This is a genomic window from Ensifer sp. PDNC004 (genome assembly GCF_016919405.1).
Taxonomy (GTDB): Bacteria; Pseudomonadota; Alphaproteobacteria; order Rhizobiales; family Rhizobiaceae; genus Ensifer.
Genome location: NZ_CP070352.1, coordinates 569,130 through 684,472 on the forward strand (window position 1 = coordinate 569,130; position 115,343 = coordinate 684,472).

At 64.5% G+C, this 115,343-nt stretch carries 101 protein-coding genes (2 of these 101 cut by a window edge); 54 read left to right on the forward strand and 47 right to left on the reverse strand.

The window, feature by feature from the left end; genetic code table 11:
- Positions 1-223 carry the start of a pirin family protein gene (locus JVX98_RS02540; protein WP_205236751.1) on the reverse strand. It extends 647 nt beyond the left edge of the window, so 223 of the gene's 870 nt are visible here — the first part of the coding sequence; the start codon lies at positions 221-223; the stop codon falls past the left edge of the window.
- Positions 224-344: 121 nt separating this feature from the next.
- On the opposite strand from JVX98_RS02540, the gene JVX98_RS02545 reads away from it, so the two are divergent.
- Positions 345-1,265, forward strand: coding sequence for a LysR substrate-binding domain-containing protein (locus tag JVX98_RS02545; RefSeq protein WP_205236752.1), 921 nt, complete (start codon positions 345-347; stop codon positions 1,263-1,265).
- A gap of 17 nt (positions 1,266-1,282) precedes the next feature.
- Here the strand turns inward: JVX98_RS02545 and JVX98_RS02550 are convergent, their stop codons facing one another.
- Complete coding sequence (locus JVX98_RS02550; protein ID WP_205236753.1) at positions 1,283-2,512, reverse strand: ROK family transcriptional regulator; 1,230 nt, start codon at positions 2,510-2,512, stop codon at positions 1,283-1,285.
- Between the two features lie 231 nt (positions 2,513-2,743).
- Between JVX98_RS02550 and JVX98_RS02555 the strand changes: the two genes are divergently transcribed.
- The 6 genes from JVX98_RS02555 to JVX98_RS02580 all read left to right on the forward strand — a co-directional run bounded on the left by JVX98_RS02555 (position 2,744) and on the right by JVX98_RS02580 (position 8,924).
- Positions 2,744-3,982, forward strand: coding sequence for an extracellular solute-binding protein (locus tag JVX98_RS02555; RefSeq protein ID WP_205236754.1), 1,239 nt, complete (start codon positions 2,744-2,746; stop codon positions 3,980-3,982).
- A 173-nt stretch (positions 3,983-4,155) separates the two neighbouring features.
- Complete coding sequence (locus tag JVX98_RS02560) at positions 4,156-5,037, forward strand: carbohydrate ABC transporter permease (protein ID WP_205236755.1); 882 nt, start codon at positions 4,156-4,158, stop codon at positions 5,035-5,037.
- Complete coding sequence (locus JVX98_RS02565; protein ID WP_205236756.1) at positions 5,037-5,882, forward strand: carbohydrate ABC transporter permease; 846 nt, start codon at positions 5,037-5,039, stop codon at positions 5,880-5,882. The genes JVX98_RS02560 and JVX98_RS02565 overlap by 1 nt, the downstream gene beginning before the upstream one ends.
- Complete coding sequence (locus tag JVX98_RS02570; protein ID WP_205236757.1) at positions 5,879-6,904, forward strand: SIS domain-containing protein; 1,026 nt, start codon at positions 5,879-5,881, stop codon at positions 6,902-6,904. The genes JVX98_RS02565 and JVX98_RS02570 overlap by 4 nt, the downstream gene beginning before the upstream one ends.
- Positions 6,905-6,906: 2 nt before the next feature.
- Positions 6,907-7,842: a carbohydrate kinase family protein gene (locus JVX98_RS02575; protein ID WP_205236758.1), complete on the forward strand. Its 936-nt coding sequence runs from the start codon at positions 6,907-6,909 to the stop codon at positions 7,840-7,842.
- The gene (locus JVX98_RS02580; protein ID WP_205236759.1) at positions 7,839-8,924 is read left to right on the forward strand and encodes an ABC transporter ATP-binding protein; all 1,086 of its coding nucleotides are present in this window, start codon (positions 7,839-7,841) and stop codon (positions 8,922-8,924) included. Before JVX98_RS02575 ends, JVX98_RS02580 begins: the two co-directional genes overlap by 4 nt.
- Before the next feature lie 66 nt (positions 8,925-8,990).
- Here JVX98_RS02580 and JVX98_RS02585 read toward each other — a convergent pair whose 3' ends face one another.
- From JVX98_RS02585 to JVX98_RS02600, 4 genes are all read right to left on the reverse strand, one after another.
- Positions 8,991-9,761, reverse strand: a complete 771-nt coding sequence (locus tag JVX98_RS02585) for an amino acid ABC transporter ATP-binding protein (protein ID WP_205236760.1) — start codon at positions 9,759-9,761, stop codon at positions 8,991-8,993.
- A 13-nt stretch (positions 9,762-9,774) separates the two neighbouring features.
- Entirely contained in the window at positions 9,775-10,437 is a 663-nt protein-coding gene (locus JVX98_RS02590; protein WP_043613630.1) for an amino acid ABC transporter permease, read from the reverse strand.
- Positions 10,438-10,442: 5 nt separating this feature from the next.
- Positions 10,443-11,105 carry an amino acid ABC transporter permease gene (locus JVX98_RS02595; protein ID WP_043613628.1) on the reverse strand — a complete coding sequence of 221 codons (663 nt, stop codon included), beginning with the start codon at positions 11,103-11,105 and terminating at the stop codon, positions 10,443-10,445.
- A 65-nt stretch (positions 11,106-11,170) separates the two neighbouring features.
- Entirely contained in the window at positions 11,171-12,010 is an 840-nt protein-coding gene (locus JVX98_RS02600; protein ID WP_052201656.1) for a transporter substrate-binding domain-containing protein, read from the reverse strand.
- A gap of 162 nt (positions 12,011-12,172) precedes the next feature.
- Here JVX98_RS02600 and JVX98_RS02605 point away from each other — a divergent pair, with 162 nt between their 5' ends.
- Entirely contained in the window at positions 12,173-13,231 is a 1,059-nt protein-coding gene (locus JVX98_RS02605; protein WP_205236761.1) for a D-TA family PLP-dependent enzyme, read from the forward strand.
- Between the two features lie 38 nt (positions 13,232-13,269).
- Here JVX98_RS02605 and JVX98_RS02610 read toward each other — a convergent pair whose 3' ends face one another.
- Both JVX98_RS02610 and JVX98_RS02615 read right to left on the reverse strand, forming a co-directional pair.
- Positions 13,270-13,869 (reverse strand): dihydrofolate reductase family protein, encoded by a 600-nt coding sequence (locus JVX98_RS02610; RefSeq protein ID WP_205236762.1) that lies wholly within the window; start codon positions 13,867-13,869, stop codon positions 13,270-13,272.
- A gap of 34 nt (positions 13,870-13,903) precedes the next feature.
- A complete protein-coding gene (locus JVX98_RS02615) occupies positions 13,904-14,707 on the reverse strand; it encodes a metalloregulator ArsR/SmtB family transcription factor (protein ID WP_205236763.1) in 804 nt (267 codons plus the stop codon).
- A gap of 250 nt (positions 14,708-14,957) precedes the next feature.
- Between JVX98_RS02615 and JVX98_RS02620 the strand changes: the two genes are divergently transcribed.
- The 5 genes from JVX98_RS02620 (at position 14,958) to JVX98_RS02640 (ending at position 20,583) form a co-directional block, all read left to right on the forward strand.
- On the forward strand, positions 14,958-15,995 hold the full coding sequence (locus tag JVX98_RS02620) for a sulfate ABC transporter substrate-binding protein (RefSeq protein ID WP_371826505.1): 1,038 nt from the start codon (positions 14,958-14,960) through the stop codon (positions 15,993-15,995).
- 129 nt (positions 15,996-16,124) lie between these two features.
- A complete protein-coding gene (gene cysT, locus JVX98_RS02625; RefSeq protein ID WP_371826506.1) occupies positions 16,125-16,985 on the forward strand; it encodes a sulfate ABC transporter permease subunit CysT in 861 nt (286 codons plus the stop codon).
- Entirely contained in the window at positions 16,975-17,898 is a 924-nt protein-coding gene (gene cysW / locus JVX98_RS02630) for a sulfate ABC transporter permease subunit CysW (protein WP_192449536.1), read from the forward strand. The genes cysT and cysW overlap by 11 nt, the downstream gene beginning before the upstream one ends.
- A 22-nt stretch (positions 17,899-17,920) precedes the next feature.
- Positions 17,921-19,054: a sulfate/molybdate ABC transporter ATP-binding protein gene (locus JVX98_RS02635; RefSeq protein WP_246764852.1), complete on the forward strand. Its 1,134-nt coding sequence runs from the start codon at positions 17,921-17,923 to the stop codon at positions 19,052-19,054.
- Between the two features lie 164 nt (positions 19,055-19,218).
- Positions 19,219-20,583 carry an FAD-binding oxidoreductase gene (locus JVX98_RS02640; RefSeq protein ID WP_205236766.1) on the forward strand — a complete coding sequence of 455 codons (1,365 nt, stop codon included), beginning with the start codon at positions 19,219-19,221 and terminating at the stop codon, positions 20,581-20,583.
- 53 nt (positions 20,584-20,636) lie between these two features.
- Here JVX98_RS02640 and JVX98_RS02645 read toward each other — a convergent pair whose 3' ends face one another.
- The 20 genes from JVX98_RS02645 to JVX98_RS02740 all read right to left on the reverse strand — a co-directional run bounded on the left by JVX98_RS02645 (position 20,637) and on the right by JVX98_RS02740 (position 45,461).
- The gene (locus JVX98_RS02645; protein WP_192449534.1) at positions 20,637-21,146 is read right to left on the reverse strand and encodes an RES family NAD+ phosphorylase; all 510 of its coding nucleotides are present in this window, start codon (positions 21,144-21,146) and stop codon (positions 20,637-20,639) included.
- Positions 21,146-21,517, reverse strand: coding sequence for an antitoxin Xre/MbcA/ParS toxin-binding domain-containing protein (locus JVX98_RS02650; RefSeq protein ID WP_192449533.1), 372 nt, complete (start codon positions 21,515-21,517; stop codon positions 21,146-21,148). The genes JVX98_RS02645 and JVX98_RS02650 overlap by 1 nt, the downstream gene beginning before the upstream one ends.
- 71 nt (positions 21,518-21,588) lie before the next feature.
- The gene (locus JVX98_RS02655; protein WP_192449532.1) at positions 21,589-22,374 is read right to left on the reverse strand and encodes a crotonase/enoyl-CoA hydratase family protein; all 786 of its coding nucleotides are present in this window, start codon (positions 22,372-22,374) and stop codon (positions 21,589-21,591) included.
- On the reverse strand, positions 22,371-23,240 hold the full coding sequence (locus tag JVX98_RS02660) for a hydroxymethylglutaryl-CoA lyase (RefSeq protein WP_205236767.1): 870 nt from the start codon (positions 23,238-23,240) through the stop codon (positions 22,371-22,373). Before JVX98_RS02660 ends, JVX98_RS02655 begins: the two co-directional genes overlap by 4 nt.
- Positions 23,237-25,225, reverse strand: a complete 1,989-nt coding sequence (locus JVX98_RS02665; RefSeq protein ID WP_205236768.1) for an acetyl/propionyl/methylcrotonyl-CoA carboxylase subunit alpha — start codon at positions 25,223-25,225, stop codon at positions 23,237-23,239. Before JVX98_RS02665 ends, JVX98_RS02660 begins: the two co-directional genes overlap by 4 nt.
- Before the next feature lie 15 nt (positions 25,226-25,240).
- Positions 25,241-25,624: a RidA family protein gene (locus JVX98_RS02670; RefSeq protein WP_205236769.1), complete on the reverse strand. Its 384-nt coding sequence runs from the start codon at positions 25,622-25,624 to the stop codon at positions 25,241-25,243.
- A gap of 10 nt (positions 25,625-25,634) precedes the next feature.
- Entirely contained in the window at positions 25,635-27,242 is a 1,608-nt protein-coding gene (locus JVX98_RS02675; protein ID WP_205236770.1) for a carboxyl transferase domain-containing protein, read from the reverse strand.
- 41 nt (positions 27,243-27,283) lie between these two features.
- Positions 27,284-28,447, reverse strand: a complete 1,164-nt coding sequence (locus tag JVX98_RS02680) for an isovaleryl-CoA dehydrogenase (protein ID WP_205236771.1) — start codon at positions 28,445-28,447, stop codon at positions 27,284-27,286.
- Positions 28,448-28,757: 310 nt separating this feature from the next.
- Positions 28,758-30,941, reverse strand: coding sequence for a cellulose synthase (locus tag JVX98_RS02685; RefSeq protein WP_205236772.1), 2,184 nt, complete (start codon positions 30,939-30,941; stop codon positions 28,758-28,760).
- The gene (locus tag JVX98_RS02690) at positions 30,938-31,987 is read right to left on the reverse strand and encodes a glycosyl hydrolase family 8 (RefSeq protein WP_192449525.1); all 1,050 of its coding nucleotides are present in this window, start codon (positions 31,985-31,987) and stop codon (positions 30,938-30,940) included. Before JVX98_RS02690 ends, JVX98_RS02685 begins: the two co-directional genes overlap by 4 nt.
- Complete coding sequence (locus JVX98_RS02695; RefSeq protein WP_205236773.1) at positions 31,984-34,311, reverse strand: cellulose biosynthesis cyclic di-GMP-binding regulatory protein BcsB; 2,328 nt, start codon at positions 34,309-34,311, stop codon at positions 31,984-31,986. The genes JVX98_RS02690 and JVX98_RS02695 overlap by 4 nt, the downstream gene beginning before the upstream one ends.
- Entirely contained in the window at positions 34,311-36,488 is a 2,178-nt protein-coding gene (gene bcsA / locus JVX98_RS02700; protein WP_034789955.1) for a UDP-forming cellulose synthase catalytic subunit, read from the reverse strand. The genes JVX98_RS02695 and bcsA overlap by 1 nt, the downstream gene beginning before the upstream one ends.
- A gap of 109 nt (positions 36,489-36,597) precedes the next feature.
- A complete protein-coding gene (bcsN, locus tag JVX98_RS02705) occupies positions 36,598-37,536 on the reverse strand; it encodes a cellulose biosynthesis protein BcsN (protein ID WP_246764853.1) in 939 nt (312 codons plus the stop codon).
- Positions 37,537-37,758: 222 nt separating this feature from the next.
- Positions 37,759-38,454, reverse strand: coding sequence for a class II aldolase/adducin family protein (locus JVX98_RS02710; RefSeq protein WP_205236775.1), 696 nt, complete (start codon positions 38,452-38,454; stop codon positions 37,759-37,761).
- Positions 38,451-39,920, reverse strand: a complete 1,470-nt coding sequence (locus tag JVX98_RS02715) for an FGGY family carbohydrate kinase (RefSeq protein ID WP_205236776.1) — start codon at positions 39,918-39,920, stop codon at positions 38,451-38,453. The genes JVX98_RS02710 and JVX98_RS02715 overlap by 4 nt, the downstream gene beginning before the upstream one ends.
- Positions 39,921-39,967: 47 nt before the next feature.
- A complete protein-coding gene (locus JVX98_RS02720) occupies positions 39,968-40,816 on the reverse strand; it encodes a sugar phosphate isomerase/epimerase (RefSeq protein ID WP_034789974.1) in 849 nt (282 codons plus the stop codon).
- 2 nt (positions 40,817-40,818) lie between these two features.
- Positions 40,819-41,817 (reverse strand): ABC transporter permease, encoded by a 999-nt coding sequence (locus tag JVX98_RS02725; protein ID WP_205236777.1) that lies wholly within the window; start codon positions 41,815-41,817, stop codon positions 40,819-40,821.
- Positions 41,814-42,815, reverse strand: coding sequence for an ABC transporter permease (locus JVX98_RS02730; RefSeq protein ID WP_205236778.1), 1,002 nt, complete (start codon positions 42,813-42,815; stop codon positions 41,814-41,816). Before JVX98_RS02730 ends, JVX98_RS02725 begins: the two co-directional genes overlap by 4 nt.
- On the reverse strand, positions 42,808-44,322 hold the full coding sequence (locus JVX98_RS02735; protein WP_205236779.1) for a sugar ABC transporter ATP-binding protein: 1,515 nt from the start codon (positions 44,320-44,322) through the stop codon (positions 42,808-42,810). Before JVX98_RS02735 ends, JVX98_RS02730 begins: the two co-directional genes overlap by 8 nt.
- Positions 44,323-44,468: 146 nt before the next feature.
- Positions 44,469-45,461, reverse strand: a complete 993-nt coding sequence (locus JVX98_RS02740; protein ID WP_156134040.1) for an autoinducer 2 ABC transporter substrate-binding protein — start codon at positions 45,459-45,461, stop codon at positions 44,469-44,471.
- A 244-nt stretch (positions 45,462-45,705) separates the two neighbouring features.
- On the opposite strand from JVX98_RS02740, the gene JVX98_RS02745 reads away from it, so the two are divergent.
- The 3 genes from JVX98_RS02745 (at position 45,706) to JVX98_RS02755 (ending at position 48,024) form a co-directional block, all read left to right on the forward strand.
- On the forward strand, positions 45,706-46,764 hold the full coding sequence (locus JVX98_RS02745; RefSeq protein WP_192449516.1) for a LacI family DNA-binding transcriptional regulator: 1,059 nt from the start codon (positions 45,706-45,708) through the stop codon (positions 46,762-46,764).
- An 87-nt stretch (positions 46,765-46,851) separates the two neighbouring features.
- Positions 46,852-47,304, forward strand: a complete 453-nt coding sequence (locus JVX98_RS02750; protein ID WP_205236780.1) for an Lrp/AsnC family transcriptional regulator — start codon at positions 46,852-46,854, stop codon at positions 47,302-47,304.
- 96 nt (positions 47,305-47,400) lie between these two features.
- Complete coding sequence (locus JVX98_RS02755; RefSeq protein ID WP_205236781.1) at positions 47,401-48,024, forward strand: LysE family translocator; 624 nt, start codon at positions 47,401-47,403, stop codon at positions 48,022-48,024.
- A 57-nt stretch (positions 48,025-48,081) separates the two neighbouring features.
- Here JVX98_RS02755 and JVX98_RS02760 read toward each other — a convergent pair whose 3' ends face one another.
- The gene (locus JVX98_RS02760; protein ID WP_205236782.1) at positions 48,082-48,495 is read right to left on the reverse strand and encodes a GFA family protein; all 414 of its coding nucleotides are present in this window, start codon (positions 48,493-48,495) and stop codon (positions 48,082-48,084) included.
- Between the two features lie 343 nt (positions 48,496-48,838).
- Here JVX98_RS02760 and JVX98_RS02765 point away from each other — a divergent pair, with 343 nt between their 5' ends.
- On the forward strand, positions 48,839-49,243 hold the full coding sequence (locus JVX98_RS02765) for a hypothetical protein (RefSeq protein ID WP_205236783.1): 405 nt from the start codon (positions 48,839-48,841) through the stop codon (positions 49,241-49,243).
- Between the two features lie 39 nt (positions 49,244-49,282).
- Here JVX98_RS02765 and JVX98_RS02770 read toward each other — a convergent pair whose 3' ends face one another.
- From JVX98_RS02770 to JVX98_RS02780, 3 genes are all read right to left on the reverse strand, one after another.
- Complete coding sequence (locus JVX98_RS02770; protein WP_192449511.1) at positions 49,283-50,278, reverse strand: DUF535 family protein; 996 nt, start codon at positions 50,276-50,278, stop codon at positions 49,283-49,285.
- 198 nt (positions 50,279-50,476) lie between these two features.
- Positions 50,477-51,649 (reverse strand): ATP-binding protein, encoded by a 1,173-nt coding sequence (locus JVX98_RS02775; protein ID WP_192449510.1) that lies wholly within the window; start codon positions 51,647-51,649, stop codon positions 50,477-50,479.
- Positions 51,646-52,341, reverse strand: coding sequence for a response regulator (locus JVX98_RS02780; RefSeq protein WP_043626533.1), 696 nt, complete (start codon positions 52,339-52,341; stop codon positions 51,646-51,648). The genes JVX98_RS02775 and JVX98_RS02780 overlap by 4 nt, the downstream gene beginning before the upstream one ends.
- Positions 52,342-52,725: 384 nt before the next feature.
- Between JVX98_RS02780 and JVX98_RS02785 the strand changes: the two genes are divergently transcribed.
- A complete protein-coding gene (locus JVX98_RS02785) occupies positions 52,726-53,523 on the forward strand; it encodes a phosphatase PAP2 family protein (protein WP_205236784.1) in 798 nt (265 codons plus the stop codon).
- A 24-nt stretch (positions 53,524-53,547) separates the two neighbouring features.
- Here JVX98_RS02785 and JVX98_RS02790 read toward each other — a convergent pair whose 3' ends face one another.
- Both JVX98_RS02790 and JVX98_RS02795 read right to left on the reverse strand, forming a co-directional pair.
- Positions 53,548-55,641: a nitrogen regulation protein NR(II) gene (locus JVX98_RS02790; RefSeq protein ID WP_205236785.1), complete on the reverse strand. Its 2,094-nt coding sequence runs from the start codon at positions 55,639-55,641 to the stop codon at positions 53,548-53,550.
- Positions 55,638-56,378 carry a response regulator gene (locus JVX98_RS02795; protein WP_205236786.1) on the reverse strand — a complete coding sequence of 247 codons (741 nt, stop codon included), beginning with the start codon at positions 56,376-56,378 and terminating at the stop codon, positions 55,638-55,640. Before JVX98_RS02795 ends, JVX98_RS02790 begins: the two co-directional genes overlap by 4 nt.
- Positions 56,379-56,596: 218 nt before the next feature.
- Here JVX98_RS02795 and JVX98_RS02800 point away from each other — a divergent pair, with 218 nt between their 5' ends.
- The 5 genes from JVX98_RS02800 (at position 56,597) to JVX98_RS02820 (ending at position 63,062) form a co-directional block, all read left to right on the forward strand.
- A complete protein-coding gene (locus tag JVX98_RS02800) occupies positions 56,597-57,619 on the forward strand; it encodes an ABC transporter substrate-binding protein (RefSeq protein WP_246764854.1) in 1,023 nt (340 codons plus the stop codon).
- Between the two features lie 126 nt (positions 57,620-57,745).
- Entirely contained in the window at positions 57,746-58,771 is a 1,026-nt protein-coding gene (locus tag JVX98_RS02805; protein WP_205236787.1) for an ABC transporter substrate-binding protein, read from the forward strand.
- A 140-nt stretch (positions 58,772-58,911) separates the two neighbouring features.
- Positions 58,912-61,146: an iron ABC transporter permease gene (locus tag JVX98_RS02810; protein WP_205236788.1), complete on the forward strand. Its 2,235-nt coding sequence runs from the start codon at positions 58,912-58,914 to the stop codon at positions 61,144-61,146.
- A gap of 8 nt (positions 61,147-61,154) precedes the next feature.
- On the forward strand, positions 61,155-62,216 hold the full coding sequence (locus tag JVX98_RS02815; RefSeq protein WP_043622955.1) for an ABC transporter ATP-binding protein: 1,062 nt from the start codon (positions 61,155-61,157) through the stop codon (positions 62,214-62,216).
- Positions 62,217-62,249: 33 nt separating this feature from the next.
- Positions 62,250-63,062, forward strand: coding sequence for an inositol monophosphatase family protein (locus JVX98_RS02820; RefSeq protein ID WP_043622930.1), 813 nt, complete (start codon positions 62,250-62,252; stop codon positions 63,060-63,062).
- On the opposite strand, the gene JVX98_RS02825 is transcribed toward JVX98_RS02820, so the two are convergent.
- A complete protein-coding gene (locus JVX98_RS02825; protein ID WP_205236789.1) occupies positions 63,063-63,848 on the reverse strand; it encodes a slipin family protein in 786 nt (261 codons plus the stop codon).
- A gap of 54 nt (positions 63,849-63,902) precedes the next feature.
- Positions 63,903-65,255: a nodulation protein NfeD gene (locus JVX98_RS02830; RefSeq protein ID WP_205236790.1), complete on the reverse strand. Its 1,353-nt coding sequence runs from the start codon at positions 65,253-65,255 to the stop codon at positions 63,903-63,905.
- 275 nt (positions 65,256-65,530) lie between these two features.
- Here JVX98_RS02830 and JVX98_RS02835 point away from each other — a divergent pair, with 275 nt between their 5' ends.
- From JVX98_RS02835 to JVX98_RS02875, 9 genes are all read left to right on the forward strand, one after another.
- Positions 65,531-66,220 (forward strand): DUF2161 domain-containing phosphodiesterase, encoded by a 690-nt coding sequence (locus tag JVX98_RS02835; protein ID WP_205236791.1) that lies wholly within the window; start codon positions 65,531-65,533, stop codon positions 66,218-66,220.
- A 19-nt stretch (positions 66,221-66,239) separates the two neighbouring features.
- Positions 66,240-66,608, forward strand: coding sequence for a YbaN family protein (locus JVX98_RS02840; protein WP_192449500.1), 369 nt, complete (start codon positions 66,240-66,242; stop codon positions 66,606-66,608).
- Positions 66,609-67,037: 429 nt separating this feature from the next.
- Entirely contained in the window at positions 67,038-67,517 is a 480-nt protein-coding gene (locus JVX98_RS02845) for a GNAT family N-acetyltransferase (RefSeq protein ID WP_192449499.1), read from the forward strand.
- A gap of 21 nt (positions 67,518-67,538) precedes the next feature.
- Positions 67,539-68,561 (forward strand): glycoside hydrolase family 3 protein, encoded by a 1,023-nt coding sequence (locus JVX98_RS02850; RefSeq protein ID WP_192449498.1) that lies wholly within the window; start codon positions 67,539-67,541, stop codon positions 68,559-68,561.
- A 40-nt stretch (positions 68,562-68,601) separates the two neighbouring features.
- Positions 68,602-70,251 (forward strand): ABC transporter substrate-binding protein, encoded by a 1,650-nt coding sequence (locus JVX98_RS02855; RefSeq protein ID WP_205236792.1) that lies wholly within the window; start codon positions 68,602-68,604, stop codon positions 70,249-70,251.
- Between the two features lie 192 nt (positions 70,252-70,443).
- A complete protein-coding gene (locus tag JVX98_RS02860; RefSeq protein WP_192449496.1) occupies positions 70,444-71,421 on the forward strand; it encodes an ABC transporter permease in 978 nt (325 codons plus the stop codon).
- Between the two features lies 1 nt (position 71,422).
- Complete coding sequence (locus tag JVX98_RS02865; RefSeq protein WP_192449495.1) at positions 71,423-72,313, forward strand: ABC transporter permease; 891 nt, start codon at positions 71,423-71,425, stop codon at positions 72,311-72,313.
- A complete protein-coding gene (locus JVX98_RS02870; protein WP_192449494.1) occupies positions 72,310-73,113 on the forward strand; it encodes an ABC transporter ATP-binding protein in 804 nt (267 codons plus the stop codon). The genes JVX98_RS02865 and JVX98_RS02870 overlap by 4 nt, the downstream gene beginning before the upstream one ends.
- Positions 73,110-74,018 (forward strand): ABC transporter ATP-binding protein, encoded by a 909-nt coding sequence (locus JVX98_RS02875; RefSeq protein WP_192449493.1) that lies wholly within the window; start codon positions 73,110-73,112, stop codon positions 74,016-74,018. Before JVX98_RS02870 ends, JVX98_RS02875 begins: the two co-directional genes overlap by 4 nt.
- Positions 74,019-74,140: 122 nt before the next feature.
- Here the strand turns inward: JVX98_RS02875 and JVX98_RS02880 are convergent, their stop codons facing one another.
- Genes JVX98_RS02880 through JVX98_RS02890 form a run of 3 tightly spaced genes read right to left on the reverse strand, consistent with a single transcriptional unit; the run spans position 74,141 to position 76,935 of the window.
- Positions 74,141-75,181 carry a glutamine synthetase beta-grasp domain-containing protein gene (locus JVX98_RS02880; protein ID WP_192449492.1) on the reverse strand — a complete coding sequence of 347 codons (1,041 nt, stop codon included), beginning with the start codon at positions 75,179-75,181 and terminating at the stop codon, positions 74,141-74,143.
- Positions 75,182-75,190: 9 nt separating this feature from the next.
- Entirely contained in the window at positions 75,191-75,538 is a 348-nt protein-coding gene (locus JVX98_RS02885; protein ID WP_205237030.1) for a hypothetical protein, read from the reverse strand.
- On the reverse strand, positions 75,514-76,935 hold the full coding sequence (locus tag JVX98_RS02890; protein ID WP_205236793.1) for a PLP-dependent aminotransferase family protein: 1,422 nt from the start codon (positions 76,933-76,935) through the stop codon (positions 75,514-75,516). The genes JVX98_RS02885 and JVX98_RS02890 overlap by 25 nt, the downstream gene beginning before the upstream one ends.
- A 101-nt stretch (positions 76,936-77,036) precedes the next feature.
- Here JVX98_RS02890 and JVX98_RS02895 point away from each other — a divergent pair, with 101 nt between their 5' ends.
- Entirely contained in the window at positions 77,037-77,900 is an 864-nt protein-coding gene (locus tag JVX98_RS02895) for a DMT family transporter (protein WP_205236794.1), read from the forward strand.
- Between the two features lie 48 nt (positions 77,901-77,948).
- On the opposite strand, the gene JVX98_RS02900 is transcribed toward JVX98_RS02895, so the two are convergent.
- A complete protein-coding gene (locus tag JVX98_RS02900; RefSeq protein WP_205236795.1) occupies positions 77,949-78,842 on the reverse strand; it encodes a LysR family transcriptional regulator in 894 nt (297 codons plus the stop codon).
- A 112-nt stretch (positions 78,843-78,954) separates the two neighbouring features.
- Between JVX98_RS02900 and JVX98_RS02905 the strand changes: the two genes are divergently transcribed.
- The 3 genes from JVX98_RS02905 to JVX98_RS02915 all read left to right on the forward strand — a co-directional run bounded on the left by JVX98_RS02905 (position 78,955) and on the right by JVX98_RS02915 (position 80,928).
- On the forward strand, positions 78,955-79,824 hold the full coding sequence (locus JVX98_RS02905; protein WP_205236796.1) for an NmrA family NAD(P)-binding protein: 870 nt from the start codon (positions 78,955-78,957) through the stop codon (positions 79,822-79,824).
- Between the two features lie 44 nt (positions 79,825-79,868).
- A complete protein-coding gene (locus tag JVX98_RS02910; protein WP_205236797.1) occupies positions 79,869-80,114 on the forward strand; it encodes a DUF2798 domain-containing protein in 246 nt (81 codons plus the stop codon).
- 124 nt (positions 80,115-80,238) lie between these two features.
- Entirely contained in the window at positions 80,239-80,928 is a 690-nt protein-coding gene (locus tag JVX98_RS02915; RefSeq protein ID WP_210335958.1) for a helix-turn-helix domain-containing protein, read from the forward strand.
- A 54-nt stretch (positions 80,929-80,982) separates the two neighbouring features.
- Here the strand turns inward: JVX98_RS02915 and JVX98_RS02920 are convergent, their stop codons facing one another.
- Positions 80,983-81,954, reverse strand: a complete 972-nt coding sequence (locus JVX98_RS02920; protein WP_205236798.1) for a quinone oxidoreductase — start codon at positions 81,952-81,954, stop codon at positions 80,983-80,985.
- Between the two features lie 165 nt (positions 81,955-82,119).
- Between JVX98_RS02920 and JVX98_RS02925 the strand changes: the two genes are divergently transcribed.
- Positions 82,120-82,989 carry a LysR substrate-binding domain-containing protein gene (locus JVX98_RS02925; RefSeq protein ID WP_205236799.1) on the forward strand — a complete coding sequence of 290 codons (870 nt, stop codon included), beginning with the start codon at positions 82,120-82,122 and terminating at the stop codon, positions 82,987-82,989.
- A 24-nt stretch (positions 82,990-83,013) separates the two neighbouring features.
- Here JVX98_RS02925 and JVX98_RS02930 read toward each other — a convergent pair whose 3' ends face one another.
- On the reverse strand, positions 83,014-84,054 hold the full coding sequence (locus JVX98_RS02930; protein ID WP_205236800.1) for a dipeptidase: 1,041 nt from the start codon (positions 84,052-84,054) through the stop codon (positions 83,014-83,016).
- Between the two features lie 245 nt (positions 84,055-84,299).
- Here JVX98_RS02930 and JVX98_RS02935 point away from each other — a divergent pair, with 245 nt between their 5' ends.
- The gene (locus tag JVX98_RS02935; RefSeq protein ID WP_205236801.1) at positions 84,300-85,820 is read left to right on the forward strand and encodes a serine hydrolase; all 1,521 of its coding nucleotides are present in this window, start codon (positions 84,300-84,302) and stop codon (positions 85,818-85,820) included.
- Positions 85,821-85,904: 84 nt separating this feature from the next.
- Positions 85,905-86,804: a LysR family transcriptional regulator gene (locus JVX98_RS02940; RefSeq protein WP_192449481.1), complete on the forward strand. Its 900-nt coding sequence runs from the start codon at positions 85,905-85,907 to the stop codon at positions 86,802-86,804.
- A 26-nt stretch (positions 86,805-86,830) separates the two neighbouring features.
- On the opposite strand, the gene JVX98_RS02945 is transcribed toward JVX98_RS02940, so the two are convergent.
- Entirely contained in the window at positions 86,831-87,691 is an 861-nt protein-coding gene (locus JVX98_RS02945; protein WP_192449480.1) for a D-amino-acid transaminase, read from the reverse strand.
- Between the two features lie 72 nt (positions 87,692-87,763).
- Positions 87,764-88,822 (reverse strand): P1 family peptidase, encoded by a 1,059-nt coding sequence (locus tag JVX98_RS02950; RefSeq protein ID WP_205236802.1) that lies wholly within the window; start codon positions 88,820-88,822, stop codon positions 87,764-87,766.
- A 292-nt stretch (positions 88,823-89,114) separates the two neighbouring features.
- Here JVX98_RS02950 and JVX98_RS02955 point away from each other — a divergent pair, with 292 nt between their 5' ends.
- The 5 genes from JVX98_RS02955 to JVX98_RS02975 all read left to right on the forward strand — a co-directional run bounded on the left by JVX98_RS02955 (position 89,115) and on the right by JVX98_RS02975 (position 98,101).
- Entirely contained in the window at positions 89,115-90,500 is a 1,386-nt protein-coding gene (locus tag JVX98_RS02955; protein ID WP_246764855.1) for an amino acid permease, read from the forward strand.
- A gap of 54 nt (positions 90,501-90,554) precedes the next feature.
- Positions 90,555-92,855 carry an Orn/Lys/Arg decarboxylase N-terminal domain-containing protein gene (locus JVX98_RS02960; protein WP_205236803.1) on the forward strand — a complete coding sequence of 767 codons (2,301 nt, stop codon included), beginning with the start codon at positions 90,555-90,557 and terminating at the stop codon, positions 92,853-92,855.
- A gap of 22 nt (positions 92,856-92,877) precedes the next feature.
- Positions 92,878-94,443: an arginine/agmatine antiporter gene (adiC, locus tag JVX98_RS02965; protein ID WP_192449477.1), complete on the forward strand. Its 1,566-nt coding sequence runs from the start codon at positions 92,878-92,880 to the stop codon at positions 94,441-94,443.
- A 16-nt stretch (positions 94,444-94,459) separates the two neighbouring features.
- Positions 94,460-95,104 (forward strand): zinc-binding dehydrogenase, encoded by a 645-nt coding sequence (locus tag JVX98_RS02970; protein WP_246764856.1) that lies wholly within the window; start codon positions 94,460-94,462, stop codon positions 95,102-95,104.
- A 198-nt stretch (positions 95,105-95,302) separates the two neighbouring features.
- A complete protein-coding gene (locus JVX98_RS02975) occupies positions 95,303-98,101 on the forward strand; it encodes an autotransporter domain-containing protein (RefSeq protein ID WP_205236804.1) in 2,799 nt (932 codons plus the stop codon).
- 19 nt (positions 98,102-98,120) lie between these two features.
- On the opposite strand, the gene JVX98_RS02980 is transcribed toward JVX98_RS02975, so the two are convergent.
- Positions 98,121-99,059, reverse strand: coding sequence for an AraC family transcriptional regulator (locus tag JVX98_RS02980; protein WP_205236805.1), 939 nt, complete (start codon positions 99,057-99,059; stop codon positions 98,121-98,123).
- A gap of 107 nt (positions 99,060-99,166) precedes the next feature.
- Between JVX98_RS02980 and JVX98_RS02985 the strand changes: the two genes are divergently transcribed.
- Positions 99,167-100,369 carry an MFS transporter gene (locus JVX98_RS02985; RefSeq protein WP_205236806.1) on the forward strand — a complete coding sequence of 401 codons (1,203 nt, stop codon included), beginning with the start codon at positions 99,167-99,169 and terminating at the stop codon, positions 100,367-100,369.
- Between the two features lie 184 nt (positions 100,370-100,553).
- Here the strand turns inward: JVX98_RS02985 and JVX98_RS02990 are convergent, their stop codons facing one another.
- Positions 100,554-101,591: a DUF930 domain-containing protein gene (locus JVX98_RS02990; protein ID WP_205236807.1), complete on the reverse strand. Its 1,038-nt coding sequence runs from the start codon at positions 101,589-101,591 to the stop codon at positions 100,554-100,556.
- Positions 101,592-101,965: 374 nt separating this feature from the next.
- On the opposite strand from JVX98_RS02990, the gene JVX98_RS02995 reads away from it, so the two are divergent.
- The 4 genes from JVX98_RS02995 to JVX98_RS03010 all read left to right on the forward strand — a co-directional run bounded on the left by JVX98_RS02995 (position 101,966) and on the right by JVX98_RS03010 (position 106,585).
- Positions 101,966-103,009: an amino acid ABC transporter substrate-binding protein gene (locus JVX98_RS02995; protein ID WP_192449472.1), complete on the forward strand. Its 1,044-nt coding sequence runs from the start codon at positions 101,966-101,968 to the stop codon at positions 103,007-103,009.
- 20 nt (positions 103,010-103,029) lie between these two features.
- Positions 103,030-104,220 carry an amino acid ABC transporter permease gene (locus JVX98_RS03000; RefSeq protein ID WP_205236808.1) on the forward strand — a complete coding sequence of 397 codons (1,191 nt, stop codon included), beginning with the start codon at positions 103,030-103,032 and terminating at the stop codon, positions 104,218-104,220.
- On the forward strand, positions 104,217-105,290 hold the full coding sequence (locus JVX98_RS03005) for an amino acid ABC transporter permease (RefSeq protein ID WP_205236809.1): 1,074 nt from the start codon (positions 104,217-104,219) through the stop codon (positions 105,288-105,290). Before JVX98_RS03000 ends, JVX98_RS03005 begins: the two co-directional genes overlap by 4 nt.
- An 80-nt stretch (positions 105,291-105,370) precedes the next feature.
- Entirely contained in the window at positions 105,371-106,585 is a 1,215-nt protein-coding gene (locus JVX98_RS03010) for a TIGR03862 family flavoprotein (RefSeq protein WP_205236810.1), read from the forward strand.
- Between the two features lie 54 nt (positions 106,586-106,639).
- Here JVX98_RS03010 and JVX98_RS03015 read toward each other — a convergent pair whose 3' ends face one another.
- Positions 106,640-108,454 (reverse strand): ABC transporter ATP-binding protein, encoded by a 1,815-nt coding sequence (locus tag JVX98_RS03015; protein WP_205236811.1) that lies wholly within the window; start codon positions 108,452-108,454, stop codon positions 106,640-106,642.
- A gap of 512 nt (positions 108,455-108,966) precedes the next feature.
- Here JVX98_RS03015 and JVX98_RS03020 point away from each other — a divergent pair.
- From JVX98_RS03020 to JVX98_RS03040, 5 genes are all read left to right on the forward strand, one after another.
- Positions 108,967-110,322: an ABC transporter substrate-binding protein gene (locus tag JVX98_RS03020; protein WP_205236812.1), complete on the forward strand. Its 1,356-nt coding sequence runs from the start codon at positions 108,967-108,969 to the stop codon at positions 110,320-110,322.
- Between the two features lie 2 nt (positions 110,323-110,324).
- Positions 110,325-112,226 (forward strand): ATP-binding protein, encoded by a 1,902-nt coding sequence (locus tag JVX98_RS03025; protein WP_205236813.1) that lies wholly within the window; start codon positions 110,325-110,327, stop codon positions 112,224-112,226.
- Entirely contained in the window at positions 112,223-113,563 is a 1,341-nt protein-coding gene (locus JVX98_RS03030) for a sigma-54 dependent transcriptional regulator (RefSeq protein ID WP_205236814.1), read from the forward strand. Before JVX98_RS03025 ends, JVX98_RS03030 begins: the two co-directional genes overlap by 4 nt.
- A 158-nt stretch (positions 113,564-113,721) precedes the next feature.
- On the forward strand, positions 113,722-115,041 hold the full coding sequence (locus tag JVX98_RS03035) for an ABC transporter substrate-binding protein (RefSeq protein ID WP_205236815.1): 1,320 nt from the start codon (positions 113,722-113,724) through the stop codon (positions 115,039-115,041).
- A 122-nt stretch (positions 115,042-115,163) separates the two neighbouring features.
- Positions 115,164-115,343, forward strand: partial view of an iron ABC transporter permease gene (locus JVX98_RS03040; RefSeq protein WP_043624382.1) — the 5' end (the start) only. Its footprint extends 1,530 nt past the window's final position; only the first 180 of its 1,710 coding nucleotides appear in the window; it begins with the start codon at positions 115,164-115,166; its stop codon lies beyond the right edge, outside the window.

Genomic DNA, 115,343 nt, shown 5'->3' on the forward strand with positions numbered 1-115,343 from the left:
CCTGGTAGACGATCGTCACGGTCTCGAAGCCTCGGTGCGGATGGACACCGACGCCGCGCGGAGTGACACCAGGCGCAAAATTCATCGGCCCAGCGTAGTCGAGCAGCAGGAAGGGGCTCGCATGATCGCCGGCGCGGTCACGCGCCAGCAGCGAACGAACCGGGAAGCCATCGCCAACCCAATGCGGATGCACATTCCCGAAGATGCCGAGTATCTTTCTCATGGCTGTTTCTCCTTGGCCTCGCCATGTCAGCGAGAGCGTTGGAGGGAAGATATGCGTGCACCAAATCTGGCGGTAGACCGCCATATCGGTCTATAGTGTCCTGAAAACAGGACAAACGCCCATGCAGGATTTGAACGATCTCAAGCTGTTCGTCGACGTCGTCGAGCAGAACGGCTTTGCCGCCGCGGCCCGCAAATTGAACATGCCGCGCTCGCGCCTGAGCCGTCGCATCGGCCTTCTCGAAGATCGCCTCGGGGTGCGGTTGGTGCAGCGCTCGACGCGCCACTTCGTCATTACCGAGATCGGGCGCGAATATTACCGTCATTGCGTGGCCATGCTGGTGGAGGCCGAGGCCGCACAGGAAATGATCGACCGCACCCGTTCCGAACCGCAGGGCGTGGTTCATGTCAGTTGCCCGTCGTCGGTCGTCTATTTCCAGGTGGGCGAGATGATCGCGCGCTTCATGGCCGAATGCCCGAAGGTCGAGGTCGTGCTCGAAAGCACCAATCGACGCGTCGACGTCCTGCGCGAAGGCATCGATGTCGCCATCCGCGTGCGCTTCCCGCCGCTCGAGGAAAGCGATCTCGTCGTCAAGCGGTTCGCCGAGAGCAAACAAAGGCTGGTCGCCAGCCCCAGGCTGCTTGCCGGCATGAGCAACCCGCCGGCACCGGCGGATCTCGGTGGCCTGCCGAGCCTTGCCTGGAACCCCGATCGCCAGAGCCACGACTGGCGGCTCGACGGCCCCGACGGTGCAACCGCGATCGTCCGGCACCGGCCGCGGCTAGTGACGGAGGATATGGTGGCGCTGCGGCTCGCCGCGCTCAACGGCGTCGGCATCTGCCAATTGCCGACCATGGTCGTGCGGCAGGACCTGAAGGACGGCACGCTTGTGGACGTTCTGCCCGACTGGGCGCCGAAGGCCGGCATCATTCATGCGGCCTTCCCGTCGCGGCGCGGCCTGCTTCCCTCCGTGCGCGCCCTGCTCGATTTTCTCGGCGCCGAATTTGCGGAACTTGCCCGTCTGGACGAACCCCGAACCTGATCGCCGAAAGCCGGCGGTCAGACGACGGCGGCGACCCGGGTCTTGAGGATCGCCGAAAAGCGCGGATCGAAGGTCCGGCTGATCGGCTCGGCGGCAGCACCGATCGCCACCGCCCAGGGGTCGGTGAAGCCGACCTGAAGCCTCGGAAGTGTGCGGTCCCGCCGCTCAGCGATCGACGGAAGCAGCGGCATCATCGCGTCGGTCAACAGGCGCGCAAGGCCCGGCGGCAGGCCACCGCAGAGGATCACCGTTTGCGGGTCGAAGATCGTTTCCAGCGCCTGGACAGCCGCGCGCATTTCGAAGGCGGCCGCGTCGATCCAGCAAAGCAGGCTGTGGTCCGGGCTCGCGGCCACGGCATCGATGCGCGCATAGAGGTCAGGATCGGCCGGATCGAGGTCGAGAAGCTTGCACAGCGACGCGATCGAGGCACGGTGTTCGAGCGGCATGCGGTCGTCGGAGCTTGCCCCGCGCGGCAGGCTGAGGATCATGCCGATCTCGCCGGCATTGCCGTTGGCGCCGCGATAAAGCTCGCCATTGAGGATCAGGCCCGCGCCGAGACCGTAGCCGAAGTAAATGCAGATCGCATGATCGACGCCATGCGCCGCCCCGACCATCCGCTCGGCGGTCGCGGCCGCAGCGGCGTCGTTCTGCAGGCCGACATCGAGCCCGGTGCCGGCGGCAAGCGTTTCGAGCAACGGAAAGTTCTGCCAGGCGGCCATCATCCAGGGGTCGTCGGCATCGGCGTCCACACCGAACGGACCGGGCATGGCGGCGCCAAGCCCGACGAGACGATCCTCCGAATGGGGCGCCAGCGCCGTCAGGTCGCGGCGGGTCTTTTCGATCAGCTCGAGGATAGTTCTGACCCCGGTCGCCGGCCCGCCGGCCGGCAGGTTGGCCTCGCCGCGGGCAAGCACCCGGCCGACAAGATCGACCGCGATCGTGCGCGTCACGTGCCGGTCGATCTGCAACCCGATCGCAAACGCGCCTTCCGGAACCAGCCGGTAGGGCGTGGACGGCTGCCCGCGGCCATTGCGCACGGCCTCCAGCGACTCGACCAGCCCATCTCGCTCCAGGTCCTCGATGATGTTGGAAACGGTCTGCTTGGTCAGCGCCGTCGCGCGGGCAAGGTCAGCGCGGGACAATTGGCCGTTCAGCCGCAACGCGTCGATCATGACGCGGCGGTTATGCGCGCTCGTCCCCTCCTGATTGGTGCCGCTCTTCGCCCGGATCAGGCGCATATCGTTCATCCAAAAACCCCTCTTGACACTGTTAGAATATTGAACAAAAAATAAGTCAAGACAATTGACTTAATAGAAGCCGAAAAGAGCTTCGGGGGAACGACAGCGGCGGCAACACCACCGCGAGCGCTCCAATTGATATGTCGACAGCCGCTTCGCGAAAGGCGGACTTCTCGCATGCGGCGTGCCGCATAAGGCATGCCGGGAAATCTGAAACGCTTATGTCATTGGGAGGTAGGAATGTTGAAATCCATAAGAACGACGCTGCTTTGCGCGACCCTTGCCGGCGTCTCCTTTGCTGGCCACGCGCATGCGGAAACGACGCTCAACGCACTGTTCATGGCCCAGGCCGCCTATAGCGAGGCGGATGTGCGCGCCATGACCGAGGCCTTCACCAAGGCCAACCCGGATGTGAAGGTCAATCTCGAATTCGTTCCTTATGAAGGCCTGCACGACAAGACCGTGCTGGCGCAGGGTTCCGGTGGCGGCTACGACGTCGTGCTCTTCGACGTGATCTGGCCGGCCGAATATGCAGCCAATAAGGTGCTCGTCGACGTCACCGACCGCATCACCGACGACATGAAGTCCGGCGTTCTGCCCGGCGCCTGGACGACGGTCGAATATGACGGCAAGCGCTACGGCATGCCTTGGATCCTCGACACCAAATACCTGTTCTACAACAAGGAAATCCTGGAGAAGGCCGGCATCAAGGCGCCGCCGAAGACCTGGGACGAGCTTGCCGAACAGGCCAAGGTCATCAAGGACAAGGGCCTGCTCGCCACCCCGATCGCCTGGAGCTGGTCGCAGGCGGAAGCCGCGATCTGCGACTATACCACCCTCGTCAGCGCCTATGGCGGCAAGTTCATCGACGGCGGCAAGCCGGCCTTTACGTCGGGCGGCGGTCTCGATGCGCTCAACTACATGGTGACGAGCTACACCTCGGGGCTCACCAATCCGAACTCCAAGGAATTCCTGGAGGAGGACGTGCGCAAGGTGTTCCAGAACGGCGAAGCCGCCTTCGCGCTCAACTGGACCTACATGTACAACCTCGCCAACGACCCGAAGGAAAGCAAGGTCGCGGGCAAGGTCGGCGTCGTGCCGGCACCGGGCGTGGCCGGCAAGAGCGAAGTCTCGGCCGTCAACGGCTCGATGGGCCTCGGCGTCACCTCGACCAGCAAGAACCCGGACGAGGCGTGGAAGTACATCGTCTACATGACCTCGCAGCAGACGCAGAACACTTATGCCAAGCTCAGCCTGCCGATCTGGGCCTCTTCCTATGAGGACGCCAGCGTCACCAAGGGCCAGGAAGAGCTGATCGGCGCTGCCAAGCTCGGCCTTGCGGCGATGTATCCGCGTCCGACGACCCCGAAGTACCAGGAACTTTCGACCGCCCTTCAGCAGGCGATCCAGGAAGCGCTTCTCGGCCAGGCTTCGGCCGAAGACGCCCTGAAGACGGCGGCCGAAAACAGCGGCCTTTGAGCCGCCCTCCCAAGCCCCGGGCGGGAAACCGCCCGGGGACCGCGGGAACTGGCGGCAGCACCGCCACGCTTCAACACTTTGATTTGGCGCATCATTCGCTTGGGTCGATGACGATCCGGGGCAATATGCGATAGCATGACGGGGCTCCCTAGGCCCGAGAAGGTTTCCATCCTATGTCCGGCACCTGGATAACAACGCGCGCATGGCTGCTCATGCTGCCACTGCTGGCGGTGATGATCGCCGTCATCGGCTGGCCGTTGATCGACACGGTCAGGCTTTCCTTCACCGACGCCAAGCTCGTCGGCACGGAAGGCACGTTCGTCGGCTTCGACAACTATGCCAAGATGCTTGGTGGCTCGAATTTCCAGCGTGCGTTCATCACGACGACCTGGTTCGCGGTCGTCTCCGTCACCGCCGAAATGGTGCTCGGCGTGCTCGCGGCCCTGCTGCTCAACCAGCAATTTCGCGGCCGCACGGCGCTCCGCGCCCTGATGATCCTGCCCTGGGCGCTGCCGACCGTCGTCAACGCCACGCTGTGGCGGCTGATCTACAATCCGGAATATGGCGCGCTCAATGCCGCCCTGACCCAGATCGGGCTGATCGACAGCTACCGCTCCTGGCTCGGCGAACCCGGTTCGGCGCTGACGGCGCTGATCATCGCCGACTGCTGGAAGAACTTTCCGCTGGTGGCGCTGATTGCGCTCGCCGCCCTTCAGGCCGTACCGCGCGACATCACCGCCGCCTCGCTCGTCGACGGCGCCGGGCCGTTCAATCGGTTCCGCTACGTGATCATGCCCTATCTGGCGGGCCCGCTTCTGGTTGCGCTGGTGCTGCGCACCATCGAGGCCTTCAAGGTCTTCGACCTCATCTGGGTGATGACGCGCGGCGGACCGGCCAACAGCACCCGCACCCTGTCGATCCTGGTCTACCAGGAAGCCTTCTCCTTTCAGCGGGCGGGATCCGGCGCCTCGTTGGCGCTGATCGTCACCCTGCTCGTCACCGTGCTCGCCGTCGCCTACGCGGCCATGGTGCGCAAAGCCGCGGGAGCCTCGTGATGGAACGCCAAAGCCCCCTCTTTACCGTTTTCGTCTATGCGGCTGCACTGCTGCTGGCAGCGATCATTCTCGCCCCGATCCTCTGGCTCTTCGTCATGAGCATTTCGTCGGCTGCCGACCTCTCGGCGAAGCCGCTCAACTGGTGGCCGGAGGAGATCGACCTTTCGCGTTACCGGCTGCTGCTTTCGACGGTCGAAAACAGCGCAGGCGCGGCCTTTACCGCTTCGCTTTTCAACAGCCTGAAGGTCGCCGGCATGGCGACGCTGGCAGCGATCGCGGTTGCCATTCCGGCCGCCTGGGCGGTTTCGCGCACGTCAAATGTCTCCTGGTCGCTCTATGCGGTGATCGCCACCTACATGCTGCCGCCGGTGGCGCTCGCAGTGCCGCTCTATATGGGGCTTGCCTATCTCGGACTTCTGAATTCGGTGTTCGGCCTGGCGCTCGTCTACCTCACCATTCTCGCCCCCTTCACCACCTGGCTCTTGAAATCCGGCTTCGATTCCATCCCCAAGGAAATCGAGAATGCGGCGATGATCGACGGCGCGCGCCTCGACCAGATCCTGCGGCTCATCACGCTGCCGCTCGCGGCACCCGTCATGGCGACATCGGCGCTCTTTGCCTTCCTGCTCGCCTGGGACGAATTCTTCTACGCGCTGCTTTTCACGTCGGACCTGCGCGCCAAGACGCTTACGGTTGCCATTTCCGATCTCGCCGGCGGCCGTGTCTCCGATTACGGGCTGATCGCCACAGCCGGGGTGCTGGCCGCCCTGCCCCCGGTCCTGATCGGCCTCGTCATGCAACGTGCCCTGATCTCCGGGCTTACCAGCGGCGGTGTGAAGGGATGACGGCTATGACCACTTCGGAACGCCCCGCTGGGCTCGTCGCAATCGATCGTGAAATGGCGCGCCAGGCCACCGACGCCGTCGCCTCGGTCCGCGGCGCAGCGCCGCGCGCCGCGGAGATCGCCCGTTCGCTGAAGGCGACCGGCAAACTCCTGCTGCTTGGCATGGGTGGCTCGCATGCCGTCGGCCGCGCCGTCGAACCGCTCTACCGCGCCCATGGCATCGACGCCGTTGCCCTGCCGCTCTCGGAGCAGCTCGGCCAGCCGCTGTCAATTGAAGACAAGACGATCCTGATCACTTCTCAGTCCGGCGAAAGTGCCGAAGTGCTGCGCTGGTTCGGCGAGACCAATGGCGGAACGCCGCACACGTTCGGGCTGACGCTGGAGGGCGGCTCCTTCCTCGCTAGCAACGCGCCGTCGCTCGTCGGTGTCGGCGGGACTGAAAAAGCGTTTGCCGCCACCCGCAGCCTGACCATCAGCTTCGCCCTGCATCTCGCCGTGCTCGCTTCGCTTGGCGACGATCCCGCCGCCGCGCTTTCCGCATTGGAAAATCCGCAAGCGCCGGACACGTCCGCAGCGCTTGCGGCGCTGGCGGACGTCCGGTCCGTCGTCACTTCGGGCCGTCGTCTGCAGGGTCTCGCCGAGGCGATCGGCCTCGGCCTCACCGAACTCTCGCGCCTGCCGTGCTTCTCGCTCGAAGGCGGCCAGCTTCGACATGGGCCAATGGAAATGCTCGGCCCTTCGGTCGGCGTCGTTCTCTTCCGTGGCGCGGATGCGACCGCCGGGCTCGTTCGCGCCATGGCGATCTCGGCTGCCGAAGCCGGTTCGCCGGTCGTCGTCTTCGACGCTTCCGGCGAGACGGCGATCGAAGGCGTCACAACCATTCCCTTTGCGCCGGCTTCCGGCCTGGCGGCAATCTTTGCCATGCTGCCGGTCGCCCAATCCTTCATGATCGCCTTTGCGGCGTCCCGCGTCGAGAATGCCGGTACCCCCGTGCGCTCGACCAAGATTACCCGGAGCGAATAACGATGCGTCCTCTTGCCGTGGTCGGCAACGCCAATGTCGACCTCATCCTCGGGCCGGCGGCCCCCTGGCCCAAGGCCGGAACCGAAATCATCGTCGACCATGACGAGCTGCGCGTCGGCGGCTGCGCCGGCAACAGCGCGCTTGCCTGGGATTCGCTCGGCGTCGACTATGCGATTGCCGCCAATGTCGGCAACGACCAGTTCGGAACCTGGCTAAAAGACGCCTTTCCCGAACGGTCGAGATCCTGGCCGGTTGAGGCTGTCGGAACCACGCTCTCGGTCGGCATCACCCATCCCGATGGCGAGCGCACCTTTTTCACAACGCGCGGGCATCTGCCGCTCCTCAATTTCGAGGAAGTCCGTGCCATGCTCGACAGCGAAAAGCTGCGCGGTGGTTACGCGCTTCTGACCGGCTCGTTCCTGACCGACGCATTGACCGCGGACTATGACCGCTTCTTCGACTGGGCCGAGACCCACGACATTGCAGTGGCACTCGACACCGGCTGGCCGCTCGACGGTTGGACCGAGGCGAACTGCGCGGCGACCATCGGCTGGCTGAAGCGCTGCCGGCTGGCGCTCTTCAACGAGGTCGAGACGACGACCCTGACGGGTGTCGCCGACCCGACCGAGGCGGCGCGCGAGCTCCGCAAACACATGCCCGAGGGCGCGATCGTCGTCGTCAAGCGCGGACCGCACGGCGCGATCGCCATCGACGCGGAAGGCCGCGTTTCATCGGCGGCCGCACCCGCCGTCACCGTCGTTGATACGATCGGCGCCGGCGACGTCTTCAATGCCGGCTTCCTTGCGGCACTTGCAGCCGAAATGCCGCTCGAAGCCTGCCTGCGCACCGGCGTCACCATCGCCTCCGAGGCGATCTCCACCCTGCCGCGCAGCTACGGCCACCCGCTTTCGTCCTACCTTCAGGAGACCGTCGCATGAGCGCTCTTGCCATAGAGAACATCCACAAGCGCTATGGCGAGATCGAGACGCTGAAGGGCATCGACATCGCGCTCGAAAGCGGCGAGTTCCTGGTCCTTCTCGGCTCATCCGGCTGCGGCAAGTCCACGCTTCTCAACATCATCGCCGGACTGGCGGAGCCAAGCGGCGGCGACATCCGCATCGGCGAGCGCTCCATTCTTGGCGCGCATCCGAAGGATCGCGACATCGCCATGGTGTTCCAGTCCTATGCGCTCTACCCGAACATGAGCGTCGCGCGGAACATCGGTTTCGGCCTGGAGATGCGCAAGGTTCCGGTCGCCGAGCGCGAGAAGGCGGTGAAGGAAACCGCAAAACTGCTGCAGATCGAAAACCTGCTCGAGCGCAAACCGAGCCAGCTCTCGGGCGGCCAGCGCCAGCGCGTCGCCATCGGCCGGGCGCTGGTGCGCAATCCGCAGGTCTTCCTCTTCGACGAGCCGCTCTCCAACCTCGACGCCAAGCTGCGTATGGAGATGCGCACCGAGCTCAAGCGCCTGCACCAGATGCTGAAGACGACCGTCGTCTATGTCACCCACGACCAGATCGAGGCGATGACGCTTGCAACCCGCATCGCCGTCATGCGCGACGGCCGTATCGAGCAATTGGGCACGCCGGAAGAGATCTACGATCGGCCCGCCACGCTCTATGTCGCCGGCTTCGTCGGTTCGCCGCCGATGAACATCCTGGACGCGACCGTTGCACAAGGCCGGGTGACGATCGCCGGCGGTGATCAGGCGATCGCCCTGCCGCCCCAATTTCGCGGCTTGGTCTCCGATGGTCAGCGCGTCAAGGTCGGCATCCGTCCGGAAGCGCTAAGACTGGCCTCCGGCGACAAGGCTGCGCCGCAATTCAAGGCGCGTGTCGAGGTGGTTGAACTGACCGGCCCGGAACTTGTCACCACGGCGCGGATCGGCGACCAGCGCATCACCGCCTGCCTGCCGCCGCGCAGTTCGCTGCTTGCCGGCGACGAGCGCGCCTTCACCATAGAGGCCGATGCGCTGCATCTCTTCGATCCGCAAAGCGGCCGGTCGCTCGCGAAAGGCTGAGCCTTTCGCGGAAAATGAGAGCCGGCCATCGCTCTTGCGGCGGCCGGCCCGATCATAAAACGCGGATCAGTTGAAGGACGAGCTTTTCAGGAACTCCGCCAGACGCTCCGTCTGCGGCTTCACGAACATTTGCTTCGGATTGCCCTCTTCACCGATGCGCCCCTGGTTCATGAAGATCACCCGCGACGAGACCTCATAGGCAAAGCGCATTTCGTGGGTGACGAGCAGCATGCTCATGCCGTCTTCGGCGAGACCCTTGATCACTTGCAGCACCTCGTTGACCAGTTCCGGATCGAGCGCCGAGGTCACCTCGTCAAACAGCATCAGCTTGGGGTTCATTGCGATCGCCCGGGCGATCGCCACGCGCTGCTGCTGGCCGCCGGAGAGCTGGCCGGGAAAGTGATCCATGCGCGACAGCAGCCCGACGCGGTCCAGCCATTTCTCGGCAACCGCCCGCGCCTCGTCGCGGCCCATGCCGCAGACCTTCATCAGGCCGAGCATGATGTTTCTGGCGGCACTCATATGCGGAAAGAGGTTGAACTGCTGGAAGGCCATGCCGGTCATCGCCCGCTGGCGGGCGATTTCCTTTTCCTTCTTGCGGCGGCGTTGGCCGCCCACGGTCTCGTAGCCGATCTCCTGGCCGTCGATGCGGATCGAGCCGCCCTGGAACTCCTCCAGCATGTTGATACAGCGCAGCATCGTCGTCTTGCCCGAGCCGCTGGAGCCGATGATGGAAATGACCTCCCCTTGCGCCATGGTGCAGTCGACGCCCTTCAGCACCTCGACGGCGCCGTAGCGTTTGTGGAGATCGCGGATTTCAAGCAGTGTCTGGGTCATCGGAGCCGAAGCCTCAGGATGGGACAGCGGTCTTGCGTTCGACGTAACGGCCGAAGCGCTCGATGCTGTAGTTGATGACGAAATAGAGGAAGCCGGCGAAGAAGTAGAACTCGAGGCTCATGAAGCTGCGCGAGATCTGCTCCTGGGTGCGAAGCAGAAGCTCGGCGACGCCGATGATCGACAGAAGCGTCGAGGCCTTGACCATCTCGGCCGCTGTATTGACCCAGGCCGGCAGCGCCTGCCGCAACGCCTGCGGCCCGAGCACGTACACGAAGGTCTGCGAAAATGTCAGGCCGATGGCCTTCGCCGCCTCCGTCTGCCCCTTCGGGATTGCCTGCAGTGCGCCGCGGACGAGTTCGCCAACATGGGAGCTGCAGAAGATCGACAACGCCAGGATGCCGGCCTGGAAGGGACCGAGATCGATGCCGACGGTGCTGAGCACATAGTAGCTCGCAAGAACGAGCACGAGAACCGGGGTACCCCGGATGAAATCCGTATAGCCGCGCACGATCCATTGCACCGGCCGGTAGCCATAGGTGAGCGCGAGGCCGACGAAGACGCCCAGTACCGTTCCGACGACGATCGACAGGAAGGAGATCGAGATCGAAACGCCGAGCCCCTTCAGCAAGGGAATGCGGGCGAGCCAGAGCTGATCGAGAAATGCTGGAAAATCCATCGCGATCACCTCGGCACGGAGAGACGGCGCTCGACCGCGCGCATCAGGGCGGCAAGCACCGAACAGGTGGCGACATAGAGGCAGCTCGCAACGATCCAGGTCTCGATCACCCGGAAGGTCTCGACGTTGATCTTGCGCGCCTCGAAGGTGAGTTCAGGAACGGCGATCGCGGCGGCGAGCGAGGTATCCTTGAACAGCGAGATCATCGTGCTGCTGAGCGAGGGCAGCACGTTGCGCAGCATCAAGGGCAAGATGATCGAGGTGCGGATCTGCATTTCCGTGAGCCCGATCGCCAGCCCCGCCTCGCGCTGACCCGGCGGAACCGAGAGCAGCCCGCCGCGAAAAACTTCAGCGAGATAGGCGCCGGAATAGATCGCCAGCGTCAGCACGAAGCTCTCGATCTTGCCGAGCCTGACGCCGAGTTGCGGCAAGGCGAAGTAGCTGAACAGCACCAGAACCAGGATCGGCGTGTTGCGGATGACGGTCACGTAGAGACCGGCCGGCTTGCGCAGGAACGGGTTTTTCGACACCAGCCCGAAGGCCGTGACGAGGCCGATCAGGCAGCCCGCAAGGATCGCCGCGAAGGCGAGGCCGAGGCTGAGCGCCAGCCCTTCGAGCAGAAGATCGAAGGAGCGCCAGACCGCGGAAAAATTCAGAGTATAGCCCATGTTTCAGCCACCCATGCCGAAGGACGGAGAGCGACCCCGCAGGCGGCGGGATCGCCCGGAGAGGCTTACTTGTACTCGACCGGGAAACCGATCTGCGGCGGAGCAAGGTCCTTGCCGAACCAGGTCTTGAACGACTTCGCATAGAAGTCGAACTCGACGCCGGTCATCGCCTCGTGCAGTGCGGTGTTGACGAAGTTCAGCCAGTCCTGGTCGCCGCGCTTGACGCCGCAGGCATAGGTCTGCGGGTTCCAGCCGTAGCCGGCATCCTTGTAGCGGTTGGGGTTCTGGGTCATGTACCAGGCGAGCGACGACTGGTCGGTGGCGACCGTGTCGGCGCGTCCGGATTCCAGCGCCTGATAGATGAGGTCGACGGATTCGTACTGGTCGACCGTCGCTTCCGGCAAGGCGGCATGCACCATCGCCTCGGCATAGACGTTCTGCAGCACGGATACGGTGACGGACGAGCCGGCGGCCTTGAGCGCGGCGTAATCGGCATATTTGCCGTCGGCCTTCAGCATCAGGCCTACGCCCTCGCGATAGTAGGGAATGGTGAAGGCGATCTGCTGCGCGCGCTCACCGGTCACCGTCATGAACTGGCAGGTGATATCCACCTTGTTGGTGGTGATGTTCGGAATGCGGGCGTCGGACGACTGGTTGACGAACTCGATCTTTTCCGGATCGCCGAACAGGGCCTTGGCGATGATACGGCCCATGTCGACATCGAAGCCCTGCAGCTTGTCGTCGGCACTCTTGAAATGCCACGGCGCATTGGTGCTGCCGGTGCCCATGACCAGATGGCCGCGGGCGATCACTTCGTCCAGCTTGCTCGCCGGTTCCTGGGCCGCGGCCGTACCGGCCATAGCCATGACTGCGATGGCAGCCGCTGCAAAAACGGTCTTGCTCATTTCATTCCTCCCTTTTTTAGCCTCCCCACCATTATTCTATTACTATGCATCATAATCTTGAATAATGGATTGACGTATCAAAGGCCCGCGGTCATATCTTGTCAAGGGCAGTTGAGGTAGTTTCGCCCCGATCCTGCGCCGCCCAAGAGGAGTTGAGTCGCGATGCCCCTGCCGATCGAAACCCCGGCCGTTCTCGTCGATCTTGAAATTGCCAAGCGCAACATCGAGCGCTTTCAGGCCTATGCGGATGAGCACGGCATTCGCGTCCGCCCGCACATCAAGACGCACAAGCTGCCGCAGATGGCCGAGCTTCAGCTTCAAGCCGGCGCCATCGGCATCACCTGCCAGAAGGTCACCGAGGCGGAGGCAATGGTTGCCGGCAGCGAGCGGATCAGGGACGTGCTGATCACCTACAACATTCTCGGCGACGCCAAGATGGCGCGGCTGGAGCGGCTCAATGACCGCGTTTCGCTCGCGGTCGTCGCAGACAGCGAAACGGTCATCGACGGGCTCGCCGGCTATTTCGCCGGCAAGGACAAGCCGCTGCGCGTGTTCGTCGAATGCAACACCGGCGCCGATCGCTGCGGCGTCGGCTCCCCGGCGGAAGCCGCCAAACTCGCCCACCGGATCGAAGAGGCAAAGGGGCTCGTCTTCGGCGGCCTGATGACCTATCCGCCCGTCAACGGCCAGGCGAAGGTCCAGGCTTTCATGAGCGAGGCGAAGCAACTGATCGAAGCCGACGGCATTGCCGTGCCGGCGATTACCTCCGGCGGCACGCCGAGCATGATGCATGCGGAAGGCGCACCCGTTGCCAGCGAGTACCGCCCCGGAACCTATATCTACAACGACCGCTCGCTGGTTGCGCGCCGCGTCGCCGGCTGGGACGAGTGCGCGCTGACGGTGCTGGCGACCGTCGTATCCGTTCCGTCCGAAAATCGCGCCATCATCGATGCCGGAAGCAAGGTGCTGACCTCGGACCTGCTCGGCCTCACCGGCTACGGCCACGTGCTTGGCCGGGACGACATCCGCATCGACCAGTTGTCGGAGGAACACGGCCGCCTCGTCACCGACGGACCGATCGGGCTCAATGTCGGCGACCAGCTGAGGATCGTGCCGAACCACGCCTGCGTCGTCACCAACATGGTGGACGCCATCCATATCGTCGAAGGCGACAAATTGAAGGATGTGTGGCCGGTGGTAGCGCGCGGCCACGTTCTCTAGCGAAAGAGCCGCGACGCGACAGCGGGTGCTATCGGTAGTTACCGAATGCGGTCGTAGACGAGAGCGATCTCGCCACGCTTGCCGGTTTCCTGATGCGCAACCGCCCAGGACATGCCGGGCAGGCCGTCTTCGAACAGCCGCTCGCCGCCGCCAGCAATCTCGGGACAGATCAGCAGATAGAGACGATCGATCATGTCGACCGCAAGAAGCGATTTGATGAGGCTAGCGCTGCTGTTGACGAGGATGTCGCCTTTTCCGGACGCCTTGAGGTCCGAAACGACATCCGCCACAGGCCCGTTGGCGATCCGCGTGCGCTCCCAGGGTGCTTCGGTCAGCGTTCGTGAAAACACCACCTTTTCCGCTCCGGCCAGCCAGTTCGCATAGCCGCGATCGCGGGGATCGGCTGCCTCGTCCCTGGCAACCGTCGGCCAGTAACCGAGGAAGCCTTCGGCGTTCAGCCGGCCGAGCAAGGCCGTCGTCGCCGTCTCCCAGATGCGCGTCATATGGTTGCGCGCGACATCGGTAACCGCATAGGGCACGATCGCGGAGAGATCGCCTGCACCGCCGGGGCCGTTGTATCGCCCGTCGAGCGTGAGCGCCAGGTTTGCCGCCACACGGCGGCCCGTCGTCTTAGCCATGATCCTTCTCCTCTTTGTTGCGTTCCACGGCGCCCTACGCGCGCATTGCGGCGTTGACCGCCTGGGTGAGATTGTCGAGCACCTGCCGCCAGCCGGTTTCGATGCCGGCAATGTAGGGCAGGGCCTCGGCGGTGGTCTCGCTGATGTGGAGGCGAAGGCCGAGCGCAGTGCCCCCTTCCGCTTCCTTCAGCTCGATGTGGTAGTGGCCGGTAAAGGAAATGGTGCCAGCCCCGTCGAGCACCGACAGGTCGAAGACGAGGCGTTTGGGCTCGTCCGCCGCATGAACGCGGCCTTCCGAGCGATAGCGCCCCTCGGCATCCCTGTATTCGAGAACCGCCCGGCCGCCCGGCCGCGGCTCGAGGACGCATTCGGACACCGTCAGCGACGGAGGCGCCCACCAGGATGCGAGCAGCGCAGCATCGGTAAAATGTCGCCAGACGAGGTCGCGCGGTGCCTGCAAGGTCCGCTCGAACAGGAAGCTACGCCCGTCCGCCCAACGGTCCCGGTCCGCCTTGGCGGCGTCCGCTTCGATGGCAGCCTGATAGCGGGCGACCACATCGCGCTCACCACTGTTTGCTTGCGCCGCTTCAATCAGCAGGCGAAGGCGCGCTCCGATTTCTATCAGGGGTGCGGGCTCCATCGCGTAGACGCGACGCTGACCGAGGGGGAACACCGTCACGAGGCCGGCATTCGCCAGCGTCTGGAGGTGTTTGGACGTTTGCGGTTGGCGAAGCCCCGTCAGTTCCGCAAGTTCACCGACGGACCGGGGGCGTTCGGCAAGGAGCTCCAGAATGCGCCACCGGGCGCTGTCTGCGAGGGCTGATACGATCTTTTCCATAGGCAACCATATTCTCCATTGGGAATATTCTTGTCAAGGAATATTTATGCCCGAAACGGTATTCGACTAGACAGCCGCGGCGCGCTTCCCATGTTATCTGTCGATGGTTGGCACCGCCGCCGGCGTGGTTGCGGGCAAACCGTTCCCGAAAAGCCCGACAAAACGATAGGACATTTCCCCATAGCTGCCTCTGGCATCATCGGTTTACGTTGTAGCAGTCGACAAAATTGATAGTTTTATCTGGTAACCAATGGAGGTCGAAATGGTCTTTGGACGAATTACCGGAATGGTGGGACTGGCCATCGTGCTCGGAGGCCTGCAGCTGGGAGCTGCGAGTGTTGCGTTTGCCGACACGACGATCTTGAACGTGTCCTATGATCCGACACGTGAACTCTACAAGGACTTCAACGCGGCGTTTGCCGAGAAGTGGAAGGCCGATACCGGCGAAACCGTAACGATCCAGACGTCGCACGGCGGCTCGGGCAAGCAGGCCCGCTCGGTGATCGACGGGCTGCAGGCCGACGTCGTGACCTTGGCGCTCGAAGCGGATATCGACGCAATCGCCAAGGAAACGGGCAAGATCCCGGCGGACTGGAAGTCGAAGTTCGAAAACAACAGCGCCCCCTATACCTCGACGATCGTGTTCCTCGTGCGCAAGGGCAACCCCAAGGGCATCAAGGACTGGGGCGATCTGGTCAAGCCCGATATCCAGGTGATCACGCCGAACCCGAAGACCTCGGGCGGTGCCCGCTGGAACTTCCTCGCCGCCTGGGCCTATGGCCGGGCCGCCAATGGCGGTGACGATGCCAAGGCGCTGGAATATGTGACCGATCTCTTCAAGCACGTGCCGGTGCTCGATACCGGTGCGCGCGGCGCGACGACGACTTTCGTCCAGCGTGGCCTCGGCGACGTCCTGCTCGCCTGGGAAAATGAAGCCTATCTGTCGCTCGAGGAACTCGGCCCCGACAAGTTCGAGATCGTCACGCCGTCGATCTCGATCAAGGCCGAACCGCCGGTGGCCCTCGTCAACGGCAACGTCGATGCCAAGGGCACCCGCAAGGTGGCGGAAGCCTATCTCGGCTACCTCTACAGCGATACCGGCCAGAAGATTGCCGCCAAGCACTACTACCGGCCGTTCAAGCCGGCGGCCGCCGATCCGGCTGATATCAAGCGGTTCGGCGAGCTGAAGCTCGTCACCATTGAGGACTTTGGTGGCTGGAAGGAAGCCCAGCCGAAGTTCTTCGGCGACGGTGGCGTCTTCGACCAACTCTACAAGCCGGGCCAATAAACCCGAACAGCGCGCGCAGCCGGCAAGCCCGGTTGCGCGTCTTGCTTCGCCCCGGGCAGCCCCTCCAATGCGGGCCTCGAAGCGAAGCGCGTTTCATCGTGCCGCGTAAAGACTGCAAAGGTAGTGCCATTGACGGATGCGACGAAGACTGCACCCTGGCGATTTCGCCAGCCGAGTGTTTTGCCTGGATTTGGATTGTCGCTCGGGATCACGCTGAGCTGGCTGGTTCTGATCGTGTTGATCCCGTTGTCGGGCCTGGTGTTTCGCGCCAGCGGCCTCGGCTGGTCCAAGTTCTTCGAGCTGGCGCTCGATCCGCGCACGCTCAATGCCTTGAAGATCTCCTTCGGCACGGCCTTTATCGCTGCCGTTATCAATCTCGTCTTCGGTGTCATCCTCGCCTGGGTGCTGGTGCGTTATCGCTTTCCCGGCAAGCGGGTGATCGACGCCATGGTCGACCTGCCTTTTGCGCTGCCGACCGCGGTTGCCGGCATTGCGCTGACGACGCTCTATGCCCCGAACGGCTGGATCGGCCAGTTCCTGGAACCGCTTGGGCTGAAGATCGCCTTCACCCCCGCCGGCATCGTCATCGCGCTGATCTTCGTCGGCCTGCCCTTTGTCGTCAGGACCGTGCAGCCGATCATGGAAGAGATCGACAAGGAGGTGGAGGAAGCGGCAGCCACCCTTGGCGCCAGCCGCTTCCAGACGATCAGCCGGGTGCTTCTGCCGGGGTTGCTACCGGCCGGCCTCACCGGCTTTGCGCTGGCCTTTGCCCGTGGTGTCGGCGAATACGGCTCGGTGATCTTCATTGCCGGCAACCTGCCTTACGTCTCCGAGATCGCGCCCCTCCTGATCGTCATAAGGCTGGAAGAGTTCAATTATGCGGCTGCGACTGCGATTGCCGCTGTCATGCTGGCGATCTCGTTCGCCATGCTGCTCCTCATCAACTCGATCCAGGCCTGGAGCCGGCGGAGATATGTCTATGTCGCATGATCTGACCGCAGCCGGCCTCACCGCCAGTCCCGGTCTCAGTCCGGCCTCCGGTCCGAAGCCGGCGCTGCCGGAACTGGCCGCCGCCACCTCCGAAAGCCGCTTTGCCCGGCTGACGCTGACGATCGCAGCCCTTGCCTTCGTCGCGCTGTTTCTGCTTCTGCCGCTCGCCGCCGTCTTTACCGAAGCGCTGCGCAAGGGCGTGACCGAATTCGTGCTGGCGCTCGGCGATGCCGAGACGTTTTCCGCCATCCGCCTGACGCTGATCGTTGCCGCCATCGCCGTGCCGCTCAACCTCGTCTTCGGCGTGGCCGCCGCCTGGGCGATCGCCAAGTTCGAGTTCAAGGGCAAGGCGTTCCTGACGACGCTGATCGACCTGCCGTTCTCGGTCTCGCCGGTGATCTCCGGCCTCGTCTTCGTGCTTCTGTTCGGCTCGCACAGCCTGCTTGGCCCCTGGCTGCAGAGCCACGGCATCCAGATCCTGTTTGCCGTGCCGGGCCTGGTGCTCGCCACCGTCTTCGTCACCTTCCCCTTCGTCGCCCGCGAGCTGATCCCCTTGATGCAGGAACAGGGATCGAGCGACGAGGAAGCAGCGCTTTCCTTGGGAGCATCCGGCTGGCAGACCTTCTGGCATGTGACGCTGCCCAACATCAAATGGGGGCTGCTTTACGGCGTGCTTTTGTGCAACGCCCGCGCCATGGGCGAGTTCGGCGCCGTCTCGGTGGTGTCGGGCCATATCCGCGGCGAGACCAACACCATGCCGTTGCAGGTGGAAATCCTCTATAATGAATACAACTTCGTCGCCGCCTTCGCGGTGGCGGCGTTGCTGGCGCTGCTGGCGCTGATCACCCTGATTTTGAAGACGGCGCTGGAGATCCGCTACAGCGCCGAGATCGCCGCCAGCCGCAGACACTGACCAGCATTCGAAAGGTATCGCCATGGACGTGCGCGTTCACAACATCCGCAAGGAATTCGGCCGCTTCCCGGCGCTCGACGACGTCTCGCTTAATATCCGCTCCGGCGAGCTGATCGCGCTGCTCGGCCCCTCCGGCTCCGGCAAGACGACGCTGCTCAGGCTCGTCGCCGGTCTCGAAAGCCCGACCGAAGGCACGATCTTCTTCGGCGACGAGGATGCCTCGCAAAAGACCGTGCAGGAGCGCAACATCGGCTTCGTCTTCCAGCACTATGCCCTGTTCCGCCACATGACCGTGCTCGACAACGTCGCCTTCGGCCTGAAGGTGCGGCCCGCCAACCGCCGGCCGCCGGCCGCCGAGATCCGCAAGCGCGCCCTCGACCTGCTCGACCTCGTCCAGCTCTCCGGTCTCGACAAGCGCTATCCGGCGCAGCTGTCGGGCGGCCAGCGCCAGCGCGTGGCGCTTGCCCGCGCCATGGCGGTGGAACCCAACGTGCTTCTGCTCGACGAACCCTTTGGCGCGCTCGATGCGCAGGTGAGAAAAGAGCTACGCAAGTGGCTCAGGGACATCCATGACCGCACCGGCCACACCACCATCTTCGTCACCCACGACCAGGACGAGGCGCTGGAGCTGGCCGACCGCGTCGTCGTCATGAGCAAGGGCGTGATCGAACAGGTCGGCACGCCCGACGAGATCTACGACCATCCGGTATCGCCGTTCGTCTACGGCTTCATCGGCCAGTCGAACTGCCTGTCGGTGACACTCCAGAACGGCGAGATCTGGTTCGAGGACCGGCCGATCGGCTTGCGCGCGCCGTCCGAAGCCGACGGCCCGGCAAAACTGCACTTCCGCCCGCACGACATCGAACTGATCGACGGCTGCGGCGGTTGTCTCGCCGGTCTGGTTGCCTCCAGCCGCCGGGTTGCCGGCACCCGCCATCTCGAACTCGACCTTGGCCGCAACCATCCGCATGTCGAGATCGAACTCTCCCCCGAACGTGCCGCCGCCGGCGACCACAGCCGCATCGCCTTCCGGCCGACAAAGTGGAAGCTGTTCAGGGAGGAACAGCCCAAGACCGCCACAACGCTGGCAGCACCGGAGGCGCCGACCGAAGTGGAGACCACCGAACCCTTCGAGCTGGCGCGCACCGGCAGCTGATCGGTCCCGTTCCCCGGCCCAGTTTCGCCTGTCTCGTCGTGCCGGGCGCGCATGCGCGCCCGCAAACGACGGGTGGAACGTCGCCGCGCGGATATCGGTTTGCCTCGGGATGCGCTAAGCAAGGACGCCGCTGCCGACAATGGCTGCGGAATCGGGAGAAGCGCATGACGATCGTCGACGACCTGAAACAAGCCCTCGGCGACATCGTGCTCACCGGCACCGAAATCGGCGAACGCCATCGCAGCGACGCCAGCCTGACCGGCCGTGAGCTGCCGAAGGCCGTGATCCGCCCGACAAGCAGCGAAGAGATCGCCACGGCCCTCCGCCTCTGCAACGACAACCGCCAAACGGTCGTCGTTCAGGGCGGCCTGACCGGGCTCGCCGGCGGCGCCAATGCCGACAGTGACGCTGTGGTGATTTCGCTCGAGCGATATGCCGGCATCGAAGAGATCGACCCCCAAGCCGGAACCATGACCGTGCGGGCCGGCACGCCGCTCGAGGTAGCTCAGCGCGCAGCCGAAGACGCCGGTTTCCTGCTGCCGATCGATCTTGGCGCCCGTGGCTCCTGCCAGATTGGCGGCAACCTCGCCACCAATGCCGGCGGCATCCGCGTGCTGCGCTATGGTGTGACGCGCGACAACGTCCTCGGTCTCGAAGCGGTGCTTGCCGACGGCACGATCATCTCGTCGCTCAACAAGATGATCAAGAACAACACCGGTTACGACCTCCGGCAATTCTTCATCGGTTCAGAGGGAACGCTCGGCGTGATCACCCGCGCGGTCCTGCGGCTGCGGCCCTTGCCCGTCGGCCGGCTGGCGGCGCTCTGTGCGCTCGACGGTTACGACAACGTCGTCGCCTTCCTCGCCCGCTGCCAACGCCGCCTGCCCGGCCTCTCGGCTTTCGAGGCGATGTGGGAAAACTACTTCCGCTTCAATGCCGAAGCAGAGAAGCTGAAGCTCTTTGAAGAAGTCCCGGCCTTCGCGGTGATCGTCGAGCAGGATCTGCTCGGTGACGCCCCCGAGCGCGACGGCTTCGAGGCCTTTCTCGGCGAAGCGCTCGAAGACGGGATTATTGCCGATGCGCTGATCGCCCAGTCGGAGAAGGAAAGCCGTTCTTTCTGGAGCGTGCGCGAAGGCCATGCGATGGACAGCCAGTTGCCTGATCTCGTCAACCTCGACGTCAGCCTGCCGATCGGCGACATCGGTCGTTTCGCCGCGGAATGCGGCGAGGCTCTATCCGCCCGGTTCCCGGCGGCCCATGTCTCCTTCTTCGGCCATGTCGCCGACAGCAACCTGCACATCGCCTTCTCGGAACCGAACGGCGACGCGGACACCCCGCATATCGTCGACGGCGTCGTCTATGAAATCGTCCGGCGCTACAAAGGGTCAATCTCGGCCGAACATGGCATCGGCGCGCTAAAGCGCGATTTCCTCGACCATTCGCGCAGCGCCGCCGAAATCGAACTCATGCGGCGGATCAAGCAGGCGCTCGATCCGAACGGCATCCTCAATCCGGGCAAGGTGATCTGAGACCACGACTTTAGAAGGACCAATCCCGGAAACAACCCTTCCAACAAGTGGGTTCAGAGCCAGGAGGCCGGATTTTTCGGCAGGCGCCCATCGGGATCAATCACCTTCAACTCGGCCCCCTCGCCTGCGTTCCAGCGCCAGAGCGCGACGCAGGTGCCGCCGGGTGACATGAAGGACGGATAGATCAGGCCGTCGAAGCCTCGGTCGCTCAGCGCTTGTTGCAGGCGATGCGTTTCCGGCACGAGGCCGCGATCGAGCGCATCGCGCCATTCGGATTGGTGGATATCTTCGGAGAGACCAAGGTCGGAAAGGATCTCCGGCGCCGTCAGATCCGCAAGGCGGGAAAAGCGCAGTTCAAGCTGGGCGATCAGCGCAGGGTGCTGGACGAAACCCTGATTGTATTCGGCCCAGGCGGTCGAGAGTTCGCGGGCGGCATAGATCGTCGGCGTTCCCACGGGATTCCACCGCCCACCATACCGCCCTGCTCCTTCGCCCGAAAGCGGCGCATGCGCCCAGCGCGGCACATAGGCGCGCCACAGGCGCACCGGTTCACCAATCGCCATCAGGCGTAGACACCGGAGCGCACGGCTTCGAGATAAGCGAGCACCTTGTCGACCTTGCCCTCGCCGACGAGGTCATAGGCGGTCTTGCCGGCCCAGCCTGGGATCGGCTGGTGCTTGAACCAGATGACGGCGCGACTGTCGTCGCCCGCCATTTCGCCGGCCATGGCGAGGATACGAACAATGCCGCTCAAGGCCGCATCGACCTTGCGGGCACTCGACTTCGCCGTCAGCGTGTTGCGTGCGACACCGATCAGCTTCGCCAGTTCCGCAAGCGTGACACCGAGGCGTTCGGCGACCAGCCGAGCGGACAGGAAGGACGAGTGGTTTTCGCCGTAATGAGCGGTGGAGATATTGAGACCGACGGCAGCCATGGCATGATCCGCGCTTGTTTTGATCATCGTATCATCAAAGTAAGATCAAAACACGCCCAAATCAAGGAAGCCTATTGCCGCCAGGTGGGCTCGCGCTTGTCGAAGAAGGCGCCGACGCCCTCACGCGCCTCATCGGATTCCCAGCAATCGGCAAGCTGTTCGATCGTCGCGGCAATGGTCTCTTCGGTGATCGGGGCGCCAAGTGAGCGGGCCAGCCGTTTGGCCCGGCCGGTAGCTTCCGGCGCGACCGCCAGATAGGGCTCGATTTCAGCTTCAATCGCCGCGTCCAGCGCGTCGGCGGCAACAACGGTGGTGGTGAGCCCCAAGGCGCGCGCCTCCTCCGCACCGAATAGCCGGGCGGACATGAACAGTGGCCGCGCCTTGCCCTCTCCGATGCGGGCAACGACATAGGGACTGATGGTTGCCGGGATCAGGCCGAGGCGCGTTTCGGTCAGACCAAACTTTGCGTCGGCCGAGGCAACCGCCGCATCGCAGATGCTCATCAGCCCAACGCCGCCGCCAAAGGCATTGCCATGCAGGCGGCCGATCACGGGTTTTGCGATCTCGTTCAGCGCCTTGAACATCATCGCCAGCCGAGTCGCCTCGGCAATGCGGGTCGCCCTATCTGCATCAAACTGTTCGCGCATCCAGCCAAGATCGCCGCCGGCGCAGAAGCTGCGGCCTTCACCCTCAAGGACAACGACGCGGACCGAACGGTCGGCCGAAAGCTGTTCTGCCGCCTCGGTCAGTTCGCCGATCATCCGCGACGAAAGCGCGTTGTGCTTCTGCGGCAATGCCAGCGCCAGTCGCGCGACGCCGCGCGCATCGGTTTCGATCCGGATCGTCTCGAAGGTCATGATCCCGTCCTCAAGGTGCGCGCGAAGGCGGCCGCCTGTTCGAGCTTTGCTACGTCCAGCCCGGTCGAAAAGCCCTTGCCCGTGACGAAGGCGTTGACGGCGAGCGTATCGACATTGCCGGCAGCACCCGGCGCATAGGGGCAGCCGCCGAGGCCGCCCGCCGAAGCGTCGAAGACCCTGAGGCCACGGTCGAGCGCCACGGCAATGTTATCGAGCGCGCGGCCGGATGTGTCGTGAAAATGCCCGGCGAGCCTGTTGGCCGGAATGCGTTCCAGCACCGCGGCCAGCATCGCATCCACGGCCTCTGGTGTACCGCGGCCAATGGTGTCCCCGAGGCTGATCTCGTAGCAGCCGAGCTCGTCGAGCAGACCGGCAACGCGGGCAGCACTGGCCGGTGCTATCGCACCCTCATAGGGGCATTCGACGATGCAACTGACATAGCCGCGCAGAAGAAGCCCCTTTTCCCGGCACAGTTCGGCAACCGGTCGGAAGCGCTCGATGCTTTCGGCAATCGAGCAATTGATGTTTTTTTGCGAGAACGTCTCGGAAGCCGACGCGAAGATCGCCACCTCGTCGGCGCCTGCATCAAGCGCGGCTTCAAGACCGCGCATGTTGGGCGTCAGCACCGCATAGCGGGTGCCCGGGCGCCGGCGGATTCCAGCCATCACCTCGGCAGCGTCGGCCATCTGCGGCACCCATTTCGGGCTGACGAAGCTCGTCACCTCGATCCGCTCGTAGCCGCAGTCCGAAAGCATATCGACGAGGCGGATCTTGTCGGTCGTTGGGACCAGCGTGCTTTCGTTCTGCAGCCCGTCGCGTGGCGCCATCTCGACGATCGTCACATGCCGCGCCGCCGCTCCGCTCATTCCGCGCTCTCCGGCTGGAGCATCACCAGCACGGCGCCGGCGGTCACCTGCTCGCCTTCGCTGACCAGCACGTTCTCGACCACGCCAGCCCGCGAGGCCGACAGCGTGAGTTCCATCTTCATCGCTTCCATGACGGTAAGCGCCTGGCCCTTCTCGACGGCATCCCCGGGGCGAACCCGGATCAGCTTGACGATGCCGGGCATCGGCGCCGACACCGCGTCGTCGGCGACCTCGCTGGAATGGCCCGCACCAAGCGCGTCCGGCAAGCGAAGCACATAGGTCTCGCCGTTCAGGAACAGCGTGATCTGCTCGCCTTCGCGCAGGAAGCGGAACTCCTGCTGCGCCCCGGCGATTTCCGCACGGGCGCCATCGGCCGAGCGATTGAGGATCACGACCGGCAACGCAGCCGTCCCGGTGTGAACGGCGAACTGATCCCGGCCGCGCGCAGCCAGCGCCACGGTCGTCCGTCCGCCCAGGTGCTCGATCGCGATGTTGCGGTTGGCGTCACCCCAGATCTGCCAGTGGCCGAGCGAAGACCAGGGATCGGCCGATCCGTCCGGCTGTAAGGCGCCGGTCGAAATGATGGCTGCAAGCGCCAGGGCCGCATCGTTCGGCACCGGCGACGCCGAAAGCCGATCGACCGAACGGTCGATCAGGCCGGTATCGGGATGTCCGGCACGAAAATCCGGTTCGGCCGCGAGGCGGGCCAGAAAATCGAGATTGGTGACCGTCCCACCGATGCGGCAGGCCCTGAGCGCGTTCTCGAGCCTGGCCAGCGCCGCCGAGCGATTGGAGCCGTGCACGATCAGCTTGGCGATCAACGGATCGTAGAACGGCGTGATCCTGTCTCCCTGCCGGACACCGGCATCAACGCGGACGCCGTCCTCCGGGAAGCTCAAGGTCGTCAGTTGCCCGGTCGCCGGCAGGAAACCGCGCGACGGATCTTCCGCATAGATGCGGGCCTCGAAGGCCCAGCCATCGATGGCGATCTCGCTCTGGCGTTTCGGCAGCGCTTCGCCGGCAGCAGCGCGCAGCTGCCACTCGACGAGGTCGATACCGGTGATCGCCTCGGTGACCGGATGCTCCACCTGCAGCCGGGTGTTCATTTCCATGAAGTAGAATTGATCCGGCCAAAGTCCGTCGGTCACGTCGGCGATGAACTCGACGGTGCCCGCGCCGACATAGCCGATCGCCTGCGCCGCGCGAACGGCCGCGTCACCCATGGCACGCCGCACTTCCGCGGTCATTCCCGGCGCCGGCGCTTCCTCGATCACCTTCTGGTGGCGGCGCTGCAGCGAGCAGTCGCGCTCGTAAAGATGCAGGATGTTGCCGTGTCGATCACCGAAGACCTGCACCTCGATATGCCGCGGCTTGGTCAGATATTTCTCGATCAGCACCGCGCCGTCGCCGAAGGCTGCTTCCGCCTCGCGACGCGCCGCTTCCAGTGCCGCCGGAAAATCGGCGGCGCTGTCGACCCGCCGCATGCCCTTGCCGCCGCCGCCGGCGCGCGCCTTGATCAGCACGGGATAGCCGATGTTCGCCGCTTCCCCGGCAAGGAAATCCGGATCCTGCGTCTCGCCGTGATAGCCAGGAACCACGGGCACGCCGGATTGCTCCATCAGCGCCTTGGCGGCATCCTTCAGCCCCATGGCGCGAATGGCGGACGCCGACGGTCCGACGAAGGTGATGCCAGCCGCCTCGACGGCTTCGGCAAAGTCGGCGTTCTCCGACAGGAAGCCATAGCCGGGATGAATGGCGTCGGCGCCGACGGACTGCGCCGCCGCTATGATGCGTTCAGCCACAAGGTAGCTGTCGAGCGCCGGCGCCGGACCGATGCGGATCGCCTCATCGGCAAGCGCTACATGCAGCGCGCCGACATCGGCATCGGAGTAGACGGCGACCGTGCGGATGCCGAGGCGCTTGGCGGTGCGCATCACCCGGCAGGCGATCTCACCGCGATTGGCGATCAGGAGTTTGGAAAACATCGGCATCTCCTGGCCCTACTGCGCTGCAATCACATCGATTTCGAGCAACCAGCCGGCATCGAAGATGCCGGCGATCGCAACCGTCATCGCCGGCGCGAGCGGACCGAGATATTCGGCACGGGCCGCGCGGTTGGCCATGGCATATTGGCGGTCGGCAAGCAGCACCGTTACCTTGACGATATCGGCCTTGGTCATGCCCGCCGCGGCCAGTTGCGCGTCGATATTGGCCCAGACCTGGCGCGCCTGCGCCTCGAAACCCTCCGGCAGCGCGTCTTCAGGCGTCAGCGGCACCTGGCCGCTGATAAAGAGCAGACGTTCGAAATTCTCCAGGCGAACGGCCTGCGAATAACCGCCGCGCGGCTGCGGTGCGTTCGGGGCATTGATGTTGTCGCGTTTCATGGCGGTGTTCCTACATCCTGAAGAGGCCGAAGCGCGTGTCTTCGATCGGCGCATTCAGCGCCGCCGACAGCGACAGGCCGAGCACGTCGCGCGTCTTGCGCGGATCTACGACGCCGTCGTCCCAAAGTCTGGCCGAGGCATAGAGCGGATGGCTCTGGCGTTCGAAGAGATCGAGGATGGGCTGGCGGAAACGCGCCTCGTCCTCGTCGTTCCAGGGCGTGCCGGCCCGCTTCAGCGCTTCGCTGCGAACGGTCGTCAACACGCCGGCCGCCTGTTCGCCGCCCATGACCGAGATGCGGCTGTTCGGCCAGGTCCACAGGAACCGCGGCGAAAACGCCCGGCCGCACATGCCGTAATTGCCGGCCCCGAACGAGCCGCCGACCAGCATGGTCACCTTCGGCACCCGCGCCGTCGCCACCGCCGTCACCAGCTTGGCCCCATGCTTGGCGATACCTTCGGTTTCGTATTTCCGCCCGACCATGAAACCGGTGATATTCTGCAGGAAGACGAGCGGTATCTTGCGCTGAGCGCAGAGCTCGACGAAATGCGCGCCCTTCAACGCCGATTCCGAAAACAGAACCCCATTGTTGGCGATGATGCCGACCGGAATGCCGTGCACATGGGCAAAGCCGCAGACGAGCGTCGTGCCGTAGCGCGCCTTGAACTCGTCGAAGCGAGAACCGTCGACGGTGCGGGCGATCACCTCGCGGATATCGTAGGGCGTGCGCAGGTCGGACGGCACGATGCCGGCGATTTCCTGCGGATCATAGAGCGGCGGCTCCGGTGTCGCGAGCTCGACCGTCAAAGGCTTATGCCGGTTGAGCGCCGAAACAGCCCGGCGCGCAAGCGCCAGCGCATGGGCGTCGTCGCGCGCCAGATGATCGGCCACACCGGAGAGGCGCGTGTGCACGTCGGCGCCGCCGAGATCCTCCGCCGAGACGACTTCGCCTGTCGCGGCGCGCACGAGCGGCGGCCCGGCGAGAAAGATCGTGCCCTGGCCTTCGACGATGATCGTCTCGTCCGACATGGCCGGCACATAGGCGCCACCCGCCGTGCACGAGCCCATCACCACGGCGATCTGCGGGATGCCGGCAGCCGACATGTTGGCCTGGTTATAGAAGATCCGGCCGAAGTGGTCCCGGTCTGGAAAGACCTCGTCCTGGTTCGGCAGGTTGGCGCCACCGGAATCGACGAGGTAGATGCAGGGCAGATTGTTTTCTGCAGCAATCTCCTGCGCACGCAGGTGCTTCTTCACCGTCAGCGGATAGTAAGTGCCGCCTTTGACGGTCGGATCGTTGCAGACGATCATGCATTCGCGGCCCGACACCCGGCCGATGCCGGTGATCAGCCCGGCGGCGGGTGCATCGCCATTGTACATGCCGTGCGCCGCCGTCATCCCGACTTCGAGGAAGGGCGTCGCCGGGTCGATGAGGTTGGCGACGCGATCGCGCGGCAGGAGCTTGCCGCGGCTGACATGGCGTTCGCGCGCCGCGTCGCCACCACCGGCTGCGGACACCTTCACCGCGTCTTCGACAGTCGCGATCGCCTCCGCCATGGCCGCCTGGTTTGCCTTGAACGTATCGGAGGACGGAGAAATGTGAGATTTCAGAACGGTCATCAAGTCCTCTTTCGATCGAGTTCGGCCGTTTCAGTTGGCGGCTACCGCGTCTCGGTAAACAGCTCCCGCCCGATCAGCATGCGGCGGATCTCGCTGGTGCCGGCGCCGATCTCGTAGAGCTTGGCGTCGCGCAGCAGGCGACCCGCCGGGTAGTCGTTGGTATACCCGTTGCCGCCGAGCGCCTGGATCGCTTCGAGCGCCAGCGCCGTCGCCCTTTCGGCCGCATAGAGAATGCAGCCAGCCGCATCCTTGCGCGTGGTCTCGCCGCGGTCGCAGGCCGCCGCCACCGCATAGACATAGGCGCGCGCCGCATTCGCCGTCACATACATGTCGGCAAGCTTGCCCTGCATCAGCTGGAACTCGCCGATCGCCTGGCCGAACTGCTTGCGCTCATGCAGATAGGGGACGACCACATCGAGGCAAGCGGCCATGATGCCCAACGGCCCGGCCGACAGCACGACGCGCTCATAGTCGAGCCCCGACATCAGCACGCGCACGCCGCCGCCGATGCTGCCGAGCACGTTTTCTTCCGGCACTTCGCAGTCCTTGAAGATCAGCTCGCAGGTGTTGGAGCCGCGCATGCCGAGCTTGTCGAGCTTCTGGCCGGTCGAAAATCCCGCATAGCCCTTCTCGACGAGAAAGGCGGTGATGCCGCGCGGGCCGGCGCTCGGATCGGTCTTGGCGTAGACGACGAGCACGTCGGCATCCGGGCCGTTGGTGATCCACATCTTGTTGCCGTTGAGCACATAGCGGTCGCCACGCTTATCGGCCTTCAGCGTCATCGATACGACGTCGGAACCGGCGCCGGGCTCCGACATCGCCAGCGCACCGACATACTCGCCGGAAATCAGCTTCGGCAGGTAACGCGCCTTCTGGGCGTCGTTGCCGTTGCGGTTGATCTGGTTGACGCAGAGATTGGAATGGGCGCCGTAGCTGAGGCCGATCGAGGCCGATGCGCGGCTGATCTCTTCCATCGCCACGCAATGGGCGAGATAACCCATGGCAGCACCGCCGTGCTCCTCGCCAGCGGTAATGCCGAGCAGACCAAGCTCGCCCATCTCGCGCCAGAGCGGCATCGGAAAGGCGTTGTTGCGATCGGTCTCGTCCGCCAAAGGCGCAATACGGTCCGTTGCGAAGCGCCGCACGCTCTCGCGCAACGCGTCGATGTCCTCGCCAAGCGCAAAGCTCAAGCCGCCCTGAAACATGTCTATCCTCCCACCGTTCCGGCCAGTGCGGTCTCCTCCCACAGCGGCCGGACGATAACGCTCCATCCTCTACGCGGATCGCGGCGAATGCAATGATATCAACGCCGCGACATGGCCGGACGATAGCACCGCGTTTCGCTAATTTCCTTCCAAAGAGGGGCAAAGCCAAGCACGATATGCAAATCCGGAGGCGCCCGCCGATTGCATCCTGTGCGCGAACGGGTTGACGCGCCCTCGCGCCGGGTCCGACGGTTGGCGTTCCATTCCCGAGATGGCGACAAGGAGCTCCGTGACGTCGCGGGATCGACGATCAGTTCTTGTTCGGCCAGATTTCCTGGCTGGCTTCGACGGCCGCAAGACCCTGCATCGCGTCGCGATTGCCGGTGGCGGCAAGCGCTTCGAAGATGCGCCGCGCTTCTGCGTGGTATTTGAGGTTCATGTAGGCGTAGCCGCGCAGCACCATCAGGTCCTGGCGGCGCTGCGAAATCTGCCCAAGCTGATCGAGAAAAAGGATCGCCTCGCGGTAGCGATTGGCATTGAAGGCGGCAATGGCGCGGTCGGCGAGGATCGCCGTCTGCAGCTCGTCGACACGACCGCGGCTCTGCGTCGACTTCGTCGCCGACACCGCCGCCTTGTTGGTGAGGCCGGCGCGCAGATAGGCCAGGCTCTGACCATAGGCAGCGTCTTCGCGGATCTGCGACGCAGGTGCTTGCAAGGCGACCTCGAAGGCTTCTGCGGCTTCCAGCGGACGATTGAGGTCCATCAGGCACCAGCCGCGCGCGAGCGCCGCCTGCGGCGCCATGCCGGCGGGATTGATGGTGGTGCGGCAACCGGCCCCGCTGCGCACCGATTTCTGCACAACACCGCCCATGCGCGGCCTCTGAGCGACGGGCTGCTCGACCACCTCGGTGACGACGGTGGTGCGCACAGCCGACTGCTGTTGCGTCCGCTGCTGCACCTCGGCAGTCGGAAGCGGCGCGCGGCTGACTTCGTCGAGTTTCTCCTTGACTTCGCCAAGCCGGGCGATGCGTTCGGAGCGGCCGGACCACAAACGCTGGATTTCGACGACGCCATCCTTGTCGTTCAACTGGTCGCGGCTGAGTGCGAGGCCATAGGCTGACGGCTCGTCGTCCGGCTTCCAGCGCAGTGCCGTTGCAAACCATTGCGCGGCGGTTGCCGGCTGGTTGAGTGCGCGCGCATACCAGCCGAACTGCTGGGCCGTCGCCGGTTCGCGGGCCTTGGTCGTTTCCTGCGCGATCCGCGCCAGCACGGCGGCATCGAGGGCGACCGGCGGATCGATGGCCAGCAGATTGGCCGTCGCCGCGAAATAGGTCGCAAGCGCGTCGGGCGAGCTATCGCGCCACGGATAGAGCACGGCCTCAGCCTCGATCGGTGCCTTGCGCGCGATCAGCGTCAGCGCCAGGCCCTGCGCGGCCGAAGCGCTATCTTCCTTGTCGTGGGCGCGCCGGAACCATTGCTCGGCGGCGCTCATGTTGTCGCGGCGCAGCTGATACCAGCCGAGCAACAAGGCGTCGCTTGCCGTGCCGCCGGTTTCCGCCAGCTTTTCGACGCGCTGGACATACTTGGGATCAACCGCGAGCGTCTTGTCTCCGTCGCCTTCGGCAACGAAGCGCCGGGCGAGATCGTCGCGGATGCTTTCGAACTCCGGCACGCCCTCGGGCGTGGTGCGCTCCAGCGCGAGGAGATCCTGCAGCGTCGCGTAGGGCAGCACCGCGGCAGCCTTCTGCACGGTCGCTAGCCGTTCCGGCGCGTCGTCGCAGCTCTTCAGCACATAGAGATAGGCATCGCGGGCCCGGTCCGGTCGCTTGGTCTCGGCAAAGGCCTGCGCCACATGCCAGAGCACATCGACTTCCGAGCAGGTCAGAAGGCTCGGCGTGCTGGCGGCGATCGAAATCACGGTTTCATACTGCTTGAGCTCGGAGGCGTTCACCAGCCGGGCGCGCGCCTCGGCCACATTGAGGCGCTCAAGCAGGTCCGACGGCGGCTGCCAGGCAGCCTCCTTCGCCTGACGCTCGGCGATCGCCTTGCGCACTTCGGCGTAGCGGCCTTCAGAATAAAGCCGCCACATGGTTTCGAGCGCGACGTCGTTGTTGCGCGGCACGGCCAGCGGATCGGCGGGCGGAACCCAGTCGGGATAGAGCGAGCGCAGGCGCGAGATTTCCGCCTGCAGGCGCGCCGTGTCGCCCTTGGCGGCAAAGTAGCGAAGCGCCGATTCGTCGACGACCGGCTGCGGCTTGCTTGCGCTTTGCGTTGCCTCTGACGGCCTGTCGGCCTGGGCCACCTCGGTAAATTGCGGCGCGGCACCGCGCGCGCCCTGGCCGGCGCTGCTGCCGACGGCGGGCGCCTCCTGGCTCTCGCCGGCCAAGCTGCCGAGTTTCTTGTTGTCCTGGCGCAAGAAGCCGCCATCGGTCAGTCCGGCAACCCCGATCGCCGTAGTCATCACAGCGGCAATGGCAACGATTGAGGACTTCATAGACACTCCGGACGCTTCTCCCTCACGTAAGACAACCCCAACAGGTGCAGCGTGGAAGGGTAATATTGCGTCGGGCTGAACACCTTGACGCTGTCGGGTATCGGAACCCTGTCCAAGACACAGGCCAGAATATGGTTAACAAATCGATAACCGGGGTCCGTGAGGCTGGTTTGAACCGCCCCCGTGGAGGCGTCGCTGAGGACCAATGCGTCGTTGTCGCCGGCCATTCCCGCCCGCAGCCGCGCCATCAGATCGCGGCCACCCATGTCCGCCCGGGCGAGGTAGAGCGGGATCCGCAAAGCGTTATAGCCGAACTCGGCGGGAAAGCCCTGGGCTGGCTTCGGCATCGCACGCAGGCTGACCCAGTCGGCCGGCAGTTTTCTCGGGCCTGATTGCAGGGCATTGAGCAAGGCCAGGCCGTCATCCGAGAGCGCCTTCCAGCGCGGCGACGGCGCTACCCGATCAAGTGCGGGAAACGCCTCGAAGATCCAGTAGGACGGATTGACCACCGGGCCATCCGGGCGATCGGTCGTGCCGAAGCCCGTAACGCCGGGCAACAGCAGCGTTCGCCCGCCATGATCGAGCAGGGTGTTGTCGAGGATAGCCTTGGCGATCCGCGACGCCGCCTGCAGATAGTCTTGTCGCTTCCAGCGTTCACCGGCAAGCACCAGCGCATAGGCGATCAGGATATCGCCGTCGGTGGCATTGTTGATGTCGATAATGTGCGGTGTCTCGGTGGCACTCCACTTCCAGGCCGCCAGTCCATCGTCCCGCAGCAACAGCTCGCGGCGCGTGAACGACCAGATCAGCGCGAAGTCGGCCGGGTTTTCGGCAAGCACGGCGAGTAGGAGGCCATAGCCCTGACCTTCGCTATGGCTGACATTGCCATTGGCGTCGTCGATGATCCGGCCGCCGGAATCGAGGAACCGCGCCTTGTACTGATCCCATTCGCCAGCCTTCACCGAGCCCCCCTGTTCGTCGGCGCCGGCTGCCATCGGCAGCAGCAGCGCAAACAATCCGGCGAGAAGCGCGGCCCGCCACCTCATTGGCGCCGCCCCAGGCGGGTCAGCATCGAAGATGTCGCCAGCCCCAGAAGCACCGACAGCACGATCAAGAGCAGAGCATAGACCATGATGTTGCTGGACAGCCAGTTGGCAAAGATCAGACGGTAGTTGGTGAGCGACGGCGGCTGCGTCTGGACGAAATCGAAGCCGGCGACCGGCGTCGCCTCGATCTTGTCCGTCGCCGGCTCATAGGCCGAGACCCGTCCGGCAAGCTGCTGCCAGCGCGTGACGTCGGCGATCGCCGCCGTGCCCTCGCGCAGGCGCTTGCCGGTTGGCGCAGTCAGCAGCGTCCAGGTCGCGTCGTCGCTCGGGTTGGCCCCTTGCGCGATCACCAGGCCGGCGCTTTCCGGCGGAACATAGGCGGCCTGCGCTTCGGGCAGGATACGCAGCGAACTCAGCGAAATGTCGAACTCCTGCTTCACCCAGGTCTGGAACCCCGTGACCTGGTTGCGCCAGGCGCCGCCGCTCAGGCGCGTGCGCCACTCGTCGATGGCTTTCTGCGTATCGTCAGGACGGCCGGTGTCCTCCGCATTGCCCCAGGACATCTGCCGGGCAGGGTCGATACCGACCTGTGTCAGCACCGTCTTCGGCAGCTGCGGCATGGCGCCGATGAAGATCGCGTTGCGGCTGCCGGCTGCAAGCGGCGATGTGATGACCTCCAGCAGCAGCGGCCTGCCGCCGGCAACGGCCAGGCGGGCGAGGAAGGTCGCGGCGGCCGACAGCGTGTCTTCGTCGGCGCGATCGAGGAAAAGCGGAACGGCGGCGCTATCGCTGCGATAGGGGGCGGCGGCGCCCGAAATCGCGGCGATATTCGGCCGGCGGCCGATGCGCGCGAAATCCGGCATCCGCAATTCGGACGTATCGAAGAGCGCGAAGCGCGGATCGTTGGAAGCAGGCGTTCCCGGCGCGCAGGCCTTGTCCGGCTCGGCGGAGAGCACAGCCTCGACCTCGATCAGGTTCGGGCCTGGTTTGAAATGCCGCATCGTTACCTTGATCGGCAGGTGGCGCAGAATGTCGCCCGTGGCCGAATTCAGCGGGATCGTCGATGCGATGTTGCCGTTGATGTAGATGTCGATGTGGCTGCCCGGAAGCACGGCATCCGTATAGGCAGCGTCGAGCAGAAGCGTCGCGTCACCATAGGCGTCGGCATAGAAATCCGACGGCACGGCGACGGAGAAACGCGTGCGAAAGCGCCGGCCCGTAAATTCGCTGGTCTCCACCCCGAGTTCGGAGAAGCGCAGGCGCGCATTCGTCACGACCAGCGGCGTCTCCGGCAGCTGCCAACGCCCGGTGGCGATGACGTCGCGCGGCACGTTGCTCGGACGGTCCATGGGCTGCGTGATCCCCTCGATCGCCTCCTGCACCGCGGACCAGTCCGGACCGCTGATCACCAGCACCGACGACTTCGTCTTGCCGTCGCGCACGAACATGGCGACAGGGCCGCTCGACGCACCTTCCGGCAGTCGATCGAGGAACGGCGCCACTTCCTCCGCGGTGCCGACGAGCGCAGTCATTTGCCCGGGTTTTGCGAGTTCAGGCATGGTCTCGCTGAGGGCGAACTCCTGGGCGGGCATCTGTCCGCGCAGCGCCAAACCTTGCGCAAGCCGCATCAGCGCTGCCGTTCGGCTCGGCTGCTGGAGGCCGGGAACGACCAGGTTGAACTGTGTCCGGCCGCGCGCATCGAGCCCGACGGCGCGTACGTCGTCGAGGCTGGAAAGCGTCGCGCTATCGCCGGAGGCAAAGCGGATGAAGGCCGATTCCGGCGCGATCTCGGTCCACAGCTCATAGGTCGATTCGACCGTGCAGTCCGTGCGGTGGCGCTGGCGAACCTTGACGCGAATGTCGTTTGAGCCGGCACGCAGCAGCCCGGGCTTCAGGTCGTAGCTCAGCGGCGTGGCGGCCTCCGCCGAGCCGATCGGCTTCTCGCCGGCCAGTTCGCCATTGACGAAGATCGAAAGCGTCGACGCTTCCGGCGCAACGACGATCGCGTTCTGATAGGCGAAATTAAGCGAGGCGGCAGATTGCGCCTGCGCCGGCGTCAGATAGACGGACCAGGTGCGTTCATCGACCTCGCCGGTCAGCGACAGTGCGCTGAACGGGATGATGAAGCGCTTGAAGTCGTCCGGCGGCTTGAGCGTGACGACGGGCTCTGCCGGCCCGGCGTTGCTTCCGGTGTCTGCCGGCGGCTGCAGGATCGGAGCATCCGCCGGGCGCTCGCCGGACATGTCGAAAGGCGACGGCTGCGCCGACACGCCGGTTGCAAGGCTCGCAAGCAAGAGGGCTGGGAGAACGAGGCGCCTGAGCATCAAGCGCCCTCCTTCTGCGCCTCGGAGCCACGCAGGCTGCGAAGGAAGTAGATCATGCCGCGGCTCGTCTGATAGAGCGCCAGCCAGAGGAACCAGAACGTTCCGCGCACCAGTCCCGGATTACCGCGCCGGGCGCTTTGAAACTCGCTCCATTGCCGCGAATTGGCAAAGATCAGATCGGCGACCAGGCTGTGATGGCGGGCGACCTGCGGCAGGTAGCGGCAGCCCATGATGGTGATATCGCCGGCAACCTCCTTGTTGCGGATCGCGACAGGCAGCGTCTCGGCCACACCGCTGCCGCTGTAGGGCTCGAAGCGGATCCCGCCCTCGGTGTCGGTCGGCAGCGTCGATGCGTCGATGCCGTAGACCTGGACGCGCGCGCCGTGCGCCGAGACATCCTCGATCGTTGCCGGATACCATTTGTCGGCGACCCCGAATTCGCAGCGGCGGCTGACCTTGACGCGCCGGGAGGCTGCCCGCTCGCCGCGCTCCGACACGACGCCGAGCACGCAGCCGGCCATGATCAGGTTCAACAGGTTCCAGCCGCCGACGACGAGCGTCACGTCTGCCTTGTAGGGTTCGGTGTAGACCCGGTAGACCGTCATCAGCAGGGCAACGAAAAGCACCGCGAAGATGACGAAGAACGGCCGGGCGATCTCGGAGAGCCGGCTTTCGAGGATCGATTCATCCTTTGCCGTCACCTTGAAGGTCGGCCGGCTCGGCCGCAGCAGCACCGAGATGACCGCCGGCAGCAGATGCACCGTCTGGGCGAACTCGTAGAGTTCAGAGATCCAGGGCCAGCGGAACGAGCCGTAGAGATAGTTCTGCATCATCAGGTTCACGACCATGTAGGCCAGCGTATAGGCGAGGAACTCGCCGCCAGACGCCGTGAAGATCTCAAGGTCGAAGAACAGATAGAAGAGCGGTGCGAAAAGGAAAATCGTCCGCGGGATCGGGAACAGCCAGAACAGCGTCGACGACATGTAGCAAAGCCGCTGCGGGATCGACAGGCCGCCCTTGAACAGCGGGAAGCGGAAAATGAGGATCTGCATCATGCCCTGCGCCCAGCGGCTGCGCTGGCCGATGAAGCTGGCGAAGGTCGCCGGCTGCAGGCCGGCGATCAGCGGGCGGTCGACATAGATGCTGTTCCACCCGCGTCCGTGCAGCGCCAGCGCCGTTTCGCAGTCTTCGGTGATGCTCATGCCGCTGAAGCCTTCAGTATCCTCCAGCGCCTTGCGGCGCAGAACGGCGGCCGAGCCACAGAAGAAGGCGGCATTCCACTTGTCGAGACCGCGCTGGATGATGCCGTAGAACATCTCGTTCTCGCTCGGCATCTTCTCGAAGGTGCGCAGGTTGCGCTCGAGCGGGTCCGGGTTAAGGAAGAAGTGCGGCGTCTGCACCAGGAACAGCTTCGGGTCCTGCTCGAAATAGCCGACGGTCTCCAGCAGGAAGTCGCGCGCCGGCGCGTGGTCGGCGTCGAAGACCGCGATCAGCTCGCCGTCGGAATGCAGCATACCATTGTTGAGGTTGCCGGCCTTGGCGTGCTCGTTGCGCTCGCGCGTGAGATAGCGCACGCCCAGATCGTCGCAGAGCGCCTGCAGTTCGGCATTGCGGGCGGATGCGCGCTGCGCTTCGACGAGGTTTGCCGAATTGCGCTTCTGCAGCGTGCCGCCGTCGTCGAGCAGCCACACCGTCAGCTTGTCGGCCGGATAATCCATCGCCTTGGCGGCCGCCAAGGTATTGGCGAGCAGGCCCGCGTCCTCGTTGTAGGACGGCACGAAGACGTCGACCTTCGGAAACTTGCCGGGGGAGATCGAGCTCGCTTTGCGCGGCGGCAACGGCATCGCCACCACGAACAGGCTGAGCGACAGCATCATCACGCTGTACATTTCAGCGAGATAGAGCAGGAAGCCCGGAATGAAGTTTTCAAGCTGGTTGAGTGGCGGCAGCGTGCTCGTCGTGCGCCAGTAGACATAGCGCAGCACGATCGCCGTACCGAAGGCGAGCGCGATGAGCCGCCAGCGGCCGCCGGCATTGGCAAGCTTCAGCACGGCCATGAAGGTGACAATGAGAACGCTGACGATGAGCTGCGTCTGGAGGTTCACCGGCAGCGTGATGACCGCCATCACGCAAAGCGAGAAAAACGCCCAAGCCGCAACCGATCCGATCCTGCTCATACATTTGCCTTCCAGCGTTCGGCATCATGCCACTGGTATTGCCCGACCCATATTCGACCGAGCCTCCCCTACCGACACCAGCCCATAACAAAGGATGGTTAGCGGTCGATTAAGGGCAGGCTCCTCCGGCCTGCTGCCCTGCACACGCCGGAGCCGGCACAATCACGTTCGTTAGCGGTTTCGCCCTGGTGTCTACCTGCGCCTGCGGCACCGAGACGGTCCCGTCTGGTTGCGGAACCGGGATCGCCGTCATCGCGGTGGGCGCGACAACAGGCTGCTCGACGCGGGCCGGGACGCTGGTGACCTCGCGTCGCGCCACCGGCTGCGCCTGGCGTCGGATGACCACTGCGGGTGCACTCTCGGTCGCCGTTTCTTCCTTGCGATAAATCGGGCTGCCGGTTCGGCCGAGACCCGCCTCCAGCGGCGGCGGGGCGCCATAAGGGTTCCAGGCGGGATCGCCGAAGGTGCCGGTGATCGTGTAGCCGTAGACCGGGGCCAGAAGCTCGGTCTCGCTGGCGCCTGCCGCGCAATAGCGCAGCCGCACCTGGATCGTGCCGTAACCCTTGAGCGGCGAGCGGTGGTTCTCCGCCTGGCGGACCTGCTGCCAGGCAAAGATGCAGGCGTCGTTCCCTCGGCCCTGACCGAAGGCATAGCCGAACGGGCCGTAATTGTTCTGCAGGAAGTATGGGTTGAGCGACAGCGAAACGCCGGGCAGCGCCCGGCGCGCCTCAGCCATCATCTTGTTGTCGCGCACACCGGCATAGCTCGAGCGCGACTGCTGGTCGAATTTGGCGTTCATCGGGCCGAAGAACTTGGCCCGCAGAAGGTTCTGACCCGGGGTCGCCGCCGAAGTGTAAAGATAGATATCCTGCTCGATCGCGTTGGTGCTGCGCCGTTCGACGACGTTCAGCACTGCAGGTCCGCCGGGCGGCGGCAGGATCAGCGCGTTTTCCGAGGGAACCATGATGCTGCCGGTCGGCGTGCCGACGTCCTGGCGCGTGTTGCAGCCCGCCAGCACGGTCGCGGCCAAGAGCGAAACTGCAGCCACGCGCCAACCTTGTGCAGGGCGCAGCCGTCTCTCCGACGTGCCGAATCTCCGACTCAGATATCGTTGCATCATGGCTGAGCATTAGTTGATTCACCCCATTTCGCAAACCCGCGAAGTATGGGGGCAGAGATGCCACCGGGCACAAGCGTGCAGTTTCATCCCCTGAAAATCGATTGTTTCAAGTGGCACCAGCGCTCTTCAGCGACACGCCCCCGGACGGCCTCAAACCGCCTCGCGCGGGCGGGCGAGATCGTTGACGCCCTCGTCATCCGGTGCCTGCCCGTAGCTCATGCGGCGCATCTGGGCGATGACGCGCTCCATCTCGTCGTCGGGCAGAACCGGCGGCTCGCCGAGCGTCAGCGCCTGCACATACATGCGCGACAGGGTCTCGATCTCGATCGCCAACCACAGTGCGCCTTCGAGCGTCTTGCCAAGCGAGATCTGGCCGTGCTGGCCAAGCAGGCAGGCGGTGCGGTCCTTGAGTGCGACAAGCGCATTGTCGGACAGCGCCTGGGTGCCGAAGGTCGCATATTCCGCGCAGCGGATCGTCGTGCCGCCGGCAATGCCGGTCATGTAGTGGAAGCTTGGAATGGTCTTGTGGTGGCAGGCAAGCGTGGTCGCATAGACCGAATGGCAATGCAGCACGACGTTGATATCCGTGCGCTCCCGCAGGATATCGCGATGGAAACGCCATTCCGACGACGGGCGAAGACCGGCATAGGTACCGTCGAAATCCATTTCGACCAGGTCTTCGGGCTGCATCGTCTCATAGGGCAGCGACGACGGCGTGACCAGGAAGCCGGTCTCGGTGCGAACAGAAATATTGCCCGCCGTGCCCTGGTTGATGCCGTTCGAGTTCATGCGGCGGCAGATGTCCACCATTTCGCGGCGGAGCGACAGAATGTCGGCCTTGGTCATCGATATGTCCTTTCGAAGTCGCGACTGAAACCATTGTTGTGCCCGGCCCGGGCGCGGGCTCGCCATTGCGACGCATAGACGGCGACAGCAGGCGAGAGGTGAGACACGTCGCCGGGATCGGCGAGCGAAAGCGGCGCCGGGCGCTGGCGCCGGCCCTCGCTTGCAAGCAGCGCGGCGCCGGAGGCCACACCATAGGTATCGAGATTGAAGCGCACCCGCCGGTTCGGCAGCAGTGCGGCGACGAGGCGGGCATAGAGCGGATCGCGCAAGAAGCTTCCGTCGAGCACGACCAGCGGCCCCGGCCCCAGCGCCTCCACGCACTCCGCCGTCAGAAGCGCGCAATAGAGCAGCGCCAGCGCCTTGCGTTCGATCGGCGTTTCCGGCGGCGGCCCGCTGATACGACCGCGACCGGCACTTCCGGGAAAGAGGCCGTCATCGTCGCCGAAGGACGGCATTGCCATGGTGCGCTTGGCGATCAGGCCGAGAACGACGTCGTCAGGCACCGCGGCGTCCGACGGTTCGCGGCCCGCCACATGGGAGAACTCGCGGCCGCCCATGGTGAGCACACCGCCGAGCGGGCGCCCGAAGACGTCGCTGTTCAGCGTCATGCCGCGGTGCTCGTCGAGCCGGTCAAGGGCCGTGCGGCCGGAAAAGCCGACGATCCAGGTCCCAGTCGAAACGACGATGAAATCGCGGAGCCCGCCGGCGTGATAGCGATAATGGTTGAGGCTGCTGTCGTGGCCGCCGGCAAGCACGCGCAAGCCTTCCGGCAACCCGTGGCGGCGGACAAGCGCGGGACGGGCGGAGCCGAGGACCTGCCAGGCATCGGCAAAATCCGGCATCAAGCTCCGCCAGCCGCGCGCGCCGACAATGGGCGCAAAGCGGCGGTCAGCGACATTCCAGAGATGCGATTGCGCGCCAAGCAGGCTCGCCTCGGATGCGGCAACGCCCGATAGCCGCCACGCCCAATATTGCGGCAGGCCGAGATACCAGCGCGCGGCCGCGACCGCCTCTGGCGCATGCTCCTGCATCCAGTAGAGTTGGCGCGCCTGGTGGGTGGCGCTGTGCATCGTCGCGCTGCCGCGATCGAAGAAGGAGCCGGAGAGCGGCGCATAGCCGAGTTGGATTTTCTCCGGCACCGGCTGCTCGTAATCGATCATCGGCAGAGCCGCGCCGGCGGCCATATCCGGGTCGTCACCGACGAGTACGCCGCCGGACCCGTGACCGGCGGCGACGAAGGTTTGCAGCGGATGGCGGCGGCCAAGTTCGGCGAGACTGGCGAAAATCCATTCGCCGAGGCTTTCGAGATCGTGATGCCGCCAGGGTGGGCCTGGCAGCACCGGGTTGGCGACGCTCAGCGTTTCCAGGACGAAACCGTCTGATGTGACCGCGTTCAGCTTCACATTGGTCTTGCCGACGTCAAGGACGGCAACCGTCCCCGTGTCCGCACCCGCTGAAACTGCCATGCCGCAACCCCCCGTCCTGATCGAGGCGGCGCCGAAAGCGCGCCCGCCTAGATCAATCCGTATTGCCTCGCCTTGTTCCTGAGGAACGGCAGACCGTTGCCCATCACTTCCTCCTCGTCCCTGGCGACCGGCCGCCAGACGGCAAGGCCATAGGCGACCTCTGGCGGCATGTTGATGAAGCTTTCCATCGCCAGCCCGCCCTTGAAACCGATCGCAGCCAGCGTCGCGAAGATCTCGTCCCAGGCGCAGTTGCCGTAGCCGGGCGTGCCGCGGTCGCTTTCGGACAGGTGAATGTATTTGATGAAGTCGCGGGCATCGAGGATGCCGGTGCCGATGCCCTTTTCCTCGATGTTCATGTGGTAGGTGTCGAGATGGACGAAGACGTTGTCGGCGCCGACCCGCTTGATCATGTCGACCGCCTGCCAGCCGGTGTTGATCAGGTGGTTCTCGTAGCGGTTGACCGCCTCGACGCCGAGTTCGATGCCACGCGTCTTCGCGTGCTTGGCGGCGGCCTGCAGCACGCGGGCGATGTTGTCGTATTCGGCTTCGGTCGGTGGCACGCCGGTGCGCTCGCCGATGCCGCCATAGATGACGCCGGACAGTGCCTCGCCGCCGAGATCGGCCGTCTTGTCGATCGCCACCTTCAGATGCTCGATCGCGGCATCCGGGCGAACGGACGCCCAGGCGCGCTCCGGCAGGCCGAGCGAGCAGACCGCGCGCAGCTTGTTTTTCTCCAGCAGCGCCTTAGTGTGGGCGGTATCGACCGCCGGTGGATTGAGCATCGGGATCTCGATGAAATCGACGGCGTATTTCACCGCCGCCGCAACGGCGCGCTCGGCACCCGGGCGATCCCAATTCATGGTCCACATGCTCGTATGGACGCCAAAACCCTGCATGGTCATGTTTCCTTTCTGACAAACGAAATCTTGAACTTGGTGGCGACGAAGCGCAGCACCATGACGCCGGCGAGCAGCAGCCCCCAGACGGCGGTCGCCAGATGCTGGTTGGCGCCGACGAGGTTGAGGCCGGAAGAGAGAAGCTGCAGCACCACCAGCGCGACGAAGACGGGGATGACCCGGCCGAAGCCACCGAACGGATTGACGCCGCCCAAGAAGCAGGCGAGCACCGTGATCAGCAGGTAGCTTTCGCCGTGGCCAATGCGGACGGAGTTGAAGCGCGCCAGCATGATGATCCCGGCTATTGCACACATGGCGCCGGAGAGCGCATAGACGAGCACGATCACCTTACGAGTGTTGATGCCGGAATAGCGCGTCGCCTCGAGGTTGGAGCCGATCATATAGGTGTTGAAACCGAGCTTGGTGCGGGTGAGCAGCACGTGCCAGGCGAGCACGCAGACGATGAAGACGATGAGCGGGATCGGCACGCCGAGAAACGACCCGTGGCCGAGCGGGCCGAGGAAGGCCGGGAAACCGGAGACGTCGCCGCCGCGCGTCAGGAACTCGCCGAGGCCGCGCAGGAAGATCATCATCGACAGCGAAACGAGGATCGGATGCGCCCGGGTAAAGGCGATCACCAGTCCCATGACCACGCCACTCGCCGCACCAACTAGAATGGCCAGCACCGAACCGAGCAGGAAGGCGCCGGGGCCGGCATCAACGCCGCCATTGGACTGCAGCACCCAGGCAAGCGTCAACCCGGCGATATTGGCCGTGAAGGTGATTGCGAGATTGAGCCCGCCGGTCAGGATCGGCAAGAGCATGGCGAGCGTCAGCAATCCGAGTTCCGGCAGCTGAAAGGCGACCGAACCGAAGGTGGCGGCACTCAGGAACTGCGGCGAGGCGATACCGAAGGTGAGCATGACGGCGAGGAAGGCGAGCCCCGGTCCGGCCATTTCCGGCCCGATGAGGGTCTTCAGGCGTTCGACAATCGCGTTCATCGTCCCGACCCTTTCTGGCTGGCGAAGGGCAGCAATCTTTCAATGCCGGTGTTGGAGAGCGTGATCGCGACCAGAATGATGGCGCCGATGATCATCTTGAAGGCGAAGGGCGAGACGCCCATCAGGTTGAGGCCGTTCTGAGTGATCGAGATCAGAAGTACGCCGAGCACGCAGCCGAGCACCGAGCCCTTGCCGCCGCCGAGCCGCGCGCCGCCGAGAACGACCGCTGCAAGCACGTCTAGTTCGCGACCATAAAGCGCGTTCGGCACCACCTCCTGCGCGTAGTGCGCCTGGATCAACCCGCCGATCCCGGCCATGAGCCCGAGCCAGCCGAAGGCGATGAACTGCATGGCGCCGATATTGATGCCGAAGCGGCGCGCGCCCTCGGGATTGTCGCCGAAGGCATAGAGCTGGCGGCCCGTCGTGGTGCGTGTGATCAGCACCCAGGTGGCGATGACGCAGAGCACCATCACCAGCACCGGAAGCGTGATTTCGATCCAGGTCCCATCCGGCATTTCGTGTTCGAACAGGATGACGCGGTCCGTCAGCCAGTCCGGCAGGTCGTAGATCGACACACCCTTGGTGAAGAACATCAAGAGGCCAAAATAGATGTTGAAGGTGGAGATCGTCGCAACGATCGAGATCACCCGGAAACGATGGATGAGGAAGGCGTTGATCGCGCCGAGCAGGATGCCGAGCGAGCCGGCGATCAAAAGGCCGGAGATCCAGCCACCGCCACCGACCCAGCCGAGCGCGATCGCCGTGCCGTACTGCACCACCGATGCGGCAACGGCAAAGGAGATATCGATGCCGCCGGCGATCAGCACCACCAGCAATCCGACGGCGAAGATGATGTTGACCGAGCTGATGTTGAGCATGTCGAAGGCGTTGCCGAGCGAAAAGAAATTGGCGGTCGAAACCGATAGCACGGCGCTGATGGCGATGATGACGGCCAGCAGCGACACTTCGGTTGCGTGGGTGCGGACGAAGCTACGCATAGACCGCTCCTTCGATCTCGGCGAGCGAAGCGCTGCGCGGATCATAGCTGCCGACGATGCGGCCCTGCGCCATGTGCAGCACCCGGTCGGCGTTGAAATAGACCTCCGGCACCTCGTCGGAGATGAGGATGATCGCAAGTCCGGTCTCGGCAAGCCGCGCCACGATGTCGAAGATGCCGGCACGCGCGCCAACATCGACGCCGACAGTCGGGGCGTCGAGGATCAGGAGCTTCGGATCGGTTGCCAGCCATTTGGCGATCGCCACCCGCTGCTGGTTGCCGCCGGAAAGGGTGGAGATCGCATCCTGCTGCAGCCCGATCTTGACGCCGAGATCGGCGATCCAGCGGGCGACAAGGCTGCGCTTGCGATCCTCGGAAAGCAGAACGCCCGAAAGGATCTTGTCGAGCGAACTGATGACGAGATTGTCGGCGATCGACTGCGGCTGGATGAGGCCGAGCGACAGCCGGTCCTCCGAGAGATAGGCGACGCCCGCCGCGATCGCGTCGCGGTTGGAGGAAAAGCGGACCGGCTTGCCTTCAAGCGCAATGGTGCCGGATGCCGGCTTCAGCATGCCGAAGAGCGTCAGCGCCAGTTCGGTGCGCCCGGCGCCGAGCAGGCCGGTAATCCCAAGCGTTTCGCCCCGCCTGACCGAGAGCGAGATGTCCTCGAATTGGCCGGGGCGGCAAAGGCCCTTCACGTCGAGCACAACGGGTCGGCCATCACGGGATTTCGCCCGCACCTGCTGGTCGAAGGTCTTGCCGGTCATCAGCTCGGTGATGCGCGATTGCGTCATGCCGGCAGCGGGATAGACGCCGACCAGGGCACCATCGCGCAAGACCGTAATGCGACTTGAAATTTCCAAGACCTCGGCAAGCCGGTGGCTGACGAAGACGACGGCAACACCGGAAGCGGAGAGCCCGCGAACGATATCGAGCAGATGGTCGGTTTCCGATTGCGTCAGCGACGCGGTCGGCTCGTCCATGAAGACGAGCCTCGCTTCGCCGACCAGCGCGCGGGCGATCGCCACGATCTGGCGCTGGGCAATCGCATATTCCTTGAGCGGCAGATCGACATCGAGCGACACGCCAAGACGGGCAAGCGCGTCGGTGGCGATCTGCCGCATGCGGCCATAATCAACGAGCTTCGGCCAGCGGCCGAGCACGGTCTGGAAGGCGATGTTTTCGGCAACGCTCATTTCGGGAAACAGCGCCAGGTCCTGCCAAATCACCTGGATGCCGCGGTCCTGCGCCGTCACCGGCGACATGTGGGAATAGGTTTCGCCATCGAACTCGATCGAGGCGCCGTCGGCGGGGCGGTAGACGCCGGTGATGATCTTGATCAGCGTGCTCTTGCCGCAACCGTTTTCGCCGGCAAGGCAATGAACCTCGCCCGGGCGGACGTCGAAGCTCACATTCTTGAGCGCGCGAACCCCACCGAACGTCATGTTGATATCGCGCAGGGCCAGAAGCGGCGTCTCGCCTCCTCCCGCGGTCGCAAGCTGGTGCATGGACTGCCCCTAAATCACGTTGAGTCCGAGCAGGATGCGGGCAGAACCGCAAACACCTTTCCTCATCCGGCTCCGGTACGGTTGAGGGACTTGCCAGGCCGGCCGAAGCCGGCCCAGCAGCCGGGAGAACCCTTAAACTCAGGTTTTCAGAGACCCATGGCCGCAAGATCTGCGACCGTGTCCTTGTTGATCGGTACGAGCTGGTCGACGATGATGTTGCGGTTTTCGAAGTCCGGCTTGACCTTACCGAGACCTTCGATCTCGTCACCGTCCTTGACCTCTTCGCCCTTCATCAGCTTGTCGGCAAGCGTGACGAAGACTTCGCCGGCCTGCTTCGGATTCCACATGAAGCCGCCGGAGATCGCGTCGGCCTTCACCAGCTTCTGGCCCTGGCCGGGCGAGAAGGGACCGAGCACGAAGATCTCGCCGACCTTGCGTCGTTCCTCGACGGCGCGGCCGGCGCCGATCGGGCCCTGGCTGCCGAAGGCAAGGAAGCCTTTCAGGTTCGGATGCGCCGAAATCAGATCAAGCGCGGTCGACCGGCTCTTGTCGACGTCTTCCGCCACGCCGTAGCGATCGCCGACCAGCGTCATATCCGGGTGGTTCTTCTTGATGTAGGCGATCGCCGCATCGGCCCAGGCATTGTGAAGCGGCACGGTCAGCGAGCCGACGAACACGGCATATTCGCCCTTGCCACCCATCTTTTCTGCCAGCAGCTTGCCATGCGCCTCACCGAAACCGGTCGAGGATGCAAGCTCGAAGTCCCAATCGGCACCCTTCTGGCTCGGGGATTCATGGGTAATGACGATGATGCCCTTTTCCTTGGCCTTGGTCAGCACCGGCTCAAGCACCTTGGCGTCGTTCGGCACCACGCCGATGACCTTCACACCTTGGGCGATGAGATCCTCGATGGCGCGGACTTGAAGCGCCGGGTCGGCGCTGGTCGGGCCGACCATGAAGGCGTCGATACCGAGCTTCTGGCCGCGCTCCTTGATGCCGGCTTCCATGGCGTTGAACCACGGAATGCCGCCGATCTTGACGACGACGCCGACCTTGCCGGCATCCTGCGCAAAGGCTGCCGCCGAACTCGCAAGCGCCAGCGATGTCGCCAGGGCGGCGACGAGAATTTTCCTGATCATGTTCTCTCCTCCACTCGTTCCCATAGGGGGAACGCGCCCGGTCGCCTCAGCGCCGGCCTCCAGTTTCAAATCATCACTGGCGAAGTGTTCCTCGCCTCCCTGAAACGCCGCCTCCTCAGACGACACCACCAAATTTGCACAATCGATATTTCTTGTTTGCACAATCGATGGTGCAAGAACTATTGTGCAGACTTAATCTTTCGTCAAGGGGAAATCGGCACTAAAACCACGAGGGGAGAAAACGATGGCCAGCAGCAGCAAGAAGAAAGCGACGATCTACGACCTGTCGGTGTTGTCGGGAAGCTCGCCCTCAACCGTAAGTGCGGTTCTGAACGGCACCTGGCAGAAGCGCCGGATCAAGGAAAGTACCGCGGAACTGATCCGCAACCTGGCCGAGACCCACCAGTACACGGCCAACCGCCAGGCGCGCGGGTTGCGCAGCTCGCGCTCCGGCTTGATCGGCCTGCTGCTGCCGATCCATGACAACCGCTACTTCTCGTCGATGGCCCAGACCTTCGAGGCGCATGTCCGAAGCAAGGGCCAATGCCCGATCGTCGTCAGCGCCAGCCGCGACCCGGAGGAAGAGCGCAAGACGGCCGAAACGCTGATCTCCTATTCGATCGACGAACTGTTCATCTGCGGCGCGACCAACCCCGACGGCGTGCACGAGGTCTGCGAGGCAGCCGGCCTCAAGCATATCAATATCGACCTGCCCGGCACGAAGGTGCCCTCCGTCATCAGCGACAACTACGAGGGCGGGCGCATGCTGACGGAAGCGATCATCCGTCACTTCCAGGTGTCCGGTCCGCTTGCGCCGCACGAACTCTACCTCTTTGGCGGTCGCAACGACCACGCCAGCCGCGAACGTATCCGCGGCTTCCGCGCCGTCAAAAGCGAACTTCTCGGCGCCGATCCGGACGAATGCATCCAGCCGACGGGCTATGCGCCGAACAATGCTCGCCTCGCCTTCGAGGCCTTCTACGAGAAGCACGGCAAGCTGCCGCGCGGCCTCTTCGTCAACTCGTCGATCAACTTCGAAGGCCTGCTACGTTTCATGGCCGGCCACCCGCACGAGAATTTCGCCGACCTTGTCGTCGGCTGTTACGACTACGACCCCTTCGCGTCCTTCCTGCCCTTCCCCGTCATCATGATCCGCCAGGACGTCGAGGGCATGATCACCAAGGCCTTCGAGGTCATCGAAGACGCGCGCGCCCAGCCACGCATTCACCTCATCCAACCCGAGCTGGTGCAGCCGCGCACGGCGCTGACAGGCCCGCTCGACGCGTTGAAAGACATCGAGTAGCCCGGAGACCACCGATTCCGCGGTGGAAACGATATAAAACAGAAAAATCTTCTGTACATTACATTAGAATCATCGTATTCATTGGCCATGGATGACGTTGACAGAAAAATCGTCGAAATTCTCGCTGACGATGCGCGGCGATCGCTGACCGATATCGGCGCCGCGGTGGAATTGTCGCCGTCGGCCGTCAACGAACGCATTCGCCGGCTCGTCGCCAGTGGCGTGATCCGAAATTTCACCGTCGAGGTCGATCACCGCGCGCTCGGCCTCGACGTGCTCGCTTTCGTCTGGGTCGGCCTTGCGCCGGACGCGGACGAGGAAGCGTTCCGCAGCTTCATGGCCGGCCATCCCGCCGTGGGGGAATGCCACCATGTCACCGGCGCCTGGTCCTATTGCGTCAAGGTGCGGATGCCGTCGCTCAGTGACCTCGAGCCGTTCCTTGCCGAAATGAAGCAACGGCGGTTCCTGGCGCGAAGCGAAACGGTGATCGCGCTGTCGACCGTGCGGGAAAACCTGACGACGATCGCGCCGCGCGCCTGACGGACGCGCAAACTGCTGCAACTTTCTTGTTTTGCCGGGCAGGCACCGTCCTTGAAGCGGATCGGTACGAACATGCCGCGGCCGGAGCCCTATGCCATGTCCACATTGCTGTTTGAAAAAAGCCTGCTCGTCGGCCTCGCGGTCGCAGCTCCACTTGGCCCCATTGGGGCGCTCTGCATCAACCGCACGCTGGAGCGCGGCTTCTGGGCCGGCGTGGCCGGCGGCCTCGGGACGGCCGCCGCCGATGCCACCTATGCGGCCCTTGCGGCAATCGGCTTTGCCGCCTTTGCCGCCGTGCTTTCGATGATCGCCATGCCGCTCGGCCTTGCCGGCGGACTGTTCATGATCTGGCTCGGCTGGAGCGGATTGCGGCCGAAGCCGGTAACGGCGGCGGCCGATGTCGGTGGACGCGATCTCATTCGCACGACCATCGCCACCTTTTTCCTGACGATGACGAGCCCGGCGACGATCCTCTCCTTTGCCGCAATCTTCGCCGGCCTCGGCCTTGCCGAAGCGGGCGACGCGCTCAGCGCTGCCGTCGTGGTCCTGGGCGTCTTCCTGGGATCGCTCGGCTGGTGGTTTTTCCTAAGCGGCGGTGTTGCGATCGCCCGGTCGCGACTGCCCGACAGCTTCGTCGTCTGGGTATCGCGCATTTCGGGGCTGGTCCTAATCGCCTTCGGCATCGTTGCCATCGGCGCCGCCGCGAGGGGGCTGCTCTAGGGGCTGTCGACGCAGCCCTTTACCGGCTGCGTCAATCACTTTCGGCCCTGCACCTCGTCAGGCCGCGGGCTTCACCGCCTCCACGTGCCACCACTTGGGTCGGGCAGTGCGAAAACTGTGGCCCTTCGGGATGAGATCGACGGCATTCGTCTTGTCGAACGCGCCGAGCAGAAGGGCAACCACCGGCGCATCGTCGATCGCGCCGAGACTGCTGCCGCAGGACGGGCAGAAGGCGCGGCTGGAATAGTCCGAGGAACGATAGACCGATGGTGCGCCGCCCCGTCCAGTCCAGGTCACGGCTTCGCTCGGAAATTCGACCCACGCCAGGGTCAAGGCTCCCGAATGGCGCTGGCACATCTTGCACGAACACGTATGCGGTTTGCCGGCTGTCCCTTGCGCCTCGAACCGGATTGCGCCGCAAAGGCATCCGCCCGTGTGCGGCTTGAGCCTCTTGGCAACGGACCGCGTCATACTTACCTTCAGTTGTGGCTTCGAATCGGCGCCAGTATAAACATCCGCGACCAAATTGGAGGCATCCATGCGTGTAGTTCGGGCGGGCGGCCTGGCCGCATGACGCCAAGGGCGCGCCGATCCCCGGCGGCCCGCATGCCTATCCGGAACTCGCGGCAGCCGGCCCATGGACGACGCCAAGCGATCTCGCCCGCTTCGTGCTTGCGATCCGTGCAGCGGCAAGCCACACGCCCGGCGCGATGCTGACGCCGGTGAAATCCGACTACGGCCTTGGCTTCAGCCTGCGCGCGACAGCCGGCGCTCACAGCTTTTCCATAGCGGCAGCAATGCCGGCTACGAAAACATGCTCGTCGCTTCTTTCGGGAGCGGCGACGGTGTCGTGATCATGACCAACGAGCAACAGGGCGGCGAACTGGCGAACGAGCTCGTCCACAGCGTTTCCGTCGCCTATGGCTGGCCTGATTACCGCAGCATCGAAAGGCCGAGTATTCCGGTCGCCGCCGACAGGGCGGCAAAGCTCGCCGGCAAGTATCAGGTTCTGCACCGAGGCACGTTCTCGATTGCCGACAACGACGGACAGTTGACCGTCTCCTTGAAGGAAGGCGTCAGCGAGCCGCTCTATGCGATGTCGGCGAACACCTACTTCGTGCTTTCACGGGACATGCTGTTCCATGACGACAGCGGGCCGACGCCGAAGGGCCGGATCGTCTCCGGCGCCTTCGAGATGGACTTCACGAAGACCCCGTAACCGCAGCAACGTTTGTGCCGCTGTCGCCCAGGCGCCGGCTCAGTAGAACCACGCGCCGATGTCGCGAAACGCGCGTTTGCTCTGATCGCGCCTGTTGCCGTCCCGCGCCGCCGGGTCGTCGCCGATCGGCAGACTGAAGCCGAAAGGCTCGGCCGGCACGCCGCCGCGATCGCACCAATAGGCATCGAGGTCCGCCCTCATCATGCGGCGCCGCTTCAAGCGGCGGCGGTTGATGACGTGCTTGTCGTTCGAGACCGCAAAGACGTGGCCCACGTGGCCTTCCGTCACCAGGCCATTGAGGACGAGCAGCGCCGCATCCTTCGGCCGGAGCCCGCCGAGATCGCGCGTTGCCGTGATCAGTGCTCGCTTGGCCTCTTCGCCCTTCGGCCCCTGCATTCCGCCGATGGCGAGACTATAGCTGTCTCCCTCGCACCGCACGAAGACGAAGCCGACGGTGCAGAGCGCGTAGCCGTCGCTCTGCCGGCGCAGCCGGATTGCGAAAGCCCCCTCGTGGCGGGCGCCACTATGGTCGGCCAGTTGCAGCTGGATGCGATAATTCTCGCTGCGACCGGAAACCGTGCCCATCTCCAGGGTGCTGCCGCGCCAGAGCGCCATCAGCGACCGGCGCGAAAGAACCTCACTTGCGACATCGAAGTGATTGAGCAGCAGGTCGAGCCTCGCAGCCGACGACGCGCCGTGCAGGAAGAATGTCGGGATCGATTTGCGCACGAGGTCGTCATGCGGCAAGCCCAGTCGGTAGCGCTCGGAGAACTCTCCGAGAAAGCCGATCCAGCGCGATGTCAGGAGCGGGTGGCGCGCAAACCGCATGGAAAAGACGACTGCGCGCTTCAGGCTCACTCTCAGGCCGAGCTTGAGCACATGCCCGGTGAGTGACGTTTTCTCTCCTGAACTTTCACCGACGACGGGCGCAGAAACCGACCGGTCCGAAGGCGCCAGCGGCTCGCCGATGAATGCCTTGCCGTCGACCGGCAATCGCAGATCCGCGCTGTATTCCTGCCTGAATTCCAGGGACATGGTGCTATCCTTGAGAGCAAACGCTGCTGGCCGAAGGACTCGGCCGAGCTCAGGTTTGCCCGGGCACTGTCAAGGATTTGCGGAGAACCGGTGGGCAATTGCACACCGGTTCCATACACGCGCAAGGATGGTCACGCGTCGAAGTTCCGGCCGGACAAGAAACGAAAATTTGCGCAACGCTGCAGCAACGCCGGTTGCTCAGAGGGCGGGTTCCCGCGGCAGGACGAGTGTGATTACGGCGCCGCCGCCGGCGCGCGCGGCAAACTCCAGCCGTCCACCATGCGCCTTGGCGATCGCCTGGACGACGGAAAGCCCCAGACCCGTTCCGCCCGTCGCGCGCGATCGCGAGGCGTCGCCGCGCCAGAACAGGTCAATCGAATGGGTCGAAACGTCGTCAGGAAGACCGGGACCACGGTCCAGCATCCGGACAAAAGCCTCGTCGACGCCCCGTCGCCCGGTCTCGCAGCGCAGGACACGGCCGTCTGCGGCGTAGCGCGTGGCGTTTTCGATCAGCGCCAGTAGCGCCTGGCGCAGGCGCTGCGAATCGCCCGAAACCCGCACCGGCTCGAGCGCGACCTCCACCGACATGCCAACCGAGCCAAGCAGGGTGTTCGACGCGCCAAGCACCTGGGTCGCCTCGACGGCGAGATCCACCGGGTGGCGCTGGGTGACCAGCTTCTGTCCGGCGGCAAGCGACAGGGTGCGCAGGTCCTCCACCAGCGCGGAGAGCCCCTCCACCTGCAGCAGCAATTGCCGCACCCTCTCTTGTTCAAGGGGGAAAACGCCGTCGGCCATTCCCTGAAGGTTGCCCTGCAGGATCGTCAGCGGCGTGCGCAATTCATGCGCCACGGCCATTGTATTGAAGCGGAGCCTGTCTTCCATGCTTTCAAGCTCGGCCGCCAGTTCATCGAATGTTTTCACGAGAGTAGCCACCTCCTTGGCCCCCTTGCGGATCGAGCCGACACGCACCGCAAAGTCTCCGGCCCGGAGGTCCTGCGTCGCCCGTGCCAACGCTTCAAGCGGGCGGCTGATCTTGCGTGCCAGCCAGTAGCCGACCAAGCCGCAGAACGCGACGGCGATGCCCCCGAAACCGAGAATGAGCTTGTCGACTTCCCAGTTCCCCCACTCCTCGAGCTCCTCCGTGCTAGCCAGCAGGACCTGTAGCGAGTCCGGCGACGGCACCTTGCCGCTATTGAGATCCTTGTAAGCCTCGACCGCCTTTGCCGGCATCCTATCCAGCAGTTTTGCCTCCAGCTGCGACTCCATGGAGTTCACACCGCCGTAGACGATGACGACGCTGAACACGAGCAGGACGACAATCACCAGGGCGGTCAGGATACCCAGCGGAAGGCGCGACAGGCTGACTTTCATCTTGGCTCCACGAAGCGATAACCGACGCCGCGCACGGCGCTGAAGAAGCCGCAGGCCCCGAGATCTTCCAGCTTGCGCCTGAGATTGGCGATGTGGGTGTCGACCGTGCGGGCGAGCGCGTCGCTGTCCGGCAGGCAGGCGTCGAGGATATCGGCGCGATCGAAGGCATGCGTCGGGCGGCGGATCATGTGGGCAAGGATGCGGAACTCGCTGAGCGTCAACGGCACGGAGTGGCGATTGCCGGCTTTTTCGACGAAGGCAACATGGGCATCGAGATCGACCTCGACACTCTCGAAGCGGAGCACGGTGGCGCCGGCGCCGTTGCGGGTGCGGCGCAGCACCGCGTTGACGCGCGCCACCACCTCCTGCGGGTTGAACGGCTTGATGACGTAGTCATCCGCTCCGAGCCTCAGTCCGGTCAGGCGGTCGAGATCTTCCGCCAGCGCCGTGACCATGATGACCGGCGTGTTCCCCTCGCGGCGAAGGCGGGCGAGAACCTCGAACCCGTCGAGCTTCGGCATGCGAACGTCCAGCAGCACCAGGTCCGGCGACAGCACCGCATGGTGGGTCAGCGCCGTCTCGCCGTCGGCGGCACGCACCGTCCGGAAACCGTCGCGCACGAGATACGCATCGAGGATCTGCGCAATCTCCGGCTCGTCCTCCGCCAGAAGGATGAGACCCTTATCGACCATGTACTAACTCCCTGGAGCTGATGTTGTGATCAGCAGCTTATGTGACGAATGAGCTCGCGTTGCAATTCATCCGCGTGCCCCGATCGACGCTTGGCCGGCCCTCCGGATAGAGCTCCGGACAAATCTTCGCCGTTTCTTGACAATTGGCGGCGGACGGCCGGCGCAACCGGCAAAACAGGCTTCCCTACCGCCGGCGAAATGCGAAGCCGCCCGTTAAAGAGTGCTGGAGACTTGCATTCCCGCTTGCCGTTTTGCACTCGACCAGAAGGTGCATCCGCCAGCCATCTGATCTTGCGCATCAAGCACTCCCCGTTCCTCGACGCAGCCTTGACAGAGCGGAGCAAGTGTCCGGCCCACACATTCCGACAACTTGCGAGCGACCGCATGTCCAGCCTTTACTCATCCACGGCGACTTCCTCAAACAGCAGCCGATGGCCGCGCCCCAATCCCCGTCTCTGGCCGGGGCAGGCACGGGCCCGCCTCGAACAGCAGCCGATTGCGGCTGCCGGCGCGCTGACCATTTGCGCAGCTTTCGTCTTCATGGCCTTTCCCGGCATCGATCTTGCCGTCTCGCGCTGGGCCGCCTTCGCCACCGGCGACTTTCCGCTCTCGCGGGAGCCGGAGCTGCGCGCCCTTCGTGACCTCAACCGTATCCTGCCGGTTTTCATTCTGCCCTGCGTGCTGGCAATTCTGGTTGCGCAAGCCGTCGCACCCCGCCCCTGGCTACCCCGCCCGCACAAGGCGCTGTTCTTCCTGACCTTCTTTGCGGTCGGGCCGGGGCTCCTCATCCAGGCGCTGAAGCGACTGATCGGGCGGGCGCGCCCTTATGAGATCACCGATTTCGGCGGCAGCCTGCCGTTTACGCCGGCCTGGCAAGTGTCTGGTGCCTGCTCGCGCAGTTGCTCCTTTGCGTCAGGCGAATCCGCCACCGCGATCGCGCTCGTGGCGCTTGCGCTGCTGCTGCCGGTTCAATGGCGGCGAACGGCGATCATCGCCCTCGTCCCCCTCGTCCTCGCCTTCTCGCTGAACCGGATCGTGTTCGGCGCGCATTATCTGTCCGATGTCGTTCTGGCCTGGTGCCTGATGCTGTGGCTGATGGCGTGGCTGTGGGCCGTATTTACCGAAAACGGCGAACGGATCGATGCCGCCGTGATGCGCCTTTCGCGCCGAAGCGCGCCATAGAGCGCCCGCGAAACCGGCACAGCTTCAACGCGGAAAGACGAGTTCCACCGTCGTTCCGCGCCCCGGCTGCGAGAGAATGCGGGCGTCGCCGCCACTTTGCCGGACAAAGCCGTAGACGACGGCAAGGCCAAGGCCGGCGCCGCCCTCCTGGTCGCGGGTGGTAAAGTAGGGCTCGAACGCCTTGTCCACCGCCTCCGGCGACATGCCGATCCCCGCATCGGTCACGGAGACGACGACATCGGCCCCGGCGCTGCCGGCGCGGATCAGGATCGTGCCACCGAGCGGCATCGCCGCGGCGGCGTTGAGGCAGAGATTGAGGATCGCCTGCTCGAAGAGTGCTGCATCGAGATGCACGTTGGGCAGGCCGTCGGCGATCTCGAAGGCGAGCCGGCATTTTTCGCCGACGGCAATTTCCAGCACGTCGGCCATGCCGCGCAGCACCGCGCCGATTTCGAGCGCCCCCGGCTGAAGCGGATGCTGGCTGCCGACGGACAACATGCTCGAGGCCAGCGAGCGCCCGCGATCGGCCGCCTTGCGAATGCGGGCGATATGGCGTTTCTGCCGGTCGCTGAAACCCGTTTCGCGCTCCAACAACCCCAGGCTGCCGGTGATGATGCCGATCATGTTGCCGACCTCATGGCTCACCTGATGGGTCATGCGCATGATCCCGTCCAGCCGCTGCGCCTTGGCTGCCTCGGCCTCCTGGCGGTCGATCTCCGTCACGTCCCGCGCCAGCAACACGATACCCCGGTCCGGCTGCCGCGACAGCGAGACTTCGGTCACCCGGCCCATACCGGATCGATGGCGCAGCACCAGCCGGTCATCGAGCGAGCCCGCCTCTCGGTCAGCGGGCAAAAGGGTCGGGTCGATCTCCGGCATCGGACTGACGAACCGGCGCAACGGCAACTTCCGCGCCGAGCCCGGCCAGCCAACGAGCTCCATGACGCGCCGGTTCATCGTGATCGGTTTGCCATTCGGGTCGAAGAGCGCAATGCCCTCGTTCATGTTGCGGAAGGTCGAGCGAATGGTGCGGGCCGCCGCTTCGGCGGTACGGCGGAGCCGCGACACGCGCTCGACGCTTTCGCGAAACGCGCTGAAGGCTTCGAGCAGCCGCAAGAACTCGGTCTCCGTCCCGTTGTAGCTCGGCGTGTCGACATCACGGCGCCCCTGCGCAAGCGCATTCATGCCCTTGGAGAGCGAGACGATCCCGCGCGATACCCGCATGACGGAGCGGATCGAGAAGATCGCCATGACGAGCACGAGCAGCGAGGAGACCGCGACGATGACGAGCAGGCGGCTCAGCGCGTCGGAGGTCGAGGCGAGATCCTCGTTGAGCCCTCGGGCAACGGCCTCGCTTTGTGTTTCCGTGGCATGCGAGAGATCGCGAGAGACCGTGTGCAGCCGCGCCACCGCGGCGCGGATGGCGAACATTTCCAGAAGATAGTGGGTCTGCGCCTCGAACACCCGCTCATAGGGCGTCAGCTCGGCAGCCGAAATCCGGCTATCGGGCCCGGCGGGCGCCAGACGGGGCGTCGTGACGGCAACGTAGCGGCGGCGCAGTTCGCCAAGCTGGAACAGGCTGTCGGAGTTGGACGCCGATTGCACGATCGCATTGAGGCGCTGGCGGACCTCCGAGTTGGCAATGCCGTTGCCGGTGGCGATCTCTCCAAGTGCTGCTGCCGCATCGGCCTTGTACTGCTGGGCCGAATCCGCGTCGGCGGCAAGTGTCACCGTTTGCGTGCGGATAGCATCCAGCAGCTCGACGATGTGGGCGCTGGCAAAGCCGTCGACCGCTGTCTTGCCGACCTCCGGCGCCATCGTTTGAAGCAGGACGTCGACCTGCGCGACGACCGAACGGCTTTCGCTCGACACCCGATAGGGCGATGTTGCGTTCATCAGGAACGGCGCGCTGGACACGAGGTCAGACACCTGACGCGAAACCAGCGAGGCCTTGGCGAGGCTCGAAAAGGCCTGCAGCCCGTAGGCCGCCATCTCGTCACGCGCCCGTTGCAGGCCGAACACGGCGACCGTTGCCAGGCTGAAGACGAGGACGCAGATGAAGACGATCGCAAACGGCAGGCGGAAGGCGATCGACGAAAGGAACGGGCGGCTGATCACGGCCGGGCCTCGCCGTCGTCGGTATCCAGCACATAGCCCTTGCCGCGCCGCGTCTTGATGTGGCGCGGCAGGTCCGGATTGCGCTCGATCTTGCGCCGCAGCCGGAGCACGAGCACATCGACGTTGCGGTCGATGTAGCGATCGCTTTCGGCGCCCAGCCGATCGAGGATGTGGGCGCGGGTGACCGGCGTGTTCGGCGTTTCCGCGAGGATTTCGAGCAGCGCGAACTCGGCGCTGGTGAGCGACCGGGTCGCGTCGGAAAGGCAGACCGCGCGCCGGCTCTTGAGATCGATCGACCAGTCGCCGAGCTTCAGCGCCGCGGGCTCGTGCTCGCGCTCGGCCTCCCGCTCCGGCTTCAGCGACGGGTAGGTGCGTCGAAGGACGGCCTTGATCCGGGCCGTGAGTTCGATCGGCTCGAACGGCTTCACGACATAATCGTCGGCGGCCGTTTCCAGTCCCAGCACCCGGTCGGCCGCACTGCCTGCCGCCGTGACCATGACGATGCCGATATTGGTGCGCGCCCGCAGTCGCTGGGCAAAGGTCCGGCCCGATGTCCCAGGCAGGTTATGGTCGACGAGTACCAGGTGCACCGTTTCCCGCTCGAGGACGATGGCGGCAGCCTCCGCCGAAGGCGCCGTCAGCGGCATCCAGCCTTCGGCCTCCACCAGATCGGAAACGAGCTCCGCCATGTCCGGATCGTCCTCGACGATCAGAATCCGTATTCTCTCACTCAGCATGCACGTCCTCCCGTCGCCATCATAGGCGGGGCTGTCCCAATGATCAAAGCGGCTCGCGTTATGCGCATTGTCACATTTGTAATCTTTGTAATCTTGAAACGGCAAAGCCGCATTCGTGTTGTAAGAACGGTAACCATTCTGCGGGTTGCGACCCGCGGGGAATACCGACATCCTGATTGCGGAGATTGGGGCGGCAGCGCTCCAAATGGGAGGACATCGTGAGAGGCATCACCGCTATCGGCGCGGGCGTGGCCCTGTGGCTGTGCATCGCCACGTCAGGCATGACGGCACCGGCGCTCACCGTACTTTGCGGTGTCGACGAGGCGTGGTGCGCGACGATGAAGGCCGCGTTCGAGGCGAAGTCGGGCATCGAGGTCGCCATGACCCGAAAGAGCAACGGCGACATCCTCACCCAAATCCGCGACGAAAAAGACGCCCCGACCATCGACGTGTGGTGGGGTGGGACCGGCGACACCCATCTGCAGGCGGGATCGGAAAACCTGCTTGAACCCTACCGCCCGGCGCATGAACGCGACATGCTGCCCTGGGCACAGAATTTCTTCGCCATCTCCGGTGGACGTTCGGCGGGCATTTATGCCGGAGCGCTCGGCTTTGCCTACAATGCCGACCTCTTGCATGCGCTGAAACTGCCGGCCCCGACCTGCTGGAAGGATCTCGCCGACAAGGCCTATCGCAGCCGTATCCGCAGCGGCAACCCGAACTCGTCCGGCACCGCCTTCACCACGCTTGCAACGCTGGTGCAGCTCTTCGGCGAGGACGAGGCCTTCCGGTTCATGGCGGCGCTCAACCGCAACATCGACCAGTACACCACGGCCGGCTCGGCCCCGGTGAAGGCGGCGGCACGCGGCGAGACCCTGATCGGCATCTCCTTCATGCATGACGCGGTCACGCAGAAGCAGGCCGGCTCGCCGCTCGTCATCGTCGCTCCCTGCGAAGGGACGGGCTACGAAATCGGCGCCGTCAGCATCGTCAAGGGCGCGCGTCATCTGGAAAACGCCAAGAGCTTCGTCGACTTCGCACTCACCCCGGAAGGCCAGGGTACGGGTGCGGCCGCCGGCCAGAACCAGGTCCCATCCAATGCCCGCGCGGAGTTGCCGCCTGGCGCACCGGACATATCGCTGATCAAGATGGTCGATTTCGACTTCGCCACCTTCGGCTCGCCGGAGGAACGAAGTCGACTGCTCAAACGGTTCGACGCGGAGATCGCCGCGACGAACTAAGCGCTCCGCGGAAGCCGAGTAATCCGCAGTACCGAAATCGTGAACGTGCCGCCCGGCGGGCAGGCCGATCGCCGCGCCATGCCCGTTCACACCCAAGTTTCAAACAGGCAACAGGAGGATGCCCCAATGAAAACAACGACGCTTTCCCTCATGCTTTTTGCCGGCACGGCGCTTGCCGCCCTGCCCGCCCAGGCCGCCGGCAGCCTCAACCTCATCTGCTCCGCAGACGTGGTGATCTGCGAACAGATGACCGGCGACTTCCAGAAGGAAACCGGCATCAAGGTCAATATGGTCCGCCTGTCTTCGGGCGAGACCTATGCCAAGATCCGCGCCGAGGCGCGCAACCCGAAGACAGATATCTGGTGGGCCGGCACCGGCGACCCGCACCTGCAGGCGGCATCGGACGGCCTGACACTTGAATACAAATCGCCGATGCTGGACCAGCTTCAGGACTGGGCGAAGAAGCAGGCTGAAGGCTCGGGCTTCCGCACGGTCGGCGTTTATGCCGGCGCGCTCGGCTGGGGCTACAACACCGAGATCTTCCAGAAGAAGGGCCTGAAAGAGCCGAAGTGCTGGGCCGACCTGCTCGACTCCTCGCTGAAGGGCGAGATCCAGATGGCCAACCCGAACTCTTCCGGGACTGCCTATACCGCGCTTGCCTCGCTGGTGCAGATCATGGGCGAAGACCAGGCATTCGACTATTTGAAGAAGCTCAACGGCAACATCGCGCAGTACACCAAGTCCGGCTCGGCGCCGGTGAAGGCGGCTGCACGCGGCGAAGCCGGCCTCGGCATCGTCTTCATGCACGACGCGGTGGCCCAGACCGCCGAAGGCTTCCCGATCAAGTCGATCGCGCCTTGCGAAGGTACGGGCTACGAGATCGGCTCGATGTCGATCATCCGTGGCGCCAAGAACCTGGACAGCGCCAAGGCCTGGTACGACTGGGCACTGAAGCCGGAAGTGCAGTCGCGCATGAAGGACGCCAAGTCCTTCCAGCTGCCGTCCAACAAGTCGGCCGAGGTGCCGAAGGAAGCGCCGAAGTTCGAGGACATCAAGCTGATCGACTACGACTTCGCCACCTTCGGCGATGCCGAGAAGCGCAAGTCCCTGCTTGAGCGCTGGGACCGCGAAGTCGGCGCCAGCGCCAACTGATCGCGGCTTGAACGGTTCGGCCGGGTGATTGATCCGGCCGATACCGCCCAACGGTCCCAACCGTCGTTCTTTGCCTCCGGCACGTGCCGAGGCGATGTGACGTCACATCATCTTTCATTTCAAATTGCGCGAGGACCGTCATGGAACATCGCAACCGCAGGCTCGACCTAACGCTCGGGCTCGGACTGGCCGCATTCTTGGCTGTCCCCTGGTACCGCATCGAAGGCGGCTTCTTCGGGCTCGGCTGGCTTGCCGATTTCCCCGGCGATCCGGCCGTTGCCCCCGGCCTGATGCAGATCTTCGCCCACGGCCGGCTATGGCTGATCGTGGCGCTGGCGCTGCTCGGCATCTGCGTGGCAGCGCGTTTCGTCCGCGATCCCGCGCGTCGGGGCCTCCTGCTGGCCGTCGCCGGCGCAGCGGGCGTTCTTTATCTCGCTCTCCAGGGGCTGGCGATCGGCTTTTCCGGCTGGACCTGGACGATCAGCGAGACGCTATTCGGCAGGCTTTCCGACGGTCAGCCGTCGATGGGAGCCGGCGCCGTGCTGATGGCACTCACCTTCGTTCTTCTATTCGCCTTCGGACTTGCGGAGCGCGGCGTGCTCAAGGGCGACGCCTTCATCGTAGCGGCGATTTCCCTGCTCGTGACCCTCGTCATCGTCTTCGTCTTCTATCCGGTCGGCAGCATGTTCGCCGCCTCCGTTCAGGATTTCGACGGCTCTTTCAAGGCGGATGGTTTCATCCGCAACATCCAGGACGCGTCGATCTGGAGCCTGAGCTGTGTCGTCGGCGAAGGCCGGTGCGGCGTCGCCTGGCGCACCCTGTGGCTGGCGCTGATGACTGCGTGCGGCTCGACGCTGCTTGGCCTTGCCTTCGCGCTCGTTGCCACCCGCACGCGCTTCCCCTTCAAGAAGGGCATGCGGCTTCTGACGGTGCTGCCGATCATCACGCCGCCCTTCGTCATCGGCCTGGCGCTGACGCTGCTCTTCGGCCGTGCCGGGGTCATCACCGAATTTCTCTCGGATGCCTTCGGCGTCGAACCGGGCCGCTGGCTCTATGGCCTCACCGGCATCTGGATCGCCCAGGTCCTTTCCTTCACTCCCATCTCGTTCCTCGTTTTGATCGGCGTCGTCGAAGGCGTCAGCCCCTCCATGGAAGAAGCGTCGCAGACGCTGCGCGCCGATCGTTGGCGCACCTTCTGGACCGTCTCGCTGCCCTTGATGAAGCCTGGCCTCGCCAACGCCTTCCTCATCGGCTTCATCGAAAGCATGGCCGACTTCGGCAATCCGCTGGTGCTCGGCGGCAGCCATGGGGTGCTTTCGACCGAAATCTTCTTCGCCGTCGTCGGCGCGCAGAACGATCCGTCTCGCGCGGCCGTGCTCGCCATCATCCTGCTCTGCTTCACGCTCACGGCCTTCGTCGCGCAACGTTACTGGCTCGCCGGCAAGAATTATTCGACCGTGACCGGCAAAGGTGACTCCGGCGCCCACAGCGCACTGCCGCGCTCGATCTCGATCGGTGTTCACGCCATCGTCATTCCCTGGATGATCTTCACCGTCGTCGTCTACGGCATGATCCTCTTCGGCGGCTTCGTGAAGACCTGGGGCCTCGACAACTCGCTGACGCTCGACCACTACGCCAAGGCCTTCTCGATCTCCTTTGCCGACGGCGCGATCGCCTGGACCGGCGTTGCCTGGAACTCCTTCTGGACGACCATGGAGATCTCGCTGATCGCAGCGCCCCTGACCGCCATGGTGGGTCTGCTGACGGCTTACCTGATCGTGCGCCAGCGCTTCGCCGGCCGTGACGTCTTCGAGTTCGCGCTGATGCTGAGCTTTGCCATTCCCGGCACCGTCATCGGCATCAGCTACATCATCGCCTTCAACCTGCCGCCGCTGGAAATGACCGGCACGGCGTTGATCCTCGTCGCCTGCTTCGTCTTCCGCAACATGCCGGTCGGCGTGCGCGGCGGGATTGCGGCGATGAGCCAGCTCGACAAGAGCCTCGACGAGGCATCGCTGACACTGCGGGCAACGAGCTTTCGCACCTTGCGCAAGGTCATCCTGCCGCTCTTGAGGCCGGCCATCGTCGCAGCGCTTGTCTATTCCTTCGTCCGGGCGATCACCTCGATCAGCGCCGTCGTCTTCCTCGTCAGCGCCGAGTACAACATGGCAACCGCCTACATCGTCGGCCTCGTCGAAAACGGCGAATTCGGCGTGGCGATCGCCTACTCCTCGGCCCTCATCCTGGTGATGATCACCGTCATCACCGGTCTGCAACTCCTCGTCGGCGAGCGCAAGCTGAGGCGCGAAAACCGCGTCCTCGGCGCCGCTCCGGCCCGTTCGTCCAACACCATCTCCCAGGAGAAAACCGCATGAGCACCTCCATGAACACCCCGCGCACCGGCTCGGTCGTCTTCCAGAACGTGCGCAAGCAGTTCGGCAGCTTTACCGCCATCCACGACCTGTCGCTCACCATCGAGCCGGGCACGCTGGTGACCCTGCTCGGCCCCTCCGGCTGCGGCAAGACGACGACGCTGCGCATGCTGGCGGGCCTCGAACATCCTTCCGCCGGCCGGATCCTGATCGGCGGCAAGGACGTGACCATGCTGCCGGCCAACGAACGCGACGTGTCGATGGTCTTCCAGTCCTATGCGCTGTTCCCGCACATGTCCGCGCTCGACAATGTCGCTTACGGCCTCGAATCCTCGGGGATCAAGAAGAAGGAAGCCCGCGAGCGTGCAGAGGAAGGCCTGCAGCTCGTCGGCCTCGGCGGTCTCGGCCAGCGGCTTCCGGCAGAACTTTCCGGCGGCCAGCAGCAGCGCGTCGCCGTTGCCCGCGCGCTCGTGCTCGAACCGCAGGTGCTGCTGCTCGACGAACCGCTGTCCAACCTCGACGCACGTCTGCGCCGCAAGGTGCGCACGGAAATCCGCGAGTTGCAGCAGCGCCTCGGCTTCACCGCCGTCTACGTCACCCACGACCAGGACGAGGCGCTTGCCGTTTCCGATCGCATCATCGTCATGAAGGATGGTGCGATCGCGCAGCAAGGTGCACCGCGCGACCTCTATGAGGCGCCCGCCTCCACCTTTATCGCCGACTTCATGGGCGAGGCCAACGTGCTGCCCTGCGAAGTGACCGCGGCAGACGCCGGCCAGGCGACGATCCGCATCGGCGGATTTGAGCACCGCCTGCCCTCCAAGGGTGCCCGGCCGGGTCCGTCGAAACTCGCCGTAAGGCCCAACGCGGTGACGCTGACGCCGGCCAAGGGGGCTGCCCTTTCCGGCACGATCAGCAGCGCCGCCTATCTCGGCGGCCACGTCGAATACGAGGTCGAAACGCCGGCGGGTCTGCTCTTTGTTGTCGATCAGGCGGTGGAGGAAATGCTATCTCCGGCAACGGAGGTCGCCATCGGTTTCCGCAACCGCGGCCTGGCTTTGATTGACGCATGACTTTTCACAACTGGATACGAGAAGGACACTTGCATGACTGCTGAAATTGCCGGCCTCGACGCCCGGTTCGCGCTTGCCAAATCCATGGCCGAAGAGGCTGGCCGGCTCGCCTACGACTATTTCCTGAAGCGCGAAACGCTCGTCATCGAGACCAAGCGCGACGCGCATGACGTCGTCTCGATCGCCGACCGCAACGTCGAGACGCTGATCCGCGACAAGATCGCCGCGGCGTTTCCTGACGACGGCGTGCTCGGTGAGGAGCATGGTCTTCTCGACGGCACATCCGGCTTCACCTGGGTGCTCGATCCGATCGACGGCACCACGCCCTTCGTCAACGGCATGCCGAACTGGTGCGTCTCGATTGCGGTGGTCCATGCGGAGAAGCCCGTTATCGGGGTGATCCACGCACCCTGCCATCAGGAAACCTATGCCGCGGCAACCGGCCGGGGCGCAACGCTTAACGGCAAGCCGCTTCGTCTCGACGGCACCCGCACGATCCGTAACGCCGTCACCGGGCTTGGCGCCAACGACCAGGTGAAACCGGGCGAGATGGGCGCTATCGTCGAGCGCCTGCTTTCGGACGGCGGTAACTTCATGCGCAACGGCTCCGGCGCGCTGATGATCGCCTATGTCGCCGCCGGTCGCCTCGTCGGCTACTACGAGCCTTACATGCATGCCTGGGATTGCCTTGGCGGCTATTGCCTGGTGACCGAAGCCGGCGGCTGGACGCTGCCTTTCCCGGCGCGCGGCGAGGCGCTGACGCATTGGGCGCCGGTGCTGGCGGCAGCACCCGGCGCCGTCGACGACCTGCTGAAGGTCGCCCAGCTCGACCGGGCGGCAGCCTGATCACCGCTCGGTCGAGCCGGTCGGCTTGTCGGGCTTGAAGCCCAGCAGGCCGCCGAGCTCCATCGGGAACGGGAAGATCACGGTCGAGTTCTTCTCGCCGGCAATGACGTTCAAGGTGCTCAGATAGCGCAACTGCATGGCCTGAGGCTGCCGGGCGAGGATCTCGGCAGCCTCGAGCAGCTTGGCCGCCGCCTGCTGCTCGCCCTCGGCGTTGATCACCTTGGCGCGCCGCTCGCGTTCGGCTTCGGCCTGACGGGCAATCGCCCGCACCATGCTCTCGTTGATGTCGACATGCTTGATCTCGACCGTCGCCACCTTGATGCCCCAAGCATCCGTCTGGCTGTCGAGGATCTTCTGGATATCGTCGTTCAGACGGTCGCGCTCGGCCAGCATTTCGTCGAGGTCGTGTTTGCCGAGCACCGAGCGCAGGGTCGTCTGCGCCAGCTGGCTCGTCGCCATCATGAAGTCCTCGACCTGGATCGTCGATTTTTCCGCATCGATCACCCGGAAGTAGATCACGGCGCTGACGCGGACGGACACGTTGTCGTGGGAGATGACATCCTGGCTCGGCACATCCAGCACCCGCGTCCTGAGATCGACCCGCACCATCTGCTGCACATAGGGCACAAGCAGGATCAGCCCCGGCCCCTTGACGCCGGTGAACCGGCCGAGCGTGAAGACCACACCGCGCTCGTATTCGCGCAGGATCCGGATCGAATAGGCAATAACGAGAATGACGAGCACCAACAACGCGGCAAAAGGAGCAAGGCTCCCGAACATGTCCATGACCATTCCTCCATTCCGGGCGCCTTCACCGCGCCCTCACCGGATCCGCGGGCGCTATGTCTTTGGCCCGCCCCGGATCACTTCGAGCGTCAGTCCGTTTCGCGCGATGACCTTCACATTCTCGCCCCTCGACAGCGTCTCCGCGCTGACGGCCTGCCAGCGCTCGCCATGGGCGATGATGGTACCGGCCGCGCCGGTCCAGTTCTCGACCGTGCCGGCAAGGCCGATCATCTGTTCGCTGCCGGTCACCACCGCATGGCGGCGCGAGCTGAAGGCCAGCCGCGCGACCAGCAGGCTGAAGCCAAGGCTTGCGGCCGCAAGCGCCGTAAGCACAGACCAGGAGACCCCAAAATCCGGCGTATCCGTGTCGAAGAGGATGGCCGCGCCCAAGACCAGTGCAAAACTGCCGCCGGCACCGAGCACGCCGAAGGATGGCGAATGCGCCTCGGCGACCATCAAGCCGATGCCGAGCATGATCAGCCCGATTCCGGCAAAGCTGACGGGCAGCACCGAAAGCGCATAGAGCCCGAGCAGCAGGCAGATGCCGCCGATGGTACCCGGCGCCACCGACCCCGGCGACAGGAACTCGAAGATCAGGCCGTAGATGCCGATCATCATTAGGATGACCGCGATATTGGGATCAGTGACCACCGAAAGCAGCCGGGTGCGCCAGTCGGGCACGAAGTCCTCGGTCGCAAGACTTGCCGTGTCGAGCACGATCTCCCGCTGCCCGACGCGCACCGTCCGCCCGTTCGCCTGCTTCAGCAGATCGGCAACGTCGGTCGCAGTGAAATCGGCAACCCTCTCCCGGACGGCCGCCTCGGCCGAGAGGCTTGCAGCCTCGCGCACCGCCTTTTCGGCCCAGTCGGCATTGCGACCACGCAACTCCGCCAGCCCGCGGATATAGGCCACGGCATCGTTGACCATTTTCGCCTCGGCAGGGCTCTGCGCCGCCGGCTGGTTGTCGCCGTCCTTGCCGGTGTCGCCGTCCTTACCCTGACCGAACATGTCGCCGCCGATCGCGATCGGCGTCGCCGCACCAAGGTTCGTTCCCGGCGCCATCGCCGCGACGTGGCTGGCATAGAGGATATAGGTGCCGGCACTCGCCGCCCGCGCGCCGCTCGGTGCAACGTAGGTTGCGACCGGTATGGGCGAGCCAAGGATCGCGCGGATGATCTCGCGCATCGAGGTGTCGAGCCCGCCGGGCGTATCGATCTGCAGGATCACCAGCGGCAGCCGGCGCTCTTCCGCCTTCGTCAGGCCGCGCCTGACATACTCGGCGGTCGCCGGACCGATGGCGCCGTTGACATGCAGCACCAAGGCGACCCGATCGTTTTCGGCCCGCGGCGAAGCTGGAAACGCGAAGGACAAGATCAACAAAAACAACAGCGTGAGGGTTCGCAACATCCGTCGTCAGAACCTCGCATGCTCGACACCTGCGAACAGGGCCACTCGCCGCATGATAGCACAACACAAGGTTAGGACGAAGCGAAGGCTGCTACTGCACACCCGAGCCCGCAAGTCAGAGCTTGGGACGCCGGCGGCCTCCCGGCTGCGACGGGATGACAACGGCGGCGATCGGCGTTATCTGCTAGGTGTTCATTTCGGCGGCAACGCTTCGCCGCCTATTCGAGGCCGCCTTCATGGCGCCTTCCGGTTTCAGCAGAACAGGATTTTTGGGTTTGGAGACGACCCTCTACCAGCCGATCAAGAGCTTCCTTGAAACCCGCGGCTATAGCGTCAAGGGCGAGATCGGCGGCTGCGATATCGTCGCACTCAGCGACGACGAACCGCCGCTGGTGGTCGTGTGCGAACTGAAGCTGAGCTTCAATCTCGAACTGATCCTCCAGGCGGTCGATCGCGCCACCGCCGGTGACGAGGTGTGGGTCGCCGCGCGTGTTTCGGCCAAGGGCAAGGGGCGCGAGAGCGACCGGCGTTTCCGCGATCTCTGCCGCCGGCTCGGCTTCGGCATGCTGGCGGTTGCCGACAACGGCATGGTCGACGTCATTCTCACGGCTTCCGCGGTGATGCCGCGCAAAAACAACAGGAAGCGGGCGCGCCTGATCAGCGAACACCGCCGCCGCAAAGGCGATCCGACCGCGGGCGGTGCCACTCGCACACCGATCATGACCGCCTACCGGCAGCAGGCGCTCGCCTGCGCCGCCGCCCTTCAAGCTGGCCAGCAACGCCCGCGCGATCTGCGCCCGGTCGCGCCGGATGCGGCCAAAATCCTGCTCAGCAACGTCTATGGCTGGTTCGACCGGGTCGACCGCGGTATCTACGCGTTGTCGGAACAGGGGGCCGAAGCGCTTCGCCGCTGGCCTCCGCTCGAGACCATAACGGTCGCGAGCACCGAGGCATCCGAAGCATGACCCAGCTTGGAGCTCTCCGGTGAACCCCGCGCTTCGCCTTCTCTACCTTTGCCTCGCATGGCTGATGGTCGGCCTCGGCGTCATCGGCGCCTTCCTTCCGATCCTGCCGACGACGCCGTTCCTGTTGCTGGCGGCCGGGCTCTTTGCCCGCGCCTCGCCCCGGCTGGAGCAATGGTTGCTCAACCACCGGGTCTTCGGTGCCTCGCTTCGGCTGTGGCGCGAAAAGGGGGCGATCTCCCGGCGGGCCAAGACCGGGGCAGTCAGCCTCATGGCCGCCAGCTTCGGCCTCTTCCTCTTCTTCGGCAATCCGAGCCTGTTGCTCGCTGCTATCGTCGCAGCCGCTATGGCGCTTCCCGCGCTGTTCATCCTGACGCGCCCCGCGGAGTAGCCGGGCCCGAAGCCGGCCCCATCCACGCGCCAAACGATACCTCTGTTCTCAAGAAATACTTCACACTCGAAAAGGTCGAAATATTACCCGAAAGCACACGCTATGGGCACACCCATCGATACTTAGTGTTTTTGTAAATCAAAATATACTTCGAACAACTCAAGAACAAAGTTGTACAAATGTGCAATTTCCGCAGCCGCGCATCCTCTCTTGCTCGACCGTTGTTCCGGATCCACGCGATGCACGATCGCGTGATTTTAGACAAAGCGAACGGCCGTGGAAACGTTTCATCGGCCCACATGCCCACCTGCGAAACGCAGATAGACCCCCAAAACTGACGATTGGCGATTGACAAGCCGGTCGGGTTGGCTCCATCTATTGCATTACAAAGGCAGCAATTCCTTAATAAAGGAATATGTGGAGGAGCATATGCCTGACATGCTGGTGAGCTTGTATTCGCCGATCCTCGGTGAACTCAAGCGCAGAACCGAAACCGACAAGGTGACGATCCGTCCCGCCTTGCCGCCGGAAATGGGCCTGGTCGTTGGCTGGGTTCGGGAGAACTTCAGCGAGAACTGGGCGAGCGAGGTGACTGTCGCCTTCACGCGCAGGCCCGTCGCCTGTCTTATCGCGGTTGACGACGGCAAGCTCGTCGGCTTCGCCTGCTACGACACGACCGCACCCGGCTTCTTCGGCCCGACCGGCGTCGATCCCGTCGCCCGCGGCAAGGGCATCGGCGTCGCCCTGCTTTCCGACTGCCTCGACACCATGAAGACGCTTGGCCACGCCTATGCCTTCATCGGCGACGCCGGTCCCGTCGATTTCTACGCAAAGACCGTCGGCGCCGTGCCGATCCCCGCCCCCGACAAGGGGATCTACCAGGGCATGCTGCGTCGCCCCTCCAAATAATTCCAATCCCGGAGCCTCTGAATGTCCTCGACACCCCTCGCCCTTTTTGTCGGTCTTCCGAATCCTACGCTTTCGGACGACGAGTTCGCGCTGTTTCGCGAAACCAACCCGCTCGGCCTCTTCGTCGGCCGCCGCAACCAGCGCGAACCCGGCCAGGTGAAAGTGCTGATCGAGCGCTTCCGCGAAGCCGTCGGACGCGACGACGCACCTGTATTTACCGACCAGGAGGGCGGACGCGTTCAGCATCTCGACGCCGGCCCCTGGCCGCTGTTCCGTTCCTTCGGCGAATTCGCCGAACTGGCCCGCCGTGACTTTGCCCTCGGCAAGAAGGCGCTGCGCCTGTCGAGCCAGGCCATGGGCACGATGATGACCGAGCTCGGCCTGACGAGCGGCTGCTCGCCGGTGCTCGACCTCGTCTTCTCGACGACGAGCTCCGTCATCGGCGCCCGTTCTTTCGGCGCCGACCCGGATTTTATCGCAGCCCTCGGCCGCGAAGTGGTCGATGGCCTGCTTGAGACCGGCAACATGCCTGTTATGAAGCACATTCCCGGCCACGGCCGCGCGACGCTCGACTCGCACAAGGAGCGCCCTGTTGTCGACGCCTCGCGCGAATTGCTGACGTCCACCGATTTCAAGCCCTTCGTTGCGCTTCGCGACACGCCCTGGGCCATGGTCGCCCACGTCGTCTATTCCGCCTTCGACAAGGAGCTGCCAGCGTCCATCTCGCCGATCATGCACGACGTCATCCGCAACAACATGGGCTATGACGGCGTGCTCGTCTCCGACTGCATCTTCATGGAATCGCTGCGCGGCACACTGCCGGAGCGCGTCCGCCAGGTGCTCGATGCCGGCTCCGACATTGCGCTGCACAGCCACGGCACACTCGCGGAAAGCGAAGCGGCAGCCAAGGCAGCAAGGCCGCTGACGGAGGCCGCACTGAAACGCATCGCGGCAGGCAAGGCGCGCCTCGGCACGCTGAAGGTCGATGTGCGCGCAGCCCATGCCGAAGTCGAGGACATCTTCAACAGCGCCCTCGTTGCCTGACCGAAACAAGAAATCCTAGCGATCTAAAAGGGGAACTACCGTGAAAAAATCGCTTCTCGGCGCAGCCACCGCGCTCGCCCTCATCGCCGGCCCTGCCGCGACACAGACCGTGCTGACGGCCAATATCGAGCCGGCGACCACCTGGGTTCGCAACTTCAACCCGTTCAACCAGACCTCGGCGCGCCAGAGCACGCTCGATTTCATCTACGAGCCGCTGGTCGTCTTCAACCGCTTCGACGGCAACAAGCCGGTCTTTCGCCTTGCAGAAAGCTTCAAGCTCGCCGACGACCTGAAGTCGATCGAGTTCAAGCTTCGTCCGACCCTGAAATGGTCGGACGGCAAGCCGCTGACGGCGACCGACGTCAAGTTCACCTACGACTACCTGAAGAAATTCCCGGCGCTCGACTTCGTCAGCATCTGGACCTTCATCACCGGCGTCGAGGCCGTGGACGCTCAGACCGTGCGCTTCACGCTCGCCAACCCGAGCTCGCTTGCAGCCGAACAGCTGGCGCAACTGCCGATCGTGCCCGAGCACGTCTGGAAGGACATCGCCGAGCCGGTGACCTTCGCCAACGAGACGCCTGTCGGCAGCGGTCCGCTGACCGAAATCCCGCGTTTCACCGGCCAGACCTACGACCAGTGCCGCAACCCGCATTACTGGGATGCGGCTACCCTCAAGGTCGACTGCGTGCGCTTCCCGCAGCTTGCCGACAACAACCAGATCCTGACGGCGACCGCGTCGGGCACGCTCGACTGGGGCGTCTCCTTCATCCCGGACATCGAGAACGTCTACGTCGCCAAGGATCCGGAACACTTCCACTTCTGGTATTCGCCGAGCAGCATGGTCGCCTTCCTGTTCAACCAGGAAACGGCCAATGAAAACAACCGCAAGGCCTTCAATGACGTGAAGTTCCGCCGTGCCGCCTCGATGGCGCTCGACCGCGGCACCATGGTCGACGTCGCCGGCTATGGCTATCCGACGCTGAACGAAGACCCGGCCGGCATGGGCGAGCTCTACAAGAGCTGGGCCGATCCGTCGGTTGCCGCCGATTTCGGCAAGTACGGCAAGTACGATGCAGATGCCGCCAAGGCGCTGCTCGACGAGGCCGGCTATGCCGACAAGGACGGTGACGGCTTCCGCGACAACCCGGATGGCAGCAAGATCTCGTTCTCGATCATCGTGCCGAGCTCCTGGACCGACTGGATCGACACGGTGACGATCGCCGTCGAAGGCCTGCAGGCCGTCGGTCTCGACGCCAAGATCGAGACGCCCGAGGAAGCCGTCTGGACCGGCAACCTGATCAACGGCACCTTCGACGCCGCGATCAACAGCTTGCCGGCATCGGCCTCGCCCTACTATCCCTACAAGCGCGCCTTCAGCGCGTCGGACAAGGGCAAGACCCGCTTCACCTCGCAACGCTGGTTCAATCCGGAAGTCGAGGCTCTGCTGACCGAGTTCACCCAGACGGCTGACCCGGCCAAGCAGAAGGAAGCGATGAACAAGGCGCAGCGCATCGTCGCCGAGAACATGCCGATGATGCCGGTGTTCAACAACCCGAACTGGTACCAGTACAACACCAAGCGCTTCAAGGGCTGGGCGACGGCGGAAAACCCCTTCGTCAACCCGTCGATCACCCGCAACAACCCGGCGCGTCTTCTGCACCTGCTGGCGCTTGAACCGGTGAAGTGACCCCTGATCGAAGGCGCGGCGCCCTTCGGACGATGATCCGGGAGGGCGCCGCATCTCGATCGGCAACGGTGGCGGGCGCTTTTCGTCCGCCACGCAATCGTCCTTGGGGTCCGTCTCCACGGGCGGTTCGACAAGAAGACAGCCCTGCCACCTGACGCGCTCTTGCGGCAGCCGCAGTCGATGGAGTTCCCGATGGCCTTTCTGCTTCGCCGCCTCTGCTTCTATCTGGCGGCCTTCGTCGCGGCGGCGACGATCAACTTCTTCCTGCCGCGGCTGATGCCCGGCGATCCGGTGCAGATCATGTTTTCGAGCGCCGGCGCCGAACTGCCGCCCGAAAGCCTGCAGGCCCTGAAACTCACCTTCGGCTTCGTCGACGGCCCGCTTTGGCAGCAGTACCTCACCTATCTCGGCAGCATCTTCAGCGGCGACCTCGGCCGTTCCATCAAGTATTTCCCGCTGCCGGTGACCACCGTGCTCGGCAACGCACTCGTCTGGACCGTCGGTCTGATGGGAACCGCCACCGTCGTCAGTTTCGCGCTCGGCACCTTCCTCGGCATTCTCGCGGCCTGGCGCCGTGGCAGCCTGTTCGACGTCATCGTTTCCGTCGGCGCGATCTTCGCGACCTCGGTTCCCGCCGTCGTCACCTCGCTGATCGTCGTCTTCACCTTCGGCTTCACGCTTGGCTGGTTCCCGACCGGCTATGCCGCCGACCCGGCGCTCGATCCCGCCTTCACGTTCGAATATATCGGCAGCATCCTCTACCACGGCATCCTGCCGATGCTGACGCTCTGCGCCGTTCTGACCGGCGGCTTCGCCGTGACCATGCGCAACAACATGATCAACCTGCTTGGCGAAGACTATATCGTCATGGCCCGCGCCAAGGGGCTCTCCGACACCCGCGTGATGATCTGGTATGCGGCGCGCAACGCACTGCTGCCGACCGTCTCGAGCCTTGCGATCGCCATCGGCACGGTGCTCGGCGGCTCGCTGGTCACCGAGGTGGTGTTCAACTACCCCGGCCTCGGCAACATCCTCTACCAGGCGATCCTCGCCCGCGATTACCCCGTCATCCAGGGACAGCTCTTGATCATGACCGCCACCATGCTCATTGCCAACTTCATCGTCGATGTCAGCTACGTGCTGCTCGACCCGCGACTGAAGAGGGCGTGATATGAAGACCTCCTCCTTCCCGCTCATCCACAACCGCAAGGCCATGGTCGGCGCGCTGATCGTCGCCTTCATTCTGCTGGTCGCGATCGCCGCCCCCTTGCTAACCTCCTATGACCCGGGCGCCCGCGTCGGGCGGCCGCATCAGTCTCCGTCGCTCGAACACTGGCTCGGTACCACGCGCATCGGCCAGGACGTCTTCGCACGCCTCGTCTACGGTGCTCGCACGTCGCTGGCCGTCGGCTTCGGCGCCGGGCTTCTGATCACCATTGTCGGCACGGCGCTCGGCATCATCGCCGGCTATCGCGGCGGCAAGATCGACGAGGTCATCAGCTTCTTCACCAACATGGTGCTCGTCGTACCGAACCTGCCGCTGCTGCTCGTGCTCGCCGCCTTCATCGGCCAGGCAAGCCCGTGGGTCATCGCGCTCATTCTCGGCTGCACCTCCTGGGCCTGGGGCGCCCGCGTCACCCGCGCCGAGACGCTTTCGGTCAAGCAGAAGGACTATGTGAAATCCGCCGAGATGATGGGCGAGCCACGCTGGCGCATCATGACCTTCGAGATCTTCCCCAACCTCATCTCGATCGTCGGCATCAACTTCATCGGCAGTGTGATCTTCGCGATCATCACCCAGGCAACCCTGGAGTTCCTCGGCCTCGGCGACCCCAAGGTCGTTTCCTGGGGCACGATGCTCTATGCCGCGCAGAAGGCCTCTGCGCTTTCGGTCGGTGCCTGGTGGGACATCCTGACGCCCTGTTTCGCGCTCGCCTTCCTCGGCATCGGCCTGTCGCTGCTGAACTTCGCCGTCGACGAAATCGCCAATCCGCGGCTTCGCACCGGCAACCGGCTCGGCCGCTGGTCCGCGCTCATCCGCTCCGGGGAGGGCCGCCTGTGACCGCACCTCTGCTTTCGGTCAAGAACCTGACCATCGACTATATCGGCGAGACCAACGACTTCCGCGCCGTCGACAATGTCAGCTTTGACGTTGCTCCCGGAGAGGTCTTCGGCCTTGCAGGCGAGAGCGGCTGCGGCAAGAGCACGATCGCCTTTGCCATCAGCCGGCTGCACAAGCCGCCGGCGCTGATCCGCAAGGAAAGCGCTATCCTGCTCGACGGCCGAGACGTGCTCGACCTCGACCAGAAGGATCTCGCCGACTTCCGCTGGCGCGAAGTGGCAATGGTGTTCCAGAGCGCGATGAACTCGCTGAACCCAGTGCTGCGCATCGAGCAGCAGTTCTACGACGTGCTAAGAACACACAAGCGCATCACTCGCGCACAGGCGCGGGACCGCACCGCCGAGATGCTCAAGCTCGTCGACATCTCGCCGGACCGGATGCGCGACTATCCGCACCAGTTTTCCGGCGGCATGCGCCAGCGCATCGTCATTGCCATCTGCCTTGCGCTCGATCCGCGGCTGATCGTCATGGACGAGCCGACGACGGCGCTCGACGTCGTCGTGCAGCGCGAAATCCTGCAGCGGATCAACGAACTCCGGCGCAAGCTTGGGTTTGCAGTGCTCTTCATCACCCACGATCTCGGGCTGATGGTGCAGTTCTGCGACCGCATCGGCATCATGCTCGGCGGCAAGCTGGTCGAACAGGGCACCGCCGACGCCATCTACCGGACACCGGAGCACGACTATACCAAGAAGCTCTGGGCTTCCTTCCCCTCGTTGCACGGAGGCGTTCTTCGATGACCGGCCTATCCGCACCCATTCTGACTTTGGATAAAGTCAGCAAGACCTTTGGAAACGGCCCCGGCGCGGTGCGCGCCGCACGGGCCATCTCCTTCTCGCTGCATGCCGGACGAGCGCTCGCCGTCGTCGGCGAATCCGGCAGCGGCAAGACCACCTGCGCCCGCATCGCCATGCGCGAATATGCGCCGAGCGAAGGGCGGCTGCTCTATAAGGGCAAGCCCGTCGACGCGGCCGGAGCCAAGGAAATCGCCGACTATCGCCGCTCGGTGCAGATGATCTTCCAGGATCCTTTCGCCTCGCTCAATCCGGCCCACACGATCGCCTACCACCTGAAGCGGCCGCTGATGCTGCACCGTCCCGACATCCGGGGGGCTGCGGTCGAAGAGGAGATCAAGGCCCTGCTTCGCCAGGTGAAGCTCGATCCTGAGATCGTCGCGCCGAAGTACCCGCACGAACTTTCCGGCGGCCAGCGCCAGCGCGTCAACATCGCCCGGGCGCTCGCGGCCAAGCCCGAGGTCATCGTTGCCGACGAGCCGACCTCGATGCTCGACGTTTCCGTGCGGCTCGGCGTGCTCAATCTCTTGAGCGAGATGAAGCGCGACATGAACCTCGGCCTGCTCTACATCACCCACGACATCGCCACCGCCCGCTACGTCGCAGAGGATATCGCGGTGATGTATGCTGGCCAGATTGTCGAATGGGGCAATACCGGCAAGGTCATCGACAACCCGGCTCATCCCTACACGAAGCTGCTGCTGTCTGCAGTGCCGGATCCGGATATCCGCTTCGACGACCCGAACGCGCAGGTCAGTTCCGCTGAAGCAGACGAAACCCGCCGGCGCTCGGCGGCAGATCAGGCGACGATCCGCGAGGTCGAGCCCGATCATTTCGTGCGCGCGGCCTGAGCCGCCCGCCGACCGGCAAAAACAAAAACGCCCCGCTTACCGCGGGGCGTTTTTGTTTGGTCGCGAAAAGCGCAACCCCGTCGATTTTGGCCCGGCGCCCTCGTGTGCGCCGGGCCATTAAATCAGGCGGCTTCGCGCTTTTCGACGTCGGTCGGAACGGTGGAGATCGTCTTCAGGATCTGCGAAGCGATCTGGTAGGGGTCGCCCTTGGAGTTCGGGCGGCGATCTTCGAGGTAACCCTTGTAGTCGTTGTTGACGAAGCTGTGCGGAACGCGGATCGACGCACCACGGTCAGCAACACCATAGCTGAACTGGTGGATCGAAGCGGTTTCGTGCTTGCCGGTCAGGCGCATGTGGTTGTCCGGGCCATAGACGGCAATGTGGTCGGCACGGGCTTCGGCGAAAGCCGCCATCAGGTCCTCGAAGTATTCCTTGCCGCCGACTTCGCGCATATAGGCGGTCGAGAAGTTGGCGTGCATGCCAGAGCCGTTCCAGTCGGTGTCGCCGAGCGGCTTGCAGTGGTATTCGACGTCGATGCCGTACTTTTCCGTCAGGCGCTGCAGCAGGTAGCGTGCGAGCCAGATTTCGTCGGCAGCCTTGCGCGAGCCCTTGCCGAACACCTGGAATTCCCACTGGCCCTTGGCGACTTCCGCATTGATGCCTTCATGGTTGATGCCGGCAGCCAGGCAGATGTCGAGATGCTCTTCAACAATCTTGCGGGCCACGTCGCCGACATTGCTGAAGCCGACGCCGCAGTAGTAGGGGCCCTGCGGCGCGGGGAAGCCGGCGTCCGGGAAGCCGAGCGGGCGGCCGCCCTGGTAGAAGAAATACTCCTGCTCGAAGCCGAACCAAGCGCCATCGTCTTCAAGGACCGTCGCGCGGGTGTTGGACGGATGCGGCGTCTTGGCATCCGGCATCATGACTTCGCAAAGGACGAGAACGCCGTTCTTGCGCTCCGGATCCGGATAGACTGCGGCCGGCTTCAGCACGCAGTCCGAGCTGCTGCCTTCGGCCTGCATCGTGGAGGAACCGTCGAAGCCCCAGAAGGGAAGCTGCTCAAGCGTCGGGAAAGCGTCGAATTCCTTGATCAGGGTCTTGCCGCGCAGGTTCGGGGTGGGCTTGTAACCGTCGAGCCAGATGTATTCGAGCTTAAACTTTGTCATTTCGTTCTCTCACATGACGCCAGGAATGGCTGGGTTCCGAAGGCGGCTGGGCAATCCAGATTGGCTACCCGACGACCGATGCCAATTAAGAAGCATTAATCGTGCCAACTCGGATTCAGGGCCGAAAAACGAGATAAAACGATCATTGGCGACAGATGCGGCGCCGGCGGACCGGTGCGGCAGCGCAAGGAAACAGCGCATCGCACAAAAAATAGGCAAATACTGCCTGACTCCGCAGCAAAGCAGGGCAACAACGCGGCGATAGATGATCGAGCGCCGGCAAACGCCGGCGATTGCCTGGAAAACGTGCAGCGGCCCCTTAAACAGCTCGCTCAGCCGGCCGGCGGCTTCCCGCATTGGCGCATGATCGTGGGCAGAACCTTGAAAAGCCGCGCGTCATCACATTGGGAAACATTGAAGCGCAGGAAGCCGTTTGCGGTGCCGGCATGGGAAAAAACGTTGCCGGGCGCCAGAACGATTTCCTGCTGCAGCGCCTTCTGCGCCACCTCGGCCGCATCGACACTCTCGGGCAGACGGCACCAGAGGAACATGCCCGCCTGCGGCTCGATCCATGGCGTGATGCCAATCTCGCCAAGCCGCGCCGCCGTATCGCTCATTGCCCGCGACAGGCGCTGGCGTAGTGCCTCCATGTGCTTGCGGTAGCTGCCGTCCTTGAGCATCGCAAAAGCCAGCTCCGCCGAAAGGCTCGGCCCGCCGAACGTGGTGGCGATCTTCAGGTCGACCAGTCCCTCGATCCACTCCCGCGGCGCGGCGATGAAGCCGCAGCGGATGGAGGCCGAGAGGGTCTTGGAGAAGCTGCCGATCTGCACGACACGCTCAAGCCCGTCGAAGGCGGCAAGCCGCGGCGCCGGCGCGTGCTCGAAATCGGCGAAGATGTCGTCCTCGACGATTGTCAGCCCGGCCTGTTCGGCCAGCTTCAGCAGACGATGGGCGACGACCGGAGAAAGCGTGGCGCCCGTCGGATTGTGAAGGGCGGAATTGGTGATGTAGAGCCGCGGCCGGTGGGTCGCGAGAACCTCGGCGAATTTCTCGAGATCGGGCCCCGAAGGCGTATAGGGCACGCTCACCACGTCGGCCCGATGAGCACGCAGCAGGGCATGGAAATTGAAATAGCAGGGGTCGTCGACCACGACCGTATCGCCTGGCTCGATCAAAAAGCGGCAGAGAAGATCGATCGCCTGCGTTCCCGATTCCGTCAGGATGATCTGGTCGGGCGATGCCTCGACGCCGTGTTCTCCGAGGCGTCGCGCGAGAAGTTGGCGCAGGGGCCGATGACCGAGCGGCGTTCCGTAGTCCGTCAGCCAGCTCGCCTCCAGCTTGGTTGCGGATTTGAGCGCACGACGGATTGCAGTTTCCGGCATCCAGCTCGGCGGCAGCCAGCCGCAGCCCGGCTTCAAGACGTTGTCGCCGGTTTCCAGCGCCTGGCGCGACACCCAGAGCGGATCGACGGCCCGGTCGAGCCGCGGACCGATCTCGGCCAGAGAAAGGGGCGCCAGCGGCGCCGAGACGAAAAAACCGGCGCCGGGTTTTGAGCGAATGACGCCTTCGGCCACCAGCCGCTCATAGGCTTCGACGACGGTGGACTTCGAAACGCGCATGGTGTTGGCGAAGGCACGGATCGACGGAAGCTTCGTCCCCGGCGTCAGGATACGCCCGGCGATCCGCTGCCGGATCGTCGCCATCACGCCTTCGAGCAGCGTTTCGCTGCCGATCTCCAAATCCTGGACCGTCATCCGTACTGCTCTTCCGTCCAATACAGTTTTGCAAAACTGTACCGCATTGTCTCTGGCCGGGCCAGCCCATTCGCCCGATACAGGCGAAAAAGGAGAATGCTATGGACAAGACGGCAGACGGTTGGGTGAGCGGTTTTCTCGGAGTGCTGATCTTCAGTGGATCACTGCCCGCGACCCGCGTCGCGGTGATGGATTTCGACCCGGTATTCCTGACGGTGGCGCGCGCGGCGATCGCCGGCCTTCTCGGGCTCGTCCTGCTTCTCATCTTCCGCCAGCCGCGCCCAGCGAAGGCCGACCTCGTTTCGCTGGCAATCGTCGCCTTCGGCGTCGTACTGGGCTTTCCGCTGCTGACCGCGCTGGCCCTGCAGCATGTCACCTCGGCGCATCTGATCGTCTTTGTCGGCCTGCTGCCGCTGGCAACCGCGATCTTCGGCGTCATGCGCGCCGGCGAGCGGCCGCGCCCGGCCTTCTGGCTCTTTTCGTCGCTCGGCAGCGCTGCTGTCGTTGGCTTTGCGCTGGTGCAGGGCTTTGCCGCCTCGCCGATCGGCGACCTCCTGATGCTCGGCGCCATCATCGTCTGCGGCCTCGGCTATGCCGAAGGCGCCAGCCTGTCGCGCAAGCTCGGCGGCTGGCAGGTGATCTGCTGGGCGTTGGTCCTGTCCTTGCCGATCATGCTGGCGATAACACTGTTCACGCTGCCAGCCTCTTTCGCGACCGTCACGAACGGCGCCTGGGCGGGCCTTGCCTATGTCTCGCTCTTCAGCATGCTCGTCGGTTTCGTCTTCTGGTATCGCGGCCTCGCGCTCGGCGGCGTCGCCGGCGTCGGGCAGTTGCAGCTTCTTCAGCCCTTTTTCGGCCTGGCGCTGGCGGCAACGCTTCTCGGCGAGCCGGTCAGCTGGAGCATGCTGGCGGCGACCGGCGCGATCGTGCTCTGCGTCGCCGGCGCCAAGAAGTTCGCGAAGTAGGCGACTTCACGGATCAGGTGGGGTGCAGGCAAGCAGGCCTGCACCAGCCTAGAGGCGGTCGAGTTTCAACCGCTCTCCGAGCAGATCGAGAAAGCGGCGGATCTTTGCAGATGGGGTTCGCCCCTCCAGCCAGAGCGCATGGATCGGCACCGGAGCAGGCTCAAAGTCTTCCAGCACTGTTTCGACCTTGCCCGCATCGATCAGGTCCTTGATCTGCCAGAGCGGCGAAAAACCGAGGCCGAGCCCCTGTTCCACCGCCGCATAGATCGCGTTCATCGAGTTGGTGCGAACCGCGCCGCTCACCTTGAACGCCCGAGCCCGCCCGTCGATGGTGAACATCCAGAAGCCGGGTCGCTCGTCGCCCGTGCGCGTGACGCAACGATGGGCCGAGAGTTCCTGCGGATGAGCCGGCCGGCCGAAGCGCGCAAAATAGGCGGTCGAACCGAAGACGACGCGGCGCAGCGCGCCCAGGCGCTTGCCGGTCAGCCCGGAATCCTGGAGATCGCCGATCCGCACCACCAGATCGAGCCCGCTTGCGGCGAGGTCGACGAAGGCATCGGAGAGGTCGAGATCGACCTCGACCTCAGGATATCTCGCCATGTATTCGGCGATCACAGGCATCAGGAACCGCGGCGCAAACAGACTGGGCGCCCCAAGACGCAGCACGCCTGATGGCTCGGAGCGACGCTGTGCCACCTCCTCCCGCGCCTCGTGAATCTGCTCCACTGCGGGCTTGATGCGCAGATAGAAGCTCTCACCCGCCTCGCTCGGCATCGAGCGGCGGGTCGTTCGATGCACCAGCTCGACCCCGACATCGGCTTCGAGCATCGCGAGCGACCGGCTGACCGTCTGCAGAGGCCGCCCCAGGCGTTTCGCCGCGGCCGTCAGGCTCCCCTGCTCAACAATGGCCAGAAAGGCTTCCAAGTCTTCGATGCGGCTCATGCCATAATCCCGTTTTGCTGGAGAATAAATCACATTTCTCGCAGATTGTCCGCATTGTTGCGCGCCACTAGCTTGAGATCGTCACATCACGACGGCTCGAAAGGCAGACCCCATGAACCAGCGCTCCAACACGATCCTTGTCGTCGGCGCCACCGGCCGCTTTGCCGGCCTCGTCGTTCCGGAACTGGCGCGGCGCGGCGCCAGCGTCCGTGCCCTTATCCGCGACAAAGCGCAGGGCGCGCTTGCGAAATCGCTCGGCGCAGCGGAAATCGCGATCGGCGATCTGCGCGAGCGTGCCAGTCTGGACCAGGCGCTTGAGGGTGCTGCCGGTGTCTTTCACATCGGTCCGGCCTTTGCACCGGATGAGGCAGCGATGGGCGTATCGATGGTCGAAGCCGCCGTGCGCGCCGGTGTCAGGAAGTTCGTCTTCTCTTCGGTGATCCAGCCGACCCATGTGCGGCTGAAGAACCACGCGGCAAAGATCCCGGTGGAGGATGCGCTCTATTCCTCGCCGCTCGAATACACCATCCTGCATCCGGCAAACTTCATGCAGAACCTGCGGTCCGCCTGGGCAAGTGTGCTTGCTACCAGCAGCTTCGCAGAGCCGTTTCCGACGACCACGCGCATCGCCCGTGTCGATTACCGTGATGTCGCCGAAGTCGCGGCGATCGCGCTCACGGAAGACCGCCTCGCCTATGCGACGCTGGAGCTCTCTGCCGAGGGCCGGCACAACCGCGAGGAAATTGCCGAAATGATGAGCATCGCGCTCGGTCGGCCGATCGTTGCGGCAACCATCGGCTTTCACGAATGGGCAAAGCCGATCGCCGCAAAATACACAGACCACCAGCTGGAACTGCTGTCCAAGGTCCACGCCCACTATGCCGAAGTCGGCCTCGGTGGAAACAGCATGACGCTACGCGCCGCACTTCAGCGCGAACCCCGCAATCTCGAGAGTTTCATTCACGAACTGGTGCAGGCCTAACGGCCGGCGACCATATCCCTTCCCATCCCCCCGGAGTTCATCTCATGCCAAAGAAGCTTCCGCACCGATACCAAGCCATCGTCATGCCGCTCGTTCTCTCCGTCCTGATGTCCGGCATCGTTTCCTTCGTCTCGACGGCGATCGGCAACGGCATCCAGCCCGATATTCTCGCACTGTGGATCAAGGCCTGGGCCTTCTCCTGGCTGGTCGCCTTCCCCAGCCTGTTGGTGGTCCTTCCGTTCGTGCGCCGCATCGTGGCGGCCACCGTCGAACAGCCGCGCAGCAGCTGACAGGTTTCTCGCGTTGACCCCAAACCGAGCTTTGGGGAACGCGAGATTTTTAGGATATCTAAAAACGATTGACAGGAAATCGGGCTGCACCCTAGCTTGAGGAGAGACGAGAAGGGGACAGACAGTGACGACGGCGGACCATGCCAGCGGCGCATCGACCGGCGCGGCAGAAACGCCGTCGCTTGGCGATCGCCTGCGCCAGCGGCGAAAGAGCTTGAAGATGACGCTTCAGGAGGTCGCCGACGAGGCTGGCTTTTCCGTCGGCTTCATCTCGCAGATCGAGCGCGGCATTACTGTTCCCTCGCTGACCTCGCTGATCGCCGTCTGCCGGACCTTGAAGGTCGAGGCCGGCAGCTTTCTCAACCCGCCGAAGGTGGCGACGCCGTTCACCCGGCGCGAACACCGGCCGGTCTATGGGCTCGGTGGAGAAAGCGGCAAGGCCGTTTCCTACGAGCGGCTCTCCGCGTCCTTTCCCGGCAACGTGCTCAGAAGCACCATCATCCACGAGCCGCCCGGCCATCGCAGCGAACCGATGTCGCATGAGGGGGAGGAAATCTTCTTTATCCTGAAGGGAGCGCTGACGCTGGAAGTGGACGGCGAAGCGATGGTTCTGGAGCCGGGCGATTCCGCCCATTTCCCGTCGCTGCGCACCCATACTATGTGGAACCACACCAGCGAGCCGACCACGATCCTGCACACCTGTACCATGGACGTCTTCGGCGACGGCGCCCCCTCCGGAAGCCCCGCCGACAGCCTTGCCGTGACCCGGGCCGAAAACCGGCTCGACGCCAGCGGGATCGCCGAAGACAAGTGACAGGCGCCGCAGCCGGCGCCATCACGCGTTTGTCGAGTGGCTCGCCCCGCTGCTTTATGGCAGGAGCACCATGGCACCCGTCGTCTGACGTCCTTCGAGCCGGCGATGCGCCTCGGCTGCCTCGGAAAGCGGCAGACGCGCATGCACGGGGATCTTGACCGCGCCGCGTGCGACGACTTCGAAGAGATCCTTGCTCATCGCCAGTACGTCCTCGCGCCGGACCAGATGCGCGGGTAACAGCGGCCAGGTGGCGTAAAGCGACCCCTTCTGCGCCAGCGTCGTGATGTCGAAGGGCGGGATCGGGCCGGACGCGGCACCGAAACTGACGAAGTGACCGAAGGGGCGCAGGCTGTCGAGCGAACCTTCCAACGTCGCCTTGCCGATGCTGTCATAGACGACATCGACCCCCTCGCCTTTGGTGATTTCGCGCACGCGCGCCGCAAAATTCTCCTTGCCGTAGTCGATCACGTAGTCCGCACCGTTGGCCAGCGCCAGTTCGGCCTTCTCCGGCGAACCGACGGTGCCAATGACCTTTGCGCCCAGATGTTTCGCCCATTGCGTCAGGATAAGGCCGACACCGCCGGCGGCCGCATGGACGAGGAGGGTATGACCGGCCTCAACCCGGAAGGTGCGACGCAACAAATATTGCGCTGTCAGGCCCTTCAACATCATCGCTGCACCCGTCTCGAAATCGATGCCGTGAGGCAGGTGCACGAGAACACGGGCAGGCACATTGTGCTCCTCCGCATAGGCACCAAGCGCTTCGGCGTAGGCGACGCGGTCCCCCGGCTTGAAGCCCTCGACGCCAGGCCCGACCAAGATCACCTCGCCCGCTCCCTCTTTGCCTGGGATGAAAGGAAGCTGCGGCGGCGGATAGGCGCCGCTGCGCAGATAGATGTCGACGAAGTTGACGCCGATCGCCCGGTTGCCCACCCGCACTTCACCGGGGCCGGGTTCGCCGAGTTCGACATTTTCATAGGCGAGCACATCAGGCCCGCCGTGCTGATACACGCGGATAGCTTTCATGGATCTGGTCCTCTGGTTGGTCGGCTGGCCCTGGCAGCCTCCAAGCGACGGTCGATGCCAATCTGCTTGGTGCTGCTCCGCCTTCCTCGCTGATCACATCTGACAGATAGCCATGCGTGAGTCCCCCGTGTAGACTGATATCAATGACAACAGAGTTCAAAGATCGTGATATCTGATCAGATCAGCATCGACCTCCTGCGCAGCTTCGTCGCGGTCTGCCGACAGGGCAGCCTGAACCGTGTCGCCACCCAGACCGGCCGTACGCAATCGGCGCTCAGCATGCAGATGCGCCGGCTTGAGGAAGTGCTCGGCCGGCAACTTTTCACCCGCACCGGTCGTGGCGTCGTGCCAACACCCGAAGGCGAATTGTTTCTGGGATACGCCACGCGCATGCTGGCGCTCGGCGACGAAGCGGCGGCGCGGCTGCGACAGGCGGACCTTAGCGGTGGCGTGCGGGTCGGGCTTGCCGAGGAAGTGGCAACGACGGCGCTGCCCGAAGCGCTCGGGCGATTGCGGCGCGGCTACCAGGAGATCCGGCTCGATGTTGTCGTCGAACAATGCGTGGCGCTTGGAAAGACCTGGCCCGAAGGCGACCTCGACATCATGGTCGTGCCGACCTCCGTGGTCACCGCCGACGCCCTCACCACCTGGAACGTTGAACTGCAATGGGTCTGTGCGACGGACTACGCTTTCGACGAAACGCGGCCGATCGACCTCGTCGCCTTCGCCGCGCCCTGCCTCTGGCGCCGGCGCATGATCGAGACGCTGGCCGACCAGGGCCGGGAACACCGGATTACCTTTACCAGCCAGAGCATCACGGCGCTGCAGGCCGCGATCGAGAACGGCCTCGGCATTGGTTTGCTTCCGCCGGAAGCGATCCGCGCGGGCACGATGCGGGCGCTGCCTGCTTCGTCGGCCGTGCCGAAGCCGTTTGCCGTGCAATATGGGCTTTTCGCCCGGGATCGACGCACGGCCGCTGTCGATTGCGCGATCAGCGTGCTGCTCGAAGCCCTGCCGATCGCTTCCAGGACCTAGCGCTTGCGCGGCTCCAGCCGGCGCTCACGCGCCCCAGGTCGTCTCCAGCACGCGGATCCAGTTGCCGTGGCAGATCTTGGCGAGCGCCGCGTCGTCATAGCCGCGGGTGCGCAGCAGGTCGACGAGCAGCGGCAGATCGGCCGCACTGCTCATGGCCGCCGGGATGGCCGTACCGTCGAAGTCAGAGCCGAGCGCCACATGCTCGATACCGATACGCTCGACGATGTAGTCGATATGGTCGACAAGGAGCGAGAGCGGCGTATCCGTGTTCCTGGTCCCGTCCGCGCGCAGGAAAAGGACGCCGAAGTTGATGCCGGCCAAACCGCCGCTGTCCCTGATCGCGTCGAGCTGACGGTCCGTCAGGTTGCGGCTGTGCGGGCAGAGCGCATGCACGTTGGAATGGGAGGCGACGAGCGGCGCCTGCGACAGCGCGGCGATGTCCCAGAAGCCCTGCTCGTTCAAATGCGAAAGATCGAGCATGATCTTCAACTCGTTGCAGGCGCGCACGAGATCCTTGCCGGCCTCGCTGAGGCCCGGACCGATATCGGGCGAGGAGGGAAAGCGGAAGGGAACGCCATAGGCAAAAATGTTCGGCCGGCTCCAGACGGGGCCGAGCGTGCGCAGACCCGCGGCGTGCAGCACATAGAGCGCATCGAGGTCAGCGCCGACCGCCTCGATACCCTCGATGTGCAGCACCGAGGCAAAGGCACCCTTGTCCATTGCGGCGCGGATATCGGCAGCACTGCGGCAGATCTTCAGCCGGCCCTTCGACTGGCGCTCGATCCGCATCAGCAGGCTCGCCATGCCGAGCGTGGCTTCGAGCGCGCTTTGCTGATCAGGCGTTGCGAACTCGCCGCTGCCGTCCTTGGCAAGGCCCGGCGATGCCACGTAGACGGCGCAGAGGCCGCCGGCGAGGCCACCCGCTGCGGCCTTGTCGAGATCGATATGCCCGGTATCGACACCGTCGAGGAAACGACGCTCGGCAGCGCCGCCCGGCGAACGCCAGAGCCGCGACAGCACGTCGTTATGTCCGTCAAAGACCGGGATTTTCGCTTGCGTCGCCAATTCTGGACCGCCTTCTCAACCTGTTGTCCTCAAGCGCGACTCATGGATAGTCGCGAACGGACCATAGACATTGGGTGCGGGAACCGCACCCTTTTTCCCTGCTGCACTAACCCGGTGCAGGCAGACCGGGCAAATGCAAACCGTGCATAGGCCCTGCCGGAATCGGAATTGGCGGCACAAGGTACTGTCGTGCTTAGTCGGAAATACGCGCGGGAAACCGCTGCGATCAGGATTGGAGAATGGACATGAAGAAGCCGGCAACGCTCGATTGGCAGGCCGCCGAAGCGGCTGCGAGAAGCCTGACCGCACAATGGGCGGCGGACGAGCCGGGCGGCGCGGTCATCGGCTTCGACGCATCCGGCGTCCGCTTCTCGCATACGGCCGGCGTCGAAAGCCTCGCTACGTTTGCGCCGTTCACCGCCGACAGCGTCGTGCGTTACGCGTCGCTCACTAAGCACGTCTTCTCAGCGATGGTGCTGGCCCATGCCGATCTCATCGGTCTCGACGATCCGCTCGGCCAGCACCTTCCGGAACTGCGCTCGCCGCTTGCGGACGTAACGGTCGGGCAGGCGCTCGACATGACCGGCGGCCTGCCGGATACCCGCGAATGCCTGTCGCTGCTCGGCCTTTCCGTCTACTCAGAGACGAAGGCGGGGCCGCTTCTCGAATACCTCTCACGCCTGGAGCGGCTGAACTTTGATGCCGGCACCGAGGTCTCCTATTCGAACACCGGTTATCGCCTCATCGAAGCGGCGCTGGAGCGCAAGGGCTTCCGCTTCGACGATTTCGTCCAACGGGAAATCGCGGGCCCGCTTGGCATCGCGCTGAAGGCGCCGGATGTCTGGAACGATCCGGTGGCGGGCCTCGTTCCCGGCTACTGGCACGCGGGCGAAAGCTGGCAGCTTTCGGCCGCCGGTCTGCATATTTCCGCGTCGGGCAGCCTCACCGGCAGCGCCCGGTCGCTTGCCACCTGGCTGCAGGCCTTGCTTGATGATGAAGGTCGCTTTGCCGGTCTCCTGCAGAAATTGCAGGCATCCCGGTATCTCGCCGACGGGCGCCCCACGGGCTACGGGTTGGGCCTGCGCAATTCGTCGCTCGGCGCCCGCGAATTCGTCGGCCATGGCGGCTCACACCCCGGGTACAAGACCTATTTCCTGCTCGACCCGGAAACACGCGCCGGCTTCGTCGTTGTCTCCAACCGCGAGGACACCAACGGCTACAAGATCGCGCTCGAAAGCATGGCGGCGCTCACCGGGCTCGCGCTGCCGGATCCCGCGGCTGACCTCGGCGACGATTTCTATGTGACGGAAACCGGCCCTTGGTGGATCGAGGTCAAGGGCAGTACCTGCACCTATCTCGATGCGGACGAGACGCTCTATGACGACGGCGACGGCTGGGTCTCGTCGCGCTCCGCCTCATCCCCCCTCCGACTGCGCCTCGACGGCGCCGCCCTTGTCGGCGAGGTCGGCCATGCCGCGCGACGCTTCCTTCCAGCGGCGACGCATGAGCCGCTGCCGGCGTCGCTCTCCGGGGTCTGGCGCTCCGACGAAGGGGCGGAATTCACGGTCGAGAACGGCGCGGTCCTGATGGGCGTCGGCCCCGTACGTCAGACCATGAAGCTCACTCCCCTTGGCAATGGTCGCTTCCTGTTCACGCTGAGCGATGGGCCCTGGGTCAAGCGCATCTGCCTGCATCTCCTCGGGCCCGATCACCTCGAACTGGTGACAAGCCGAGCCCGGATGATCGAATATCGCCGCCGCGCCTGATTTTTCTTGATGACGCGCGGGCGCTGCCACAAAAGAAGTCCGGTCGCCGGCGAATGACGGACCGGACTTCAGGAGTGCATGCCCGTGGAAATCAAATGGCTTGAGGACTTTCTGGCGCTCGCCAGCACGCTGAACTTCTCAAAGGCGGCGGACGAGCGCCATGTCACCCAATCCGCCTTCAGCCGGCGCATCCGACAGCTAGAGGCCTGGCTCGGCACAACGCTCGTAGACCGCGCGACCTATCCTTCGCGCTTGACGGAAGCGGGATCGAAATTCGTGCCGGTGGCGCAGGACACGCTGAAGCAACTCTATCAGGCAAGGCGCAATCTGCAGCAGGAGGAGGGCTCCGACGCCCGCACCATCAAGCTGACGGCGCTGCACACGCTCTCCTTCACCTTCTTTCCCGCGTGGATGACACGGGTCAACGCCCGCAGCGGGCCGCTCTTTTCCCGGCTTCGCCCAGATTCCGGCAGCATGGAGGAAAACCTCAACTCGCTCGTCGACGGCGAATGCGACTTCCTGCTGACCTACGCCCACACCCAGGTCCCGCACCTGCTCGACCCGCAGGCCTTCGAACATCGCGTGCTCGGCCACGAACGCATAATCCCCGTTTCGGCGGCGAATGAAGCGGGCGCGCCGCTACACCGGCTCGAAGGTGGCACGAAACCTTTCCCGCATCTGCGCTACGAAAAGTCGTCCTTCTTCGGTCAGCTTCTCGACGACCTGATCGGCCCCACGCTGCCTCCGGCGCAAAGGGTGCACGAAGGCAGCATGTCGGTGGGCTTGAAGGCCATGGCGGAAGCCGGCTGGGGCATTGCCTGGGTGCCCGAGAGCCTGATGACGGACGAACTGGCGAACGGCGCGCTGGTCAGGGCCGCCGACCCGCGCTGGGACGTGAGCGTCGAGATCCGGCTCTATCGCGCCAAGGAAAACCGCCGCCCGGTCGTCGGCCGCGTCTGGCAGAACCTGGAGGCTGTCGCCTAAGCGACAGCCCGGCCCACACAGTCGAGCTAGATCGCCGTTCGCCGCGCGTGCTCCAGATAGAGCTCGCGCAGGCGCTTGACCACCGGGCCCGGCTCACCGCTACCGACGGGCTTGCCGTCGATGCGGGTGATCGGAGCAACGAAGTTTGAAGCGCTGGTGAGGCACGCTTCGCGAGCATTGAGCGCCTCTTCGAGCGTGAAGGGGCGTTCTTCCAGCGTCATTCCCTGTTCGGCGGCGAGCGCCAGAGCCGCGAGCCTGGTGCAGCCGGGCAGCGTCTTTTGACTGTTGCCGCGCGTGACGATGCGGTTGTCCGCAGTCACGATGTAGGCGGTCGAGGATGCGCCTTCGGTCACGAACCCCTCCTCGATCATCCAGGCCTCATCGCAGCCTTCGGCCTTGGCGATCCGCTTGGCGATCACCTGCGGCAGCAGGCACACGCTCTTGATGTCGCGGCGCGCCCAGCGCTGGTCGGGCACGGTCTTGACCGACAGCCCCTTGGTGGTCGCGGTCACCAGCGTCTTTGCCTGGGTGAAGAGCACCAGCGTCGGCTTGATATCCTCTGAGAACAGAAAGTTCCGGTCCTCGGCGCCCCGGGTGAGCTGCAGATAGACCATGCCTTCGACAAGGCCGTTTTCTTTGATCAGCCGCTTTTCGATTGCGACGATCTCGTCGGTCGATACCGGCAACGACACATCGATTTCACGCGCGCAGCGCTCCAGGCGCGCCATATGCGAGGCGCTGTCGATCAGCTTGCCTTCGAGCACGGCGGTGACCTCGTAGATGCCATCGCCGAAGAGGAAGCCGCGGTCGAAGATCGAGAGGCGCGCTTCGTTCTCCGGCAAAAACTCGCCGTTGAGATAGACGGTGCGGATGGACGGCTGGGACATGGGGGCTCCGTAGGAATTGGTTTGGCAGAAGCGCATGGACCGCAACACCGGGCGCGATACAGAGGCGCAAAATCAGTGTTCGTTGAGCGCGCGAAGCCGTTCGAGCGAGATCGCCTCGACCGTGCTCGGCTTGCCGTTCGCGGCGTTGAAGCCGTGCGTCGTGCACGCCATCGTCAGAGAATTGAGGATCGCCTCCTCGGTCGTCTCGATCGCGGCTTCAAAGAGCGGCGACATCAGGTCGTTCGGAAGGTCGGGATAGTCGGCGATCGCGGCTCGCCGCGCCTTGGTGCGGCGCACACTAGCCGCAGTCGAGAAGGCAAGCGCATAGTCGCCGGAACCGTTGCTGAGTGCCGCCCCGGTGCGGGCAAGACCGCCGAAGGCGCGTTCGGCCAGGCGCTTGAGATTGCGGGCAGACAGCGGCGCATCGGTTGCAACCACGATAACGATCGAGCCGTCCCGGTCGTGTGCCGCCGGCGCATCGTAGGCACGGCCGCAGACGGTGAGCCGGCCGCCATAATTGGATTGGACGAGCACGCCGAGCGTAAAGACCGAGCCGGCCGCCTTCACAAGGCGCGAACTCGTGCCGATGCCGCCCTTCAGCCCGAAGGCCACCGTGCCGGTTCCGGCACCGACAGCCCCCTCTTCGACGGCACCGGCCTTCGCAGCGGCCAGGGCAGCGCCGATCTCGTCGATCGTCGGCCGACCGGCGCGGATGTCGTTGAGGCGGGAATCGTTTGTCTCACCGACGACCGCGTTCAGCGACACCACCTTCTCGTTGCCCGGCTGCGCCAGCGTCCAGCGATTGACGGCCTCGATAGCCCGCCCCGTCGCCAGCGTGTTGGTGAGAACGACGGGCGTTTCCAGCTCGCCAAGTTCGTCGATCTGGGTGGAACCCGCAAACTTGCCGAAGCCGTTGAGCACGGCGAAGCCGGCCGGCACCTTATCCTGAAAGAGGTTGCCGTCATGCGGCAGGATGGCGGTCGCCCCGGTGCGGATGCGGTCCGCATCGACAACGGTGGCCTGGCCGACGGCAACACCCGGGACATCGGTGATCGCGTTGAGCGGACCCGGCTCGTAGACACCTGGCCGGAAACCAAGATCTCGAAGGCGCAAGCGCTTGATATTCGTCATTTTTTCGTCGTTTTCCTGTCCATCGGCCCGTTCGCGAAGCAGGCATTTCGTCGCAGGGCAACCTACATCCCCCGGCGGCAAAACGGCATCGCAAAAATGGAATAGTTTCATGAGAAGCCTGCAACGCCAGCGATCGTGGAGGCTCGTCACGACCGGCGGTCAAAACCGATCTTGCAGAAGCACCGCGTCGGCGCATGCGGCGACTGATAGTGGAGTGAAATAAAGCAGTTGCAACCATAAGAAACAGTTCATAAGTTCGCCTCGTCCTTGGCATTTGGAACGACGGCACTCGATGATGAAGCCGCTTGATGCAACCGCCGGCAATCCTTCGCAAATGACGTCCGCAGGGACGGACGTTCGCCCGAGCCTCGGCATCTGGGCCTGCTCGGCGCTCGTCGTCGGCAATATCATCGGCTCCGGTTTCTACCTGTCGCCTGCAGCGCTCGCCCCCTATGGCGCCGCAGCGCTCGTCGGCTGGGTCGGCATGGCCATTGCCGCCATGTGCCTCGGGCTGGTCTTTGCGCGGCTTGCCAGCGTCAGGCCCGCGACCGGCGGCCCCTACGCCTACAGCCGCATGGCTTTCGGGCCGTTTGCCGGCTTCCTCGTCGCCTGGGCCTACTGGATATCGATCTGGGCGTCGCTGCCGGCGATTGCCATGGCCTTCGCCGGTTATCTCGCCGTCTTCTTCCCGAACCTTCAGCATGTGCCAGGCGGGTTCACCGCGGTTTCGCTTGCCGCCATGTGGCTGGTCGCCGCCATCAACATGTTCGGCGTCAAGAGCGCCGGCCGCTTCCAGATCGTCACCGTCGGGCTGAAGCTCGTTCCCTTCATCGCCATCGCCCTTCTCGGCCTCTTCTGGATCGAGCCGCAGAACCTCACACCCGTCAACCCGAGCGGGCTTTCCGTCCTGGGGCTGATCTCGGCGACCGCCCCGCTGACGATGTTCGCCTTTCTCGGCATCGAGTCTGCCACCGTCCCGGCCGGCGATGTCGACGATCCGAAACGCACGATCCCGCGGGCGACGGTGCTCGGCACGCTCTGCTGCGGCCTGATCTTCATCCTCGGCACGCTCGTGGTGATGGGCACGGTTCCGCGCGAGGCGCTTGCCCGTTCTGCCGCCCCCTTTTCCGATGCGGCCTTCATGATGTGGGGCGGGTGGGGGAGCACTCTCGTGGCTGCCGCGGTCGTGCTTTCGTCGATCGGCGCGCTCAACGGCTGGACGCTGCTGATGGCGCAGGTGCCAATGGCGGCGGCGCGAGACGGCCTGTTCCCGCCGGTTTTCGGCCGCCTGTCGAGCCGCGGCGTCCCTCAATGGGGCATCGTCGTGTCGATGCTGCTCGCCTCGGCACTGCTGGTGCTGCAGACCTCGGGCGTCTCCGGGCTGATGGCTGTTTATCGCTTCGCAGTCGATCTTTCGACCACGGCGGCCATGGTGCCCTACGTCTTCTGCAGCCTCGTCGAGGGCGCGCTTTTCCTGGCGCTCGCGCGTCCGCGCGACGCGGAGTGGGCCGGCATCCGCATCGGCCCCTACAAGCCCTATGCGCTGGTCGCTTTCGTCTTTTCCCTTTGGACGGTCTACGGCAGCGGACCTCAGGCGGGCCTCTGGTGCCTGCTCCTGCTGCTCGTGGCACTGCCCGTTTACCTGTCAGTCGAGAGGAAGGAGCCGTCCACCAGCTGACACTTCGAAATACCCCCACCCGCACCTAGCACCGAACTATGGAGAGGATTGGATATGAGCACGTCAAACAGAGGTCACCGCCGCCTCGGCATGAAGGCACTCGTTCTTGACGACGAGATCAGCGAGGAAAGTGCTGCCGGCCGCGCCGTTCGGTCGCTGATCGCGGAACTCGAGCGCCGCCAGATCGAGGTGGTGACCGCCGAAAGCGCTGACGACGGTATCGCCGTGATCAGGTCCGATCCCGCTCTCCAATGCGTGCTGGTCGACTGGGATCTCGGGCCGGACGGTCACGAACAATCGATCGGCGTCGTCGAGGCGCTGCGCAAGCGCAACGGCACCGTTCCATTGCTGCTGCTTGCAGACCGCAGCGTCGCCTCGTCGGTGCCCGCCGACATCATGGCGAAGGTCGACGACTTCGTCTGGATGCTCGAAGACACGATGGACTTCGTCGGCGGGCGCATCCAGGCGGCAATCGAGCGCTATCGTTCCACCGTCCTGCCGCCGATGTTCAAGGCGCTCGCCCAGTTCTCGCAGGTGCATGAATATTCCTGGCACACGCCGGGCCACACCGGTGGTACCGGGTTCCTCAAGTCCCCGCCCGGCCGCGCCTTCTTCGAGTTCTTCGGCGAGCCGCTGCTGCGCTCGGACCTGTCGATTTCTGTCGGCGAACTTGGGTCGCTGCTCGACCATTCCGGCCCGATCGGCGCCAGCGAAAAGTATGCCGCCCGCGTCTTCGGCTCGCACCGCAGCTACCACGTCACCAACGGCTCCTCGACATCCAACCGCGTCATCCTGATGGCGAGCGTCAGCCGCGACCAGATCGCACTTTGCGACCGCAATTGCCACAAGTCGGCCGAACACGCGATGACCATGTCGGGCGCCGTGCCGACCTATCTGGTGCCGACCCGGAACCACTACGGCATCATCGGGCCGATTCCGCCGGAACGGCTGACGGCAGTGGCGATCCGCAAGGCGATCGACCAGAACCCGCTTGCCGCCGACCTCTCGGACAAGGAGCCGAAGCACGCGATCATCACCAACTCGACCTATGACGGTCTTTGCTACAACGTCACCCGTGTCGAGGAACTGCTCGGCGCCAGCGTCGACCGGCTGCATTTCGACGAAGCCTGGTACGGCTACGCCCGCTTCAACCCGATCTATCGCGACCGCCACGCCATGCACGGCGATCCGAAGGCGCATACGGCCGACAAGCCGACGGTCTTTGCCACCCAGTCGACGCACAAGCTTTTGGCCGCCCTTTCTCAGGCCTCCTTCATCCATGTGCGCGACGGAAGGAAGCCGATCCCGCACGGCATCTTCAACGAGACGTTCATGATGCACGCCTCGACCTCGCCGAACTACGCGATCATCGCCTCGAACGACGTTTCGGCTGCGATGATGGACGGCCCCGGCGGAGCGGCGCTCACCAATGAATCGATCGAGGAAGCGGTCTCCTTCCGCCTGATGATGTCGCGGCTCGCCAACGACGCTGGCGAGCGCGGTGACTGGTTCTTCGATTGCTGGCAGCCGGACACGGTGCGCGACCCGAAGACCGGCCGCACCAGCCCCTTCCACGAAGCCTCGCCGGAATCCCTTGCGACCGATCCGTCCTGCTGGGTGCTGAAGCCGGGAGCCGCATGGCACGGATTCGGCGAGATCGAAGACGGTTATTGCATGCTTGACCCGATCAAGGTCTCGATCGTCACGCCGGGTGTTGCGCCCGGCGGCGGTCTGATGCCGGTCGGCATCCCCGCGAGCCTCGTCACCGCCTATCTCGATGCCCGCGGCATCGTCGTCGAGAAGACAACCGACTTCACCATCCTGTTCCTTTTCTCGCTCGGCATCACCAAGGGCAAGTGGGGCTCGCTCGTCAGCGCGCTTTGCGACTTCAAGCGCGACTACGACGCCAACCTCACCCTGGAAGTGGCGATCCCGTCGCTGATCGAGGACCACCCGGAGCGCTACGCCGGCATGGGCCTCAAGGATCTTGCCGACACGATGTTCTCGGCGATGGACCAGTTGAAGACCACGGCCTCCATGGCTGCCGGTTTCTCCGTGCTGCCGCATCCGGACCTGAGCCCGGTGCGCGCCTATGAGCGGCTGGTGCGCGGCGAGGTGGAACAGGTGACGCTCGACCATTTGGCCGGCCGCACGGTCGCGACCGGCGTCGTGCCCTATCCGCCGGGCATTCCGCTGCTGATGCCGGGCGAAAACGCCGGCCCCGCCGATGGTCCGGTCCTCGGTTATCTCAAGGCGCTCGAGGCCTATGACCTCCGGTTCCCCGGTTTCACCCATGACACGCACGGGGTGGAGGTCGAGGATGGCCTTTACCGCGTCTATGTCTTGACCCGTTGAACCGGCTTCAGGAGCGACGAACATGGCTGTTGTCGATAGCGCTTCCAAACCCACATCCGCGGGCGTCGCGGAATCCGCCAAGATCGGCCTTGTGCCCGCGACCTTGATGGTCGCGGGCAACATGATGGGCTCCGGCGTCTTCATGCTACCGGCGAACCTTGCCGCGGTCGGGTCCATCGCCGTCTTCGGATGGCTGATCACCATTGCCGGCGCCATCGCGCTGGCGCTGACCTTCGCCAAGCTGGCGGCGATCGACCCCGCCGCCGGCGGGCCCTACGCCTATACGCGCAAGGCCTTCGGCGACTACATGGGCTACCAGACGAACCTCATCTACTGGCTCGCCAACGTCGTCGGCAATGTCGGCCTGGCGGTCGCCGGTCTCGGTTACCTCACCGCCTTCTTCCCGATGCTGCGCGATCCGTTGGTCTCGGCGCTGGCGCAGGTGGCGCTGATCTGGTTCTTCACCTACGCCAACATTCTCGGGCCGAACGTCGTCGGCAGGCTGCAGTCCTTCACCACCTCCTTCGCTTTGGTGCCGATCCTCGGCATGGCGATCTTCGGTTGGTTCTGGTTCTCGCCGGCGACCTTCTCCGAAGGGTGGAACGTGTCGGGCAAGGACAGCTGGGCGGCGATCATGGCAACGCTCAACTTCACCCTCTGGGCCTTCATCGGCGTCGAAAGCGCCTCGGTCTCGGCGGGCGTCGTGCGTGACCCGCAGCGCAACGTGCCGATCGCGACCGTTGGCGGCGTTATCCTCGCCGCCGTCGCCTATATCCTGTCGTCGACCGTCATCATGGGCATGATCCCGAACAAGGAGCTGATCGCTTCCTCGGCGCCCTTTGCCGATGCCGCGCGCCTGGCGCTCGGCGATACGGCCGGTGCCGTCGTCGCGATCTGCGCAGCCCTCGGCTGCCTGGGCTCGCTTGCCGGCTGGACGCTGCTCGTCGGGCAGACCGCCAAGGCTGCGGCCGATGACGGGCTCTTCGGTTCGATCTTCGCCAAAGTCAACTCCAAGGGCGTTCCCTCGGCCGGCCTTGCGATCGTCGCGGTGATCATGACCGTGCAGGTCTTTGCGACGATGTCGCCGACGGCCAGCGAGCAGTTCGGCAAGATCGCCTCGATCGCCGTGATCATGACGCTGCTGCCCTACATCTACTCGGCGATCTCCATCAAGGTGCTCGGCTACAAGAAGATGCCGGCAAGCACATACAACTGGTATGTGATCATCGGCCTGGCCGCGGCGATCTACAGCCTGGTGGCGTTGATCGGTTCCGACGGTGAACAGACGCGCTGGTCGCTGATCTTCGTGATCTCGACGATCGTCTTCTACTCGGCCGCGATCACCCGCAAGCGCGAGATCGAGGAGAAGCACATCGACCCCGGCGGCCATGCCCCGACCTGGATTCGCTACGTCACCGTCACCGTGACGGTCGCAGCCCTCGTCGCGCTGTTCTGGGTCTCGGTCGGCCGCCATCGCGCCGAAACGCTGCGAACGCGCTCACCGGTCCCACCGGCCGAAAGCACCGTGCAACCCGCCGCCGGCTCACCGGCGGCCGTGTTGCCGGCAGAGAGCCAGCCGGCGCAATAGCCAAGAAAAAGGGGCGGTGGATGCAGCCGCCGCCCCTCGTCCTTCGGTGAACGGCTACTTGTCGTCCATCGTCGGCGGTGCCGGCGGGGTCGGCACCGTGCTGACGCAACTCGCCTGCAGACTGACCGGCCTGACGGTGATTGCGACCGCGTCGCGCGAGAAAAGCCGAGACTGGTGCTTGCAGATGGGCGCGCATCATGTCCTCGACCATCGCCGGCCGTTGCCACAGCAGGTGGAAGCGTTGGAAGCGCCACCGGTGCGCTATGTCGCCTCGTTGACGCACACCGCGCAGCACCTTGCCGAGCTGATCGAGATCATCGAGCCGCATGGAAAGATCGGTGTGATCGACGATCACGACAGCCTCGATGCCGCACCACTCAAGGCCAAGAGCCTTTCGCTCCACTGGGAAATGGTGTTCACCCGCCCGCTCTATGGCACTGCCGATCTCATCGGGCAGCATCGCATCCTGAAGGAGGTCGCCTCGCTCACGGATGCGGGCGTTTTGCGGTCCACCATGACGAAATGCCTGTCGCCGTTTTCGGCCGAAAACCTGGAGGAGGGACACCGCCTGGTGGAGGGCGGCGCAATGGTCGGAAAAGTCGTGATGAGCCGCGGGCCGTCTGACGTGCCACAAGCAGATCAAGCGTCGGTTGCGCCCTGACCGAGAGACTGCCGGCCCTGCCGGCTCGAGGCGCAGATCGAGAATTCGATGAACCACGCCGACGAAATACGGCAATTGCCGTATTTCGTCGGCCGACATGCGAGGCTAGCCTCCGCGCGCCCACTTCGTGAATTTCCGTTTTCCTTCAATACCCTGCGCCACGGACGCAACGCGATGCCAGGCCCTTGAGGAACTGCCTTGGAAAAGAACCCCCGTATCGTTATCCACCTCGCCACGCTCCTGCTGTCGACCGCATTGTCACCATTTGCGCTCGCACAGGATGTGGGTGACCCCGGCGATCCGGAGACCTGGCGCACGCCGGAATTCGAGGCGCAGTGGGGGCTTGGCAGGATCGACGCCGAGTATGCCTACATGCTGGGCTACGACGGCAGCGGGATCAAGGTCGGCGTGGTCGACAGCGGCCTCGACATCACCCATCCCGAGTTCGCCGGGCGCTATGCGGAGGGAATTACCTACGACCCGGAGAAACCATGGACGTTCGTGGCGGAGGGGCATGGGACAACGGTCGCCTCGGTGATCGCGGCCAATCGCGATGGCGCCGGCATGCACGGCGTTGCGCCAGGCGCGACTATCGTTCAGGTAGGGGCCTCGGACATCCCTGGCTACATCAATACCGATGCCGCCAACTACGGAATCCGCACGCTCATCGACCGGGGTGTGAAGATCATCAACAACAGCTTTGGCGATGGCTTCATTACGGAAACGACCGCCGAACAAGTTGAAGCGGAGCTCTCAAACAATCTGTCCACCTATCGCTACGCGGTCTCGCGCGGAGGACTCCTCGTCTTTTCAGCGATGAACGACGGTGCCACACAACCTTCCGTGGGCGCCGGTCTTCCACACCTTTTCCCGGAACTGGAACAGGGCTGGCTTGCCGTCGTGGCGACCAGTCCAACGCATATTCCCGATTGGTCGAACAGGTGCGGCGTTGCCATGAACTGGTGCCTGACTGCACCGGGCGGCGGCGACGCGACACTATGGGATCCAGACAAAGGCGAGTGGGTATGGGCGAACCCGCAAGACAACATCATGGTTGCGGTTCCCGGCGGTGCATACAGCAGAGAAACCGGTACATCGCTGGCCGCCCCCTTCGTCTCGGGAACGGCAGCCCTGGTAGCGCAGGCCTTTCCCTATATGACAATGGCTCAGATCCGGCAGGTATTGCTGGGCACCGCCACCGACATCGGGCTTCCTGGCGTCGATCCGGTTTTCGGCTACGGCCTCGTCAGCGCCGGCCGGGCGGTACGGGGCCCCGGAAAATTCGACTGGGGTGATTTCCATGCCGTGATTACCGACGGCGAAAGCGAGTGGTCAAACAACATCACCGGCGCGGGAGGGCTAATCAAGTCGGGCGACGGCATATTGATCTTGGCCGGCGACAGCACCTATCACGGCTCCACACGCGTCGATGGCGGTTTTCTTGCGATTGCCGGCAGCATTGCCTCCGAGACCTTTGCTGACGGGAACGGCACACTCTCCGGCAACGGCACCATCTACGGCAATGTCAACAATGACGGCGCCGTCAATCCCGGCTGGGGCCGCAAGGGCGGTACACTCACCGTGGACGGCGACTACCGCCAGTCGCCCGACGCCTGGTTCCTCGTCAATCTCGACGCCCCCGACGGGACCAGCCGGCTGGATGTCACCGGCACGGCGGGCATCGCCGGTATGGTGGATGTCAGAGTGAGGCCAGAAAACTACCGGGGTGACGGCCGCCATACCATCCTGTCCGCAGCGAGCGGCGTAAGCGGGCGTTTCGAGGATGACTGTGGCTGTCATGCCTTCCTCGATCTCTCACTGGCCTACGACCCGACCACCGTCTATCTCGACGTCGCCCGCAACGGCGTGGCCTTCGCCGATGTAGCAACCACCCGCAACGCTGCGGCAACCGCTGCCGTAATCGAGCGTCTTGGCATCGGCCGATCCCTGCATGATCTCGCGGTGACCCTTGACGCCGCGACCGCCTCCGATCTTTTCGGCCAGCTGCCCGGCGAAGTCTACGGCTCGACCGTGACCGGCTTGATCGAAAACAGCCAAGTCATCGGCAACCAGATGAACGACCGGCTGCGCTCGGCCTTCGAGACCGTCGGCGCGAAGGCACGGCCGATCGTGGCAGCGGACGATCTCACCACCGGGTCGATCGCGGCAGCGGAACGTTACGGCGCTTGGGGTTCCGCCTTCGGCGCCTGGGGCCATACGGATGGCGACGGCAACGCCGCCGCGCTGTCGCGTTCCACCGGCGGCTTCGTCGCCGGTGTCGACGGCCTCGTCAAAGATGACTGGAGACTCGGCTTCCTCGCCGGGTACAGTTCGTCGAGCTTCAAGGTGGACGACCGCCGTTCTTCGACCTCCAGCGACAACTATCATCTCGGCGTCTATGGCGGCACGCAGTGGGGCGCCCTGTCGTTCCGCTCGGGCCTTGCCTATACGTGGAGCGATATCGACAGCAGCCGCAATGTGATCTCGCCGGCGCTGGTCGATAGCCTGACCGCCGACTACCGCGCCGGCACCACGCAGGTGTTCGGCGAGTTCGGCTATGGCATGCAGGCGGGCAGTCTTTCATTCGAGCCCTTTGCCAATCTCGCCGATGTCAACGTGCAGACCGACAGCTTCACGGAGAAGGGCGGCGCAGCGGCGCTATCCGTACGCGGCGGCTCCGACGACATGACCTTCACCACGCTCGGCCTGCGGCTGGCGACCGATTTCGACCTTGGAACGGCAAAAGCTACCGCCCGAGGCGTCATTGGTTGGCGACACGCGTATGGCGACGTCACGCCGGCGGTTTCCCAGGCGTTTTCCGGCAGCGACGCCTTTTCGGTCGCCGGCGCACCGATCGCGCGGGACAGCGCCCTCATCGAGGCCGGTTTCGACTTTGCCGTTACACCGGCGGCAACGCTTGGGATCTCCTATCAGGGGCAGATCGCCTCGGCCGCTCACGATCACGGCGTGCGGGCCGATCTCGCCGTCAAGTTCTAGCAGCCGCTGGCCACGCCGGTCACGAAGCGATCTGCTCGGGCGCCGGCATCAGGTTTCGCGAATGGCTTGGCGGCGCGCCCATGATCTTGCGGAAGGCGCGGCTGAAGGAAGCCTCGGAATCATAGCCGAGACGGTTGGCGACATGGGCGACGCGCTTTCCTTCGCGCAGCCACTGATGCGCCTGGTGCATGCGCATCCGTGCCACGTAGCGCGCCGGCGTCTCGCCGACGGTATCGGCGAAGCGCTGGGCGAAACCGGAGCGCGACGCGCCCATGAGCTTTGCCAGTTCCGGTACGGTCCAGTCCTTCGTCGGGTCGAGATGGATGGCGGCGAGCACCCGGCCGACCTCCGGATGACGCACGGCGGCAAGCCAGCCGGTCGACGTGCCGCAGCCGTGCTCCACCCAGGCGCGGATGATCGTCGCGGTCAGCACGTCGGCAAGCCGCGCCAGGATCCCGCCGGAGCCGACGCGCTGCATCGCCGCCTCGCGCGTCATGGTATCGAGCAGCGACGGGATCGACGGCTCGCTTGAGGCAAGGTCGCTGGTCCGCATCACCGACGGCATGAGCTGCAGGAGCGGGTGCAGCCGGTCGACATTGAACTGCATCACCGCGAAGAACAGCAGGTTCTGGGTATCGGAATTGGGGCATTGCACGTCGACGATGCCGTCGCAAAGCTGCCGTTTCGGCAGGTCGTGGATCGAGATCGTCGGCAGGCCGGGCTTGCTGGCGAGCACATGCGCGTCGCCGCGCGGCAAGAGCACGGCATCGCCCGGCGTCAGCTCCACCCAGGCGCCATCGGGGCTCTGGAGATGGGCCGAACCGGACGCGAGAAAGTGAAAACGCGCTGGTTCCTGCGCCGGATAGGAGGTTGCCCATGGCGCACAGGGCTGGCAACGCCCATATTCCACTCCGTCTAACCTCAGGCCGCGCAGGATGTCGGTCAGCGCATCGGTCATGGGTCACTCCAGCTTTGGACAAACGGCATAGTGTTTTGGATTTTCTAGCATAGAAACTCCAGTTGCACATGCATATTTTCATCTCACCTGCAATGGAGATGAAAGTTATGGATGGCATCGTCGCAAGGCCTTCGGGCGAGGCGGATGAACAAGAAAAGCCGCTATGGGCGGCGGTCGTATCCCTGGCGCTCGGCGTTTTCGGCCTGGTCACGGCGGAATTTCTGCCGGCAAGCCTGCTGACGCCGATGTCGGCCGATCTCGGCGTTACCGTCGGCGCGGCCGGACAATCCGTGACGACCACGGCCGTCGTCGCGGCCATCGCCGGCCCGGCGATCGTCGTCTACACCGGTCGCTTCGACCGCCGCAACGTGCTGCTCACATTGACGGCGCTTCTCATCATTTCCAGCCTGATCGCCGGCTTCGCATCCAGCCTGCCGATGCTGCTTGTCGCGCGCTTCCTGCTCGGCATTGGCCTTGGCGGTTTCTGGGCCCTGTCGTTGGCGCTTGCCATGCGGCTCGTTCCAGGCCGGCTGATGCCGCGCGCCATGGCGATCGTGATGTCCGGTGTCTCGATCGCGACCGTCTGCGCGGCCCCGGTCGGCGCCTGGATCGGCGCGACGCTCGGCTGGCGCTACGCCTTCCTGCTTGCCGCCGCCGTCGGCATCGTCACCTTCATCGTCCAGGCGCTGACCGTTCCGCGCCTGCCGCCGAGGGGGACCACCGGCCTCAATACCATCCTCAACGTATTGAAGCGTCCCGCGATCCGGCTTGGCCTGGCAACCATCCTGCTCGTCGTCACGGGTCACTTTGCCGGCTTCACCTATGTCCGCCCGTTCCTCGAACAGGTGCCGCAGTTCGGCGTCGAGGCGATCACCGCCATCCTGCTCGCCTTCGGCGTCGGCGGCTTCTTCGGCAACATTGCCGGCGGCTTTCTGGCCGAACGCAGCACACGCCTTGCGATGATGTCGGCGGCGGCCGGCGTCGCCTCCACCACCTTGATCCTGGGGCTTGCAGGCGCGCTACCGGCCGTCGCGATCGTTGCGATCGCCGCCTGGGGCTTCGCCTTCGGCGCCCTGCCGGTCAGTGTCCAGTCGTTCCTCAGCCGGGCTGCCGGCGACGAGGCCGAAGGTGCGGGGGCCGCAACGCTCACCACCTTCCAGATCGCCATTTCCACCGGCGCAATCCTCGGCGGCCTGCTCGTCGAACTGCAGGGCCCGGCCGGCGTCTTCCTCTTTGCCGCCGTGGCCGCGATGCTCGGCACCTCGCTGGTGTCTGTCTATCGCGAGCGGGTTCTTCAACCGGCGGAGTAACAACAATCGCATCAGCTTGGTGCGGGAGTGGCAACTCGCACCTGCGCCTGCCGGGCTCATTGGGTTCGGCAGGCAAAGCGATTCTCAGCGCAGCGCGTCGACCGGGGGTCACGGCGAGCGCTGCACACAGCGAGCGTAGTGGGCTCGTCGGAGACCACACACCCCTCCACCCACGTCGCCAAGATCAATTCCCCGGAAGCCGCCGCTCCTTCCAGGCTGCTTTCGGCACTTCGCCACCGATCGCGATGCTGAAGGAGGTCACTTCGGTCGCATCTTCATTGACGACGCAATTGAAGTCGACGTCGTACCAATTCGATTTGTTCTGGTAGGCCCCACCGCTGGCGTCCATACGGTTTTTGGCGATGAAGCCGCCCTTCGGTCCGAACGGCACCAGTCCTTCGGGTGGGGTATCCGGCCGTTGACTTCGGATCTGTTCCAGTGCCTCGAGATTGCACAGTTGCAGGATCCGCCTCTTGACCGGCAGGTTGATCAAGGCCTGCTTCACCCGCGGATCGGCAATCGACTTTGCAGAATAAAGTTCTTTTGCTTCGGTCAACGTGCTCGGAACGGGCTTGAGTTCGACCTTTGCCGCAGCATCGGCCGGCTTGGTCTTTGTGGTCCCTTCCGATTTGGCCGTCTGCGCCTTGGCGTCAGGCGTCTCTTTTGGTTCAGGCTTGGCTTCGGCCACCGTTACCGCAGGCTTTTCATCCGCCTTCTGTGTGGCGCTGTCTGTGGATCTCGCAGGCACGGCAAGCGTTGACGGAGGCTTCGGCTCCTTGACCGGTTCTTTTTTCTCGGTCGAAGGCGCCGTTGCCGGCTTATCCGACGGCTTTGCCTTGTCGTCCACGGCCTTTGCCGGCTCGGAAGCCTCGGTCTTTTTCTCCGTCTCGCGCGCGGCCGGCGGAAGCTCGGCCTCCTTGTTGTCCTGTTTGGTCTTGGCCATCGCCGAGGCGAACGATTGCGGCATTTGCTGCGCCGGCTTGGGTTGCGGTTTCGGCTGTTCGGCCTTCTTCTCTTCGCCCTTTTTCGGCGCCGCCTTCTTTTGTTCTGCCTGCTTCTGCTCGGCCTTCTTCGGCTCTTTCGCCTCTGCCGGCGGCGGAACGAGTTCGACGTTGACGGTCTGCTCCTTCGGCGGCTTCGGCAGCTCGAACGGCAGGTCGTACAAAAGGAAAAGGGCTACGACGAGGTGCAGGGCGACCGACACCGGTGCGCCCCATCCCATCCGTTCCCGCCAATTTCCCGCAAAAAGCTGCATCGCCAAGGAGATAAACCAATCGACGGGCGGAACCTAGGAGCTTCCGCCGATCTCAACAAGAGGCATAGGCCTGCATATGCAGCCGGAGTTTTGCGCTGCAGCCTGCCGGTCATCGGTCGAGGGCAAATGCAATGCCCCCCTTCTGGGGTCATCGCCAGCAACTGATGAGCTCTTGTCAAAAACGTTCCCGGCAAAAACGAGGCGGCGAAATCTGTTTCGGGTCCCGCGCTTATTTCGCACAATCATACCTATTATATAATTTCTATAGATTTAATTTTTAGGCACGCCTCAAGCGGCTCTGGCCGGTGGCGCAATGACATTCTTTGGCTTTGGGGACCCTTATGCAGCGAACTTCCACTCACCGAAAACTTTTCACAAAAGCCTTTGCCGCGACGGCAGCGCTGGCGGCCGGCCTGATCGCCACTTCGGCGCTTGCCGGCGAAACGCTCGACAAGATCAAGGCGCGCGGCGTCATCAAGGTCGGCGTCGGCACCACGCCAGGCTTCTTCTCGCCCGATAGCAACGGCCGCTGGCAGGGCTTCTTCGTCGACTTCGGCCGCGCCATCGCGATTACCGTCTTCAACGATGCCGAAAAGGTCGAGTTCACCAATTCCTCGCCGCAGCAGCGTCTGCCGGCGCTGCAGTCGGGCGAGTTCGACATTCTGCTTTCGGGCGTCACCCAGACGGTGAGCCGCGCCTTCAAGCTCGGCTTCCACTTCGGCCCCGTCGTCTTCTATGACGGCCAGGGCCTGCTGGTGCGCAAGGACCTCGGCGTATCCAAGGGCGAGGAGCTCGACGGTGCGACGATCGGCGTCCAGAGCGGCACCACCGGCGAACTCAACATCGCCGATTTCTTCCGCAAGACTGGCAAGGCTTTCACGCCGGTCACGATCGAGGAGACCGGCGAGTTCCTGAAGGCGCTCGACAGTGGCCGTGTCGACGCGCTGACCCAGGATGCGACCGACCTTGCCGCCAAGCGCACCCAGCTCTCCAAGCCCGACGACTACGTGCTTCTGCCGGAGCGCCTGTCGAAGGAGCCCTTGGCACCGGCAATTCGCGCCGGTGACGACCAATGGCTCGAAATCGTCAACTGGACCGTCTACGCGACGATCCAGGCGGAAGAGTTCGGCATCACCAAGGACAATGTCGATACCTTCCTCAAGAGCGAAGACCCTGCGATCAAGCGCTTCCTCGGCGTCGACCCATCGCTCGGCGAAGCCATCGGTCTCGATCCGAAATTCGCCTACAACATCGTCAAGACCGTCGGCAACTACGGCGAGATCTTCGAGCGCAACGTCGGCAAGGGCACGCCGCTCAACTTCGAGCGCGGCTACAACCAGCCCTGGACGGCCGGCGGCCTGCTCTATTCGCCGCCGTTCCGTTGAGCCGGTTCATGGTCCTTCCCATGACACGCCACATCCAACCGGGCCCTTCGGGGCCCGGACCCGTCTCGCGCCTCGTGTCGTGGATCGGGCCTCTGCCTTTGCAGCAAGGCCTGCTCTTTGTCGGCGTGCTGCTGCTCTTTGCGTTTCTCGGCCAGAACACCGCCGAGAGCATGCACCGCATGGGACTGACGCCGGGCTTTGCCTTCCTCTCCCATCAGGCCAATTTCGAGATCGGCGAAAGCGTCCTTCCTTACGCGGCCGGCGACAGCTACGCCCGGGCGCTGGCCGCCGGCATCGCCAATACGGTCAAGGTCGCGCTCGTCGGATGTCTGCTTGCAACCGTACTCGGTGTCGCACTCGGCATCTTCAGGCTGTCCGGCAATCTGCTGCTCGCGACCTTCGCCCATGGCTATGTCGAGCTTCTGCGCAACACGCCTTTGTTGCTGCAACTGTTCCTGTGGAGTGCGATCATCCGCGCGCTTCCGCCGCCGCGCGGCGCCTATACGTTTCTGGGCAGCGTCTATCTCAGCAATCGCGGCGTTTTTCTGCCCTCGCTTTCGGTCGACGGCCTGCCGGCCTCCGTATGGCTGCCCGCGGTGCTCCTGACCGTCTTCGCGGCACTCGTCATTTCCAGGCGCCTGCTGGCGGGCGCGACGTTCTATCTGCCGAAAACCGCCGGCACCGTACTCGGCGCGTTAGCAATCTTCTATTTCGCTCTCGTATCCCTCGGCTTCAGCGCATCGGTCGAAGTGCCTGCCAAGGGCGGCTTCAACATTCGCGGCGGCCTATCGCTGACCCCGGAATTCGCCGCGCTGCTGATCGGCCTCGTCGTCAATGCCTCCGCTTCGATTTCCGAGATCGTGCGCAGCGGCATCCAGTCGGTGGCATCGGGTCAATGGGAAGCCGCTCGCGCACTCGGGCTGAAGCCCGCGCAGATCATGCGCCTCGTCGTACTGCCGCAGGCGCTTCGGGTGATCACGCCGCTGATGATTTCGAGCTTTCTCGATCTGACCAAGAATTCGAGCCTCGCGGTCGCAATTGGTTACCCCGATCTCGTCAGCGTCGCCAACACGACGGCCAACACCACCGGTCAGGCGCTCGAAGCGATCATCCTCATCGGCGCCGTCTACCTGACCATCAGCCTTTCGGTTTCGGCCCTCATGAACCTCTACAACCGGCGCGTGGTCCTGCGCGGAGAAGGAAAACGATGAGCCAGATCGAACTTGCGCCGCCGGTTGCACCCGACTGGCACCGCTGGCGCGAAGGCCTCTTCAGTGGCTGGGCCAATGGCCTCGTCACGCTGGCAACACTCGCCGCGCTCCTCTGGCTTGCTCTTCCCTTTGTCCGTTGGGCCGTCATCGATGCCGTCTGGACCGGCACGGCGGCCGATTGCGCCGCGGAAGGCGCTGGCGCCTGCTGGGCCTTTGTCGGCGCCAAGTTTCGGTTCATGCTGTTTGCCTTCTTCCCACCGCCGCTGCAATGGCGCCCCGTGCTGGTGATCGTCCTTATCGCTGCGCTGCTGACGGTCTCCGCCATTCCCCGTTTCTGGAGCTTCCGCCTGGTGCCGGTCTGGTTGCTGGCGCTCGTCGGCATCTGGCTGCTGATGGCGGGGACGTCGGGCTTGGAACCGGTCTCGACCAATCATTGGGGCGGGCTGCCGATTACGCTCACAGTCTCGATCGCCGGCCTCGCCTTTGCCTTCCCGATCGCGCTGCTGCTGGCCCTTGTCCGCCAGTCGGACATGGGCATCGTTCGGTCCCTGGCCATCGCCTTCATCGAAGTGCTGCGCGGCGTGCCTATGATCGCCGTTCTCTACGTGGCGATGCTGATCGTACCGATGGCGCTGCCGAGCGGCGCGGCCATCGACAAGTTGCTGCGCGCACAGATCGGCGTCACGCTGTTCTTCTCCGCCTATCTCGCCGAGATCATCCGCGCCGGCCTGCAAGTGATCCCGGCGGGTCAGAAGGAGGCGGCCCTGTCGCTTGGCCTTGGCCGGATCCAGATGCTCCGGCTGGTGGTGCTGCCGCAGGCGCTGCGGGCCGTCATCCCGGCGATCGTCAACCTGTCGATCGGCATCGTGCTCAACACCTCGCTGCTGGCCGTCATCGGCATCTACGATCTGCTGAATGCCGCCAAGACCTCGGCCACCGACCCCGCCTGGCTCGGCTTTTACAGCGAGGCCTATATCTTCGCGGCGCTGGTCTATTTCGCCATCTGCTTCACCGGCTCTCGCTACAGCCTCTGGCTGGAGAGGAAGCTCAACGGAGGCCATCGCCGATAGGCGCATCCGACGGGGGTTGCGTGCCACGCGCCGCCGGGCCAAGAGTGCGCCGAAGCGAAATCTGTGACCGGGCAAAGCGCATGAGACAAAAAAACATCGTCGTCATTGGCGGCGGACCGAGCGGCTTGATGGCCGCCGAGGTGCTGTCCGAGCGCGGCCACGCGGTCACCGTCTATGACAGCATGCCGACGGTGGCGCGCAAATTCCTGCTCGCCGGCAAGTCGGGTCTGAACATCACCCATTCCGAGCCCTATGCCGCCTTTGCCGAGCGCTTCGGCGATGCCTCGCCGCGACTGCGCGCAGCGCTGGACGCGTTCACGCCGGATGACATCAGGCGTTGGGCAAAGACGCTCGGCACGGAGACCTTCGTCGGTTCCTCGGGCCGCGTCTTCCCAGAGGTGATGAAGGCGTCGCCGCTGCTACGCGCCTGGCTCAAGTCGCTGGAAGGCCGCGGCGTTCGCATCCTGACGCGGCACCGCTGGACAGGTTTTGAGGGCAACGCGCTTGCGTTCGATACTCCCGACGGCAAGACGCTTGTCAGCGCCGATGCGACCCTGCTTGCGCTCGGTGGCGCCAGCTATCCGCGCCTCGGATCCGATGCCGCCTGGACACCATGGCTGGAACACAGGGACGTGTTAGTCGCCAAGTTCCAACCCGCCAATTGCGGCTTCGATGTCGACTGGAGCGCGACCTTCCGCGATCGCTTCGCCGGCGCGGCGCTGAAGGGCGTCACCGCGACCTCGGAAGCGGGCACCGTCCCGGGCGAATTCGTCGTCAGCGAGACCGGTATCGAAGGTAGTCTCGTCTATGCACACACGAGCGCGCTTCGGGACCGACTGTCGCGCGGCGAAACGGCCGACCTGGTGGTCGACCTTACCCCAGGGCGCACCGTCGAGAAATTGGCAAAAGACCTTGGCCGCTTCGATAGCAAGACCAGCTTCTCCAATCGCCTGCGCAAGGGGGCTGGCCTCGAAGGGGTGAAAGCGGCGCTGGTGCGTGAGGTTTCGCCTGATGCCGCGCGTTTGCCACCTTCAGAACTTGCGGCCTTGATCAAGGCGCTGCCAATCCGGCTCGTCCGCCCGCGCCCGATCGCCGAAGCCATCTCGTCGGCCGGCGGCATCGCCTGGTCCGCGATCGATGACGAATACATGCTGAAATCAATGCCCGGCACCTTCGTCGCCGGCGAAATGATCGACTGGGAAGCGCCGACCGGGGGCTATCTGCTGACCGCCTGCTTTGCGACCGGGCGTGCGGCGGCGCGCGGGCTCGATCGCTGGCTTAGCCGAGCGACATAAAAAATCGCCGCGCCCTTGCCAGGCGCGGCGATCGTTTCAAGTGGCGTCAAAGCCTTACTGGTCGTTCAGTACCAGCCCCTTGGTCAATTCCAGCGCCTGGCGCTCGAAGAGACCACGGTAGATGCCGCCGTCGAGGCGGATCAGCGCGTCGTGTGTGCCCTCCTCGGCGATCCGGCCGTGGTCGAAGACCAGCAACCGGTCGAGCGCACGAACAGTCGACAGCCGGTGCGCGATGACCAGCGTCGTGCGCCCGAGCATCAGCCGCTCCATCGCCTGCTGGATCAGCACCTCCGATTCCGAATCGAGGCTCGATGTCGCCTCGTCGAGGATCAGGATCGGTGCGTCCGCGAGGAACGCGCGAGCAATGGCGATGCGCTGGCGCTCGCCGCCCGAGAGCTTGACGCCGCGTTCGCCCACCAACGTGCCGTATCCTTTCGGCAGCGCCGTGATGAAGTCGTGGGCGCTTGCAAGCTTCGCCGCCTTCTCGATCTCGCTCTGCGTGGCGTTCGGCCGCGCATAGGCGATGTTTTCCGACAGAGAGCGATGGAACAGGATCGGCTCCTGCTGGACGATCGCGATCTGCTGGCGCAGCGAGGTCTGCGTCACCGACGCTATGTCCTGACCATCGATGCGGATGTCGCCGGCTTTCAGGTCGTGCAGGCGCTGGATCAGCTTGACGAAGGTCGTCTTGCCCGAACCGGAATGCCCGACGAGACCGACACGCTCGCCCTCCCGGATCGTCACCGAGAACCGGTCGTAGAGCGGCTTGCGGTGCGCACCGTAGTGGAACGTCACATCCTTGAACTCGATGCGGCCGTCGGTGATCCGGATCGGCTTGGCATCCGCCTTGTCGTCGATGCCGAGCGACTGGCCGTGGATGTCGACAAGCTCTTCCATGTCGTTGATCGAGCGCTGCAGGTTGCGGATGTGCTGCCCGACTTCACGCAAGTAACCCTGCAGGATGAAGAACGAGGTGAGCACGAAGGTGATGTCGCCGGCCGTCGCCTGGCCCTTCGACCAGAGGAACAACGCAAAACCAATCACCGCCGCGCGCAGAATGAGCAGCATGGCGCCCTGCGACGTGCCGTTTGTCGTGCCGCGGATCCAGGTGCGGCGCGTACGGTCACGCCATTTGGCGAGCACCTTGGCAAGGCGTGCGTCCTCGCGGCCTTCGCCGCCAAAACCCTTGACGACGATGTTGCAGCTCACGGCATCGGCGAGCGCCCCGCCGAGCTTGGTGTCCCACCGGTTGGCAAGGCTTGCCATCGGCGCCACATAGCCGAGCGACAGCACGATCGTCATCAGGATGAAGACGATCGACCCGATACCGATGATGACGCCCATCATCGGCCAATAGAACGACATCAGGATTGTCGATCCGACCAGCATCACGACGGACGGAAACAGGGCGACGAGCAAGGTGTCGTTCAACAGATCGAGCGCCCACATGCCGCGCGTCACCTTGCGCACCGTCGATCCGGCAAAGCTGTTGGCATGCCAGTCGGTCGAGAAGCGCTGGATGCGATAAAACGCAGCCGACGCGATGTCGGTCATCATCTTGAGGGTCAGATCGGTGACCCCCAGGAAGGTGAAGTGCCTGAGAATGATCGCGCCGAGCGACAGCGCCATCAGCATCCAGAAGGCGGCAAGCGCCGCATCCCAGGCAAGCTGATCGGTCGCCACACCGGAAACGACGGCGTCCACGAGCCGGCCCGAATAGAGCGGCGTCAGGACGTCGGCGAGCGTCGACAGGAGAACCATGCCGAGAATGACGCTGATGCGCAGCGGCTGCGCTTTCCAGTGCGACCAGGTGAATCCGAGAACGCTGCGGAACGCACCGCCGCGCAGGTCAATACGAGTAAAAGCCATAACAATCGCCCGATGCGCGACGCATCGGCCTCAAACAAGATCAGAATGGAATATGCCGTTAAAAGGAACCCAGCTTCCGATGCGGCATCATTGGAGTGACCGTATCCTCAAGAGAGGAAGGGCCAAGGTCAGCGAAACGAAATCCGACCTGGAAAAGACGGAAAGGCGAAAATGCCCTTCCCGGCCCAGTTCAAGACTGCACGCCGCCCCGTAGGGAGAAAGAAAAAGCTGGCATCTTTTGAAACCTCCCTGATTGGTTGCCGGAAGACGACCTATAGGCGAATCGCGCGCAACCGCCAAGTGCAGAAATCTTGCCATGGCGCCAATCGTCGCGGCTGCGACCTGTTTGCAACAGTCTCCGACATGCCTGCGGGGTTTACGGCGATGTGCTGTTCGTAGCAGAGTACGCCGCGATCGCCGACCGTGCATGGCACGAAACGGCGGCATCTTGGGGAGGGTCCGCGACAACCGGCACCGGCAATGACCGGACGGCGATGCGCGGTGGGAGTGAATTGACAAGGTTCCGGTTCTATATCGTTGCGGCCCTGCTGCCGCTGATCACCCTTGGCTTCATGGCGTTTGCAGGCCCTGCACGTGCTGTCGAGAAGCAGGAACTCGTGGTGGTCACTTCCTATCCGCCGTCCTTCTTCGAGCCCTTCCGCGCTGCGTTCGAACGCGCCAATGCCGACATGCGGGTGACGATCGTGCAGCGCAACACCGCGAGCGCCAGCCGCTTCGTCATCGAGAAGGCGGATGTGCCGGCCGACATCTTCTGGGCCTCGGCGGCCGATGCCTTCGAGCTCCTTAAGCGCAACGGAAGCCTGCGTCCGATCGCGCCGCGCAATACCGGCGCACCGGATCATGTCTTCGGCTACCCGGTGAACGACCCCCAAGGCTATTATCTGGGCTTCGCGCTGTCGGGCTACGGCTTCGTCTATAATCCCGCCCATCTCGCGCGCAGCAAACTGCCCGTGCCGGAGAACTGGCAGGATCTGCTGAACCCCGTCTATTCCGGCCAGATCGGCATCACCACGCCGTCCCGCTCGGGCACGACGCACCTGATCGTCGAGGCCTTGCTGCAAACCTACGGGTGGGAGAAAGGCTGGGCGATGCTGTCGCAGCTCGGCGGCAATCTCTCGACGGTTACCGCCCGCAGCTTCGGAGTGGCCTCCGGCGTGGCGCAGCGGCGCTTCAGCATCGGCATCACCATCGACTTCCTCGCCACCTCGCCGGATTTCGCCGGCGCCCGCAATGTCTTCGTCCTGCCGCCCGACACCGTGTTCGTGCCCGCAAGCATCGGCATCCTCGCCCGGGCACGCAACGTGCCGGGAGCGGAACGCTTCGTCGATTTCGTGCTTTCGGAGGCTGGCCAGAAACTCCTGCTGTCGCCGGCAATCGCCCGCATACCGGTCAACCCCGCGCTCAACAGCGGCCTGCTGCCGCAGGAAGACGGCGAGCGCCTGCTGAAATCCGGTGGCTTCGACGCGGCGCTTTCGGCGCGCAGATACGGGCTCGTCAATCTGATTTTCGACGACTATATCGTGCGCCGCCGGGCAACCCTTGCCCGCCTGTGGAAGAGGACCGCGGATCTGGAGGCGATGAACATCGAAGACGCGCAACGGCTGAGCATGCTGGCCCGGGCACGGCGGCTGTTGGGCCAGCCTCCGCTTTCAGCAAGCGAAGTCGCCAATGTGGCAGAGGCCCTGCAAGGCGAATGGCCGCGTGGCGTCGCCCGCTCCCCTGCCCATGCGGAACTCGCGAGCCGCCTGCGCGCGCGGATCGAGCAGAACCTCAGCGAGGCGGAACAGCTGCTGTCCTCGGCCGCGCGATCCGGCGACCCCGTCAATCTCCATCCGTGGCGGCAGTGACGATGGCGGTGATCGAAACGACCGCCCGGCAGCCGCGCTGGCGCTTCGGTATTGGCGCCCGACTCGTGCTCGCCTTCGTCGCGATCGTCGGGCTCGCCGTCGGCGCCTGCGTGGTCGGCTGGCTTTCCTATGAGCGGTTGTCGGGCGAACTGTCGCGCATGGCCGACGAGCAGATGCCGCAGCTCGCCTTCGCGTCGCGCCTCTCCAAGGCCGGGGCCGACATCGGCTCCGTGACGTCGGTGCTTGCCGGCGCCGAAAACCGCACCGAATACAACGAGATCCGCGCCGTCTACGCGACGCGCCTCCAGACCCTTCGAGCCCTACTTGAAGAAAACACGGCGCAATCGAGCACGGCGGCGCTGCTGCCGCTCGCCGAGGCCATCGGCGCCAATCTGAAAAAGATCGACCTTGCGGCCGGCAAGCGCTTCACTTTGCGCGAGGCCATGCGCTCGGACATCGACGAGCTTCGCTGGGTCCAGGCGGATCTTCTGGGAGAAGCCGACCCGTTGGTCGACGACATCCGCTTCAACATCGAAGCGGAAACCCGCAAGGGCCAGGGTGCGGCCGCGCTCGCCGAACAGCAGAAGAGCGAAGCGCTGTTGACCGTCGTCTCCCAGGCAAACCTTGCGACAGGTCTCATCGGGCGGCTCGTCAACGCCACGACCGAAGAGGAAATGCAGGAGACCAACGCCTTCCTCGGCGATAGCGCCGACGAACTGGCGAGCCGCATTCGCTCGCTCGACAGCTGGCCCGACAGCATCACCGTGCGGCAGCTGGCCGGGCGCATTCTCGACCAGTCCAACGCCTCGACGGGCATCCCCAATCGCAAGCGCTCGGAAATGCTGCAGGCCGGCACGCTTGCCGAACTTGCCAGCGAAAACGGCCGGTTGGTCGAAGAGCTTGGCCGCAAGATCGAGACGGAAGTGGTGGCGATCGAGGCGAGCGCCGGGGACGCCGCGCGACGCGCGGCCGCGGCAATCGAAACCGGGCGTAGCCTGCTCCTCGCGATCGCCATCCTCTCGGTGCTGGTGGCAAGCGCCATCGGCTACTTCTACGTCCACCGCAACCTCATCGCCCGTATCCGCCTGCTGGCGACGGCCGCCGGCGCGATCAGCGCGGGCCGGCATTCCGCAGCGATCCCGCCGCCCGAAGCCGACGAACTCGGAGACCTCTCGCGCGCGCTGACCCTCTTTCGCCAGACCCGCGACGAGCTGATCCAGTCGGCAAAGCTTGCGGCCCTCGGCCAGATGGCGGCCGGCATCGGCCACGAACTCAACCAGCCGCTGGCCGCCCTTCGCGCACACATCCACAACGCCGCCACGCTGATCGGCCGCGGCAAGGGCGAACAGGCGGTCAACAACCTCGACAAGATGAAGGGGCTGACGGGACGCATGGCCGACCAGATCAGCCATATCCGCCGCTTTGCCCGGCGGCCGGACGCGCAACTGCGGCCGGTCGATCTCACCGCAGCGGTGCGGGACGCCCTCAGCCTGCTCGAACATCGTTTCGAGGAGGAGAGCGTCGTGCTCGAGCTTTCGTTGCCGGAAGGCGGCCCGGCAATGGTCATGGCCGAACCGGTCCGGCTCGAGCAGGTCGCCGTCAATCTCATCGGCAATGCGCTTGACGCGGTCTCCGACCAACCGCTTCGGCGCGTGACCGTCGGCGTTGAAATGACCGGTGGCGCCGCCCGCCTGATCGTCGGCGACACCGGACACGGCATCGCCGCGGAAAACCTGCCGGCCGTGTTCGATCCGTTCTTCACCACCAAGCCGGTTGGTTCGGGGCTCGGCCTCGGCCTGTCGATCTCCTACAACATCGTCAAGGATTTCGGCGGCGACATCGCAATCCTCGAGACCGGTCCGACCGGCACACGATTCCTCGTATCCCTGAAAGGCCTGGAATGAGACCGGAAGCGGACATCATCCTGATCGACGACGACGCCAGCGTGCTTGAAGCTTGCTGCCAGGTGCTGGAACTGGAGGACTTCACCGTCGCCCCGCACGGTTCCGTCATCTCGGCGCTCGCCGGCCTGCGCGCCGACAGCGACACCGTGATCGTATCGGATGTCCGCATGCCCGATCATGACGGCTTCGACCTGGTCGCTGCCGTGCGCAAGATCGATCCCGATATCCCGATCGTGCTGATGTCCGGGCATGGCGACATCCCAATGGCGCTGCGCGCGATGCGCGAAGGCGCCTGGGACTTCCTCGAAAAGCCGGCCGATCCGGTCCACCTGATCGAGACCGTGCGCCGCGCCCGCGATCACCGGCGGCTGCTGCTCGAAAACCGGCGACTGCGCCTCTCTGTGGACAAAGACGGCTGGGAAACACGGCTGATCGGGCACTCCGCGCCGATGGTGGCGCTGCGCGAAAAACTGCAGCGCATCGCGGCAGCCAGCGCCGACGTGCTGATCATCGGCGATACCGGCACCGGCAAGGAGGTCACGGCGCGCGCGCTGCACGATTTCAGTGGTCGCAAGGGCCGCTTCGTCGCTGTCAACTGCGGCGCCATTCCGGAGACCATGCTCGAATCCGAGCTTTTCGGGCACGAGGCCGGCGCCTTCACCGGCGCTCGGGAAAAACGCATCGGCAAGATCGAATATGCCGATGGCGGCACGCTGTTTCTCGACGAGATCGAGTCGATGCCGCTCGCAGCCCAGGTGCGGCTGCTGCGTGTGCTGCAGGAGCGCGTGATCGAGCGCCTCGGCTCGAACGTCGAACTGCCGGTCAATATCTGCGTGGTGGCGGCGACCAAGGCCGACCTGCACGATGCCGCGCGACGGGGAGAATTCCGCGAAGACCTTGCCTATCGCCTCGACATCGCCCGGGTCGAACTGCCGCCGCTCGCGCGTCGCAAGGGCGATGTCGGCCTCCTGTTCCAGCATTTCCTTGGCCTTGCCGCCAAGCGCCAGGGACGCACGCCGCCACCGGTCGGCGCCGAGCATCTCGCCGACCTTAACGCCCGGCCCTGGCCCGGCAACGTGCGTGAGCTGCGCAATGTCGCGGAACGCTTCGTGCTCGGGCTCGAAGAGCGCCCGGACACCGAAGCCGCGACGGCAGGCGGCGAGACTCTGGAAGCACAGATGGATCGGCTGGAGCGGACCATCCTCATCAACAGTCTCGCCAGGCATGAAGGCCGCGTGGGTGCAACCGCCGACGCGCTCGGGATCTCCCGCAAAACGCTCTATCTGAAGATGCGCAAGTTCGACATCGATGCCCGGGCCGATGGCGACGAGGGGTGATGTTACCCTTTTGACCCCGCCTCACCGGCCCCGATGTTACCTTTCTTACCCATTCTCAGCTGAAATCGCCCGGTTTTCCGGGTTTTTCGATCTGGCACGGGCCTTGCTCTCAAGAGGACAGCCGCCAAGCATTGGCGGTCTATTGGGAGGAGATACCTATGTTGAAAACCATCGCAGCAGCGATGCTGATGTCGGCTGCCTTCATCGTGACGGCCCACGCGCAAGACGGCGGCAAGGTGACGATCGTCACCTCGTTCTCCAAGGACGTGACCGACCCGTTCAAGGCCGGCTTCGAGGCCGCCAACCCCGGCTTCACCCTCGACGTCCAGAACAAGAGCACCAGCTCGGGCGTCAAGTACATCGACGAGACCAAGGTCAACAACCAGGTCGACCTGTTCTGGGCATCGGCCCCTGACGCCTTCGACAGCCTGAAGAGCAGGCAATTGCTCGCCAAGTTCACCCCGTCGGTGACGGGCCTGCCGGAAAAGGTCGGCTCCTATCCGGTCAACGATCCTGATGGTTTCTACTTCGGCTTTGCCGCATCGGGCTACGGCATCATGTCGAATGACCGCTACTTGGAAGCCAACAATCTGCCGAAGCCGGCCGAGTGGGGCGATCTCGCCAAGCCGGAATATTTCGACCACGTCGCCATCGCCGCCCCGTCGCGTTCCGGAACCACACACCTGACGATCGAGACGATCCTGCAGGGCGAAGGCTGGGACAAGGGCTGGGGTACGCTGAAAGGCATCGGCGGCAACCTCCAGCAGGTGACCGAACGCTCCTTCGGTGTTCCGGATGCGGTCAACTCCGGCCAGACCGGCATCGGCATCGTCATCGACTTCTTCGCCTTCTCGGCCCAGGCGAGCGGCTTCCCGGTCAGCTTCGCCTATCCGTCGGTGACGACGGTCGTTCCGGCCAATATCGGCATCGTCGCCAATGCGCCGAACCAGGCCGGTGCCGAGGCCTTCGTCAACTACATCCTGTCGGAGAAGGGCCAGGAAGTCCTGCTCGAGCCGGCCATCCGTCGCCTGCCGATCAACCCGGCGCTCTACGCCAAGGCGCCCGAAGGCTTCCCGAACCCCTTCAAGGATCCGCGCTTCCAGTCGATGATCACCTTTGACAGCGACGTTTCGAAGCAGCGCACGGATGTTGTCGACACGCTGTTCGACCAGCTGATTTCCTTCCAGCTCGAAAACCTCAAGGGCGCCACTCAGGCGATCCATGCGGCCGAAAAGGCGCTTGCCGCCAACGAGCAGCCGGCCACCCGCGCACTTCTCGATGAAGCCAAGGCCCTGGTTGCCGCCATGCCGATCACGGCGGACGAGGCGGCGAGCAAGGAGACCCGCGACGCCTTTACCGGCGGCGAGGACAAGACCGCGCGCCAGGCGGAACTGGAACAGAAGTGGGCCGCCTTCGCGACGGAGAAGTATGCCGCCGCCAAGGCTAAGGCTGACGAAGCCCTGAACCTCGTCGACTAAGCGACGACAGCGACCGCCTGCCCATCCCGGCGGGCGGTCAAGCTCCCGCAAACATTCAAGCTTCGCCGACCCTGGCGCGCCTTTCGCGCCGGGCTGGCCGAACTCACTCCGGAGTCTGCCCCATGGCGCTCGTCGCTTCCGTTCCCATCCGGCCCGCCGCGGCCAAACCTGGCCAGATCCTCGCGGTCTCGGTGATCGCCCTGTTTCTGGCGATCTTCCTGGTCATCCCCGCCGGCACGGTCATCTACACCGCCTTCACCGAGAAGGGCACCGGTGCGCTGACCATCGTCAACTTCATCGAC

Bases quoted from the DNA above. Each gene is read 5' to 3' on its own strand.
- JVX98_RS02545 (WP_205236752.1), top strand. From the start codon at position 345: ATGCAGGATTTGAACGATCTCAAGCTGTTCGTCGACGTCGTCGAGCAG.
- JVX98_RS02550 (WP_205236753.1), bottom strand. From the start codon at position 2,512: ATGAACGATATGCGCCTGATCCGGGCGAAGAGCGGCACCAATCAGGAG.
- JVX98_RS02555 (WP_205236754.1), top strand. From the start codon at position 2,744: ATGTTGAAATCCATAAGAACGACGCTGCTTTGCGCGACCCTTGCCGGC.
- JVX98_RS02560 (WP_205236755.1), top strand. From the start codon at position 4,156: ATGTCCGGCACCTGGATAACAACGCGCGCATGGCTGCTCATGCTGCCA.
- JVX98_RS02565 (WP_205236756.1), top strand. From the start codon at position 5,037: ATGGAACGCCAAAGCCCCCTCTTTACCGTTTTCGTCTATGCGGCTGCA.
- JVX98_RS02570 (WP_205236757.1), top strand. From the start codon at position 5,879: ATGACGGCTATGACCACTTCGGAACGCCCCGCTGGGCTCGTCGCAATC.
- JVX98_RS02575 (WP_205236758.1), top strand. From the start codon at position 6,907: ATGCGTCCTCTTGCCGTGGTCGGCAACGCCAATGTCGACCTCATCCTC.
- JVX98_RS02580 (WP_205236759.1), top strand. From the start codon at position 7,839: ATGAGCGCTCTTGCCATAGAGAACATCCACAAGCGCTATGGCGAGATC.
- JVX98_RS02585 (WP_205236760.1), bottom strand. From the start codon at position 9,761: ATGACCCAGACACTGCTTGAAATCCGCGATCTCCACAAACGCTACGGC.
- JVX98_RS02590 (WP_043613630.1), bottom strand. From the start codon at position 10,437: ATGGATTTTCCAGCATTTCTCGATCAGCTCTGGCTCGCCCGCATTCCC.
- JVX98_RS02595 (WP_043613628.1), bottom strand. From the start codon at position 11,105: ATGGGCTATACTCTGAATTTTTCCGCGGTCTGGCGCTCCTTCGATCTT.
- JVX98_RS02600 (WP_052201656.1), bottom strand. From the start codon at position 12,010: ATGAGCAAGACCGTTTTTGCAGCGGCTGCCATCGCAGTCATGGCTATG.
- JVX98_RS02605 (WP_205236761.1), top strand. From the start codon at position 12,173: ATGCCCCTGCCGATCGAAACCCCGGCCGTTCTCGTCGATCTTGAAATT.
- JVX98_RS02610 (WP_205236762.1), bottom strand. From the start codon at position 13,869: ATGGCTAAGACGACGGGCCGCCGTGTGGCGGCAAACCTGGCGCTCACG.
- JVX98_RS02615 (WP_205236763.1), bottom strand. From the start codon at position 14,707: ATGGAAAAGATCGTATCAGCCCTCGCAGACAGCGCCCGGTGGCGCATT.
- JVX98_RS02620 (WP_371826505.1), top strand. From the start codon at position 14,958: ATGGAGGTCGAAATGGTCTTTGGACGAATTACCGGAATGGTGGGACTG.
- cysW (WP_192449536.1), top strand. From the start codon at position 16,975: ATGTCGCATGATCTGACCGCAGCCGGCCTCACCGCCAGTCCCGGTCTC.
- JVX98_RS02635 (WP_246764852.1), top strand. From the start codon at position 17,921: ATGGACGTGCGCGTTCACAACATCCGCAAGGAATTCGGCCGCTTCCCG.
- JVX98_RS02640 (WP_205236766.1), top strand. From the start codon at position 19,219: ATGACGATCGTCGACGACCTGAAACAAGCCCTCGGCGACATCGTGCTC.
- JVX98_RS02645 (WP_192449534.1), bottom strand. From the start codon at position 21,146: ATGGCGATTGGTGAACCGGTGCGCCTGTGGCGCGCCTATGTGCCGCGC.
- JVX98_RS02650 (WP_192449533.1), bottom strand. From the start codon at position 21,517: ATGGCTGCCGTCGGTCTCAATATCTCCACCGCTCATTACGGCGAAAAC.
- JVX98_RS02655 (WP_192449532.1), bottom strand. From the start codon at position 22,374: ATGACCTTCGAGACGATCCGGATCGAAACCGATGCGCGCGGCGTCGCG.
- JVX98_RS02660 (WP_205236767.1), bottom strand. From the start codon at position 23,240: ATGAGCGGAGCGGCGGCGCGGCATGTGACGATCGTCGAGATGGCGCCA.
- JVX98_RS02665 (WP_205236768.1), bottom strand. From the start codon at position 25,225: ATGTTTTCCAAACTCCTGATCGCCAATCGCGGTGAGATCGCCTGCCGG.
- JVX98_RS02670 (WP_205236769.1), bottom strand. From the start codon at position 25,624: ATGAAACGCGACAACATCAATGCCCCGAACGCACCGCAGCCGCGCGGC.
- JVX98_RS02675 (WP_205236770.1), bottom strand. From the start codon at position 27,242: ATGACCGTTCTGAAATCTCACATTTCTCCGTCCTCCGATACGTTCAAG.
- JVX98_RS02680 (WP_205236771.1), bottom strand. From the start codon at position 28,447: ATGTTTCAGGGCGGCTTGAGCTTTGCGCTTGGCGAGGACATCGACGCG.
- JVX98_RS02685 (WP_205236772.1), bottom strand. From the start codon at position 30,941: ATGAAGTCCTCAATCGTTGCCATTGCCGCTGTGATGACTACGGCGATC.
- JVX98_RS02690 (WP_192449525.1), bottom strand. From the start codon at position 31,987: ATGAGGTGGCGGGCCGCGCTTCTCGCCGGATTGTTTGCGCTGCTGCTG.
- JVX98_RS02695 (WP_205236773.1), bottom strand. From the start codon at position 34,311: ATGCTCAGGCGCCTCGTTCTCCCAGCCCTCTTGCTTGCGAGCCTTGCA.
- bcsA (WP_034789955.1), bottom strand. From the start codon at position 36,488: ATGAGCAGGATCGGATCGGTTGCGGCTTGGGCGTTTTTCTCGCTTTGC.
- JVX98_RS02710 (WP_205236775.1), bottom strand. From the start codon at position 38,454: ATGACCAAGGCCGACATTCTGTCGCTCCGCCGCGAAATGGTGGACATC.
- JVX98_RS02715 (WP_205236776.1), bottom strand. From the start codon at position 39,920: ATGGCAGTTTCAGCGGGTGCGGACACGGGGACGGTTGCCGTCCTTGAC.
- JVX98_RS02720 (WP_034789974.1), bottom strand. From the start codon at position 40,816: ATGCAGGGTTTTGGCGTCCATACGAGCATGTGGACCATGAATTGGGAT.
- JVX98_RS02725 (WP_205236777.1), bottom strand. From the start codon at position 41,817: ATGAACGCGATTGTCGAACGCCTGAAGACCCTCATCGGGCCGGAAATG.
- JVX98_RS02730 (WP_205236778.1), bottom strand. From the start codon at position 42,815: ATGCGTAGCTTCGTCCGCACCCACGCAACCGAAGTGTCGCTGCTGGCC.
- JVX98_RS02735 (WP_205236779.1), bottom strand. From the start codon at position 44,322: ATGCACCAGCTTGCGACCGCGGGAGGAGGCGAGACGCCGCTTCTGGCC.
- JVX98_RS02740 (WP_156134040.1), bottom strand. From the start codon at position 45,461: ATGATCAGGAAAATTCTCGTCGCCGCCCTGGCGACATCGCTGGCGCTT.
- JVX98_RS02745 (WP_192449516.1), top strand. From the start codon at position 45,706: ATGGCCAGCAGCAGCAAGAAGAAAGCGACGATCTACGACCTGTCGGTG.
- JVX98_RS02750 (WP_205236780.1), top strand. From the start codon at position 46,852: ATGGATGACGTTGACAGAAAAATCGTCGAAATTCTCGCTGACGATGCG.
- JVX98_RS02755 (WP_205236781.1), top strand. From the start codon at position 47,401: ATGTCCACATTGCTGTTTGAAAAAAGCCTGCTCGTCGGCCTCGCGGTC.
- JVX98_RS02760 (WP_205236782.1), bottom strand. From the start codon at position 48,495: ATGACGCGGTCCGTTGCCAAGAGGCTCAAGCCGCACACGGGCGGATGC.
- JVX98_RS02765 (WP_205236783.1), top strand. From the start codon at position 48,839: ATGCTCGTCGCTTCTTTCGGGAGCGGCGACGGTGTCGTGATCATGACC.
- JVX98_RS02770 (WP_192449511.1), bottom strand. From the start codon at position 50,278: ATGTCCCTGGAATTCAGGCAGGAATACAGCGCGGATCTGCGATTGCCG.
- JVX98_RS02775 (WP_192449510.1), bottom strand. From the start codon at position 51,649: ATGAAAGTCAGCCTGTCGCGCCTTCCGCTGGGTATCCTGACCGCCCTG.
- JVX98_RS02780 (WP_043626533.1), bottom strand. From the start codon at position 52,341: ATGGTCGATAAGGGTCTCATCCTTCTGGCGGAGGACGAGCCGGAGATT.
- JVX98_RS02785 (WP_205236784.1), top strand. From the start codon at position 52,726: ATGTCCAGCCTTTACTCATCCACGGCGACTTCCTCAAACAGCAGCCGA.
- JVX98_RS02795 (WP_205236786.1), bottom strand. From the start codon at position 56,378: ATGCTGAGTGAGAGAATACGGATTCTGATCGTCGAGGACGATCCGGAC.
- JVX98_RS02805 (WP_205236787.1), top strand. From the start codon at position 57,746: ATGAAAACAACGACGCTTTCCCTCATGCTTTTTGCCGGCACGGCGCTT.
- JVX98_RS02810 (WP_205236788.1), top strand. From the start codon at position 58,912: ATGGAACATCGCAACCGCAGGCTCGACCTAACGCTCGGGCTCGGACTG.
- JVX98_RS02815 (WP_043622955.1), top strand. From the start codon at position 61,155: ATGAACACCCCGCGCACCGGCTCGGTCGTCTTCCAGAACGTGCGCAAG.
- JVX98_RS02820 (WP_043622930.1), top strand. From the start codon at position 62,250: ATGACTGCTGAAATTGCCGGCCTCGACGCCCGGTTCGCGCTTGCCAAA.
- JVX98_RS02825 (WP_205236789.1), bottom strand. From the start codon at position 63,848: ATGGACATGTTCGGGAGCCTTGCTCCTTTTGCCGCGTTGTTGGTGCTC.
- JVX98_RS02830 (WP_205236790.1), bottom strand. From the start codon at position 65,255: ATGTTGCGAACCCTCACGCTGTTGTTTTTGTTGATCTTGTCCTTCGCG.
- JVX98_RS02845 (WP_192449499.1), top strand. From the start codon at position 67,038: ATGCCTGACATGCTGGTGAGCTTGTATTCGCCGATCCTCGGTGAACTC.
- JVX98_RS02850 (WP_192449498.1), top strand. From the start codon at position 67,539: ATGTCCTCGACACCCCTCGCCCTTTTTGTCGGTCTTCCGAATCCTACG.
- JVX98_RS02860 (WP_192449496.1), top strand. From the start codon at position 70,444: ATGGCCTTTCTGCTTCGCCGCCTCTGCTTCTATCTGGCGGCCTTCGTC.
- JVX98_RS02865 (WP_192449495.1), top strand. From the start codon at position 71,423: ATGAAGACCTCCTCCTTCCCGCTCATCCACAACCGCAAGGCCATGGTC.
- JVX98_RS02875 (WP_192449493.1), top strand. From the start codon at position 73,110: ATGACCGGCCTATCCGCACCCATTCTGACTTTGGATAAAGTCAGCAAG.
- JVX98_RS02880 (WP_192449492.1), bottom strand. From the start codon at position 75,181: ATGACAAAGTTTAAGCTCGAATACATCTGGCTCGACGGTTACAAGCCC.
- JVX98_RS02885 (WP_205237030.1), bottom strand. From the start codon at position 75,538: ATGCGGGAAGCCGCCGGCCGGCTGAGCGAGCTGTTTAAGGGGCCGCTG.
- JVX98_RS02890 (WP_205236793.1), bottom strand. From the start codon at position 76,935: ATGACGGTCCAGGATTTGGAGATCGGCAGCGAAACGCTGCTCGAAGGC.
- JVX98_RS02895 (WP_205236794.1), top strand. From the start codon at position 77,037: ATGGACAAGACGGCAGACGGTTGGGTGAGCGGTTTTCTCGGAGTGCTG.
- JVX98_RS02900 (WP_205236795.1), bottom strand. From the start codon at position 78,842: ATGAGCCGCATCGAAGACTTGGAAGCCTTTCTGGCCATTGTTGAGCAG.
- JVX98_RS02905 (WP_205236796.1), top strand. From the start codon at position 78,955: ATGAACCAGCGCTCCAACACGATCCTTGTCGTCGGCGCCACCGGCCGC.
- JVX98_RS02910 (WP_205236797.1), top strand. From the start codon at position 79,869: ATGCCAAAGAAGCTTCCGCACCGATACCAAGCCATCGTCATGCCGCTC.
- JVX98_RS02920 (WP_205236798.1), bottom strand. From the start codon at position 81,954: ATGAAAGCTATCCGCGTGTATCAGCACGGCGGGCCTGATGTGCTCGCC.
- JVX98_RS02935 (WP_205236801.1), top strand. From the start codon at position 84,300: ATGAAGAAGCCGGCAACGCTCGATTGGCAGGCCGCCGAAGCGGCTGCG.
- JVX98_RS02945 (WP_192449480.1), bottom strand. From the start codon at position 87,691: ATGTCCCAGCCGTCCATCCGCACCGTCTATCTCAACGGCGAGTTTTTG.
- JVX98_RS02950 (WP_205236802.1), bottom strand. From the start codon at position 88,822: ATGACGAATATCAAGCGCTTGCGCCTTCGAGATCTTGGTTTCCGGCCA.
- JVX98_RS02955 (WP_246764855.1), top strand. From the start codon at position 89,115: ATGATGAAGCCGCTTGATGCAACCGCCGGCAATCCTTCGCAAATGACG.
- JVX98_RS02960 (WP_205236803.1), top strand. From the start codon at position 90,555: ATGAGCACGTCAAACAGAGGTCACCGCCGCCTCGGCATGAAGGCACTC.
- adiC (WP_192449477.1), top strand. From the start codon at position 92,878: ATGGCTGTTGTCGATAGCGCTTCCAAACCCACATCCGCGGGCGTCGCG.
- JVX98_RS02980 (WP_205236805.1), bottom strand. From the start codon at position 99,059: ATGACCGATGCGCTGACCGACATCCTGCGCGGCCTGAGGTTAGACGGA.
- JVX98_RS02985 (WP_205236806.1), top strand. From the start codon at position 99,167: ATGGATGGCATCGTCGCAAGGCCTTCGGGCGAGGCGGATGAACAAGAA.
- JVX98_RS02990 (WP_205236807.1), bottom strand. From the start codon at position 101,591: ATGGGATGGGGCGCACCGGTGTCGGTCGCCCTGCACCTCGTCGTAGCC.
- JVX98_RS02995 (WP_192449472.1), top strand. From the start codon at position 101,966: ATGCAGCGAACTTCCACTCACCGAAAACTTTTCACAAAAGCCTTTGCC.
- JVX98_RS03000 (WP_205236808.1), top strand. From the start codon at position 103,030: ATGACACGCCACATCCAACCGGGCCCTTCGGGGCCCGGACCCGTCTCG.
- JVX98_RS03005 (WP_205236809.1), top strand. From the start codon at position 104,217: ATGAGCCAGATCGAACTTGCGCCGCCGGTTGCACCCGACTGGCACCGC.
- JVX98_RS03010 (WP_205236810.1), top strand. From the start codon at position 105,371: ATGAGACAAAAAAACATCGTCGTCATTGGCGGCGGACCGAGCGGCTTG.
- JVX98_RS03015 (WP_205236811.1), bottom strand. From the start codon at position 108,454: ATGGCTTTTACTCGTATTGACCTGCGCGGCGGTGCGTTCCGCAGCGTT.
- JVX98_RS03025 (WP_205236813.1), top strand. From the start codon at position 110,325: ATGGCGGTGATCGAAACGACCGCCCGGCAGCCGCGCTGGCGCTTCGGT.
- JVX98_RS03030 (WP_205236814.1), top strand. From the start codon at position 112,223: ATGAGACCGGAAGCGGACATCATCCTGATCGACGACGACGCCAGCGTG.
- JVX98_RS03035 (WP_205236815.1), top strand. From the start codon at position 113,722: ATGTTGAAAACCATCGCAGCAGCGATGCTGATGTCGGCTGCCTTCATC.